We start from the raw sequence: 113,406 nt of genomic DNA, 5'->3' as shown, positions 1-113,406 counted from the left end.
TTCATTTATCAATAGTATCGCTGGAACAGCTAGTCAAATCGGTCAAACTTATGACCTTTACGCTTCTGTTTTGATGGCGCAAGCTATTTTAGAATCAAATAGCGGTCAATCTGAGCTGGCTTCTGCGCCTTACTATAATCTTTTTGGGATTAAGGGCGACTACAATGGCAATTCGGTGACCATGAAGACTTGGGAGGACGATGGTTCTGGCAATACCTACCAAATTGATGCGGCTTTTCGTGCTTACGGTAGTTATGCCGAGTCTCTCTATGATTACGCGGCTGTTTTGAGCTCATCGACCTATGCGGGCGTTTGGAAATCCAACACAAGCTCCTACCAAGATGCTACGGCAGCCTTGACAGGACTTTATGCCACAGATTCTAACTATGCGGCTAAGCTAAATAATATCATTGCGACCTATAATTTGACTGCTTATGACACAGCTAGCGCGGCAACAAGCAGTGCAACGACAAGTGGGACTGTGTGGAACAGTCACCGTGGCACTTACACGGATACAGCAACCTTAGCAGAAGACGAAGCCTGGGCTACGCAAGCACAATCAGAATAAAACATCAACGCTCAGGTCATGCTTGGGCGTTGATGTTTTATTCTGATTGTGAACAATTACTTGAAAAATGGTGTCGGAGCTATTTTGTGAAGGTCAGTCGAGGGGTCGTCTGCCATTTTCCAGTTTTCCGCAGGACCAACTTCCGGGTCGACTGAGCTTTTTCGCGAACAAAGTGAGCCAAACCTGATATTTTCGCAGTAAGTGGTATTATCAGTGACAAGGAAGTGTCACTGATAACGGAATCTTTGAGAGAGTAACAGTCCAGCGGACTGTTACTGCCTGAGCCTAAAAATAAAAAGGCGAAGGTAGCTAGGTAAGTTGCCATAGCGATTACCGTAGTTTATCAGTGATTGTTAATCGCTGATAAACTTGCTACGCTGGAAAATATCAAGAACCAATTTTGAAGATAATGAGCTGTTTCTAACGGCTGACATGAGAAAAGTGTCAAAAGTTTCAATTTGTGCTAAAATAGAGAAAGTAATTTCAGGAGAAAAGTATGTCAGATTTGTTTGCAAAACTTATGGAACAGATTGAAATGCCGCTTGACATCAAGACGTCGAGGGCTTTTTCATCTGCTGATATTTTAGAGGTCAAGGTGCACTCGGTCTCTCGCCACTGGGAGTTTCACTTTACTTTCCCAGAGATTTTGCCGATTGAGCACTATCGCGAGCTGCATTACCGTCTCATCAAGACCTTCCAGCAGGCTGATATTAAGGCGACTTTTGACATCAAGGCTGAGACCATTGATTTTTCAGACGAGCTTATTTCTGCTTACTATCAAGAAGCTTTTGAGCACGCTCCTTGCAACAGCGCCAGCTTCAAGTCCTCTTTTGCCAACCTGTCCGTTTCTTATGATGGGGAGAAATTGCTGATTGCAGCACCGCAATTTGTCAATAACGACCATTTTCGTAAGAATCATTTGCCAAATCTGGCAGAGCAGATGCGCCAGTTTGGTTTTGGCAAGCTAGCTATCGACATAGTTTCAGACCAGGTCAAAACGCAGGAAATGAAAGAGTCCTACGATGCCAAGCGCGAGCAGATTATCGAAAAAGCCAACCAAGAAGCAGTGCAGGCTATCGAGGCGCAGAAGTCCTTGGAAGCTTCCATGCCACCGCCAGAAGAAGCACCGCAACCAGCCTACGACTTCAAAGAACGTGCCAAACAACGCCAAGCTGGCTTTGAAAAAGCTGAAATCACACCCATGGTCGAGGTCACCATGGAAGAAAACCGCATCGTCTTTGAGGGGATGGTCTTTAATGTTGAGCGCAAGACCACCCGAACTGGTCGCCATATCATCAACTTCAAGATGACCGACTACACTTCATCCTTTGCTCTGCAAAAATGGGCTAAGGACGACGAAGAACTGAAAAAATACGACATGATTACCAAGGGTGCTTGGTTACGCGTGCGTGGAAATATCGAAAATAACCAGTGGACCAAGACCTTGACCATGAATGTTCAGGATGTCAAGACCATTGTTCACCATGAGCGCAAGGACCTCATGCCAGAAGGGCAAAAGCGGGTTGAGTTTCATGCTCACACCAACATGTCCGCTATGGATGCCCTGCCGACTGTTGAAGACTTGATTGACACAGCAGCCAAGTGGGGACATCCAGCTATTGCTATCACTGACCATGGCAATGTGCAGAGCTTCCCACACGGTTATCACAGAGCTCGCAAGGCTGGTATCAAGGCTATCTTTGGTTTGGAAGCTAATATCGTTGAGGACAAGTCTCCGATTGCTTACAATACCAAGGACATGGACTTGCACGAAGCGACCTATGTGGTTTTTGACGTGGAAACGACAGGACTTTCTGCAGTCAACAACGACCTGATTCAGATTGCGGCGTCTAAGATGTATAAGGGCAATATTGTTGAACAGTTTGATGAATTTATTGATCCAGGGCATCCGCTGTCTGCCTTTACAACTGAATTGACGGGGATTACCGACAATCATGTGCGTGGCGCCAAGCCCATTTTACAAGTCCTCCAAGAATTTCAAGCCTTTTGCGAAGGGACCATCCTAGTTGCCCACAACTCGCCTTTTGACGTGGGCTTCATGAATGCTAATTACGAGCGGCACCATCTGCCCCTCATCATGCAGCCAGTCATTGACACGCTGGAATTTGCCCGCAACCTTTATCCGCAGTTTAAACGTCATGGTTTGGGACCTTTGACCAAGCGTTTCCAAGTGTCTTTGGAACACCACCACATGGCCAATTACGATGCCGAGGCGACAGGGCGCCTGCTCTTTATTTTCTTGAAAGAAGCGCGTGAGAATCGTGGTATCAACAACCTTGCTGATTTGAATGACAGATTGATTGCATCGGATTCTTACCAAAAAGCGCGTGTCAAGCATGCGACCATTTATGTGCAAAACCAGACTGGGCTCAAAAATATTTTCAAACTGGTCAGCCTGTCTAATGTCAAGTATTTCGCAGGTGTGCCCCGTATTCCGCGTTCTGTCTTGAATGAGTATCGCGAGGGACTTCTTTTAGGAACAGCTTGTTCGGAGGGTGAAGTCTTTGACGCGGTCATTACAAGTGGTATCGACAAGGCTGTTCAAGTGGCGGAGTATTACGATTTTATCGAAGTCATGCCTCCAGCTATCTATGTGCCATTGCTAGCGCAGGGAACAATCAAGGACGAGGCGGGCATTCAGCAAGTCATCCGAGATTTGATAGAAGTCGGGCGCCGTCTCAATAAGCCAGTCCTTGCGACTGGAAATGTCCATTACATCGAACCAGAACAAGAAATCTATCGGGAAATCATTGTCCGCAGTCTTGGACAAGGTGCCATGATTAACCGAACTATCGGTCGTGGCGAAGGTGCTCAACCGGCGCCGCTACCTAAAGCACATTTCCGCACGACCAATGAGATGATTGACGAGTTTTCATTTTTAGGTGAAGACTTGGCTTATGAACTGGTTGTGACCAATACCCAAGCTTTCGCTGAGCGTTTTGAGGATGTAGAAGTGGTTAAAAAAGACCTCTACACGCCTTTCATCGACCATTCGGAGGAAAAGGTTGCCGAGATGACCTATCAAAAAGCTTTCGAGATTTATGGCAATCCCCTACCTGACTTGGTGGACCGTCGAATCGAACGTGAGCTCTCGTCCATTCTTGGTAATGGCTTCGCCGTGATTTATTTAGCGTCGCAAATGCTGGTGCAACGGTCTAATAAGCGGGGCTACTTGGTTGGTTCGCGTGGATCTGTTGGGTCTAGTTTTGTGGCAACCATGATTGGGATTACCGAGGTTAATCCTCTGTCACCTCACTATGTCTGTCCAAACTGTCAGCACAGCGAATTTATCACAGACGGCTCAGTCGGTTCAGGTTATGATTTGCCTGATAAAGACTGTCCTGAGTGTGGTACACGATATACCAAGGATGGGCAAGATATTCCTTTCGAGACCTTCCTAGGTTTTGACGGGGACAAGGTTCCCGATATTGACTTGAACTTCTCTGGGGATGACCAACCGTCAGCTCACTTGGATGTTCGTGATATTTTTGGTGAAGAATACGCCTTTCGTGCGGGTACCGTTGGTACGGTTGCTGAAAAAACAGCCTTTGGATTCGTCAAAGGTTACGAACGTGACTACAATAAGTTTTACAACGATGCTGAGGTTGAGCGCTTAGCCATGGGAGCCGCAGGCGTCAAACGCAATACTGGTCAGCACCCTGGTGGTATCGTTGTTATTCCAAACTACATGGATGTTTATGATTTCACGCCGGTGCAATATCCCGCCGATGATGTGACGGCTGCTTGGCAGACTACCCACTTCAACTTCCACGATATTGATGAAAACGTCTTGAAACTTGATATTCTGGGACATGATGACCCGACTATGATTCGTAAGTTGCAGGATTTGTCTGGGATTGACCCTAAAGCCATTCCAGCTGATGACCCTGATGTTATGGCGCTCTTCTCTGGCACCGAAGTGCTCGGTGTGACTGAGGAACAAATTGGCACACCAACTGGTATGCTTGGAATTCCTGAGTTTGGGACTAATTTTGTTCGCGGAATGGTCAATGAAACCCATCCGACAACTTTTGCGGAGCTCCTGCAATTGTCAGGACTATCCCACGGAACGGACGTGTGGCTTGGTAATGCCCAAGATTTAATCAAGGAAGGTATTGCCACCCTATCGACCGTTATCGGCTGTCGTGATGACATTATGGTTTACCTCATGCATGCGGGTCTGGAGCCTAAGATGGCCTTCACCATCATGGAACGTGTGCGTAAAGGGGCTTGGCTCAAGATTTCTGAGGACGAACGCAACGGCTACATCCAAGCTATGCGCGACAATAACGTGCCTGATTGGTACATTGAGTCCTGTGGAAAAATCAAGTACATGTTTCCAAAAGCCCATGCGGCAGCCTATGTTCTCATGGCCCTTCGTGTGGCTTACTTCAAGGTGCATCATCCGATTTATTATTACTGCGCTTACTTCTCCATCCGTGCCAAAGCCTTTGAGTTGAGCACCATGTGCGCAGGTCTTGAAGCGGTTAAGGCGCGTATAGCAGATATTACCGAAAAACGCCATCGCAATGAAGCCTCTAACGTGGAAATTGACCTCTTTACGACACTCGAAATTGTCAATGAAATGCTAGAGCGTGGCTTCAAATTTGGCAAACTTGATTTGTATCGCAGTGATGCGGTCGAATTTCTCATTGATGGCGACACCCTCATCCCGCCATTCATTGCTATGGATGGACTTGGGGAAAACGTTGCTAAGCAGATTGTCGCTGCGCGTGAAGAAGGCGAATTCCTATCTAAGATGGAACTTCGTAAACGTGGTGGCGTTTCAGCGACCTTGGTTGATAAAATGGATGAGATGGGCATTCTCGGCAATCTTCCAGAGGATAATCAGCTCAGTCTGTTTGATGATTTCTTTTAAAGGATAAATCTCTGCTTGCTCTCAGGCAGAGATATTTTTGCTTATGGCTTGAAAATACAACTAACTAGTGATAAAATAATAACAGCAATAAAAGACACGACCAAGGAGGCTGAATGGCAGAATTTAAGAATGCAGCAGTAAAATCAATGGTTGTTATGCGCAAGGCATTTCGTACTATTGACAATAAAGTTTCAGAATCGTATGGCCCTCACAATCTAACAGCGACTCAGTTTGGCGTTCTCGATGTGCTTAATGCCAAAGGGTCAATGAAAATTGGCGAACTCATCAATAGCATGTTAGCAACGTCAGGCAACATGACGGTTGTCATTAAGAATATGGAGAAAAAGGGCTTGATTACCCGTGAAGCCTGTCCTAACGACCGTCGTGCTTTTATGGTAAGTCTGACAGACCAAGGAAAAGCCGTTATTGATTCGGCACTTCCTGACCATATTGAGCGCGTGGAAGAAGCTTTTTCAGTTCTAACTGAGCAAGAACAAGAGCAGTTGATTGAGCTTCTAAAAAAATTTAAAAATCTCTGAGCATTCCAATTGATATTATTACGATATAGTAATATACTAGAGCATGTAGCTGAGAGATGTATAAAATAAAAATACAAAAACTTAACTAACAGCGCAACTTTAGAAAGAGGAACGCCATGTCATTCTGGACATCACTAAAAAATATCTTTAAAAAAGAAGAGGAACAACCAATGAAAAACGTATTATTTGTAGTCGGATCACTTCGTGAAGGATCATTCAACCACCAAATGGCTCAACAAGCAGAAAAAGTTCTTGAAGGTAAAGCAAACGTTACTTACCTTGATTGGAAAGAAGTGCCATTGATGAATCAAGACCTTGAAACACCAGTACTTCCTGCTGTTCAAGCCGTTCGCGATGCTGTTAAGGCTGCAGATGCTATCTGGATTTTCTCACCAGTTTACAACTTCTCAATCCCAGGTACAGTGAAGAACTTGCTTGACTGGTTATCACGTGCGGAGGACCTTTCAGATACAACTGGTAAATCAGCTATTGACTCAAAAGTAACAACAGTTTCACTTCTTGCAGGTGGTGGTCAAGAGCAAGCAGCAGCTATCTACCGTGACTTGTTGCCATTCATCCGTACAAACTTTGTGGACGAATTGACTTTGGCTAAAATCAACGATTCAGCTTGGGCAGATGGTCAATACGTACCAACTGACGAAGTCCTTGACAGCCTCAACAAACAAGCAGCAGCAGTATTGGCAGCTGTAAAATAATCTGAGAAAAGCATTCTTTAGTGAGCATATCACTTGAATGCTTACTCTTTTACTAATATACTACTATATAGTGTTAATATAATTATTTTAAGGAGACTAACCACATGTCATTTGTAGAAGCATTGAAAAACCGTCGCTCAATCTACGCACTAGGCCGTAATGTTGACGCATCAAACGATCAAATCGTTGCCCTTATCAAGGAAGTTGTTCGTGAATCACCATCATCATTCAACAGCCAAAGCTCACGTGCTGTTATCCTTTTGGACGATGAAGTATCAGCATTCTGGAATGAATTGGTAGCAACAGATCTTGAAGCTACAATGAAAAAACAAGGTGTTCCTGCAGAAGCTATCGAAGGAACTAAAGCTAAGTTGGCAAGCTTCGGTGCTGCTAAAGGTACTGTTCTTTTCTTCGAAGACCAAGATGTTGTTAAAGGTCTCCAAGAAAACTTCCCATTGTACGCTGAAAACTTCCCATTCTGGTCAGAACAATCAACTGGTATCGTTTCAGTGAACACTTGGACTGCGCTTTCAGCTGACCTAGGTCTTGGCGCAAACTTGCAACACTACAACCCAGTCATCGATGCATCAGTAGCAGCTAAATACGGTGTTCCAGTTAACTGGAAACTCCGTGGTCAATTGAACTTTGGTTCAATCGAAGCACCAGCTGATGACAAAGAATACATGGCTGACGAAGACCGTTTCAAACTATTTAACTAATTTCTAAATATATTAAACTCCTAATTTATAAAATATTCCTAATAACTTTTCAAACAAGAGACGCTCCCTCATCCATCAAAGGGGCGTTTTATGTTGCCTAAAAATAGGTATAATAGTTAATGCTATCAGATAATTTTGAACATTTTGATAAAACACTCAATTTTCACTTGCCAAATCCATTTTTTTTGTTTACAATAATTCCAATACAGAAAACGTTGAGAGAAAAAGTTTAAGACAACAGACAGAGAGCGCCTAGGGGTGAGATAGTGTGCAATCCTTAAACGACACATTCTTGAGTGCGCAGGCGAAAGGGCGACTGATTAGTCTGCGACGGGTGGTTCCGTTAATGACCCGAAGTCACGTACTTCATGAGAGAGTGTCTGGTGACAGTCACTCTAAATTAAGGTGGAACCACGTTTTAAACGTCCTTGCAAAAAGTTATTTTTTGCGAGGATTTTTAATACTCTCAAAGATTAGGAAGGACTAGCTATGATAAGAGGACTACGACAAATTGATGCCTACGTAGCGGGTGCTCAGCCCCAAGGCGACAAGATGATTAAATTGAATACCAACGAAAATGCTTACTGCCCAAGCCCTAAGGTTTTAGAGGCCTTAGCCCATTTTGATGGTAATAGCTTGCGCAAATATTCAAGCCTAGACCAAGCTGCGCTCCGTGAGGCATTATCTAAGCAGCTTCAAGTTCCAGCAGACCAAATCATCGTCGGAAATGGTTCAGATGACATCTTATCTATGGCCTTTCTTGCTTTCTTCAATGATGACTTACCAGTGCTCTTCCCAGACTTGACTTACGGTTTTTATAAGGTTTGGGCAGACCTTTATCACATCAATTATCATGAAATCCCGCTTAATGAGCAATTTGAGATTAAAGTGGCGGACTATATTGCGGATAATGGTGGCATAGTCCTTACAAATCCTAATGCTCCGACAGGCATCTTCAAGCCCTTAGATGAGATTGAAAAAATCATTCAAGCTAATCGGGACGTAGTGGTGGTTGTGGATGAGGCCTACATCAATTTTGGCGGGCAGACAGCTTTGCCTTTGATTGATAAATACGATAATCTCTTCATCACGCGTACTTTCTCAAAAGATGCTGCTCTTGCTGGTTTGCGGGTTGGTTATGGTATCGGCAGCCCTAAGCTCATGGCGGTCATCAATGCTATCAAGAACTCTGTCAATCCTTATAATGTTGATGCACTTGCTGAAAAGTTGGCTACAGTTGCCGTGGAGGATTGGGAATACTATGAGGGGACTTGTCAGCAAATCATGGCAACACGTGATTGGTTCGCACAGGGATTATTAGACTTGGGCTTTGAGGTCTTACCGAGCCGGACCAACTTTGTCTTGGCTAAGCCTCAGACAGTTAGCGCCAGCTATTTGTTCCAAAAATTAGAAGAAAAAGAAATCTATGTCCGCTACTTTTCAAAGGTGGTGAGACTTAAGGACTACCTCCGCATCTCCATCGGGACGCAGGCGGAAATGGAAGAGGTATTAGCAGAAATTGGAGGGATTTGCTGATGAAGAAGACGACCTTGCCTCAGGGCATGCATGATAAATTATTTAAGCGAGCGCGGGTGACTTACAAGATTGAGCATGCTATCAGCGATTTGCTCATGGAGAAGGGCTTTAATCGCATTGAGACGCCAACTTTGGAGCACTTTGAGGTCTTTTCTGACCAAGTGGTGCCAGACAATTACAATCTTTTTGACCATGAGGGACAATTGTTGAGCTTGCGTCCTGATATTACGAGTCAAATCGGACGTGTCATTGCTTCAACACGAGTGGAGACACCAGTTACATTTTCATATTCTGGAAAAGTCTTTCACTACAATGAAGAAATGCGTGGTTTGACTAACGAACACAGTCAAGCCGGTGTTGAAATCGTTGGTTTCCCAGTCCAAGAAGCGGTTGAGGAAGCCTTGGTATCAGCCAATGAAGCTTTGATAACAGCCAAGGTTGGGCATTACAGTTTTGAATTATCGCATGCAGCTGTACTACAAACGATTTTTGAAAGTTTGAACTTGTCCAAGCAAGAGAGAGTTCTTCTGAGAGAAGCCATTTTGGAGAAGAATATTACCAGACTCAAGGAATTTACCTTGGCACATCCAAGTGAATTTGATGGTTTTATCAGTCAGCTTCCTTTCTTGTTCGGCGATTGGAAAGAAGTACTGGAGCAGGCGCACAAGCTTATCAATCATCAAGGTATTTTATCGGCACTTTCTGATTTGGAATTGACCATCTTACGCTTGGGTGACCGTCTGCCTAAGATAACGCTTGATTTGGGGCAATTACCAACGGTGCCCTACTACACTGGGCTTATGTTTAAGGTCTTTGGCGACAAGGTGTCTGATGCCTTTGTTTCAGGTGGGCGTTATGACGAGCTCTTTGAACGTTTTGGTGCCAAGGAATTGACAGCTGTTGGTTGGGCTATTGATATTGACTCGGTCTATCAAGCGGTGCATGATAGTTTTGAAAGTGAGGTGGCGCATGACTAAGCCAGTAACTATCGCTCTGACTAAAGGGCGGATTGAAAAATCGACGATTGACTTGTTGGAAAAAGCTGGTTTTGACATGACTTTCATGGCAGATAAGGGGCGTCATTTGATTTTTGATAGCCCAGACGGCAAATTTCGATTTCTCTTGGTCAAGGCTCCTGATGTGACCACCTATGTGCGTCATGGGGTGGCTGACTTGGGAGTAGTCGGTAAAGATGTCCTCATCGAACATCCGACGGGCTATCTTGAAATGTTGGATTTGAATTTTGGTCTTTGTAAATTTGCGGTGGCTTCAACTGCTGACTATGACTCGTCTGACCATAAGCGCAAGCGCATTGCTACCAAATACCCGACCGTGGCAAAAAATCACTTTGCTCAGAAGGGTGAGGATGTGGAAATTATTTCCATCCAAGGGTCGGTTGAGATTGCGCCTGTCATCGGGCTAGCGGATGCCATTGTCGACATCGTGGAGACTGGCTCAACCCTTGTGGCTAACGGTCTAGAAGTTTACGAAGATATTTGTCGGATTTCAGCTCGGCTTATTGTCAATAAGGCTGCGCTGAAAAATAATGCAGCAGTTTTGACTTTCATTAAGACTTTGGAGGGCTTAGTGGGAGATAGAGAGGTGGCTTTCAAATGAAGCGATTAAGTGGAACAAACCAAGAAATTTCAGCCATTTTGGCGCAAGAACAGCTGGAACTCAGCCGTCAAAATGAAGATGTCGAAGCAATCGTGCGTGACATTATCGAGGCGGTTAAGACTCGTGGTGATGAAGCTTTGCGTGAATACAGCAAGCGGTTTGATGGCATTGATTTGACTGACTTTGAAGTGGGTCAGGATTTGATTGACCAAGCGTTTGAAAATGTGGATCCAGCAGTCTTGTCAGCCCTTGAAAATGCCAAGGCTAATATCGAATCTTATCACCGCCAGCAGTTGGAGACTGGATTTGAAGACCAACCTTCTGACGGGGTCATCCGTGGACAAATGATTCGTCCTATCGAGCGTGTGGGGGTTTATGTTCCAGGTGGAACGGCAGCTTATCCGTCATCTGTCCTCATGAATGTTATTCCAGCCAAGATTGCGGGTGTCAAGGAAATCATTATGATCACACCACCGCAGGACACATTTGTGCCAGCTATCTTAGTTGCGGCAAAACTTGCTGGTGTGGACAAGATTTACCAAGTTGGTGGCGCTCAAGGGGTTGCAGCGCTAGCTTACGGCACAGAGACTATTCCCAAAGTCGATAAAATCACTGGACCTGGTAATATCTTTGTAGCGACAGCCAAGAAGCAGGTCTATGGACTGGTCGGTATCGACATGATTGCGGGACCTTCAGAGATTGGCGTTATCGCTGACAGCTCTGCCATTCCTAAGTATGTTGCAGCTGACCTCTTGTCTCAGGCTGAACACGATAAAAGAGCGCGAGCTATTTTGGTAACAGATTCGGAAGAATTGGCAGAGCAAGTAGAAGCTGAAATTGACCGCCAACTTTTGGACCTTCCTCGTCAAGAAATCGCGCGTGCGTCTGTGGAAAATAATGGACGTGTCATCATCGCACCAGATGCGGACAGTATGTTTGATCTCATGAATCAAGTCGCCCCAGAACACTTGGAAATCGCTATGGAAAATGCCTATGACTACTTGGACAAGGTGGAAAATGCAGGTTCAATTTTCCTTGGGCACTACACCAGTGAACCAATCGGAGACTACTATGCGGGTGCCAACCATGTCCTTCCGACAACAGCGACCAGCCGCTTCTCATCAGCTCTAGGTGTGCACGACTTCGTCAAACGCATCCAGTACACCCAATACAGCAAGGCAGCCATCAACGCATCAGAAAAAGACATCACAACCCTAGCCTACGCAGAAGGTTTGCAAGCCCACGCCAAGGCTATTGAAGTCAGAAACGAGGACTAACATGAGACAAGCATCAATCGAACGAAACACTTACGAAACAAAAATCAAGCTCTCGCTCAACTTGGATGCGCAAGAGCCTGTTGACATTCAAACTGGGGTCGGCTTTTTTGACCACATGTTGACCCTTTTTGCACGCCACTCTCGCATTTCCCTTGTGGTGAAGGCGGACGGTGACCTTTGGGTAGACAGCCACCACACGGTGGAAGATGTGGGCATTGTTCTTGGGCAGGCTATCAAGGAAGCCCTCGGAGACAAGGCTGGTATCAACCGCTACGGGACTGCTTTTGTACCTATGGATGAAACGCTTGGTATGGCTAGTCTTGACCTATCTGGACGTAGCTATTTAGTCTTTGACTGCGATTTTACCAATCCGACCCTAGGCAATTTTGATACGGAGTTGGTGGAAGAATTCTTCCAAGCCCTTGCTTTCAATGTTCAGATGAATCTGCATTTGAAGATTCTTCATGGGAAAAATAATCATCACAAGTCTGAATCTCTCTTTAAAGCAACTGGTCGGGCCCTCCGCGAAGCCATTACCCTAAACCCTGAGATTCATGGTGTTAACTCAACCAAAGGGATGCTCTGATATGAAGATTGTGGTGATTGATTACGACGCGGGGAACACGGCAAATGTCCTGCGGGCGCTGAGACAAATTGGCTTGGAGGCGGTCTTGTCGGCGGATGCTGAGGTTATCGCTCAGGCAGATGGCTTGATTTTGCCGGGTGTGGGCGCTTTTGCAAGCGCAATGGCAGAGCTGGACAAACGAGGTTTGGTGCCTGTCATCAAGCAAGCAGCGGCAGCGGAGACGCCCCTCTTAGGCATCTGCCTAGGTATGCAAATCTTGGTGGAAACTGGTTTAGAATACGGTAAGACAGCAGGTCTGGAGCTCATTCCAGGTGTCTGCCGTCCTATTGAAGCCAAGGCCGGCTACCCAGTGCCTCACATGGGTTGGAATGATTTGAAAGTGGCGCAAGAAACAGAATTGACAGCTGGTCTTGACGGTCAGTCGGTCTACTTTGTTCATTCTTACTTCACAGATGTTCCGCAGGAATTTATCGACGTGACAGCAGATTACAGCCTAGCGGTGCCAGCCATGATTCATAAGGATAAGGTCTTCGGCGCTCAATTTCACCCTGAAAAATCTGGTGAGGTTGGCTTAGGCATTCTAAAAGCATTTTCGGAGGTGGTTTATGCAAATTCTTCCAGCAATTGATATTAAGGATGGTCAGGCGGTTCGTCTCTTTAAAGGTGACTTTGCCCAGAAAACAGTGGTCAATCCTGACGTTTTAGAACAGGCTCGCATTTTCAAGGATGCAGGGATTGATTTCATTCACGTGGTGGACTTAGATGGTGCGCTGGACGGTTGTGCTACTAACCGCGATTTAATTGCGACGCTCAAGGTGGCGACGGGTCTCGGCGTTGAGGTCGGCGGCGGCATTCGCACGCTGGAGCAGATTGCGGATTACCTTGCGGTTGGCATTGACCGTGTTATTATCGGATCCATGGCAGTCAAAAATCCAGCTTTTGTTAAAGCTGCGCTGGAGCAGTTTGGAGCAGACAAGATTGTGGTCGGTATTGATGCCAAAAATGGCTATGTGGCAACAGAAGGCTGGCTGGAAACCAGTACAGTTGACTACATCAGCTTGGCCAAAGAAATGGAAAAAATGGGTGTCACACTCTTTGTCTACACAGATGTTGACCGTGATGGCACTCTGACTGGACCAAATATTGAACACTACAAGCTCTTGACAGAAAAATTGACCACAGCCAAGGTCATTGCTTCTGGTGGAATCGCAAGCAGTCGTGACCTTGAAGAGCTCAGCCAACTTGACCTAGCGGGTACCATTATTGGTAAAGCCTACTACAATGGTAATATCAGCTTGGCAGAGTTGAAGGCGTTTGGAGGCTAGTCATGTTTAAAAAACGAATTATTCCATGCTTGGATGTTAAGGATGGGCGTGTGGTTAAGGGCGTCAATTTTATCAATCTGACGGATGTCGGTGATCCTGTGGATTCAGCTCGTGCTTATTATGAAGCAGGTTGTGATGAACTGGTCTTTCTAGACATTACCGCAACGCATGAAGAACGTGACACGACAGTCGATATGGTGCGGCGCGTGGCTGAACAGGTCTTTATTCCTTTTACAGTTGGCGGTGGTATTCGCACGGTTGAAGACATGAATAAAATGCTCAAGGCAGGAGCAGACAAGGTGGCTGTCAATTCCTCAGCGCTAGCCAATCCCCAGATGATTGCAGATTGCGCGCAGAAGTTTGGTAGCCAGTGTGTTGTGGTGGCTATCGATGCCCGCAAGGAAGAAGACGGCACTTGGCATGTCTATGTAGCTGGTGGCCGCAAGGATACGGGGCGTGATTTGATTGAGTGGGCGCGTGAGGCGGTGAGCCTTGGAGCTGGCGAGATTCTCTTGACCTCCATGGACAAGGACGGCACCAAGTCGGGCTTTGACATCGACATGCTCAATGCCGTGGCTAGCGTGGTTAATGTCCCTATCATCGCGTCGGGTGGTGCAGGCACTATTGACCACATGGTGGAGGTCTTCCAGCAGACTCCTGCGACTGGAGCGCTAGCTGCTTCCATTTTCCATTATGGGGAAATTGCTATCGCTGATACTAAGAAAGCTATGGCAGAAGCAGGTTTGGAGGTGCGATTATGACAGCTATCAAACTAGATTTTGACAAGCAAGGCGGTTTAGTTCCTGTTATTGTGACCGACCATGAGACCAAGCAAGTCCTCATGCTGGCCTATATGAATGAGGAAGCATTTCAGTTGACCAAAGAGACCAAACAAATGCACTACTGGAGCCGCTCCCGCAATGAAATTTGGCACAAGGGTGCAACCAGCGGTCACTACCAAGATGTGGTCAGTCTGAAGACAGATTGCGACCAAGATACGCTCTTAGCAGAGGTTGTTCAAACAGGAGCTGCCTGCCATACTGGAGCTTATTCCTGCTTTTTCAATACTATTGACCTCGACTAGAAAGGACGATTATGTTAGAAACATTATACAAAGAAGCACAGGACCGAAAAGCCAATCCTAAGGAAGGGGCTTATACCAACTATCTATACAACAAGGGCTTGGATAAAATTCTCAAGAAAGTCGGCGAAGAAGCAACAGAGGTTGTCATCGCAGCCAAAAATGCAGACAAGGACGAAATTGCTAACGAAACAGCAGATGTTCTCTATCACCTAGCCGTCATGCTGGTTGAAACTGGCGTAACACTAGATGATGTAGAAACTGTCTTACAAGCCCGCCAAGGTAAGCAAAGTAACATCCACGACCGTGCGGAGATTACGGATTATTAGACAGAAGAAATATCCTCAAAGTTAATGCGTACTAGTCTCATTTTTGACAGTGAGACAGCATTTTGTTAGAATAATAAAAAGGTGCTGAGCTCCAACTCAACACCTTTGTAGAACTGCTTAACAGTGGTTCACAGTGCTTAGATTAAAAATAACCGTCAGAACTGTGTCAAAGTTGTCTGACGGTTATTTTTTGTCCACGATTGCTAAGATAATAACGATTATTAAACTAAGCAAGCCTAGTAATAAACTTACAAAAGCTATGATAACCATTACGACTTCAGCTGACAAAATGCTCCTCCTTCCTAATAGATTTGCTACTTACTCTCATAAGCATCACCTCCCATCAGAAACTTCGGAACCAGCGTCATAACAGGTCTACACTAAATTATTCGTAATAGAGTTACAAAATTTCTCTGGATAGAGATAGCGCTACCTTCTCCGAATCATAAAATATATCAGTTATCTAGATAGTCAGAGAGCCTACCCCGGCTGTTTCGTGTATTTATGGCTTATTGCTAAGTGGGAAAGTTCGTCTCTCATGTTGTCAGGCTGCTGTAGATTTGCAGGAAGCCGTCTCATGTGTTGTCGGGTTGCTGCAAGCCTGCAGGAGCCCGTCTCACGTGTTGTCGAGTTGTCGCAAACTTGCAGGAAGTCGTCTCAGTTGTTTCCAGCTAGCCTAGAAGTTTAGGGGAGTCTTGGGAGTCCGTCTCATCTGTTACCGACTTGCTCAGAAAGTTAGGGGGCCTGTCTCAGCTCTTGCCGAACTTACTAATTCTTTGATGCAATCAATAAGCTAGTTTTTCTTAAAAAGCCTACAAGAAAACCACCAGCAAGACTGGTGGTCAAACAGTTTAGTGACTTGGTCTAAAGAATCATATCCTCCGTAATGCCAAACTCGTCTAGCAATGCCTGAATGCGTGGGAATTCCAAGCGGAAGTGGTCGAGTTTGTGTCCGTCTGAGCCGATGGAGTATTTCTGGTAGCCAAGGTCTCGTAATAACTCCAAGGCGTAGTGGTAGAGGTGTTCGTGGTTGTAGAGGTACATGGACTTGCTGTTGAGCTCAAAGGCGAGGTTGTGGTCTATCATTTTTTGGAAAATGCTGCGGAGCTGGTCTTCATACTGACTCATCTCTTCTACCGAAAGGTCAAATTTGCGAAAGCCATAGTCGAAGTGGGCTAATACATGAGCATCAACGCGTCCGATAGCATATTCTAGCATGGGCAGGTATTCCTCGATGACGGCGAATTTATCCATATCAGCCACTTCGTCGTCCAGGTAGTCATTGACACCGTTGTGGTGGACGGAGAGGAGTTTGAGGTCAAAGTCCTTGTCAGCCAAATAGGCTAGGATATCATTTTCTCGGGGTTGATAGTAGCCAATTTCAATCCCTTTTTTGATACGAGGACCGTAAGTCTCAGTCAGCTCTGCAATTTTTTTGCAATAAGCCTCATAATTAGGAACATCATCCTGACCCGAGTAGGGGTTTGACAGGTCGAAGTGTTCGGTCGTGACGATTTCGCCGTCAAAATGGTCCAAGTAATCTTCAAAGTTGGCGTCAGCATCGTAGGAAAAATAGGTGTGTAAATGATTATCGCGCATGGCAAGACCTCCTTTTTCCCTTATTTTAGCAAGATGTAGAAGCAGGGTCAAGCCAATTTCTTCTCCTTATTTTTTCAAAAGACGAAGCGTGTTGAGGAGGACTAGTAAGGTAGACCCCTCATGGAGGGTGACACTGGCAAGCACGGACAGATTTCCCCAGAAAGTTAGACTAACGAGGAGAATAACCACGAGGAGAGAGAAAATGAGGTTCTGAGCGACATTAGCCTTGAGGCGTTTTGAGAGTTTGTGAGCTAGGGCTAGTTTGCTGAGGTCATTTTGCATGAGAACGACATCGGCAGTTTCGATGGCGACATCTGTCCCGTCCCCCATAGCAATACCGATATCTGCGGTCACTAGGGCTGGTGCATCGTTGACACCGTCTCCCAGCATGGCAATCATGCCGGTACTTTCTTGCTCTTCCTTGATGACGCGTGCCTTGTCTTCTGGCATAACGTTTGCGACAACGTGGTCAATTCCTAGCTCGCGTCCGATAGCTTGTCCGGTCAATTCAGCATCGCCGGTAATCATGATAGTCTTAACACCGGCTGATTTGAAGTAATCGATGGCAGCCATGGCTGACGCTTGCGGACGGTCTTGGATGGCAATGTAGCCGCCTACTTCATCATCAATAGCAACGAAGATAAGGGTTCTACCAAGGCTTTCTTCCTTAGTTCTGATGGCTGTCCACTCTTCTGAAATAGAAGCGAAGCTGGTTGGTTTCCCAATTTGATAGCAGTGGCCCTCATAATCAGCCACGATCCCTTGTCCCAAGCGGTTTTCGATGGTGATTGCAATCTCATCCTTGTCTTCTTCAAAACGGTCAACAATGGCTTGGGCCAGTGGGTGATTAGATTGTTTTTCCATAGCAACGATGAGCCCCAGAAGTTTATCTTCATCCAAGCCCTGCTTTTTAAAACCAAAAGAAACCACTTGAGGTTTGCCTTCGGTCAAGGTGCCCGTCTTGTCAAAAGCTATGGCTTTGAGGTCGCTGAGGTTGGCAAGGAAGCTACCGCCCTTGAAGAGGACACCCTGCTTAGCTAGGTTGGAAATACCTGCCAAGGTCGCTGGGACAGCAGAAACCGCAAGGGCGCAAGGTGAGGCAGAGACGAGAAAGGTCAGGCTGGTCGCAAAGGTGTGTGCCCAGCTCCAACCAAGAAGGTTAGGACCAAGTGCTACAAGCAGAATGAAAATCAAGAGCACAGCCTTAACATAGTAGGGGTCCACTTGCCGAATACGACTGGCGGTTGGGGAAAGCTGACTTTGAGAACTCTCAACCAGTTGCAAAATCTTTGAAAAGACAGTGTCGGAGCTGTCCTTGGTCACTTCCATGATGAAGCTAGTGTTGCCGTTGATGGTGGCACCGAAAACGTCATCGCCGATAGTTTTTTCACGCGGAATAGACTCGCCACTGATATTGGACTCGTCGATAGTTGCCTCGCCTTCTAAAATACGACCGTCAGTAGGAATTTGCCCACCGTTTAAGACTTGCACGCGGTCGCCGATGGCTAGTTGGTCAACGGTGACGATTTCCACCTTGCCATTAGCAGTCAAGCGACGGGCTTCGGTTGGATTGAGTTCGAGTAATTTAGTGATTTCACGTTGGCTGCGCCCTTCGACATATTCTTCCAGAAAATGAGCGCCAGCAAAGATGAAAATCAAGAGGGCAGCTTCACTAGCTTCCCCCAAAAGCACAGCACCGACAGCAGCCATGGTCATGAGGATATGGGTGTTAGGAATGAAACGCTTTTGCCTGCGACTTTCCTTGATGGTATCCTCAATGCCCTCCCACATGACATGATAGCCTGAGACCAGCATGGCAAGGGTAGATAAGATTTGCTTGCTGCTGGCATTTAGGGGCAGGATAAGTCCTAGAAGGAAGATAATAATACCAGAAAAGTAAAGAATAACCTCGATAGGTAGTTTCTTACAGTCTTTATTTGTCACTGTTTCTTGATGGTTAGCGCACATGATGATGACCTCGTTTCTTTAGTCTTGTAAGGACTTGTCATCCTTGTTATACTTATACTATAAACTATACCGTCACAGTAAGGTCAAGCAAAAATGAAAGATTTCTCACACTTATTAACCATCGGGCAGTTGAGCAAGCTATCCGATATTCATGTCAAGGCGCTCCGCTATTACGAAAGCATAGGGATTTTAACCCCCAGTTTTGTGGATCCGGGAAATGGCTACCGCTACTATTCACACATGCATATCACCTATGTGCAGATCATCAAAATCTGCGCCAGCTATGGGCTACCGCTAAAAGAATTCACCAAGTACCTCATAGACGACCAGCAGATTGATATGATGGCTATCCTGAAAGCAGCAGGGCAGGAATTGGACCGACAGGCTGAGCAACTCAAAAAAGACCGAGATTATCTGAGAAATCTCGATCAGCAGGTGCAATTATCAGAACATTTGGACCACAGTCAGGAGCGGCATTTGGGGCATCAGGAAGAGTATTTTCTCCTGGTGGATTTTGACGGGGATATGTTGTCAAAGGCTTACTATCAAGCAGTTCGAGAGCAACTAGCTAATTTTGAAGAGCAGGGCATTCGTTATGCTGACCGCTTGGGCTGCTACTACGTCTATGAAGCTGAAGAGCTGCATCAGTATTTGGCTTTCAGGGTGTCCCCCATAGCAGATTTTCAGGCACATCAGATATTAGGCTTGCAGTACCAACACCTCCACGCCCAGCACATCAGCCAAGAGGCCATTCATGCCCAGCTTGACCATTATCATAAAGAACAAGGGCTGACCCGCTTTCTCATCCTAGAAACCTTTGAAAGCCCCTTGAAGTTAGCTGATCCGCATTTGGAATTGCGGTATTTTCTGGATTAGAGGATAAAAATAAGAGAGCGTGACAGAAATGGGTAAGATAAAGTCTTCGATTTCCTTGCCACGCCTTCGCATAGTTGAGATTCGTTAGACAAAATAAAGAGAGGTTAGGAATTTTTCCCAACCTCTTACAATACTATTCAATAATCAACATGCCATCTTTGATAGCAAATGGATTGTCTTTGTTGATGCGGTCGTAGAACATGATACCGTTGGTGTGGTCGATTTCGTGTTGAACGACGATTGAGTTGTAGCCCTTGAGTTTGATGCGGTGTTTTTCGCCAGTCTTGTCAAAGTATTCAACAGTCACGCGTGAGTGACGGACAACGTAGCCAGGCACTTCGCGGTCAACAGACAAGCAACCTTCGCCATCAGACAGCGCAGCATCTTGAACAGAGTGTGCAACCACTTTAGGATTGTACATGACTTCACGTAAACTGTAAGCTTCTTTGGGTGGATTGCCTTCTGTGTCTTCAGGATTTGGCACCAGAACAGCGATAATGCGTTTTGAGATATCCAACTGAGGTGCAGCGAGACCAACACCACCGCGCAAGCCCATTTTTTCAGCCATAACAGGGTCTTGAGAGTTAACCAAGAACTGCATCATTTTTTCCCCAAGAATTTCTTCTTCAAGTGATAGTGGGAAGGTCACATCTTCAGCCACCGCACGAAGCGTTGGGTTCCCTTCACGAATAATGTCATTCATATCAATCAAATGACTAGCTTTAGTAAGTTTTTTAATAACAGACATTGAGATTTCCTTTCGATTTGAGCAGATTCGCTTCCTCTAGTTTAGCACAAAAGGAGCGATAGATAAAGTTAGAGGGTCAGTCCTCGATGCGCCACCGTTCCAGCTCTTGCCGGTTTTTGATATGGTAATAGGGCTTGCGCTTCTCAAGGATGCCTTGGCTGGTCAGTTCACTCAGAACCCTAGTCAGATGTCGGTAGCTGACGCCGAAAGAATCCGCAAGGGGTGCCAATTCTAAACGGCAATAATTATCAGTCTCCACAGCCAAAATATGAGTTGCTAAGCGTTCCTTGACCGTGTAGGTCAGATTGGTAGAAGCACGAATATTTTGGTCGTAGAGCGACTGAGCCAAGCCCTGACCGAGTTTTAAGAGCACCCGTGGGTCTTGCAGAAGCTCTGCCTTTCTTCCCAAAAGAGGCAATTGAATCAGCCAAGAATCCTCTAAAGCAACCACCGATGAAACGGTCGTCTGGTCGGTGAAAAGCTCGATGTCACCAATCAAGGTAGGCTCCTCTTGAATGTTGAGGATGTATTCTTTGCCGTTGAAAAGCCTTCGAACGATTTTCAGTTTGCCTTTGATAAAGTAAGACAGAGCGACCAAATCTTCTCCCTGCTGACAAACGCTCTGACCAGCCTTGACCTTGGTCAACTGCAAGTCCTGAAAATAAGAAGTCGGAAAAATATTTTCCAGCTGATAGCCCTGAATACAGGTTTCTAAGTTCATTTTCAAAAATCCTTTGAAGCATTTAGGACATATGTCCTATTTTTCTTATCCATTAATGATTATACTCTTTTTATAGTGAAAAAACATAACAGAAACAAAGGAAAATACATGAAAAAGACAATGGAAAAGGTTAGTCTCTTATCGCTATCCCTGATGCTGGTCTCGACCTTCTCACCATCGACGGCTCTGCCTCAGATGATTACTCACTTTAAAAGTCAGGGAGTATCTGCTTCTCAGGTGGAATCACTTTTTTCAATCTCCTCATTCGCCATTTTAGGTATGCTGGTTTTAACGCCTTGGCTTAGCAAGGTCTTATCTGAACGCTTGACGGTCATCTGTGGTCTGGTCTTGATTGCCTTCGGCGGGAGTATGCCATTGGTCTGGCAGTCCTATCCCTTGATGCTGGTCTCACGGATTTTACTTGGAGTTGGGATTGGTTTTATCAATGCGCGAGCTATCAATATCATCAGCGAAAACTATCAAGGACAGGAGCGCGTGCGACTGTTAGGGCTCCGCGGTTCTTTTGAGGTTCTGGGAAATGCCATTTTAACAGCCTTGGTCGGTTTCTTGATTGCTTTTGGTTGGTCAAAGGCTTTTGTCATCTACCTTTTTGCTCTTCCTATTTTGGTGCTTTACCTAGCCTTTGCACCGCGTCATTCGGTGAAAAAAAGTGAAGATAGCGAGCATCCAAAGGCGCGCTTTACAGCAAAAGACTTGCTTTATATTATTGGGTTGGCTCTGCTAGCTGGTTTTGTTATTAATGTAAATAGCGCCAATAGCCTGCGTATCCCGGTTTTGGTGGACAGTCTCAAACTTGGAACAGCCAGTCAAGCTAGTCTCGCTCTCAGTGCCATGATGCTCATGGGAATTGTAGCTGGCGTTTGCTTTGGCCCTTTGATGTCAGGTCTGAAAAAATACTTGACGCCACTGGCACTCATTTTCTTTGCGGGGAGCTTGCTCCTCATCGCCAAGGCTCCTAACCTTTTGCTCCTAACAGCTGGAGCAATGTTATCAGGCTTTTTATACAGCTTGGTGGTGACCTCAGCTTTCACTTTGGTTTCTGAAAAAATGGCTGCGCCCCTGATTGGAACAGCGACAACCATCGTGCTTTTCTTCTGTAACTTAGGGGGAGCCAGCGCAGCTATTGTCCTAAAACTCTTCAAATACTTGAACCCAAACCCTAGTGCAGCTTTTCTTTACTATGCACTCATCAGTGTGGTGATTGGAGTTATTTATCTTCTCACACAGCTAGTGACAAGTCGTAAAACGTTCAAAAAAGCATGATGCTTCCTGTTGAAAGGAAACCCCATGCTTTTTTGTCTATCAATTACTCTTCTTCTGGGTAGGTAAATTTCCATTCTTTTCGCAGCTGGGTCATGATGGTCATGACGTCTTTGGTGTAGTCTAGGTACATACGGTTTCCGAGACCAGCAACAGCTTCTTCCATATCAGCAACTTCATACTGGAGGGCGTCTTGAGTTTGCCCTGATTTAATTACTTCTTGGTGTCCATCTTCGGTGTAGGTGATTACAGCCTCCTGTCCTCGAGGGTATTCAAATAGCTCGATATAAGCTTTATCATAGGCGATGGTAGCTCGTTTGGGCTGTTTAGCGTGAAGGCTAAGGCTGACGGTTGCCATTTCACCAGCTGAGTTTGATAATAGAATTCCAACTTGTTCATCGACACCACTTGGTGCAAATGTTACTTGTGAGCTAACTTGATTTGGACTTTCAGACATAAACCAACGGATGCAGGATAGGGCGTAAACACCAATGTCTAAAAGAGCTCCACCAGCCAAGTCACGATTAAAGAAGCGATTCGTCATGTCATACTCTTTATAGCTCCCAAAGTTCATCTGAATCATCTTAAGTGGACCGAAGTTCCCACTGTCTACTAAGCTTTTAAGTTGGCGATAGATTGGCATATGGAAAATGGTCATGGCTTCAGCAAGAACCACATGATTCTTTTCGGCCAGGTCAATAGCTTCTTGTAATTCATCGCTATTTAGTGTAATAGATTTTTCACAAAGTACGTGTTTCCCATTTGCTAGAGCCTTACGTAAGAAGGGAATATGTGTATTGTGAGGAGTAGAGATATAAATGATATCTACTCCGGGGTCTTCAAACACCTCATCCATCCGTTCGTAGACTTTTTCGATCCCGTACTTATTAGCAAAAGCTGAGCCCTTGTCATAAGTACGATTGGCTACAGAATAGAGCTTCTGACCGCGTGCCTGCAAAGCTTGCGCCAGCTCATTAGCGATAACTCCAGTACCAAGTGTTGCCCAGTTGTAATGTTTTTCAGTCATAATGACCTCCTATATGCTTGAGTAAATCACTTTATAGTAACATTTATCTTATCTTCTCTCAGCAATTATAACACTTTTTTGATACAATGTAAGAGATTACAAATTGAAGGAGATTTTCATGACACGATATCAAGATGATTTTTACGAAGCTGTCAATGGCGAATGGGCTAAAACAGCGGTTATCCCTGCTGACAAACCCCGTACAGGTGGATTTTCAGACCTAGCAGATGAGATTGAAGAGTTAATGTTGACGACGACAGACCAATGGTTGGAAGGAAAAGATGTACCAGATGACCCAATCTTGGCAAATTTTGTCAAATTGCACCGCATGACTGCCGACTATGATAAGCGTGAAGAAGTTGGTGTGGCACCAGTTCTTCCTTTGATTGAAGAATACAAGGCGTTAGGATCATTTACCGAATTTGCTAATAAAATTGCCGACTATGAGATGGCAGGCAAACCAAATCTCTTCCCGTTTGGTGTGGCACCAGACTTCATGAATGCCCAGCTTAATGTCCTTTGGGCAGAAGCACCAAGCATCATCTTGCCAGACACAACCTACTATGAAGAGGGCAATGAAAAAGGGCAAGAATTACTTGCTACATGGCGTAAATCAGAAGAAGAGCTTCTTGCAAAATTCGGCTTCTTAGCAGAAGAAATCAAAGACTACTTGGATAAAATCCTTGAACTGGATGCCAAATTGGCTAAGTACGTTTTGTCCCGTGAAGAATCTTCAGAGTATGTTAAACTCTACCACCCGTACAAGTGGGAAGATTTCACAAAATTAGCACCAGAATTGCCATTGGATGCTATCTTCAAACAAATCTTAGGACAAGTGCCAGACCAAGTTATCGTTCCTGAAGAACGTTTCTGGACGGATTTTGCGGCAGACTATTATTCTGAAAAGAACTGGGAGCTTATCAAGGCAGACCTTATCGTCTCAGCTGTGACTAGCTTCAATAGTTATCTGACAGATGAGATCCGTGTCTTGTCTGGTGCATACGGCCGTGCTCTTTCTGGAACACCTCAAGCCATGGACAAACGTAAAGCTGCCTACTATTTGGCGCAAGGTGCTTACAGCCAAGCCCTCGGACTTTGGTATGCGGGTGAAAAATTCTCACCAGAAGCTAAGGCTGATGTGGAGGCCAAAGTGGCGACTATGATTGATGTCTATAAATCACGTTTAGAAACTGCTGATTGGTTAGCGCCAGCCACACGTGAAAAAGCCATCACAAAACTAAACGTCATCACACCACACATCGGTTATCCAGAGAAATTGCCAGAAACTTATGCTAAGAAAGTCATCGATGAAAACCTTAGTTTGGTGGAAAATGCGCAAAACTTGGCAAAAATCTCAATCGCTCATTCTTGGAGCAAGTGGAACCAGCCAGTTGACCGTAGCGAGTGGCATATGCCAGCTAACATGGTCAATGCTTACTACGACCCTCAACAAAACCAAATCGTTTTCCCAGCAGCAATCTTGCAATCGCCATTCTATTCATTGGAGCAAAGCTCATCAGCTAACTACGGTGGTATTGGTGCGGTTATCGCCCACGAAATTTCTCACGCCTTTGATACCAACGGCGCGTCATTTGACGAACATGGAAGCCTCAATGACTGGTGGACAGAAGAAGATTATGCAGCCTTCAAAGAACGTACAGATAAGGTGGTTGACCAGTTTGACGGTCTGGACTCTTACGGTGCCAAAGTCAATGGTAAATTGACCGTGTCTGAAAACGTAGCTGACCTCGGTGGTGTAGCCTGCGCACTTGAAGCAGCAGAGCGTGAAGCAGATTTCTCAGCCCGCGATTACTTCATCAACTTTGCAACTATCTGGCGTATGAAGGCGCGCGACGAATTCATGCAAATGATGGTCAGCGTCGATGTCCATGCTCCAGGCAAATGGCGTACCAATGTTACTATCACAAACTTTGAAGAATTTCATAAAGAATTTGATGTCAAAGAAGGTGACGGCATGTGGCGTGCCCCAGAAGACCGTGTGATTATTTGGTAAATTATTTAAATAAAAACAACCTGTCGCTTCATAAATCGGTGGCAGGTTGTTTGTTTTACTCTTCAATTTTAAATGTCATAGTCTCAGTATCCACAGTCATCTCGGCACCAATAGTTACGGTAAAGAGTGGCTGTGTGTGGGCAAAATCCATGTCATAAACAACAGGAATCGTTTTGAGAATGGGGTGTTTGGACAAGATGTAGTCAAATAGCTCAGGCGTCATACCACATTCTTTTGGAAAACGCCCGATGAGAATAGCTTGTGGGTTTGGATAGGCTTGAAGGATGGCTGCAAAATGTCTATCAAATTCATAAAAATCATCTTCCTCAGCCTCCTCAACTAATAAAATGTAATTTTTAGGTCGGGGGGCGTAAGGCGTGCCACGAAGCAATCCAAAAGTTGAGAGATTTCCTCCGATGATGGTTCCTTTGGCTTGACCGTGATTGTAAACTTTCCATTCGGTTGGAAAGAAGTGACGGGGCTGACTTGGGTCATACCAAGGGTCGCTGGACCATTTCTCACTTGGGACAAGGTTGTACTCGGTTTCAGTCATGGCAGTCAACCAAGACTTGGTTTGATAAGCCTGTCCCTCTTTCATTTTAAAGCTGGAGTATGACGGTCCCATGTAGGTCTGAATGCCCGCTTTAGCAAAGATGGCGTTGAGAAAGGCAGTCGAATCGGAATAACCACAGATAATCTTTGGATGCGTAGCCATTAAATCATAGTTTAAGTAAGGTAAAAGTTCATTTGAGTTAAAACCACCGATAGTTGCCAAAACGGCGTCCACAGAATCATCAGCGAAAGCCTCATGCAAATCTGCAACACGACTCTCAATAGAAGCGGAGTAAAGCAGGTCATTCTCCAAGTAATGTTTAGAAAATGACACCTGAAAACCGAGTTCCTCCAAAGCTTCCTTGGCTGTTAAATTTTCCTCAAAACCACCCAAGCGCTCGATAGATGAAGAAGGACTCAAGACGCGGATATGGTCACCAACTTGTAATTTTTTCATCAGCAAACCTCCTAAATGTTTAAAGTTACCCTATTTTATCACAGGACCAGTCTAGTCACAAGATTTTATCTGGAAAATACGAAACCTCCCCTACAAAAACCACTTTTCAAATGCTATACTAAACCTAAGATTTTCTAACGATTAGGAGCAAGCATGAAAACGACTACTATCGACCTGACCAAGGGTCCTGTCCTCAAGGTCATCACCCTCTTTGCCCTGCCAATTATGGTTTCCAATATCTTCCAGCAGCTCTATAACACGGCTGATACCATGATTGTTGGACATTTTTTAGGGGAAAAAGCTCTCGCTTCTGTTGGAGCAACAGCTGCCATTTTTGAATTAATTGTCGGTTTCGCACTCGGTGTTGGTAACGGCATGAGTATCGTCATCGCGAGACATTATGGTGCTAAAAATGAGACTCAGGTTAAGAAGGCTGTCGCTTCAACAATGGTGATTGGCTTGGGCTTGAGTCTGTTAGTTATGTTGATAGGCTCATTTGGTTTGAAGCCACTCTTGGTGTTGTTAGGGACTCCTAGTAATATTATTGCCCAGTCTTATAGCTATATTTCAAAGATTATGATTTTTGTCATTGTGACCTTTACTTATAATCTGGGAGCTGGTCTGCTTCGCGCAATTGGATATTGTTTTTATTACCCAATTTCATCTGGGGGTGGCGGGAGCTGCCTACGCTACCGTTACGGCACAGCTGGTATCTGCCATCTTTTGTATCACTTACATCTACAAGAAATGCCATATCCTCGTCCCAGAGCGCAAGCATTTTACCAAAGATACTGCCCTTTACCGTGACCTTCTAGGACAGGGGCTTTCTATGGGGCTTATGTCATCCATTGTGTCAATCGGGACGGTCATCCTGCAAACGTCAATCAATAGTCTGGGTGTGACCATGATTGCAGCTCAGACCACGGCGCGTCGGATTCAATCTTTCTTTATCATGCCACTGACTGCCATCGCAGCGGGCATTGCGACCTTCACGTCACAAAATTACGGAGCTGGGAAGCGTCATCGTGTCCATGAAGGTGTGAAAAAGGCCAGTCGGTTATCGATTTCTTGGGGCTTAATTTCTTGTGTGCTTCTCTATTTTGAGGGTCCATTTTTGACTCACCTGATTTCGGGGTCCAATAAGGCAGAGCTTCTATCGGCAAGTGCCACCTATCTCAATTGGAACACGCCATTTTACCCAGTCCTGGGTTGCCTCTTTATTTTAAGAAATAACCTACAAGGACTTGGTCAGAAAATAACGCCTTTGATTTCAAGTATTATCGAACTTATCGGGAAAATACTTTTTGTCATCTTCCTCATTCCGCACACGGGTTATTTCGGGGTCGTTATTTGTGAGCCAGTTATTTGGCTATTCATGACCGCGCAGCTTTATTATTCTTACCGCCATAATCCCATCATCAAGCGAGAAATTGCACTTGAAAAAAGCAACTAAAGTAAGGTTCCTCCTATTTTTGAGAGGACTTTTTATTTGTAAAAATTACACTCCGAAATCTTAGTTTAATTTAATAAAAAAGCCCGATTTCTCGGACTTTTAGTAGGTACTTCAAGGCGGTAGACGGCTAAGACATCCCTTGATATTAAAGGTTTTGATTGCCTTTGTCCAAAATTTGTCCAAAATCAAATGCTGTAGAATATTTCCTTGATGGCCTGGTTATTCTTAGCTTTTAGTTTTTCTAATTGGTGGGCATATGTTTTAAGGGTGATGTTTAAATTTTCATGTCCAAGAAGTTGTGAAATTGAAATGAGGTCAATGCCTTTAAAAATCAAATAGGATGCGTAAGTGTGTCTCAATGAGTGATTGTGGACATCTCTTCCGACTAATTTTTTAAGTTTTCTATTGGTGTATGAGTTCGATGTACCGTAACAAATCCGACCAAGTTTATTTTTCTGGTAATAATTGCAACGGTATTCTTTTAGCAGGTCAATGGTGTTTTGGTCAATTGGGATTTGTCTCACTGATTGAGGATTTTTAGTAGGTGCAAATTTTTGAGTATTTGAATAATCAAAAGATTTATTGATACTAATGATACCTGCATCAAAGTCTATATCGTCCCATGTCAAGCCCATGACCTCTGCAAAACGTAAACCAGTAACAGCAATTAGATATAGAGTGAAATAAGTGACATATTTGATATTTTTACGAGTTTCAGCAATCAAAGAGAGGTATTCCTCTTCTTCTAAAAAGTCATTTTCTTTAGGTCTTTTTGCTTTTTGTGACTTGACAATAGCTCCTTCTGCAAAGTTAGTCATAATCAGTTTTTCACGCACTGCCACTTTTACCGCTCCCTTAATCTGATAATGGAACTTTTCAAGCGTTTCTTGAGCGTATTTTTGACCAAACTCATTAAGTTTCTGCTGGTAATAGATATGGCTAACATCTTTTAGCTTAATGTTGCCAAAGTAATTTTGAATGTGCCTTAGGTTCTTAGTGTACGTCTCCCATGTCTTGTCAATAACGTAAGGTCTTTTGTAAATTTCAGCCCATGATTTTGAAAACTCGTACAAGGTGATATTTTCGTTTTCCATCACGTTGTTTAAGAGTTTGTTTTCTGCTTTGATAGCCGCCGCTTTAGCTAATGTCTTGTTAGCAAATCCGCCCTTTGATTTACTACCATAAGAGCCATCAGGTTTTTTATAGGAAATGCGATATTCCCAGCCATTACTTCTTTTTCTAATTGATGCCATGTTGTTTTTACCTCATTTTTTTGTTAAAATGGGTACAGTAAAACGACCTACTACAAAGCAGGTTATTACTATATCATCTTGTAAAGTCTTACCCTCAAAATTTGGTCGTGGAGAGGGTAGGACTTTTTTATTTATTTCAGATTAGTTTGTGTTTTGCCAGTTAAAACATCATTTGTGAATGTAAGAACGATATTGGCACCAGCACTACCTTTTACACCAGTTACCCAAGTCGCCATTGTTGTACGGCTATCAAGCATAACCGTTTCAGTAATGCTATCTGGTTCTTTAAATTTAGCAACTACATCAGTGTAAGATGTACCATCTGCTAAAGCATTGAACTCAGCTAACCCAATAGTGGCTTTACGACTAAATTCAAAGCCAGTAATTGAGCGTGCAATTGCTTTTTGCTCAATAAATTGTACTGTAATTGTTACCCCTTTTTTAGTCCAAGTAACCATGTCAGTTTGTGTACCAGTTGATGTGTCTGTAGTAGTAGATTGAGGTTGTCCAAGAAGTTTTTTAACATCGTCTATGCTTGAACCACCCTCTCCGTAGTTAGCCATATCGCCAACGGTAATCTTATCAAATTTAGAGCGTAGTTTTTGTTTAGCTGTTTTCTTCTTGGTAGCTGCATAAACAGTGTGGCTGTTAGTATTCAATATTGAATTAGTTTCAGTAATAGCAGAAAAACCTAGAAGAGCAACAGCACCTAATCCAATAATAACTTTCTTATTCATAATTTGTTTTTTTCTAGCCAGCTTTTTATGTGTATCAGACATTGCACATAGTTTTAATTTTCTCTGTATACGCTAACCACTTCACCGATTGTACGGATATCATCATGCTCTGATAAAATAATATCATCATAATCTGGATTGAGTGATTTAAGATAAGGTGTGCCATCGTTTTTTAGCTGCTTTACAAAGTTTTCACCATTAACCTGAAAAACAGCTATATCATTGTAATCAACTTGAGGTGTATTTTTGATAAATAGCAAATCACCATCTTTGATTTTAGGTGCCATTGATTCACCGATAACTTTTGCTACGCTGTCAAAGTTATCTGGCACTTCATCAGTTGGTATTGTGATTTCAGCGTCAACATAATCATCTTGCACAACACCGTTACCTGCTGATACAAAGCCAGTAATGAAGAGCGTTGTTAGTTTTATTGGTTTTCTATTTTGTTTATCTCTAAGAATTGTAGCAAAGTCTATGACTTTCTTTTTGTTGCTTTCGGTCAACTCGTTGTAGATATTTGAAATAGTGTTTGCACCATCTTGTTTTGAATTTTCTGCTGTATATTCACCAAGCAATTCAGATTTCTTAACACCAAATATTTGAGCCATTTGCTCAAGTTTATCCATTAAAGGCTGATTTCTTCCAAGTTCCCATGCTGAGATGGCTGTTGGGGCTACTTGGAGTTTTTTAGCTAGCTCTCTTTGAGTCAATCCCGAATTTTTTCGAAAATCTTTAATATTTCGAGACAATTGCGACATAAAAAGCACCTCCTTCTCTATTGTTCTATAGGTAAATTATACACTTAAAGTGTTTTTTTGTAAAGAAAATATATTTTTTTGCAAAAAAACATTGACACTACACTTCAAGTGTAGTATAATATAATCAAGGTTGAGGTAAGGAGGCAACCTTAGACAAGGAAAACAACTGTCGTTACGCTGACGATTTAGAAAGGAGTGGATGAATTGCAGTTTACCATAAAGATGGCGCGTGCAAAAGTCGGTTATACAAAGATGCAAATGGCGAAAGAGCTTGGTGTATCAAGACCGACTTACGATGATTATGAAAACTATTCAACCATTATGAGAGTTGATATGGCTAAGCATTTTTGTGACATCGTTGGTCTAACGATTGATGATGTTATTTTTTCAAATAAAAACTACACTTCAAGTGTATAAAAGTGAGGAAGGAGCAGATAAGATGAAACCATCACGCGCAAGCGCATTGTGTTTGACGATTAGAAAGGCAGGATAAGTGGTTACAATAAAAAAGCACCTCTGGACGGCAATCCAAATGAGGCGCATAGCAAAAATAACTACCTAAATTATACCACAGAATGGAAGAATTAGACAGTACACAACAACTATTGGTAAGTAATTGGCAACGGAAGCACCACCAATTGAGCGAAGTATTGATTACTAGCTTGGTAGGTCTGACAGTTGCTGACACACTGACCACTTTGGCACAGGTAAGAAAGGGGCAACTTTGAAAAAGCTACTGACTAGATTTCAACAAAATCTTTATCATTGGAATTTTTAGTAGAGATAGTGGTTCTCGGTTTGTCCGTCCATTAACAATAATATAGCATGTTATCATATTTTGCCTCCTTTCTGGCTTTATTATATCAGATTGAGAGCGCAAAAAAGCCACTAAAAAATCAGTGACTTACAAAAACATTACAAGGATATTTTATCATGAATGATTTAATGGTTCAACTACTTGACCAGTTCGAAATGGGGCTGAGAGAAAGAGCCGTGCAGGTCATGGCTACTATCAATGATGAGCGCTATCGCTTTCCTATGGAATTAACTAAAAAACAGTGTTCTCTTATGTTACTTGGAACAACAGATACCACAACCTTTGATATGCGTTTTAACTCCCTTGAGGATTTTCCAAGAATTAAGGGTGGACGTGATAAATTTCCACGAGATGCGGTTATTGAGTGGTATCACAAGAATTGGATGAGGACAGGCGCTTAAGTATGGATGAATTAACTACTGTACAACAACTACTGATCAGCAATTGGCAACGCAAATACTACCAGCTAAGTGACGTTTTAATCACTAGTCTGGTCGGTCTGACGGTTGCTGACACGCTTGCTATTTTAGCGATGGCTAGAAAGCAACGGGCGTTAAACTTTAGATGGGAGGCGAACGCTGAATGACAGAAATGGATATGAATTTTATCTTTCAGGGATAACAACGGTAATTACACAAAGCTTAATAATGCTTATGCTCAAGATAAAACTCTAAGCAATGGTGCTGTTGGTTTATTGACTAGGATGTTGATAAATAAACCAACATTTAGAATTTATCTGAATGTAATGGTTACTCGTACCACGGATGGCGTGGCTAAGGTTAGGAAACAGTACAAAGAGCTAATAGATGCTAGTTACATAAGGGTTATTAAATATAGTGAGGGCAAGGGTGTAGAGACTTATATCTTTGCATCTGATACCAAAATGACGGATTTGTTTTGGTCGCATGTTGAAGAGAAATTTTACAACATTAAAAACCAACAAAAGTTATCCACAGAAAAAGAGTGAGCTGTTCTATCCACAGCATACCATTTTTTCAAAAACCAAAAAATGCAAAACCAAAAAATGCAAAACCAAAAAATGGATTTTACAATTTTGCAAAATGCAAAAAATGCAAAATCGAACACTAATAATAACTAATAATATAACAATAACTAACTAATAAATAATGTGGTGCTGACGCACACCAACTGATAACAATCTTGAGCCTTACGGCACAAACTCATAATAAGGACTAAAGAAAAACAAACTTATCCTTATAGAATAATAAAGAGGGATAACTAAAGTTATCCACAATTTAGGAGGGAGATATGGCAGATTTAACATTTCCAGAGTTGCAACAAAAGATGCAACTAGGGAAACAAAAGAAACAGGGTGTAAGTTATTCATTTAGAAATGTTGAAGATATTACAACCAAATTTAAAGAGCTTGATAGTAGTTGGGTACTGAAATTTGAAGATTGCGACCCCATAGAGTTGCAAGGGCGACTGTTTTATAAATCTGTTGCCATAGCAAGTAATGGTGATGAGGTACATAAAGCGCCCGGATATGCAGAGCTATCAGAAGTGCCAGTTATCCATACAAAGAAAGGCACTACTATTCAGCAGATGCAAGTACCACAATGGACAGGGGCGGTCAGCTCATACGCTAGAAAATACGCAGTACAAGGATTGTTTGCTATCGGTGAGAAAGACGTTGACGAGTACCCAGTGGAAGAAAACCAACAACAGGCTCAAGGCAATCAACAACAGAACCCAAACAATCAGCAACCCCAACAAAACCAAGTAAGGTACGTTGATAACAATCAGTACAATCAAATCTTGAATGGTATTAGGCAACTTGCCCAAGTGACAGGTAAACAGTTTGATGATCTGATCATCACTATTCAAAAGCATTATCAAATTCAAGATTTCCACCAAGTACCAGTTGAGCACTTTGAAACAGTGATGAATTATCTCAAAGCATCTATGACGAAAGCTCAAGGTCAGAATGATTTTAACAATTTATAGGAGTAACACATGGTAAAAGATGTAACCAATAGCGCCTTAACAGAAATCAAGGTAGATTTCACACCAGCTGTCATCAATGTTGATTATGATAGCGTAGAGAAACAACTTGCAGCAATCGTTGCACAGTACACAGATTATGAGGTGACAGCCTCAACTTACAAAGCTGATTACGATGAGCGGACACGTCTCAACAAACTAAAACAAGCTCTTGAGACACGCCGCAAAGAAATCAAATCAAACATCAACAACCCCTATTCAGAGTTTGAAAAGTGGTATAAGAAAACACTTGCCCCACTTGATACGGTCATTGATAACATCACAGCAGGGCTAAATGCCGTTGATGAACATGAGCGATTGATGCGCGTGGATGTTGTCCGTGTGAACTTTGAAGATAAGTGCATGACAGCAGGCATCCTAAAAGAAACCTTTGAAAGTAAGTACGATGAGTACAGCCTCAAAAAATACTTTAAACCAGGTAAATTTGAACTCAAGAAAACAACCCTGGATGAAATGGATGCTTTGGTACTAGCTGAATTTGATGCGCTAGAAGAATTTAAAGCCAGCAAACAAGCTATTGAGGAACAAGCCCAAGAGTACGATTTGCCAGTAGATGGCTATATCAGACACCTTGAAGATGGTAAATCACTTGTTGATGTCCTAAAGCTCATGAAGTCAGATCGTGATGCCATCGCTTTACGCAAAGAGCAACAAGAGGCGATAGCTAAAGCAGAGGCAGAACGCAAAGCAGAGATTGAGCGTATGGCTCAAGAACAAGCTAATGAGAACATCAAGGCTATTGATGCAGAAACAGGCGAGATTATCGAAAATGAGCCATCTGAAAGTGTCGGAGGGGTAAATGTACCACCGACACCGGAAACAAGCCCAGAAGTGCTAAAATTTGAGCCTAGCGAGCCAGTAAGCTATGACTTACGCCTAACTTTCCCACTAGGTAATCAGCAAGCTAAACTTTTCAAAGAATGGCTTGAACAAAATGGGGTCACATTTGAAACCTTGTTACAAGGTAAAACCCTGGATGAATTAACAGGAGGTACACCAAATGTCTTTTAATGAATTGGTTGAAAATGTAAAAGGCTGGTCAACAGCTAAAGAGCTAGATAAAGCTAGCCCTTTGAAACAGATGCAAAAGCTCAATGAAGAATGGGGGGAGTTAAATGCTGGTAAGGCTAAAACAGACCAAGACAAGTTAAATGACAGTATTGGTGATGTCTTGGTTGTCCTAACCATCCTATCCCAACAAATGAAATTTGAAAAGATTGAGCGGTTGATTAACCCAACACTCACTGGGGTTGGTCACTATATCAAAGATGAGGTATCAACTGATTTACTCTTGCTGTATGGATCAAAAGAAATTGGATTGATTGCTAATCGATTGATTGACCTAACTTACAATCCAGGCATTATTAACTCAAGGGCACAAATTCAATTCCATATCCATAACCTAACAGGTGTAATGCACAAGGTAGCTATCAACGAGGATACAACCATTGATGCTTGCTTTGAAATTGCATGGAATGAAATCAAAGACCGTCAAGGGAAAATGGTTGATGGTGTGTTTATCAAGGAGGCTGACCTATGAGAAAGTTCTATGTTAGCGGTAAAATTGCCCAGCTTGACTTAGGGGCAGAAATGGATGCAGAAAATCCATACATGGCTGCTATTTCATTCAAAGAACGCTATGCCCACTTATTAAATTTTGGCTCACATGATTTGCAAGTGTTAGAAGTTGAGGATGTAGTAGATGATAAATAATGTTGTTTTAGTTGGTCGTTTGACTAAAGCCCCAGATTTACAGTACACACCTAGCAATATCGCTACGCTATCAAACTCTTTGGCAGTCAATCGCAACTTTAAAAACCAAAATGGAGAGCGTGAGGCTGACTTTATCAATATTGTTGCATGGCGTAACACAGCGGAGGTTATTGCAAACTATTGTGGCAAAGGATCGCTAATCGGTGTGACTGGTCGCATCCAAACCCGCAACTATGAAAATCAACAAGGGCAGCGCGTGTATGTAACAGAGGTAGTTGCTGAACAGGTAACCTTGCTAGAAAGTCGCAACAGTCAACAAGGTGGACAGCAACAAAACCAAGGTAACTTTGGCAATCAAGGTGGTAATTTCCAAAACGGAAACAACCAAGGCTACCAATCGCCATTTGATAACCAATACCAAACACCAAACTTTGGTAAGGATGCACAACAAGGGTCGTTTTTCCAAGGGCAGACAACAAACCCTATGGATATTAGTGATGATGACTTGCCATTCTAAATATGGTACAACCAGAAAAAGAGTATGCCCTCTATAAAGGCGATTAGTTAAATTAGATGAAGATGACGAATGAACAGAGTAAAAGTTGATTTGCAATGTCCGTTTTGTGGATTTTGTAAGATTTTAAAAACAGCCCCACACAGAAAAGGCATCACATGTCCATCATGTAAACAATCTGTATTTTTGAGTTGGGCAACTGGTGTGGAAGGCTATGTGGATAAGCACGGATTTTATTTCCACGCTTACGAGCCGATGAACATCCGAAAAATCAATCAAGAGTTCAAAGATGTATTTGAGGATGAAAGTGGTTTTACCCCACACTCTTTCACAATCAGAAATAGGTTAAAGGGGTGATCTATTGCGTAAGATGATAGTTTGGGCGCTGTTTGATAGCGGCAATGGTTCATACACTAAAGCTATCAACACGCTCAATAGTTCAGGGGGTGCGAAGATTGAAGTCTATCCCGTAGGGATTGATATAGAAAACAAGAACAATCATTTTATCCCCCTCAATTTAGCTGATTACTCAAGGTTATTCGGGGATAACAGGCTATTTGATACGCTTGACGAGCTACCACATCCAGACCTAATTATAGCAAGTCCACCTTGTGAAAGTTGGTCTAATGCTAGTGCAATAGCAAATGGTAATGCTTGTTGGAAACAGGAAGATTTATCAGATAGCTTGTTTGAACCACAGATACCACCTAGCATGTTTACCATTAGGGCAAATAAAGACTATGAGGATGCCTATAACAACTACCAGTATGATCGGCAATTTATGAAACGTGTCAATGGTGAGCTTTGTGCATTTAACACAATAGAAATCATCAAGCGGTATCAGCCTAAATACTGGATTATTGAAAATCCAGCTACTGGTAGGCTATGGAAGTATATAGAGCAAATCATAGGCTTTCATTTACCATATAAAAACCCAACACGATACAACAATTATGATTACCCATTGCAAAAACCAACTAAATTTGCAAGCAACCTTTTTCTCAATCTCAACAATGAGATTAACCCAGCAGAAGTTGAATGGGGTAATTTTTCTAAATCATACAATGAGCGGTCAAATATCCCACAAAAGCTATTGTTAAATATTTTTCAGACCATACTCAACAAATTTGAAAAGGATACACAAGATGACGACACTTAACATTATTTTATTACTACTAGTTTGTCTTGCCGTTACATGGGCAGGCATCATTACAGTATGTGCTATCAATCAAGTAAAAAAAGCAAAGGCAAAGGTAGCATACTATCAAAGGCGTGATACGCAATACAGGATTGCTCAACATGTTATTGAAAACGGCTGGTTTAAAAATGGCGGAGAGGTGTTTAGATGATGGATTTACAAGTTTTTGCTAATGCGGAGTTTGGAGAAATTAGAACACTTGAAATTGATGGGAAGCCTTACTTTGTTGGCACCGATGTGACAGATGCCCTTGGATATGCAAAAGCACGTAATGCAATTGCTCAACACGTTGATAAAGATGACGCCCTAAAACAGGGCATCACCGATAGTATGGGAAGAGTACAAGAAACACTTATCATCAACGAAAGCGGACTTTATGCGCTTGTCTTTGGTAGCAAGCTCCCACGCGCAAGAGAGTTCAAGCATTGGGTAACCAATGAGGTCCTTCCAGCTATTCGTAAGCATGGGGCATATATCGCACCAGTAAGCAACGCATTGACAACCGAAGATGCCTTTATTCAATTATTCCAGACCCAAAAAGAACTCAAGCAAGAGCAGGCTGAAATGAAGAACGACCTCATTTATTTAAAGGAGGAGCAACCAGTAAATCCTAATATCAATCATGACCTGACCAAGGAGCGCAACAAGACGGTTATCCGTTGTATGGGTGGTTATGAGTCGCCAGCTTACAACACTTCTAAGCTACGTCAGAAAGTCTTTCGTCAAGCTATGAGAGAGTTTAAAGAGTTGTTTAAAGTCCCACGGTATGACTTACTCAAGAAGAAAGACATTGATCGGGCATATAGCTACTGGAGACAATGGCAGCCACCAACTAATCTCAGAATCGAGATTGAAAATCAGAATAATCAGACTACTTTGGAAATTTGATTGTAGGAACATGGATTAGTATGAAGTTAGATAGAAAAATAAAATGTGAGCTTTATAATGACCATTTTGAAAATGCTAAACGTTACAACATCCCTAGAGCACAGCTTATCATTGCTGATATTCCTTACAACCTAGGCAATAATGCTTATGCGAGTGATCCACGTTGGTATAAAGATGGTGACAACAGCAATGGTGAGAGTAAACTTGCGGGTAAATCATTCTTTGATACGGATAATGATTTTAAAATCAATAATTTCTTTGACTTTTGCAGTCGCCTACTCAAGAAAGAACCTAAAGAAAAAGGTAAGGCGCCAGCTATGATTGTCTTTCACGCCTGGCAACAGCGTGAGATGGTCATTGAATGTGGCAAAAAGCATGGTTTCAATAATGCTTACCCACTGTATTTCACAAAAAAATCTAGCCCTCAAGTGCTGAAAGCCAATATGAAGATTGTTGGAGCAGTAGAAGAGGCAACAGTGTTATACCGTGACAAGCTACCTAAATTTAACAATGGTGGGGCTATGATACTCAATCATGCCCCCTGGGAAAAGGATAGCTCTTATCCAACCATTCATCCCACACAAAAGCCTATACCAGTCCTAAAGCGATTGATTGAAATATTTACCGATGAGGGTGATGTTGTTATTGACCCAGTAGCAGGTAGTGGCTCAACATTAAGGGCTGCTATTGAGATGAATAGGGATGCCTATGGCTTTGAAATCAAAAAAGATTTTTATAAGAAATCGCAGGAGCAGATGCTTTCAACGTTTCAAACCAGTTTATTTTAAAAACAACGACTATCAAACAACGATATATGATTTTTTGGAGGAAAAACAACATGACAAAAGGAACTAAAAATACAGTATCAGCTGAAACTATCGTAGAGAACTTGAAAGAGTTTACCATGGAGCTACACCAAGCAGCCAAATCTGAAATGGTTAAAGGTTTGATTGAGGGTGATGCAGATACCTTTGAATTAGCAAATTTTGCTCATAACATTTCACATAGCTTGGTTGACCTATTGAAAGGCAAAACATCCGATGAGGCGCTTGAAAATATCTTTAGTGATGAAGATGAAAGCGAAGATGAGGATGCAACATTTGTAGGCAACATTGCTGTCAATGTCAAATCTGGAGACATCGAGGGTATCGAGGACATCAAAGATCCAAAATTAAAAGCGCAGCTCTCTTTGATTATGCAGAAACTTGCAGATGAATTGGGAGGTAAGTAGCATGTGCTGGGTCGTCCAAATACCAATTAAGTCTAGGGATGGAGTAATTAAGCATGTGCGCCATGAGTTTAAGACAAAAAGAGAGGCTGAACGCTTTAAAAGTAGCTTGCAAGCCTATTCTGAAATCTATAAGGTTACAAAGTTGAGGTACTAGTATGACTGGTTTTTATAAATTTATGGTTGTCAGCGCGTGTATCTTACTTGCTTTATTGATTTTCTTTGCTGGCAGTAAGACATTTAAGGAAAGCACACTAGATAAAGTAATTTGGCTTATCGTTGATGCTTATGCTATCGGTTTGCTTTACATAGCTATCAAGATTATAGGAGGTTGAGATGAACAATAGAGGGCTTATCTTATCAATAGTTGCTCTTTCGCTTGCAGTATCAATGTTAAATTTAGGTATGATGATTTCAAAGCATTATTACAAACCACAGATAACATCATTGCAAATGCAGGTAGCCACACTAAAAAAAAGAAAGCCTATCATCATTTACCAAGTTGATAATGCAGGCAGTGAATTAGTCGGCAAAGTGACTGACAAGAGTATCATTGAGGGGCATTATACAGTGACAATTGGCGCTTATGGTAAGTTTCTTGTTACGAAAGAACAGTATGAGAGTATCAATGTTGGCGATGATGCCCCAGATTATTTGAAACAGCGTGGCATTGATAGCAATAAAACACCGTTAGAATTGGAGAGTGAGTAGATGAAGTGGTTTAGAAATTTCATCAATAAACTTTATTATCGTAAATTGATGAAGAAACATAAAGGAATACTTGTTAATGGTATTGGAGTTATAAGAATTTTTGACCAAACAATCATTTTTCATTGTAACTCATTTGAAAGAAACATCAATTTCAGAGGTAGCAATACTATTAGAATGGATGCAACAGAATTACATTTAGAGGTAAATAATCATGAACAAGCGACAAAAGAAAAAACGCCTTGAGCGTGAGAAAAAGGAAATGTTAAAAGGTATTGATTTTATAGAAAAGAGCCTTACACTCGCAACTGAAATGATGCGTAAAGAATTTCATGACATGCCACCTGGAATTGAAAAGATGGGACATGATTTCTTTATAGGTGGTATCGAGTACACCGTAAAGATGATGAGTGAGGCTAAAAGTCAAATTAGGGGTATCAAATGAGGTTTGAGTTTTCTTTACCCAGAAACACCAGGCAAAAAGCTCTAAACATGGTTATCAATAGCAATGATAGGTTTCATCCACAAATCAAAGCTAAGATGACTAAGCGTGTAAGGAAATTTGCCTATTGGCACACAATGGCAACCAAGGACAAAGAGAGGGCAGCTTTTAGCCCCTCAAATCCTTGTGAGGTAACTGTAACGGTGTTTAGCCCTACGAGGTCACGACTTGATCCACCTAACCTTTATCCAACTGTTAAAGCTCTAATTGATGGTATGACAGATGCTGGTATTTGGACAGATGACAATCACAAGGTAATCAAGATGATGTCATTTGTCTATGGTGGATTGAGCAATGAAAAAGGGCATTATAGGTTAGTATTTGATATTGAGGAGGTAAAAAATGATTAAAGTAACCGCTACGTGTGATGATTTTAAGGCAGAGGCACGTTATAATGATGACACACAGCTTGAAACCATCAAAACAAAAATTTTATCTCAAATGAATAATGGACATACGGTTATTTTAGGAGAGGATAGAGGAATATTACTAAATCCCAAAGTAATCAAAGTGGTACAATTCGAGATTGATAAATGACTAAGAAGAAAATAGAGCGCCTATCAGTTATCCACCGTAGAGAAATCACCTGGCTCAAGTGGTATTTTTTGAGGGATAAGAAAAATCCTAAAAAGACTGTACTAGAGCAGATGATACATGATAGTTTCTTGACCAATAACACAGAAGAAGCAGCGTTTTATGTAAACCTCAAAACAGTTACAGCAGAATTTGTTAGCAAGTCTGATAGGAAGATGCTTAAAACCATTAAAGAGGTCTATGTTTACGAGAATATCAATGTTATTGGTGCGTGTCAAAAAATCCTTTATCTAAGTCCAAGTCCAGCCTATACCCACCTAAACAAGTGGTTTGATAAATATTTCTATGCCACATACAAGCACATACCGTTGCAAAAATAATGGTAAAACATCCCCTTTTCTAACATATACAATGAAATCATGAGTAGTTTCTACTTGTGATTTTTTGTTTGGAGGGAGGTAACCATGAATGAACGACAAAGGCGCTTTGCGGACGAGTACATAAAGACTGGCAACGCAACCCAAGCCGCTATTGCAGCAGGTTATACAGAGAAATACGCCAACACAAACGCATCTAAATTACTACAAAATACTACAATCAAAATCTACATTGATGAGCAGATGGCAGAGCTGCATAAAAAGAACATCATGGATGCCGAAGAGGCACTATCTATTCTGTCTGACATTGCAAGAGGCAAGAGAGATGAAGAGGTGCTATTGATGAATCCGTTGTCTGGCGTTGTAGAAAGGCACACAAAGAAAGCTGATAATGCCACCGTTATCAAGGCGGTTACTGAAATCCTCAAACGTTACCCAACGGCAAAACAGTCAGAAAAACTTGAATTAGAACTGGCTAAACTCAAGGAACAATTGAATGTTGATAACGATGGAGATGGTGAAATTATTATTGTAGATGACCAAGCAGATGAGTTGGAGGGATTGATAGATGACCTCTAAAAAACCTAGATTTATCAAAAGGGATAATATAAACCCTCACTTTTATTCTGTTTGGGCATCGCCAAAACCTTACAACGTCCTAAAGGGTGGGCGAAACTCTTTTAAATCGTCTGTAATCGTCCTAAAGCTGGTCTACATGATGCTTAGATACATCAGAGCCAAAGAGACAGCTAACGTGGTTATCATTCGTAAGGTAGCAAATACAATCCGTGATAGTGTGTTTAACAAAGTGTGGTGGGCTATTGGGATGTTTGGAGCTACTAGGAAATTTGACAAGACTGTAAGCCCGTTTAAGATAACTCATAAAAAGACGGGTTCAACCTTTTACTTTTACGGTCAAGATGATTTCCAAAAACTGAAATCAAATGACATTGGCAATATCATAGCGGTTTGGTACGAAGAGGCGGCAGAGTTTAGCAATCAAGAAGATTTTGACCAATCAAACGTGACCTTTATGCGCCAGAAACATCCACGCGCCAAATTTGTACAATTTTTTTGGTCTTACAACCCACCACGCAATCCTTACAGTTGGATCAATGAGTGGTTTGAAAGTATTAAAACTAATCAAAACTATCTAGCGCATTCCAGCACTTATCTTGATGATGAGTTAGGGTTTGTAACAGAGCAGATGCTAGAAGATATTGAGCGTATTAAAGAAAACGACTATGACTATTATAGGTATCTTTATCTAGGTGAGGCGGTAGGGCTTGGTAACAATGTATATAACATGACTACATTCCATCCAATCGATACTTTGCCATCTGATGACAAGCTGATAGGTATATCATTCGCACTTGATGGAGGTCATCAGCAATCAGCAACAGCCGTGTGCGCTTTTGGTATTACAGCTAAAGGTAAGGTTATCTTGCTTGATACGTGGTATTACAGTCCAGCAGGTCAAGTGGTTAAAAAAGCACCTAGCCAGTTATCACAGGACATTTACTACTTTACTACGAAGATTGTCGGACAGTATAAAGTACCTGTTTTACAGTACACGATAGATAGCGCAGAGGGGGCGTTAAGAAACCAAATGTATCTTGACTTTGCTATCAAATGGCATCCAGTAGCCAAACTCAAAAAGGTTACTATGATTGATAGTTTTCAATCATTACTTGCAGAAGGTAGGTTCTACTATCTCAATGCAGAGAATAACAAGATATTCATCGAAGAACACAAAATGTACAGGTGGGATGAAAAGACCATCAAATCAGATAACCCAAACGTCATCAAAGAAGACGACCATACATGCGACGTTGCCCAGTATTTTATTTTGGATAATGCTAAGATATTAGGTTTGCGCGTGGGTAATTCGTAAGGAGGGCAGATATGAGCCTAATACAAAAAGTAAAAGACTTTTTCAACCGCGGGAGGTATAACATGACGACATCAAATTTAAGTAGCATCCTAGACCATCCAAAGGTAGCTGTTACGCAAGCAGAATTTAGCCGTATTCAACACAATCTAAGTTATTATCAATCTAAATTTGATGATATAACTTACATCAATACAGATGGAGACATTAAGACACGCAAGCTACATCATCTACCTATTGCACGCACAGCAGCCAAGAAGATTGCCAGCTTGGTCTATAATGAGCAAGCAGAGATTTCAGCAGATGATGACAAGCTGAATAACTTTCTAAATGACATGCTAACCAATGATCGCTTTAATAAGAACTTTGAGCGATACTTAGAGAGTGCTTTAGCTTTGGGTGGTCTTGCTATGCGTCCATATGTTGATGGTGATAAAATCCGTGTGGCATTTATCCAAGCACCCGTTTTCTTGCCGTTACAGAGCAACACGCAGGATGTATCAAGTGCTGCTATCTTGACCAAAACCATCAAATCAGAGGGTAAAACAAACATGTATTATACCTTGGTTGAGTTTCATGAGTGGGTAACCAAGGATGGTAACGAGTATGGCAGTACAAAGGACAAGAGCTTATACCGTATCACCAATGAACTGTACAAATCAAATACAGATAGTGCACTAGGTCAGCGCGTGAACTTACAAGAACTCTATCCAGACCTTGAGCCAGTAACAGTGCTGAAAGACCTATCGCGCCCATTATTCACCTACCTAAAGACACCAGGCATGAACAACAAGGACATCAATAGTCCGCTTGGTCTATCCATCTTTGATAATGCAAAAACAACCATTGATTTCATCAACCGTACATATGATGAATTTATGTGGGAGATTAAGATGGGGCAAAGGCGTGTATTAGTTCCAGAACAAATGACGAAGCTCAAAATACAAGATGAACAAGGTAACATCACCTTTAAACGCCGCTTTGAGGTTGAGCAAAATGTTTATATGCAAGTAGGGGCTGGCAATATGGATAGTGGTAATATTGTTGACCTTACAACGCCTATCAGGTCATCTGACTATATTTCAGCTATTTCAGAGGGATTGAAGTTGTTTGAGATGCAGATAGGGGTATCAAGTGGCATGTTTACCTTTGATGGTCAAGGCGTTAAGACAGCAACAGAGATTGTCAGCGAGAACAGTGATACATATCAAATGCGCAATAGTATTGTAGCTTTGGTTGAGCAATCCATCAAAGAGCTTTGTATTTCAATGTGTGAACTTGGTAAGGCTGTTGGGTTATACACAGGAAGCATCCCAGAATTAGATGATATTTCTGTCAATCTTGATGATGGTGTCTTTACTGATCGCCATGCAGAGCTTGATTATTGGATGAAAATGGTATCAGCTGGTTTTGCCACACAAAAACGAGGCATTGCCAAAACTCTTAATATCACAGAAGAAGAGGCAGCTGCTGAACTTGCTGACATCAATGGCGAGTTACCGCCAGAAAGCGATGCGGAACTTGCTCTATACAGTAGAATGCAGAAAAGCACAGTAGGAAACAGTAAGGAGACAGTAGACAATGGCGAAGTATAAGAAAAAACCAGTTGTAATTGAGGCTATTAGATTTGTTGGCTCAAATTATGAAGAAATCAAGGGATTTATTGGGCAAAATACTCTATGCTCTGATTTAAGTATTGTGATACCAACACTTGAGGGGGATATGGTAGCCCAAAAAGGTGATTATATCATTAAAGGAGTGCATGGCGAGTTTTACCCATGCAAGCCAGATATTTTCCATGAAACTTATGAGGTAGTTAGCGAGGGTTAGTTATGAGCGAAAAGAAGAAACGCCCAACCCTAAATGACCAGCAATTTTCTTTACACATGCAAGCGGTCGCTGATATTTACGCAAGAATGCAGCAAGAGCTGTTTGATAGCATGATAAATAGGCTTATAGTGCGTGGTGAGGCTGACTTGCAAGAAAATCCTTATATCTGGCAGTTAGAAAAGCTAAATGATATGCACATGCTCAACGAGGAAACACTAGCAATCATTGTTGAGCGGACAGGTATAGCAGAGGATTTGTTGCGGGATGTTATCAGTAACGAGGGCTTAAAGGTCTATAAGGACACCAAACAGCAACTTGAGGAGGATTTGGGTAGGTCAGCTAGTGGCACGGTCAGAAATGGTGTGACGGATGCCCTAGAGGCTTACACGCAACAGGCAGTAAGCGACCTTAACCTTATCAATACAACATTACCAGCAAGCGTACAGAAAACTTTTAAATCAGTAGTTGAGCAGACAGTAGCACAAGTAGTTACAGGTACTAAGACAGCTGACAGAGCCTTAAAAGATACTATTATGGGCTGGCAGAAAAAGAACTTTACAGGTTTTACTGATAGCGCTGGCAGAGAGTGGCGAGCTGATAGCTATGCTAGGGCTATCATTAAAACCACTACTTTCAAAGTCTATAATGACATGCGCACCAGACCAGCAGAAGAGCTTGGCATAGACACCTTTTACTACTCAATAAAGCGTACAGCAAGGGAGGCTTGTGCACCAATCCAAGGCAAGATAGTCACTAAAGGAGTTGGTAGGACAGAAAAGGGCGTAACCATCCATAGTTTGCTTGATTACGGCTATGGTACAGCTGGTGGGTGTCTTGGTGCGCATTGCGGTCACTACCTCACACCGTTTATCGTTGGTGTCAATGAGTTACCAGACCTACCAGACTATCTTAAAGACCTCACACCAGAGCAGGCGGAAGAAAATGCACGCATTGAGGCTAAGCAGAGAGCAACAGAGAGGGCTATCAGAAACCAAAAAGAAAGGTTGCACATTGCAAAACAGTTGGGAGATGATGACCTAGTTACCCTAGAGCGGTTAAAGTTGCGAAACTTGCAAGGTAAGGTCAGAAATCTTGTTGATAGTCATGATTTTTTGAGCCGTGACTACTCTAGAGAACGCCTATATGAAACACCAACAAGCAAGGCTAATAATAAGGTTAAACTAGAGCGTAAATTATCAGAATATCATTATATTAAAGAGTCGGATATACCTAAATTTAAAAAAGCTGGAGGCAAAATCACAGTTCCAGAGCGCAAAATAATTTATGCTAAGAATTTTGATAGCATGGGATATATTGCAACAAATGAAAGTTTTGAAATCAATGCAGCCTTGAGAAGTGGTGGGAAAATTGCGCCAACCAAAGAACAAAGCAAGGTCATATCAACGTTGGATGGTGTTATTCAGAAGAATAAGGCGCTTAGAAATATAAAAGTAAACCGTTTTGATGACGAACCTTATTATAGAGCTGTTGTCTCAAGTAATGCTGAACTACTAAAGAGTTATGATAGCGTCGCTGATATGCTAAACTCTGGGAAAGCTACTTTTAGTAATGATGCTTATACGTCAACAAGTTACATTCCTAAGTATAATTTCTTTACAAATAGAAATATCAAAACCATCATCAACATACCTAAAGGAAGTAATATTTATTTCACTGATAACGATGATGAAAGTGAAATAATTATCCCTAGAAATGCTAAGTATGATATAATTAGTGTGAAAGAGAACAAAGGGGGCGTCGTTTTAGAGATGAACCTTAGAGAGGAGTAATGTCATGGAATTAGCCGAAGCGATGGCTTACATAGACTCGTTAGAATTGAAATCAGAGCTTATAGATTTTTCTAGTTTTACAGATGAGCAGTTGCTAAAAGTTAGTATTACATTGGACTTACTTTCTCTTGAAGAAGCTCAAGCGTTTGAAAAAGAACTAGAAAAAAGAAATTTAGTTCAAAAGTATTATGATATGAGAAAGTAGCCCAACTTTCTTTAATATTTTTTTATGGACACCTAGAGAAATCTAGGTGTTTTTTTGTTGCCATGAAACCGTAAAAAATCCCATCCTATTCAAAGTAAACTGAAAAAGTAAATAATATTTTGCTTTTTGGTGGGAGTTGTCCACCTAAAAAAGAACTAAGGAGGTACAAATGGCATTTACAACAGAGGAGCTACTTAATCTTGGTTTGACAGAGGAACAGGCTAAAGAGGTATTTGCTTTGCATGGCAAAGATTTAAACGCCAGTAAATCAGCTCTGGAAACTATCACACAAGAGAGAGATAGCCTTAAATCACAGTTGCAAAACACAGAGGCACAGCTTGAGACATTGAAAGCAGATGCGAATACAAGTGCTGAACAGAAAGAGGCGCTTGATAAATTGCAAGCTGAATATGACAAATACAAAGCGGATGCAGCTGCTGAACTTGCACAAATTCAAAAGGTCAATGCTATCACTCTTGCTTTGAAAGATACCACCGCACACAATCCATCAACCTTAATGAAGTTCATTGATGTTGATGCCATTGAACTTGATGAAAATGGCAAGCCAAAACTAGATGACATCATCACAGGTTTAAAGGAAAGTGACCCATATCTTTTTAAAGCAGATGAAGATGGCACGCCTAACCCTAACATTGTGCCACCCGGCAATCCAGCTGCAAATGGTGCAAATAATACTGACCCATTCCAAGCAATCATGGATAGCTACGGCAAGTAAAAGAAAGGAGATTACATATAATGGCAGGTAATCAAAATAATCCAGTCCGCCGCTATGAAAAGCAGTATGCGGGCATGCTGCAAACAGTATTTGGTATTCGTAAAGCATTTGCCAAAACTCTAGCCCCTATTCAAATTTTGGATGGTGTGCAAGAAAACGCCAAAGCATTCTCTGTTAAAACAAACGCAACTCCAGTTGTCATCGGTACTTATTCAACAGGTGAAAATGATGGTGGATTTGGTGATGGCTCTGGAGCAAAATCACGCTTTGGAAATATGACGGAAGTCAAATATGACAACGCAGATGTTGAGTATGATTATACTCTTTCAATTCATGAAGGGCTTGACCGTTACACAGTCAACAACGATTTGGATGCTGCTGTTGCTGACCGTCTGAAATTGCAATCAGAGGCACAGACACGCCAAATGAACACTAAAATTGGTAAATTCCTAGCGGAAAACGCTGGTAAAACAGAGGCACTTACAGACTTTGAAGAAAAGACAATCAAATCCCTATTCAACAAGTTGGATGCCTACTATACGGATTTAGAAGTGGCTGTGGACATTACTGTTTATCTTCGGTCTGAATTGCATAGTGCAATTGTTGACATGGCATCAAACACTTCTGCTAAAGGTTCAAGCGTTTCTATTGATACAAATGGTTTGCTCAAATACAAGGACTTTATCCTTGAGAAAACACCTTCAAAATATTTGCCAACGGGTACTTTAGCGGTATTCTCACCAGATGGAATTGTTATTCCGTTTGTTGGTATTTCAACAGCCCGTACTATTGAAGCAACGGAGTTTGACGGTGTGAAATTACAAGCAGCTGCTAAAGGTGGTACTTACATCTTGGATGACAACAAGAAAGCAGTTGTTAAAGTCACAGGGACAGTTGTATAGGAGGTAAATAATGGCACTTTATAAAGCAACAAAAAACCTAGTTTTTCAATCACTGGGTAAAGATGTGATTGTTGATGAGATTATTGACCTTGAGCCAGCTTATGCTGAAAAGGTCAATAAAGACCTCAAGCTAACTTTCCCAGATGTTGATGCTGTACTTGTACCAGTTGATACAACTGAAAGCGCTGAGGTTGAACAACCTAAAAAGACAACACGCAAAAAGAAAGCAGAAGATACTGAAACAGTAGAAGATGCTGCTGAATAAATAAGGGGTGGCAACACCCTTTGTTTTTAAGGGAGGTTACTATGTCTTATTTAACCAAAGATGAGTTTGTTGATGATTTAGGTTTTGATGATGTGACTGACTTTGACAAGCTAGCTAAAAGAGCAGAAATTGCTATCAATCTCTATACTCAAGGCATTTACCAACAGTACATTGACTTTGAGACAGAGGCAGATTACCGCAAGTCTGCTGTAAAGCTAGCTATGGGCTTTCAGATTGCTTATTTGGATAGCTCTGGCATCATGACAGCTGATGATAAACAAACCATGTCAAGCGTTTCTATTGGTCGTACAAAAATTGATTATGGCAGTCAATACCGTATTTCAGCTGGTCAACAATTCAACCTTTGCTTGGATGCTGAAAACGCCCTAAAACAAGCGGGATTTAGCTTAATTGTGGGAGTTGATTATGATAGATAAACGCTTATTACAAGATGTTGTTACAGTCCGAAAGGTTGAGGGCAAAGATGATTTTGGAGATGCAACGTATGCTGACCCATTGGATGTTAAGCCAGTAAGGTTTGATAGGTCGGTGGCTGTTACAGGTACTAACAACTCTAAAACTAGGCAGAAAGCTGGTGTAATTTACATCTATCCAAAGTTTGCAAATGTGACAGTTGATGATAGTTGGTTGGGTGCAATTGTAAATGATGGGGAGCGTGATTACATTATGACAGGCTATCAACCTAATTACCTTAATGGCAAAATTTTCAGTTATGAGGTTGAGGTTACTTAATGGCAGATGTCAGAGTAACAGTTGACCTTGCAGGGGTTGAGAAAAAAGTATCTCCCCAAGCTATGCAACGTGGCAAGATTGCCGCTGGTAGCGAGGCTTTGCTTATTATGGATAGTTCAATACCTCTTAGGGCAGGTGGAGGGGCATTAAGAGTCTCTGGGCGTGTAGAGCCTAACGGAGATGCGAGCTATAACACGGTTTATGCTAGAGCGCAGTTTTACGGTACTAATGGGATTGTTGTTTTTAGGAAATATACAACCTCTGGTACTGGTAGTAGATGGGATAAACCATTAAAAGCAAACATAGACAAGTTGAGAAAAGCAGCTATTAAAGGAATGGGTATTAGATAATGCAAAACAACAAGAACTTTCAAGAGGTGCTACTAGCACATATTAACAACATCCCAGTATTGCCGCTAAAGGCTCGCCTTGATTACTTTGAGGATGATAAAGATGATCTAGTTATCAATGCTTTAAGTGGTGGAATTATTGATAAAGAGTACATGGATGGCACTAGAGAGGTTTCACTACCGTTTGAAATTGCCATTAAGTGTAAAGAGAATAGGAAAGCTATTGATACGCTTTGGTTTATCAATGGTGACTTATCATCGCTTGATATTGACCTACCTAGTACTGATAACTCTTACACTTTCTTATCATTGAAAGTGGATAAACCGGGGATCAATGGTAAGGATGAGCAAGGTTACTTTATTTACTCAATGCAAGTAATCGCAAAATTAGAAATTACAGGAGGATAATTCATGGTACGAAATAAAAACGCCAAGCGCAAACACGAAATTGCGCCATTTGACCCTAAAAACCCAGCAGTTGTTCCGGGAACAGAAGCTTGGAAACGGCTAGCCAAGTATATTGAAACCATTGACGATGAAACAGATGAAGATACAGATGATACTGGTTACTATGATGGTGATGGTACGCCAGAAGAAACGGTACTCTCTGTTGTTGGTGGTTACTCATTTGAGGGGTTATATGATCCAGAAGATGCAGCACAAGCAATGATTGCAGCAATGAAGTACAAAACAGGAGATGCACGACGTGTATGGCATAGAGTAACTAGCTCTGATGGCAAAAAAACTTATACACAGGTTGCAAATGTATCTGAAATTAAAGCAGGTGCTGGTGATGCTACAGCCTATGAAGAATTTGGATGTACGCTCAAATGGATTAAAGAGCCTATTGAGGCTGGTGTGGGTGGATAACCCATCAACAAATTAACAGACATTTTGGAGGAAAAGAACATGTCAAATAAAACTGTAATTGAATTAGGTAGTAAAGTTCTAACGTTTGATTTTGGAGAGTTTACCCTCGATTATCGAGCAACCGATAAAAAAGATGCTCAAATCCAAGACAAAGCGCTTGAGCTAGAGGGTAAAGTGGATGCTTATCAAAAAGACGCAGAGAACATGAATGACCAAGAGGGGCGTAAAGCTCTAAAACCAATGGTAGATGAGTTCTTTGTAGCAATGTTTGATGAGGATGCCTCACAAAAAATCTATGAGGTAGCGGGTGAAAACACTTGGAATTATCTCAATGTATTCTTACAGGTTTCAGCAACCATTCAAAAAGAATGGAAGAAAAAACTAAACGATGAAAATTTCAAGAAGTATCTTGCTGAATAATGTTTGATATTTCCAAAAAAATGGATGACAAGCTGGTACTTAATAACAAAGAGTATCAGCTTTTATTATCGTTTGATAGGGTTTTATGGGTTTTTGATATGTGGGGTAAAGAACATATCCCAGTGGAACTTAAACCAAAGCTAGCTTTAGCAAAATTAACTGATGATGTGACTTTTAAGGATATGGACACAGAGGAGGCTTTAGCCATCTATGCAGAGATATTTGAAAAGCACATACAAGTTACTAGGGCTATTGATGAGGTTGATAGGTATGACATTGAGGGGAATGTGATGCCTAAAAAGCCCAAAGATGACCCAGATAGCGATGATAAGCCCTTGTTTAATGTCAAATATGATGGCGAGTACATTTTTTCATCGTTTATGCAAGCCTATAACATTGATTTGATTGAACAACAAGGTAAATTGCATTGGCAAAAATTCAACGCTCTATTATCTGGATTACCAGATGGCACAAAGTTTGTTGAGGTCATGAAAATCAGAGCGTGGAAACCATCAAAAGGGGAAAGCTCAAAAGAAAAACAAAGAATGCGTGAGTTGCAGGAACAATACGCATTACCAAATATTTAACAAAGAAAGGAGGTAAAACATGGCAGACGGTAAAGTTACCATTGCGGTTGATTTAGATGGTAAAAAAGCTCAAGGCGATATAAACAGTCTAAAAACCTCATTGAGTGGTCTAGGTTCAGCTTTTAAATCTGTACTCGGAGCAAATTTAGTGAGTGGTGCATTGATGAGTGGTGTTAATGCACTTGTTGGAGGTGTTAAAGGAGCATTTTCATCAGCTATTAGCGAGGGTGCAAAACTACAACAATCTATAGGTGGTATTGAAACGCTGTTTAAAGGTTCAGCAGGAACTGTTAAACAGTATGCTAGTGAAGCTTTTAAGACAGCTGGGGTATCAGCAAACGAGTACATGGAAAATGTAACATCATTTTCTGCTAGCTTGATCTCTTCTTTAGGAGGAGATACAGCAAAAGCGGCTGATTTAGCCAATACAGCAATGACAGATATGTCAGATAATGCAAACAAAATGGGTTCTGACATGAAACTTATTACTCAAACCTATCAATCATTGGCACGTGGCAACTATGCTATGTTAGATAACCTAAAATTAGGTTATGGCGGTACAAAAGCAGAGATGCAACGACTAATTAAAGATGCCGCTAGCTATAAAGATGTACAAGAAGAGCTTAATATGACCGTTGATGAGGGAGATATGTCTTTCGCAAACATGGTCAAGGCTATTTCTGTTGTACAAAAGAAACTAGGTATCACTGGTACAACGGCTAAAGAGGCATCTGAAACATTTTCTGGATCTTTTGCATCAATGCAAGCAGCCTTTAAAGATTTTTTAGGAAATCTTACAACAGGCGGTGATATTACAAAACCTTTAGCGAATTTAGCAAAGACAGCATCAACATTTGTTTTTAGAAACTTTATCCCGATGGTAGGCAATGCTTTTAAGGCTTTACCTAAAGCCATTTCAACATTTATAGCCTCTGCAAAACCAGAGATTGAAGCTGGTTTAAAACGGTTACTGCCAGAGACGACAGTCGCTAAAATAATGGGCTTTATATCAACTATTGAAAGTGGTGTAAGTAAAGTCAAACAGACATTTGATAAATTCAAGGATACCGGTGCTATTACAGCAGTAGGTACAGCATTTTCAGCAGTAAAAGATGCAATAGGTCATGTTTTTTCTTCTTTAAGTTCTAGTGCGCCAGATATAAGCCAAATTGGTACAGCACTTGGTGAGGTAGTCAACTGGCTTTCTGATGCTGCTAAGAGAGGTGCTGAATTTATTTCATCTTTGCCACCAGAAACAATCAAAACAATAGCTGGAGCAGTTTTAGGAGCTGTAGCAGCTTTCAAAGGATTTAAAACAGTTTCTGGAATTATCAAAGGTGTTTCAGAGTCTTTTGGATTGATAAAGTCAGCACTAAGTGCAAATCCATTTATGCTAGCTGTTGTTGGTATTGGAGCTTTAGTAGGAGCTTTTATTACGGCCTATAACACTAGTGAAACTTTTAGAAATAAAGTGGATGCTGTTGTAGATAGCGTTAAGAAGTTCATTGATAATCTTGATATGGATCAAGTTAAGCAATGGGGGGCGGTTATAGCATCAGTTGCTGGCGGTTTTGCCATCTTTAAGATGCTGAATGGCTGGAATCCTTTCAAAGCATTTGGCAAGGGTGGGAAAAAAGCTCTTGACGAGGTTAAGAATGCACTTGCTGGTACAAGTGGTCAAGCCACACAATCAAAAGGTATCATCGAACAAGTCTTTTCTGGTCTTGGCACATTGATTACCTCAATTGCTCAAGGAATTTCGACGGTTTTACAAGGTTTAGCTACAGCATTATCAACTGTCGCAACTGGTTTTGGTCAAGCAGCAGCTATGGCAAGCCCTGCTCAATGGTTATCAATGGGTGCTGCAATGCTCATGGTAGGTGCTGGTGTAGCTCTAGCAGCTGCTGGTATCTATGTCTTGGTACAGGCTGCTATACAACTTTCTAGCGCTGGTAGTGGTGCAGCTATTGCTCTTGCTGGTTTGGCAGTAGGTGTTGCAGCATTGGCAGGTATCTTTGCTTTGCTTGGTCCAGCTTTATCAGCAGGTGCTGTTGGTATCTTAGCCTTTGGTGCAGCTATTGCCCTCATCGGTGTTGGTGTCTATGCAGCATCTGCTGGCTTATCAATGTTAGCGGGTCATTTACCAATGATTGCCACTCATGGGGCTAGTGCCGCTATTGGTATTGCTGCTTTAGGTGCTGGCTTACTGGTTATGGGAGCGGGCGCTCTTGTTGCAGGAGCAGGTGCAACCGTATTTGGTGCAGGGATGCTTGTTGCAGCCGCTGGCGTTGCAGCTTTCGGCTTGGCTCTAAATGTGTGTAAACCGGGTGTAACAGCCTTTGCTAATGCAATCACTAAAGTAGTCAATGCGATAAGTGGAGGATTGGTTGCAATCCTAAACTCTATTTCTGGAGTTATCCAGTCGGTAGGTCAAGCAGCGTTAAATGCTGGCAAGGGCTTTAATCAGCTTGCTACTGGTGTAAGTAAGATTACCAAGCTAAACCTCTTTGATATGGGTGCATCACTTGCAGCAGTAGCTACTGGTGTTGCTGCTATCGCAGCATCCGGATCTGGTCTAACAAGTGCTGGTACTGGTATGACAGCATTAGGTAAAGGGATGCAAATGGTATCTTTATCAGCTACCACAGCAGTTGCTGGTCTTACTGGTTTTGTAACTTGTATTACAACGCTTGGTAGTTCGGTGACAACCTTGCCAATTACATTGACAACAGCCGCCGCAGGCTTTGCAAGTTTCACAGCTCAAGCAGTAGCGAGCGTTGCGGGATTGTCTGCTATCAATGCCCCTATTGCAATGTTTAAGAGCCAAATCATGACAATTACACCAGCTTTAATGATGGCAAGTGTTGGTTTCGCATCTTTTGGCGCTCAAGCTATGGTTATCAATGTTGCATTTGCTACTGTTGGAGCTCTAATTACAGCGTTTAATACTCAAATCATGTCAGTTTCAGTAGCAACGACAATGGCAAGTAGCTCTTTTGTAATGATTGGATCATCAGCATTGATGGCTAGCTCTGGAATATCTGCTATAACTTCTGCAACATCGAGCTTATCTGGGGCGTTATCAAGAGCTGGCTCATCTGCTACTGTTTTTGTTAGTCAGATGATGATGCTAGGTGTTGGTGTTTCTGGTGCTATTTTGTCAGCGGTTGGTGCTGTAACAGCCGGCGGCGCTCAAATGTCAGTTGCTATGAGGTTGGCAGGTGGTCAGATGGTATCAGTTATGCAATCAAGTATAAATCAAGTTACCAACACAGCAAGAAATGGTATGAATAACGCAATGTCAGCTGTACGCTCTGGTAGCAGCCAAATGGTATCATCATGGCGCTCTTCTGGTACTCAAATGGTATCTAGCACACAGAGTTTTATGAACCAGATTGTATCAACTGTTAGAAACGGTATGAATAACGTTGTAACAGCTGCTAGGTCTGGTGGTAGTCAGATGGTATCAGCTATGAGAATGGCAGGTAATCAGTTAGTTACAACCGTACAATCAGCGGTAAACCAAGCAGTTAATGCAGCAAGAAATGGGTATAGTTCATTTCAATCAGCGGGTAGTTACATGGGGCAAGGTTTAGCAGTTGGTATGAGGTCTGCTCTAGGTGCGGTTACTGCTGCAGCTAATGAGCTAGTAGCACAAGCAGAAAGAGCGGCACAAGCTAAGGCTAAAATCCATTCACCATCAAGGCTATTTAGGGATGCTGTCGGTTGGTGGATTGGTTTAGGGGTTGCTAAAGGTATTGACCAAAGTACCGTTAAAGTTGATGATGCTATTTCTGGCATGTTTGATAAAATCAACGCTTTTAGCTTTAAAGCAGAAAATGTGTTAGGAGTTGGAAATTCTAACATTTCACACTCTATCACGGCTAAAGTGATGAGAGAACAAGCTATGCGCGTGACAACCGATGATAAAAAATCGCAAACCGATGCTTATTACATCCAAAATAATAACCTTTTGGAAAATCTACTTGATAAGGTTTATGACCTTGAAATGCTAGTTGAAAAAGGCAAACAGATTGTACTTGATAATGGCACTTTAGTAGGAGAAACCAAAGATTATTACGATGAGGCAATCGGTATGAATACAGCAATGAAAAGGAGACATCAATTATGATTTTAGAAATTGTTGAGTATATAACATTTGGTGATTTTAACACTAAAAGTCACGGTTGGTATCTTGTAAGTCGAGATGCCCCAACACCGGAAGAAAAGGAGGTTTTAGAAAATCTCCTTTATTCTCAAGGGGCGTTGGATTTTTCGATGATGAATGATGAGCGTTACTTTAATAACCGTATTATCACTTATGAATTTAAGCTACCTAATACTAGATATGCTGATAGAAAAACGGCAGAAAGAGAAATAAAAAGCGCTTTGATGCGTATAGGGAAGTCAAGGCTTACAGATACACACGATGAAGGTTTTTATTGGTATGGCAAATGTAAAAGCGTAAAAGTGCAAGATGATGCTAAGAAAAAGGCATTGATAGCAACCATCGAATTTGATTGCTATCCGTTTCTTACAGCAATGGATGATTATTTTGATGATGTTTGGGATGATTTTAGTTTTGAGTATAGTGTTGCTAACTGGACAAAATGGGAGATAACAGGAAAGCAGGTTATTCCAGTATTTAACCCCGGCGACACAACCATCATCCCTAAGATTATCAGTAGTTCAAACATTGTTATCAACTTTGAGGGAACTGATTATCAGTTTAGTAGTGGAGAGAATGAAAATGTATTGTTGAAAATACCGCCAAGAAAATTAGCTCTTTTCACAATTACAGGTAATGCTGATGTCTCTTTTAGATTTCCTAGGGAGGTACTAGGGTGATTGTTGACAACATAGCAAAAAATCCCGGTTTTCTTGTTTTATACTGGGATCAGGCAGAAGATATTAGGGATACTAGCAAACAAAAGGTGCTACATGAACCAACAGTATCACGCCAAGAATATCGTTTAAGCTCTGGATCTATCAAGCAAATTGTCAACGGTATTAACGAATGCCATCTTGCCATTGGTATAAAGCACAATCTTTACAAAAAAATAAAGCCTATCAAGGGCATTGTAAAGGTTGTTAATTTATTTGATGGAGAGATTGAATTTTATGGTAGGGTACTTTCAATTTCAATGACCATGACATCTGATGGCTTTGCTCAAGAAATTATTTGCGAAGATATGCTAGCTTACTTACATGATAGCTGTCAAGATTATGAAAAGGTACCTAACAAAGGACTTGAAGATTATCTAGCTAGAATTATTAACAGGCATAATGCGCAGGTTGAGCCTCATAAGCGTTTTAAGGTAGGGTTGGTTAATGTACCAGCCCCATCTGACACCCCTTTTAGATATACTGGATACGACACCAGTTGGGAAACTATCAAGGAACGACTGATTAATAAGACAAATGGCTATCTAGTGTTGAGGCACGAAGAAGATGCAATGTATATTGACTATCTGAAAGAAGTAGGAGATAAAATCACTGGTTCACCTATCATGTTGGGGGCAAACGTTAAAACAGCTACAAGGGATTTATCTTTTGATGGATTACTAACAAGAATTGTCCCGGTTGGCGCAGACCTAGACAATGGGTCAACATCTGAAACCTCAAGTGCTGATATTATTCGTGAACAGGTTACTATCAAATCTGTTAACAATGGTAGAAACTGGTTAGAAAATGCAGAATTGATAGAGCAATTTGGTCTGATTACAAAATCAGTTACATGGTCTGAAATCACTTCCCCAGATATACTTAAAAGGCGCGGGCAACAGTACATTGATAATTTGAAAACTATTCTAGCTAGTTGGAAAGTAGATGTTGTGGAACTCTGTCTAATCGATGATAGATATGTCAAATTTAGAGTTGGAAATACACATCAAATAGTAAATGCCCCAATGTCTGGTATCGAGGAGTTGCAAATTATTGAGAAAACTATCAATATTACTAAGCCTCAATCTGTATCTTTAACAGTCGGATCTAGTAACCAGAGTTTATCAATGTTCCAATTACAACAGCAGGAGGCGCAAAAAACTATGGAGAAAGTAGCAGCAGATAACGCTGCAAAACAAAGATTACTTGAAGAACAAACAGCGAAAGCAAATAACATCGCTTTACTAGAGAGCGAATTATCCCAATATCAAGTACAGTCAGAGAGTTTAGGACAAGAAATCTTAACTCTAGATGTTGAGATTGAGCATCTTGATCCAGAAAGTGATGCAGGCTTGGTAGCAACCTTAACCACACAAAAGAAAGTAGCTGTTAGTAAAAAAGAGCTGTATGACACTAAGATTGTTGAAATACAAACCAAGTTAAATGAATTAAAGGAGATAGGTAATGAGTAATAACAATACTGAGGCAATCGGAGATACACGATTTTATCAAGATGAAACCCACATGGACTATAACAAGCTGTACTCTATTGATGAGGCGCTAGATGCCATCATTCAAAAAAAGTATGGTAAAGATGTTAGGTATGCTCTTAGAGTTGGGCTAGAGCGTGTTTACCACGATGCGCAAGAAAACAGTAGCGATAATAATCTTGAAGTAGCAAGAGCGAGGGGGGAGTTTGATAACCTTGCACAGCACCTATCAAGTATTAATGCTAACGCTAATACCGCAAATAAACTGGCTCAATCTTTGGATGCTACAAAATTAGACAAAAAAGGCATTGAACAAATAACGTATGAAATGCTCACACAAGATGTCAAAGAGAAACTGACCGGCGGAAGTGTCGCCGTCGTTGGTCAAAATGCAGTATCGACATCAAATATTGTTAATGGATCTGTAACAGACCAAAAATTAGATGAGCGGATGGGTTTTGGCTTGATGATTGCCGGACAATTATTGATTGATGTTACTAACTCAAAAGTAGAGTTGAGTAATGGCAGTTGGTTCCAAGTAGGGAAAAGAAAAGCGAGAATAACACAGACTTTAACTGCCCCTCTTCCGAGTACCAATCTATCCCAGTACATTATTTACAATGATCAGACAAGCGAACTATACGTTAAAAATTTAAATGATATCACAAATATAGGTAACAGAGAAACGATTTTAGCGATTATGTACGGAGGTGTGTTGGTACATCCACAATCGTCGCCGTTTGTTAAAACAGCAGGGCTAAAAGTTGGAGAGCGTCTGGATTACATTAACGCTGATTGGGGAACAGTTATTCAAGGTGAGATCACACTTGACCTTGCGACAAAGACCATTCGAGGGAGAAAAAAAGGCGACTTCATCATTTCATATCAGAACTATTTCATCAATGGTATTGACGATTTTGAATTAACTTATACGTCATATTTTGGTCATCTGTTGCTATTTGATAGAGAAACCAAGAAATTTCAAGTGACAACAATGAACTCTTACAATGAGTATAAGAGCGTTCAAATTCCTAAGACAGCTTCACTCATTAAGATTGCTGAAATCTATAATGGTGAGATTAGGCACATTTCTAGTAATAGCAATATTTTTCTTGATAACCAGGGGATGCAAAGAAAGCAAGATATCACATTAGATCAGTTAAAAGTTGACCTACAAACAAAACGCACGGTTATTGTGACGCTTGGTGACTCAACGACAGATGGTTATAGAACATCTAGCTATTCAGGGAATGTTCTTGAAAGTCTAATTTCAAAACCAAAGACGTATACTGAGATTTTAAACGGTATTATCAATAGTCAAAAAGGTTATAGCTTCAATCATAAATTCTACAATCGTGGGTTTTCGGGTAAAACGATTTCTTGGTTGAAAGATAATTTGGATGCTGTTTTAGCTCCGATTACTGAACCAATAGACTATGCCTTTATCGCAATGGGAATCAATGACAGTATCTATGACAGGAGTAATATTCAAGCCTTTAAAGATAACCATATCAACGTTGTTAACCGCTTAATAACTAAAGGCATTAAGCCTATACTAATGTCAACACAGGCAGAGTTTGAAAATTATAAGCGATTTGGTTCAAAAATCAATAGCATTGCGGACAATATCAAAAAAGACTTGGCAAATGAATTAGGTATTCCATTTATCGATTATAATGCAGGAACTAGAAACATTCTGAATAACTCAGAGTATAGTATTAAATCTCTCATTCCTGATATGTGTCATTTTGGAGACCTAGGACACCAAAAGGGAGCAGAATTTTTAGCAAGCGAGTTACTGCCACGAACACATAAAATTAGCACTTCACAAAAAATTGGATATCAATCTAATAAAGTTATCTCAGATTTAAACTACTCAGACCATCTATCAGATGCGGATAAACAGGTCAAATGGTTGCCTAGTAAAGTTGATGGATTTGACCTTGAGGGGCAACTACAAGAAGGTAATGTTAAAACATTGTTTGAGGCATTGATATATGTAGAGAGACCAGTAAGTTTATCATATTTCGGTGATAATGTAACCGTTACCGTTAATGATAGTCCAGCTCAAGATAACCAGACTTTAGATGTTGGTATTTATAGCATAAAAGTTATAAATAAAATCAATCAACTTTCTAAATTTAGAGGTATCAAGTTAATTATTCAATAGATAGTAAGGAGGAGATGAGTGCCACCATTGTTAAAAGATAGTGCTGTACTTGTCGCAATTATTACTGTTTCTGGCGGGGTTGTTGGTACGTTAATAAGTACCATATCAAATTTCTTTATTGGAAAACGTGATAATGAGGTTAAACAAGGACAGCAAGAAATCATTCAATCATTGGATGTGTTAAAAAAAGATAATATAAAAATTAAGTCAGATTTAGCTAGTAATACTGCAGAACTTGAAAAACTAAAGAAGAACTCAAAAGACATCACTAGATATAGGCTTTTTCATGACATGACAAAAGATATAATAGCTGGTTATACCACGTTAGAAAATAAGCGTGAAATAGCTAAACTATTTGACTCTTACAAAATGTTGGACGGAAATGGCGAAATTGAAATGATGTATAAAGAGGAATTTATTGATCTACCTTTAAGAAAGGATAATAATCATGAAATTAACAAACGGACAATATGATGTTGCTAAAAAAGTAGTTACAGTTGTTGTGCCAGCAGGTATCACACTAATTACAGGTTTGGGTGCATTGTATAAATTTGATACTACAGCTATCACAGGTACAATTGCGCTTTTTGCTACTTTTGCAGGTACAGTATTAGGTATCTCTAGCAAGAATTATCAACAGGAAAACCAATAAGGAGGTTAGGCATGAAAACAGTAATAAGAGTACTCTTGCTGTTGGTTCTCATTCCATTAGTAATACCACTTGGATTTATTGCGATCATGCTTGACCCATTTTTAGGAATAATCTTAGAGGAGAAACATAATGACAACAGCAAATGAAGTTATACAATACACAATCAACCTTGCCAACTCTGGTATGGGTGTTGATAAAGATGGCGTATACGGTACACAATGCGCAGATTTGCCGTGTTTTATTGCCAAAAATTGGTTTGGTGTAGATTTATGGGGAAATGCTATTGACTTATTAGATGCAGCAGCTGGTGCAGGTTGGGAAGTTCACCGTATGCCAACAGATGCAAATCCGAAAGCTGGCGCAATCTTTGTAATGGCGGTAGCAAGTCATCCTTACGGTCATACTGGAGTTGTGATTGAGGACAGTGATGGCTACACTATGAAAACCGTTGAGCAGAACATTGATGGCAACTGGAACGCTCTTGAGGTAGGCGGACCCGCTCGCTTTAATAGTCGTGATTTTTCTGGTGTAGTTGGTTGGTTCTATCCACCATATTCAAGTGGTGGTAGCTCACAAGAGCCTACGCAAGCACCAACAAGCAATGAAATTGACCTTATCCCAGAAACAGGTACTTTTACAGTCGGTGATGCTGCTATCAATGTCCGCCGTGCACCAAACCTTAACGGTGAGATTGTAGCAGTCTATGAACCAGGGCAAGCTGTCAAGTATGACAGCAAAGGTTCTGCTAATGGTTACCGCTGGATTTCTTATATCGGAGGATCTGGCAAACGTAACTATATGGCAATTGGTCAAACCGATGAGGCAGGTAACCGTATCAGTCTTTGGGGTACTGTAGAATAAACCTAGATGAAAAAATCGCTCTAATTATTTTAGAGCGATTTTTTGATAGTGTTAGAAATAGTATCTAGTCCCAAATGTGTCCAAAATTTGTCCAAAAATATTTTAGTTTTTATCTGAATTTATCCGATTGTAAAAATCAAAAAGCCCATCAAATTGGGCTTTTCATTCGGTTAAATCCTGTTAAATCAGGTACTTTAAGGCGGTAGACGGATTTGAACCGACGATCAAGCTTTTGCAGAGCCGTGCCTTACCACTTGGCTATACCGCCATAACAAATAATATTTTATCGTAAAAGCCATCTTCCGTCAAGCTAATTTTCAAAATTCTTTAGGTAAAAGGCAGGTAAATGCTACAAAATACTTGTCAAATCAGTCATTTTTTGATAAACTGATATAGTTGCGTAAAGTAACAAATTCTCATCTAAAACCAATTGTGGGGCGGTTGCCCTTGTGGTTGCCTTGCAAGCCGAAGTTTTAGAGAGGTAAAAAACATTTTAAAAGGAGAAACTACTCATGGCAGTAATTTCAATGAAACAACTTCTTGAGGCTGGTGTTCACTTTGGTCACCAAACTCGTCGCTGGAATCCTAAGATGGCTAAATACATCTTTACAGAACGTAACGGAATCCACGTTATCGACCTTCAACAAACTGTAAAATTGGCTGACCAAGCTTACGAATTCGTTCGTGATGCAGCAGCAAACGACGCAGTTATCTTGTTTGTTGGTACTAAAAAACAAGCTGCTGACGCTGTTAAAGAAGAAGCAGAACGTGCTGGTCAGTACTACATCAACCACCGTTGGTTGGGTGGAACTCTTACAAACTGGGGTACAATCCAAAAACGTATCGCTCGTTTGAAAGAAATCAAACAAATGGAAGCTGATGGAACTTTCGAAGTTCTTCCTAAGAAAGAAGTTGCACTTCTTAACAAACAACGTGCACGTCTTGAAAAATTCTTGGGTGGTATCGAAGATATGCCTCGCATTCCAGATGTAATCTACATCGTTGACCCACACAAAGAACAAATCGCTGTTAAAGAAGCTAAAAAACTTGGTATCCCAGTTGTAGCGATGGTTGATACAAACGCTGATCCAGATGATATCGATGTTATCATCCCAGCAAACGACGACGCAATCCGTGCCGTTAAATTGATTACTTCTAAATTGGCTGACGCTGTTATCGAAGGTCGCCAAGGTGAAGATGCTGACGTTGACTTCGCTCAAGAAGCACAAGCAGATTCAATCGAAGAAATCGTTGAAGTTGTTGAAGGTTCAAACAACGACTAATCAATAAGTAACAGTTAAAACGGGGCAGATGCAAACCGCTCTGTCTCGTTTTTATTTTTATATAATATTCTATCTTAAATAAGGAGAACGAAAATGGCAGAAATCACAGCTAAACTTGTTAAAGAATTGCGTGAAAAATCTGGTGCTGGTGTCATGGACGCTAAAAAAGCATTGGTAGAAACTGATGGTGATATCGACAAAGCGATTCAATTGCTTCGCGAAAAAGGTATGGCTAAAGCAGCTAAAAAAGCTGATCGTGTTGCCGCTGAAGGTTTGACTGGTGTTTATGTTGACGGTAACGTAGCGGCAGTTATCGAAGTTAACGCTGAAACTGACTTCGTTGCGAAAAATGACCAATTCGTTACTTTGGTTAACGAAACAGCTAAAGTTATCGCAGAAGGTAAACCAGCTAACAATGAAGAAGCTCTTGCTTTGACAATGCCTTCAGGTGAAACTTTGGAACAAGCATTTGTAACTGCAACTGCTACAATCGGAGAAAAAATCTCATTCCGTCGTTTTGCATTGGTTGAAAAAACTGACGAACAACACTTTGGTGCTTACCAACACAACGGTGGACGTATCGGTGTTATCACTGTTATCGAAGGCGGCGACGAAGCACTTGCTAAACAAGTATCAATGCACGTTGCAGCTATGAAACCAACTGTATTGTCATACACTGAGTTGGACCCACAATTCGTTAAAGATGAGTTGGCTCAATTGAACCATACTATTGACCAAGACAACGAATCACGTGCTATGGTTAACAAACCAGCTCTTCCACACTTGAAATTTGGTTCTAAAGCTCAATTGACTGACGAAGTTATCGCACAAGCTGAAGAAGATATCAAAGCTGAGCTTAAAGCTGAAGGTAAACCAGAAAAAATCTGGGATAAAATCATCCCAGGTAAAATGGACCGCTTCATGCTTGACAACACTAAAGTTGACCAAGCCTACACACTTCTTGCACAAGTTTACATTATGGACGACAGCAAAACTGTTGAACAATACCTTGACTCAGTAAACGCTAAAGCCGTGACATTCGCACGTTTCGAAGTTGGTGAAGGTATTGAAAAAGCTTCAAACGACTTTGAAGCAGAAGTTGCAGCAACAATGGCAGCAGCTTTGGAGAAATAGGGAGCAAAACAGAAATCTCTGATTTCGTCTTTTTGCCCTCGCGAGGCTGATTAGGATAGTGGCAAGTCATGAAGTGTCACTTATCTACCGCATCATATGTAAAATGTCTAGATGAATTTCTAGGCATTTTTTGTTTCGTATTCGAAAAACTCGCTGGTTTCCCAACGAGTTCTTTTTAAAACATATTAAATCCAACAACAGACAGGGTTCCCATGATGAGACCGGCTAGGATAACTCCTAACATGACTGCAACGACGCTGCGTTTGAAGTTCCAGTCTAGCATTGAGGCCGCTAGGGTTCCTGTCCAGGCACCTGTTCCTGGAAGTGGGATGCCGACAAAGAGAAGTAGTGCGATGAAGAGACCACGTTCGCCGGCGGTCTTTTCGAGTTTTTGTCCACCTGAATGTCCTTTTTTTAGGCACCAAGTGAAGAATTTTCCTGTGAAGGGCTTATCTGCTCCCCATTCCAGGACTCGACGCGCGAAGAAGAAAATGATTGGAACTGGAAGCATATTTCCGATAACACCAATAAGTAAGGATTGCCAGAGTGGAATTCCGGTTGCGATACCGTATGGGACAGCTCCGCGAAGTTCAACTAGGGGAACCATTGCAATCAAAAATGTGATAATGTAGTTCATTCATTTTTACCTTTCGTTTGATACTTTTTCATTGTATCTTATATTGCAGGAAAAGGCAACTGAAATCCTCTGTCAGCGCTAGCTATTTTCCACTAAAACTAAATCTTTTCTTTCCTTAATGCGCTGAATTTTGATATAATAAAGGTCAGTAAACATCAAAGAAAGGAGTGAGCTTGTGGCTACTAAAAATACGTCGGACAATATTGAAGACTACATCAAATCGCTGTTGGAACAGACGGGGATTGTGGAAATTAAGCGGTCAAATCTTGCTGACACATTTCAGGTGGTGCCTAGTCAGATTAACTATGTGATTAAGACACGCTTCACTGAAAGTCGTGGTTATGAGGTTGAGAGCAAGCGCGGTGGCGGTGGTTATATCCGCATCGCTAAGGTTCATTTTTCAGACCAGCATCATCTTTTTGGCAATCTTATGGCAAATGTCGGTGAGACCATCAGTGAACAGGTTTTTGATGATTTGATTCAGCTCTTATTTGATGAGGAAGTTCTTACCGAGCGTGAGGGCAATTTGATTTTGGCAACCTCGGGGGATGATGTGCTTGGTCCAGATGCGCCAGCCATTCGCGCACGCATGTTGCGCAAGTTATTACAACGATTAGATAGAAAAGGATTTCATTTATGAGTGACTATTCATATAAAATGCAGGAGGTTTTCAGTCTCGCTCAGTTCCAAGCGGCGCGCTATGAAAGCCACTATTTAGAGACTTGGCACCTGCTTTTGGCTATGGTGATGGTTCATGACTCAGTTGCGGGCTTGACTTTCGCCGAGTATGAGGACAGAGTAGCCAATGAGGAGTATGAAGCCGCAGCCATTCTGGCAATGGGCAAAGCTCCTAATGACGGCGTGGCAGACTATGTCTTTTTGGAGCAGTCCAAGGCAGTCAAGGAAGTGCTGCGCTTAGCACAAAATATTGCCCAAGTCGTGGGAGCCAAGGAAGTCGGAACAGAACACGTTCTCCTAGCTGTGCTGATTAATAAAGATTTGATAGCGACACGTATTTTGGAACTCGTCGGCTTCAAATTCAAAGATGATGGCGAATCGGTTCGCTTGATGGACCTTCGTAAGTCTTTGGAGCGCCAAGCTGGTTTCACAAAAGAGGATGTCAAAGCTATCTACGATATGCGCAATCCTAAGAAGGCTAAGCCAGGCGGAAATTTCTCAGATATGATGAAACCACCGTCAACAGCTGGTGAGTTAGAAGACTTTACTCGTGATTTGACAGAAATGGCGCGTCAGGGCAGACTAGAGCCTGTTATCGGACGTGACAAGGAAGTGTCGCGCATGGTTCAGGTGCTCAGCCGTAAAACCAAGAACAACCCAGTTCTTGTTGGGAATGCGGGTGTTGGTAAGACAGCCCTTGCTTATGGTCTAGCCCAGCGTATTGTCAGCGGAGAGATTCCTTATGAATTGCAGGACATGCGTGTCCTTGAGTTGGATATGATGAGCGTAGTGGCTGGGACGCGCTTTCGTGGAGACTTCGAGGAGCGGATGAACCAGATTATCACGGACATTGAGGAAGATGGTCATATCATTCTTTTCATCGATGAACTCCATACGATTATGGGGTCTGGTAGCGGGATTGACAGTACCTTAGATGCGGCAAATATCCTCAAGCCAGCGCTTGCTCGCGGGACACTTCGTACGGTTGGAGCGACGACTCAGGAAGAATACCAAAAGCATATTGAAAAAGATGCGGCGCTCTCTCGTCGTTTTGCCAAGATTTTGGTGGAAGAACCGAGTGTGGACGATGCTTATCAAATCTTGCTGGGACTCAAAAAGTCTTATGAAGATTACCATCATGTGGAAATTGCTGACGCAGCAGTACTTGCGGCGGTTAAAGCAGCCCACAGATACTTGACTAGCAAAAATTTGCCAGACTCAGCCATTGACCTTTTGGATGAGGCATCAGCTACCGTCCAGACTACCGTCAAAAAATCAGCGCCAGCCTTTTTGACAGAAGCTGACCAAGCTATCTTAAATGACGATATGAAAGCTGCTTCAAAGGCTATCAAAGCTAGCCACAAGCTGAAAATGCGTAAGCCAATTGCAGTGACAGAGGATCATATCATGGAAACACTAAGTCGCTTGTCAGGAATCCCAGTGGAAAAACTCACACAGGCAGACAGCAAGAAATACCTCAACTTGGAGGCAGAATTGCATAAGCGTGTCATCGGGCAAGATGCAGCAGTATCAGCCATCAGCCGTGCCATCCGTCGTAATCAATCTGGCATCCGCACAGGCAAGCGTCCAATCGGTTCCTTCATGTTCTTGGGACCGACTGGGGTTGGTAAGACAGAGCTTGCCAAGGCTTTAGCAGAAGTGCTCTTTGATGATGAGTCAGCCCTCATCCGCTTTGACATGTCTGAGTATATGGAAAAATTTGCGGCCTCACGCCTTAACGGTGCCCCTCCAGGCTATGTTGGCTACGATGAAGGTGGTGAATTGACGGAGAAGGTTCGTAACAAACCTTATTCGGTTCTTCTTTTTGATGAGGTGGAAAAGGCTCATCCAGACATCTTCAACATTCTCTTGCAGGTGCTTGATGACGGTGTTCTTACCGATAGTCGTGGGCGCAAGGTTGATTTCTCAAATACTATCATTATCATGACGTCAAACCTCGGTGCGACTGCACTTCGTGATGATAAGACAGTCGGTTTTGGGGCAAAAGCTGTCGCTCATGACTATGAAGCCATGCAAAATCGTATCATGGAAGAGCTCAAAAAAGCCTACCGCCCAGAATTCATCAACCGTATTGATGAAAAAGTGGTCTTCCATAGCTTGTCACAAGAAAATATGCGCGATGTGGTGAAAATTATGATTAAACCACTGATTGCGACCCTTGCTGAAAAAGGCATTACTCTCAAAATTCAACCCGCTGCCCTCAAACATTTGGCAGAAGATGGTTATGATGCAGAAATGGGTGCCCGCCCACTTCGCAGAACCCTCCAAACCCAAGTTGAGGACCAATTATCAGAAATGCTCCTAGCAGGTCAATTGACCGCAGGGCAAACCCTCAAAATCGGTACCAACCGAGGCAAACTCAAGTTTGACGTGGTTGAGGGATAGACAAAATAGCCTCCCTAGTATGAACTGGCGAGGCTTTTAGAATACAAAAAAGAAAGAACCATGCTACTACTCAAGGTTCTTTCAGAAGATTTATGATACTTAGGTGTCAGTGTTTTAGCGTCTACAGATACGGATGAGAGTGGCATCTAAGTACTGATTTATCAGTGCTTAGATGCCACTCAACCACTGCGACTGATCATTATTATAGATTACATACTAAGAGGTTGGGTACTTTTGTCCCAACCTCGAAAGTTTTAGGATGGTTATAGTATATAAATCAACACTTAAATAACCCTAAAAATCTTCCCTAATCCTTCAACCGTTTCTGCAACCAAACGATATCGTGCCATTTATCGAATTTATAGCCCATTTTTGGGAAATGGGCGACTTGGCTGAAGCCTCGTTTTTGGTGGAAGGCGATGCTGGTATCATTTGGTAGGCTGATGCAGGCTAGCAGGTTGACCATGCCTCTTTGCGCCAGCTCATTCTCCAAAGCGTCATAGAGAAGACTACCGACACCCTTGCCACACACGTCACTGTCTAGGTAGATGGACAGTTCGCAGGTCCAGTCGTAGGCGGCGCGTGCGTAGTAGGTGGAAGCATAGGCATAGCCTAGTAGTTTGCCATTTTCCTCAGCGACCAAGTAAGGGAAGTTTTTTGTGGTTTTAGTGATGCGCTGGGCAAATTCATCTGCGGATGGCGCCTCAATCTCAAAAGTAATGGTAGTGTCAGTGACGTATGGCGCGTAAATGTCTGCGATGACCTGAGCATCCGTGATTTCAACAGGTCTAATGGTAATCATCTTATAGCAAGTCCAATTTTTTTAATTCAGAATCGATCATGTCAAAGACTGCTTGCAGGTCGTCGGTATTTTTGACGAAATCTAGCTTATCGCCGTCAATGCGGATTTTTGGCGAGATGTCGTAGTTGTCATACCACTTTGGGTATTCACCATGGACTTGTTGGTAGTATTTGTAGAGGTCAGGGTTTGAATCAATTTGTTCAAAGCTGCGCCCGCGTTTACCGATGCGCTCTAGCATTTTTTCAAAGGAAACGTCGATGTAAATCAAAAGGTCAGGCCGTTTTTTAGGCATGCCTTCCAATTCTTCCAGCATATTTGCCAAAAGCTCTTTGTAAATATCTAATTCCGTCTTTGTAACGTTGCCGTTTTTATAGTTAAGGGTTAGGAACAATTCATCTTCAAAGATAGAGCGGTCGAGGATGTTATTATCAGCCTTGTAGGTTTCTTTGATGGATTGGAAACGTTTGTTTAGGAAGAAGATTTGCAAGAGAAAAGCGTACTTTTTAGGGTCTTCATAATAAAGGTCTAAAACAGGGTTGTTATCCACAGATTCGTAAAAAACGTCTGTTCCAAGGTGCTCGCCAAGAGCAGCAGCGAGGGAGCTTTTACCAGCTCCAATGGTTCCAGCTAATACTATCAACATAATTCTCCTATCTAAGTTGCCTTACTATTTTATAAAAAATGCTCCGCTTTTTCAAGGAAAATGAAAACTGCCAGTCTCAAGGGAGACTGACAGCTTTTACTTATCTTAAAGTTGAGCGATAACTTCCTCAGTTGTCAAAACTTGGTTGGCAATGTAGCCGTAGTTTGTCAGGGCAGCTTGGTAGGCTTCTTCACCTGGAGCACCGACAGCATCGTTAACAACAATGACATTGTAGCCCAATTCTATGAGTTCACGCATGTGTGAATCCACGCAGAGATTAGCATTCATACCAGCCAAGATGACGGTGTCGATACCATTTTTGCGGAGTTGAAGGTTAAGGTCGTTGCTTTCTGGGCCAAAGATTTTATGTCCGTTGACAACAATAGTATCTTCATCCAAAAATGGTTTAATCTCTTCAATCATATCTGCTCCAGAGCCTTCTGGAATTGCTGAATACTGGCTATCACGCCAAAACATTTCGTTTTCAATCATCATCGTTTCACCAGCAGCTTTAAATTGCCACTTGTGATCGTGTGGATAGAAGTAGTGCGGTGAGATAAAACGCTTGTAGCCATGCTCTTTAGCAAGAGCGAAAAGCTTTGTCAGATTTTCAATAGTATTAACTTTTTCAAGAACGTCTTTAGTTGCTCCGAATCCTTTACCAGTAGGTTTTAGGAATTCAACTTGTGGGTCTGTGATAACAAATGCGACATTTTTCTGATTGAACATGAGGTTCCCCCTAATATGATTTGATTAACAGCTAATAGGAATTTAGACTGTTAGTTTTTAGTAACAATTTTGCCTATCGAAATAGGATGATTTTCCAAATGGTAGTTTTAGTTATATACTGACCGTTCGGTACAATTATAATAACATCTAGAATTGAATTTGTAAATCAATTTGCTCAGAACAAAAATTTTAATGATAAAACAGTGGCAAAAGGAGGTGGTTTCAATGGTTTGGTCTCAGGCTCTGAATCTGCTATAATAGGAAAAAAGAGAGGTGAGCAGATGAGCGTTAAAGAGCGTATTTTACAAAGTGCTGAGGAATTGATTTATCAGAAGGGTTATGTGGCCACCTCCATCAGTGACATCATGGAGGCAGCTGATGTTGGCAAGGGGCAGCTTTATTATTATTTTAAATCTAAGAAGGAAATTGGTTTGACGGTCATTCAAGATATTTTAGCAAATTGGCGAAAAGAGCTTTTTGAAGATATTTTTGAAGCAGACAAGTCTGACAGTGACAAGTTTTCGGATATGATTGACTGGGTTTGTCAATTTCATGAAAGTCAGACGGTCTTTTATGGTTGCCCAATTGGTAATCTGATTGTGGAATTGTCCACAGAAGATGAGGACTTCCGCTGTCCTCTCAATGATTTTATGACCCAGTGGACAGAGAAGTTAGCCAGCCTCTTGCAAGACCTGCATGCTGACTGGTCAGAAGAGCGGGCGCAGTTGCAGGCCCGTCAAGTCATCTCCAGTATTCAAGGCAGCATTGTCATTCTCAAAGTCAGCCAAGACATCCAAGTTTTGGAAAATAATATGACCGATTTGAAAAAGAATTATTGTTAATTTTTAGCCGAAGAATTAAAAGTATGTTAATTTATGGATTGTGGTTAAGAGGTAAGAATGACAACAGATATTAAAACTGAAATTGGTCATAGAGTAAGACAGGAACGTGAACGTCACAAATTGACGAGAGAAGAGGTCTGTGGACAGAAGCTGACTTAATAATCAAACAGCTGATGCGTATTGAGCTTGGGCAATCCTTGCCAACAATTACTAAGTTACAATATTTATCTAAGCGATTAGAAGTTCCGATAGATACTTTTCTTGAAAATAAAGAACTAGCTCTTCCTGAGGAATACTTTAAGATAAAGTATCGTATCATGAAGTCTCCAGTATATGGAGATTCCAAGCGTATTACGGAAAAACTAACTTTAATTGAGGAAGTCTATAATTATTACGGTGACATCCTTCCTGAGGAAGAGTTGCTGAGTCTAGACTTGATAAGAACAGGGACAGGTAGTTTCGCTGAAGATATTTTTGATGATTATTTTAAGCAAGTAACACTAAAGCAAGTTTACACATTCAATGATTTACTATTAATTGATTATTTTGTTATGCAATGTCAAGACTTGATTTATAGAAGAGAGCAATTAGATGATTTTCGGATTAAGTTGTTGAAACAGCAATTAGTTAGTGATGAAATGTATAATGTGGAGTTACTATCAGTTCTTTGTGCTATAGCGGGTGTTTATGTTGTTCATAATGACTATAAACATATGACATCTCTGGTAAAAAAGATGAATGAAATTTTATCAGTAACAATGTTGCAAGTCTATAAACCTAGAATTTTAGTATTTGAAGCTAAGTACTATCTTTATTTTGAAAATGATAAAAATAAAGCAAAGGAACTTTATCACTCAGCAACTATACTAGCTGAACAATTTGATGATAAAGTATTTATTAAAAATTTGAAGTTAGAGATAGAGAAAGATCTGGGAGAAGGGTAATGCAAGGACATTGATGTCCTTTTAATATTATTTCGTTTTTTGCTATAATACCTAAAAACTGATGTTAGGTTAATGATGGATCAAATTATAGTTTCTCAGTTTTCTAAGTCATTCAAGGATACAGTCGCCTTAGACAGGGTTTCTTTTAAGGTGAAAGAGGGAGAAATCTTTGGCTTTCTAGGGCTATCTGGTGCGGGAAAGACAACGATAATCAACATTTTAACCAATCAACTAAAAGCAGATAGTCGTAAGGTAGCAGAGAAAATATCAACTGGACAACGTCAACGTTTACTGTTGATCCGAGCTATTCTTCATCATCTTAAATTGGTCTTTTTAGATGAACCGACCTCAGGCATGGATCCAGCTTTGGCACAAAAAGTACATCAACTCTTATTGGAATTGAAGGCTAAAGGCACAGCAATTTTTCTAACAACCCATAATATGCAGGAAGCTAGTAAGTTATGCGATACTATTCCCTGCTTAATCATGGTGAAATTCTGGAATGTGGTAGCCCAGAAGAGATTATAAGTAAGTACCATGAGGATGATACAATTTATCTACGTTATCAAGACGGTCAAGAAAAAGTGATTGCGAAAGCTGATTTAGATAATTATTGGAGTCCAGAGGTGGTAAGTATGCGAACAGTTGAGCCAGATTTGGAAACTATTTTTATTCAATTAACGGGAGAGAAGTGGCATGACCAATAAACTTAAAAGTCTCTTATGGCTGAGATGGCAGTTTTTGCTTAGTAATAAGCTGTTTTTGATTCTAGTTGTTTCACCTCCCCTTTATATTTTACTGATGTCATCAATGGGGGATTCTACAACAACATCAGCCTTTATTGGAACTGGTATGAGTGTTATTTACAGTATTTCTGCTGGTTCGTTTATTTCGATGATGATTTCAGAAGAAAAGGAAAAGAAGAACCTGAAAACTTTGATTTTATCGGGTGTTAAACAAAGTGAATATTTCTTTTCGGTTCTAATTTTTCCCGTTTGCTTGTCTTTCCTGTTCAGTATTTTAGTTCCTTTGATTCTTCATATCGACCATATGGCATGGAAAAACTTTTTGATAGTTGTCTTTTTGACAATCATTGTCTTTGTGCTTCTCAATCTCTTAATCGCTTTTTTGGCAAAGAATTAGATGCAAACAAGTCTTTTGAGCTTAAGTTTGTACCTCCTAGCAAATTTTTTTGCCTATCTTCGCTTCAGAAAATAAAGTTGTTAAGAAAATCTTAGACTGGTCATTTATTGGAGCTAATTCAAAATATTTTGCTGAGTTAGCAGATTATCAATTAACGGACCAGACCTTATATGCACTGATAGGATGGATAATTTTTGCTAACATCGCTGTTTATTTTGCTTATAAGCATAATGGAAAAATTGTTTGATGGATTGTAAAAGGACTGAGTATAAAAGCTCAGTCCTTTTTTCTTATTTCTCATCTTCTTTCAACCAAAGATGATACATCTCAACTAAATCCACAGCCATTTGTTGGGCTAGGGCGATGGAGAAAGCCTCGGAACCTTCTAATTCAGTCACAGGAACTTCTTCTTTGGCTTGGTTGTAAACTTCTTTCAAGCTTTCAGGTGATAGGGTGCGTTTAAAAGCGTCAAAACTTTTCATGATTATTCTCCTTTAAAAGTTTCTTAACGTAATTGTGCAAAGAGCTCTTGCACTTCAGCAACTGTCTCTGCACGTGAAACAGCTCCGCGGATTTTGGCTGCGCCAGATGTCCCACGGAGGTAATGCGGTGCTAAGCCACGGAACTCACGAACGGCAATGGTCTCACCCTTGAGGTCAGTTAAACGTGTCAAATGGTCCTCGGCAATATCCAGCATTTTCTCAAATGGCAGGTCAGGAAGCATCTTACCAGTTTCAAAGAAATGATTGATTTGGGTGAAGATATAAGGATTGCTTCGAGCTCCACGTCCGACCATGACAGCGTCAGCACCGACTTTTTCAATCATAAACTTAGCATCTTGAACGGTACGGATGTCTCCGTTGGCGATGAAGGGCACCTTGGTGATAGCTTTTGCGACTGTTGCAAGGGTTTCATGGTCACAGGTTCCTGTGTACATTTGTTGGCGCGTGCGACCGTGCATGGCAAGGGCTGCCACTCCAGCTGACTCCGCAGCCAGAGCATTTTCGACTGCCAAGGAAGCGTCAGCCCATCCTGTCCGCATCTTGACGGTCAAGGGAATGTCCAATACAGATTTGACGGTTTTAACCACTGAATAGATTTTTTCAGGGTCCTTGAGCCACATGGCGCCAGCTTCATTTTTGACAACCTTGTTTACAGGGCAACCCATGTTGATGTCCACAAGGTCAGCCTTAGTATTTTCTTGGATAAATTCGGCTGCGCGAGCTAGACTGTCTCCGTCGCTCCCAAATAATTGAATAGACACGGGATGTTCACCATCGTCGATGTGCAACATGTGCAGGGTCTTTTCATTATTGTATTGGATACCTTTGTCGGAAATCATTTCCATAACAACAAGTCCAGCTCCAAACTCCTTAGCAATGGTGCGGAAGGCGGAATTGGTGATACCAGCCATCGGTGCAAGGACAGTGCGGTGAGGAATTTCCACATCACCAATCATAAAAGAACTATTTAGCTTGGTCATGAATCATTTCCTCAAGGTCATCTTCGGTAAAGCTGTAAGTTTTTGAGCAGAATTGGCAGGTGATTTCAGCACCGTGGTCTTCCTCTTTCATGGCTTTCAATTCGTCAGTTCCGAGTGTGATGAGGGCTGCCTCAAAGCGTTCTTTAGAGCAGTCGCAGGCAAAGCGGAGCTCGTCTTCTGATAAACGTTTGAAGTCTTCGTCGCCGTAGATTGCCTTCAATAGTGCGTCAATATGGTCATCGGACTCAAGCAACGTAGAAATGGCTGGCATTTCTTGGATGCGTTTTTCGTAGCGAGCGATTTCCTCGTCAGAGGCACCTGGAAGAACTTGCAACATGAAGCCTCCAGCTACCTTGACTTGGTCGTTTTCATCGAGAAGGACGTTAAGACCAACAGCAGAAGGTGTTTGTTCACTTTCAGTTAGGTAGAAAGCCAAGTCCTCACCGATTTCGCCAGTCACCAAAGGGGTCGTTGACGTGTAGGGATTGCCAGTGCCGTAGTCAGTGATGACGACAAATTGCCCGTGACCCATGAATGGTCCGACTAAGACCTCGCCAGTCGAAGTTTTCTTAATGTCCACGCCAGCATTTTGGATGTAGCCTTTGACATTACCTTGCGTGTCAGCGACTGAGATGATGTGGCCAAATGAGCTGTCGCCAATAACCTTGACCGTTACCTTGCTGTCGCCCTTCTGATTGGCAGCGAGAATCTGATTGGCAATGAGTGTGCGTCCTAATGCAACGGTAGAACTTGACAATGTGTGATGTTTTTCTTGAGCAATGCGAACGGTTTCGGTACTATCTAAAACGTAAGCACGAAAAGCTCCTGATTTCGAAATTGATTTAATAAGTTTATCCATAACTCATATTATAACACGAAACAAGGGCTTTGTGCATAAGTGTGAAATAGGAAAATCCCCTGAAAACGATTTGCCCACCTGTGGTATAATGAAAATGACAAGAGACCATAGCTTAGGAAAAAGGAGACAACCACTCATGACAAAATTCTGGCAACTTGGACGCCTACTCGTCTATCTAGCAGTCGTTATCAATTACTTTCATCCTTTTGTGACCAATAAAGTCGGCTATCTACTTTTGGTTATTTTGGCTGTCATTTGTGCGGTTTATGATGTCATAGATAGTTGGCGGTCTATGCGTGAAAGAGCGGAGGATAACAAGGAATAAAGCAGAGCTTTGATATTGTCGTAAAATCCTTACGACTGGTGATGAAGTAAGTTTGATATGGGAAAAGTTGGAGACTATCAGAGTCTCTTTTTATTTAAATCAGTAATGTATTTTGTCGAAGAAGTTTCCATTTCTAAATAATCCCCATCGTCTGCTGACAAGGGACATAAACGGGTTTTGGTTGTTGAGAATAGCCATTGTTTTTAAACAAAGCTAATTTTACTTCTCGGTAAGTCCCATTGTTTTCGAACAATGGGTATGTTTGGACTTGCAAAATGCTATTGATCAGAGGCGATAGCATTTTTCCTCTTTGAGAATATGCATTGTTTCAGAACAATGCCATCCTAGCGACCAAGAAAGCCCCACTGTTTTCAAACAATGGGGGCTATTTACTTATTGATTGACTTAGTTTTGAGCATTTCCTTCTTGGACTTCTTCTTGAACCTCGCGTCCTTCGTTTAGGAGGGCTTGGACGATTTTTTCGTCACGGAGTTTGACGGAATCGTTGATGGTTTGGGCAGATTTGACCACGGCTGCTTCTAGTTGGGCACGTTGTTGGCGTCCTTTATCAATGGCTGCGATGATACCTTCGTTTTGGGCTACTAGGCTTTCAGCAAGTGCAGTGACCGATTCGATAGCAACAGTAGGGGTCTGCGCTGTTTTTTCCAGCATCGGGATAGCTTCCTTACTGGTCTCTGCCAACATTTGCAGCGCAGCATTATTAGCATTGACGATAGCATCCGCGGTCACGCCAGATTTGACTGACTGCTGCATCATGCCAAGCTGTGCGATAGACAGTTTCATAGTCGGAATGGTGTTGCGACGGAGCATACCCAGTTTTTGACGCATGTCAGACGACACCTTAACCAAGTTGCGCATCTGAGGCGTTGTCGCCCAGGCCACATAGAGACGGCTGACGTACTCCGTGTGCTGTTGCTCCAAGGTATTGATAACCTCAGTCATACGAGCCAGGTCGTTGCTCTTGACTTGGTATTCGGGCGTTTGAGAATCAAGCTGCGCTAGTTCGGACTGCAAGCTGGCTGCGCGATTAGCGGCTTCCTTCTGGCTAGCTTCCACAAAAGAAATCACCCCAACCAGATTTTCGATGGACTTGGTATTGTCTTCAATCAACATCTCAGCTGAAACAATGTTACGGGCAAGAACATCTTCTTGTTTGACAACAGTTGCTGCCATGCCATCCATCTTTTGTTCGATAGTCTGTGAGTCAAAATAGAATTCTTGCAAAGAATTTTTGCTTTGCTTGAAGAGTTTTTGCAGGAAGTTAGGTTTCTTTTCCAATTCAGCAGGAGTTGCGTCCTTGTACTTAGCGATAAATCCGTTGAGTTCGCGGTTAGCGTTGAGTAGGAGTTCATCAACCTGTGGAATTTGGATTTTCTTCTGCTCAGCAAGGATATGGTTAACAGTCGTATTGACTCCTTCAACCGCAGCCTGACCGAAGTCTAGGAGAGCATTTTGGTCAGAAACGAAATTATCTACCAATGCTGGCGCTTTTGCGGTAATTCCAGCCTGTTGTTCAGGGGTCAACTTGTCAAAGAAGGCCATCTGCCCTGTATTAGTCTCCGAAGTCGCGATGATTTCCGTAGTCTTGTCAGTTTTGGTGATGGCATTGTTAGCAATTTGGTCAATGTCAAAATTAAATGTGTCTGTCATGAGAGTCTCCTATCCTTTATCTTTCATCATGCGCAAGCTAATATCAAAATCTGTCATGTCACTTTCGTTGAGCTGGCGAAGGGTTTCGTCCAGTTCCAGATCAAATTTTTCCATGGCAACCTTGGCTTCCGCCATCCGCTCGTCCGCCTTGTAAAAATCTTTTGGGGATTCCTTGATTTTGAGGTAGCCGTCCAAAATATCCTGGAAGCGAGCCATACTGGCTTGGTGGAGGGCAGTCAGCTCTGCCTTGTTGTCCGCTTTTTCAATCTTAGCCAAGATTTCAGCATGGTCCCGTTGAATGTTGGTGTAGGTTTGTCTTAATTCTGGGACACGCTTTAGGATGTCCATCTCTTGGTCAGATGAGGGCGTCACCTCAGGTGCGATGTCAAGCCTTTCAAGCTGAGCCTTGATGTCCTGAATGACAGCGTCAGCCTTATGGGTCACCCGCTTATAAATCTTGAAGTCCATCTTATCCTTGAGGTCAGTGGCTTCGCTCTTGATGTTTTGGACTTGGGGCAATAGCTGGCGCGCAAGCACAGTGTACTGGGTGTACTCATGTTCATCCAGATAATTGTCCAGCAACTTAACCTGACGGTCCGCCTGATGGATGTCGTCCTTCAAGTCCTGCAAACGCTGAGCTGTATTGACCTTCTCCAGACGCGTCTGACGAGTTGTTAGACGATAGACCCCATAACCAACCCCAGCGATAACCAAAATCGGGAGAATATATTCTATCAAAAGACCGATAGCTGCCAGAATGAAAATCCCAGCAATAATACTACCGGCAAGATTATTATTACGTCGTGTGCGATACCTTGCCATAGAATTTCTTTTTCCTGTCTAAATTTGTTTGCTACTATTTTATCGCAAGAGGTGGTTAAATGACAAGAAAATACTATAATTCTAGTAAAAAATACCTCCCAAGATGGACTTGGAAGGTAGGAATATTATAGTTCTGGGAAGAGTTTGGCTAGGATTTTAGGAGTGATGGCCTGACCGGAACCTTCTTGGCAGTAAGTGTGCATATACATGGATGGATTGAAATTTAGCTCAATGCAGGTACAATTTGGCTGAGCCTTGGTAGAAGATTGGCTAGCATCTGGGATAATGAGGTCAACGCCGCAAGCCCAAGCTCCCATAGCGACAGCCATTTGAGCTGCTAAGTCCTTATAACCTGGCCCCATGCTGTCGGTCACGTCGATAGAATCACCACCAGTTGAGATATTTGAATTACGACGAAGGTCGACTTTGACACCATCGGCTAGGATATCGTCTGGTCCGTAGCCCTGCTGGTTAAGCATGAGGAGTTCAATGTCTCCTAAGTCAATGATTTCAAGTGGTGAGCGGTGGTCACGACCACGCAGAGGATTTTGATTTTTCAAGTCCACCAGTTGACGTATGCTGTGTTTGCCATCGCCGACTACATTGGCTGCCACACGGAGTAAAACAGCTTCACACTTACCATCAAGAACGAAGAAACGGTACTCAGTTCCTGCGATGAATTCTTCGACCAAGAGAGCTGAGTCCTCTGAAAAGGCAATGTCGAGGGCTTTTTCGTAGCTGGCTAGGTCAGCAGGTTCTTTAAAGATAGAAATTCCAAGACCGAAATTGGTTGACTTGGGCTTGACCACGATAGCCTTGTCTTTTATTTGAGAATAGTAGCGTAGTGCTTCTGTCTTATCGGTAAATTCAGCTCCTGATGGCACTGGAAATCCTGCCTGGTTTAAGATTTTTTTGGTCACAACCTTATTTGCCATGGCGAGTGGGATGACGTAGTTGTCTTTTGAGGTCATGTTACCGTTTTTGACGTATTCGACATGGTCACCATGCCAGAGTTTGAGAAATTGGTCCGCTTCGTCTAAGATTTCAAGATTAACACCTTTTTGAATAGCATCAAACATGAGCATCTGCGTTGAGAGTTCCATCGGTTCGTAGCCCTTGAGAGCGTAGTGGGCTGTCCAAGCATGGTCATGATAATGACGACCTTGCTTCTGACCAAATGCCTCTAATGACAAATCATCTATATCTTCCAACAAACGCCCTGCGATAGTCAGATGAGGATTATTGACCGCTTCCTCAATCTGATGTAAGCAATCTTGATAGGTTTGGGGGAGCTGGAAGTGCTGGATGACAGCATGCATAGCCCCAAGGATATCATCGACTGGTGCTTGGCTGGGCAATTTTTCCAAAGGGTGAGACAGAGCAATCAAATCATTAAGCTGATTAGCTTCTTCTAGGTCTTGGTCAATGGCTGCGCTAGCATCTAACCAAAGAAGGGCAAGCAAGAAGAGGTGGACGCTATCAACGGTCTCCTGGCTGATGCCGATAGGCGAGTAGGGGTTGATATCAAAAGTCCGAAATTCCAAATAAGTGATGCCTTTCTCTAGATAATCACGACAAACCTTGCTTCCACGAAGACGTACAGGAGAGTAAAATTCTTTCTCGGCAATGAGGTCGCCTGAAGCGACAAAGCCTTCCAGTTCATGGACATATTGCTCGAGGGAAACGTAGGAGATTTTGATGTTATCGTGATTGACATAGCCTAGGTGGCTATTGCGAAGAGAGCGGACGGGGTGTTCCAAGTCTTTTTTGAGAAAGCCTTTTTCGGCAATCGGGCTAGCGCCATAAAGATAGGTCAGCAACCAGCGGTAACGAATGAAATTCTTAGCTAATTTGAGGTAAAGAGCATTACGGAAACTTGTCTGGTCATCATAATCACTGAGGTCAAAGAGTGCTTGTGTCAGGTCTTTACCCAGTTCCATCTTTACCCAGTTCCATATTGTAGTGAATACCAGAAATGGACTGCACTAGTTTGCCGTATGTCTTAGCCAAATAATCACGGTAATGACGTTCAAAATCGTCGTCGAGTTGGGCAATTTCAATGTCTGATTCGCTTATCTTAGGTGGCATAGATAGTGGCCACAGGTATTCATCCTTAGCGATAGTACGTCCAGCTACATCTGTGACAGCTATCAAACGACGAATGGCTTCTTTGGATGATTGGCTGACGGGCGTGATAAGTTCAATCTGGGTTTCGCTATAGTCCGTTTGGATGTAGGGATGGTAGTTTCGAGAACCAAAGGCTTTAGGGTGACAGGTATTTGCAACATGGTTGTCAGCAGTTATTCTAAGGCTTTCGCGTTCTAGGCCAAAGGTGGCCTGAAGAATGGGCAAATGAGCCGGGCTTTTTTGCAATAGTCTATCTATAGTCAAGGGGAATTCCTCCAAAAGAATGTGATATGACTAGTTTAACAGAATTTTTTGAAAATTCATCATATTCACTATGAAAAAGTAAAATTGCTGAACGTTGCTAAGTTATTGAGGGAGAAAAAATAGGTCTTGTTCGTATTTATTTTTTTTAAATATATTAAATAAAATAGAAAGTTCGACTTTTAAGTGAAAAATGTCTTTTCAAAGTTATAACGTCAATAAATATTGAATTTTCTCCCTGCTTTCGGTATAATAAGGTGTAATGTAAAACTTGCAGGTGAAATTCCTGCCGTAGTTTATCAGGGAAAGGTGAGGGTATCCTAAAAGGCTCTGCCCGTATCGAAACATATGACTTCAGTAGTAGTTGTAGGTACCCAATGGGGTGATGAAGGTAAAGGTAAAATCACTGACTTCTTGTCAGCAGATGCCGAAGTAATTGCACGTTATCAAGGTGGTGACAATGCTGGTCACACGATTGTTATTGATGGTAAAAAATTCAAATTGCACTTGATTCCATCAGGTATTTTCTTCCCAGAGAAAATCTCTGTTATTGGTAATGGTGTGGTGGTTAACCCTAAATCTTTGGTTAAAGAATTGGCTTACCTTCACGAAGAAGGAATTACGACAGATAACCTTCGTATTTCTGACCGTGCCCATGTTATCTTGCCTTATCATATCGAACTTGACCGTTTGCAAGAAGAAGCTAAAGGTGACAATAAAATCGGTACAACCATTAAAGGAATTGGTCCAGCTTATATGGATAAGGCTGCGCGTGTTGGTATCCGTATCGCTGACCTCCTCGACAAAGAGATTTTTGCCGAACGCTTGAAAGCAAACTTGGCAGAGAAAAACCGTCTTTTCGAGAAAATGTATGACTGTCAGCCACTACAATTTGATGATATTTTCGAAGAATACTACGAATACGGTCAACAAATCAAAAACTACGTTACGGACACATCAGTTATCCTCAACGATGCTCTAGATAGCGGTAAACGTGTGCTTTTCGAAGGGGCACAAGGGGTCATGCTTGATATCGACCAGGGTACTTATCCATTCGTAACATCATCTAACCCAGTTGCTGGTGGTGTAACCATCGGTTCTGGTGTCGGTCCATCTAAAATCAACAAGGTTGTTGGGGTATGTAAAGCCTATACAAGCCGTGTTGGTGATGGTCCATTCCCAACAGAACTTTTTGACGAAGTGGGCGAACGCATCCGTGAAGTTGGTCACGAATACGGAACAACGACTGGACGTCCACGCCGTGTGGGTTGGTTTGACTCTGTTGTTATGCGCCACAGTCGCCGCGTATCAGGAATCACAAACTTGTCACTCAACTCAATTGATGTTTTGTCAGGACTTGATACGGTTAAAATCTGTGTGGCTTATGACCTTGACGGTGAACGCATCGACCACTACCCAGCAAGTTTGGAACAACTCAAACGTTGTAAACCAATCTATGAAGAATTGCCAGGTTGGTCAGAAGACATCACTGGTTGCCGTAGCCTAGAAGAATTGCCAGAAGCTGCCCGCAACTATGTTCGCCGTGTTGGTGAACTGGTCGGTGTCCGCATTTCAACCTTCTCAGTCGGACCAGACCGCGACCAAACAAACATTCTTGAATCAGTTTGGGCTAATATTTAATGATGAAATGAAGGAGTTGAGGCTGGTGTTCAACTCCTTTTCTACTGGAGAAAGTAATATTATGATTGATGTAGAAGACCTGATTAGCAGGATGAATCCTAATCAGAAAATCAACTATGACCGTCTCATGCAGCGGATGGTTAAGGACTGGCAGCAGGAAGACAAGCGACCGCGTATCTTGATGCACGTTTGCTGTGCCCCTTGCTCAACCTACACCTTGGAGTATCTTAGTCAGTATGCCGACGTAACGGTTTATTTTGCTAATTCTAATATTCATCCTAAGGCTGAATATCAGCGCCGTGCTTATGTGACGCAGAAGTTTGTCAATGATTTTAATAAAAAAACGGGCAATCAGGTGCAATATCTAGAGGCTGACTATGTGCCAAATGAATTTTTCAGGACGGTTCATGGTTTAGAAAAGGAGCCAGAGGGTGGCGACCGTTGCAAGGTTTGCTATGACTATCGTCTGGACAAGACCGCTCAGATGGCTGTGGATTTTGGGTTTGATTATTTCGGTAGTGCACTTACTATCAGTCCCCATAAAAATTCCCAAACTATCAATCAAGTTGGCATTGAGGTGCAAAAGTTGTACGCTACCCAGTATCTTCCTAGTGATTTCAAGAAAAATCAAGGCTATCAGCGTTCGGTTGAAATGTGCAAGGAATATGATGTCTACCGTCAGTGCTACTGTGGCTGTGTCTTTGCCGCTCAAATGCAAAAAGTTGATTTGGTTTCTATCAAGAAAGAAGCGCAAGCTTATTTGGAAGGAAAGGATTTGGTACGTGATTATCCCAACATTTCCTTTAAGTATAACGGCAAGCCCATTTAGAATAAGAGGAAGAAATGGCTGTATTTTTACATAGTATTTCAGGTGTGCTGGTTATTTTGGTTATGGTGGCTATCGGTTTCTGGCTTAACGAGCGTGGTTGGTTTGGCGACCAGGCGTCGTCTTTGATGACCAAGTTAGTCACCCAGCTGGCTCTGCCCGCTTACATGATTTCCACCATCATGGGACGATTCACGGCTAAGGAATTATTAGAAATGCTGCCGCAACTGCGTTTTCCAGTCTTGTCCATGGTGATTTTGCTGGGAATTGCTACTGCCATAGCGCAGCTTTTTGCCGTGGATAAGAGTCACCGTGGTCTTTTTATATCAATGTTTTTCAATTCCAACACGGTTTTCGTCGGTTTGCCCATCAACCAAGCGCTTTTTGGAGACAAGAGCATTCCTTATGTGCTGGTTTATTACATGTGCAACACCACTTTCTTTTGGACAATCGGGACTTATTTGATTCAAAAGGATGGTCAAAAGACGGCTAGTATCGATTGGCGCTCTAGCTTGAGAAAAATATTCTCTCCACCCTTGTTGGGCTTCATCTTGGGTGTGATTTTGGTTTTGCTCAAGGTCAAGTTGCCCGATTTTCTCATGAGTGACCTTCAGTACATCGGTAATTTGACCATTCCCTTGTCCATGCTTTTCATCGGACTGACGGTGTCAAGGGCAGGACTTAGTCAGCTAGCTCTCAAAAAAGACCATCTTTTGATTTTATTAGGACGCTTTGTCATCGCTCCGCTATTGATGACGCTAATCCTCTGGCAGACTAACCTGCCCCATCTCATGAAAGAGGTCTTCATCATTCAATCAGCCATGCCAGTCATGACCAATGCGCCCATTATTGCTAGGATGTACGATGCGGATACTGATTATGCCGCTGTCATGGTGACGGAGACCACGCTTATGACCATGCTGGTTGTTCCTATTTTGACAATTTTAGTCAATGCTATATAAAGATAAAGAAGCTGAATGTGATGATTCAGCTTCTTTACTTATACTCATTTTGAAAATAGATTTTTGATATTTTCTTAGCTTCTTAGTTTCTTAGCTCAGACCTCAAGTAGTCCACTAGACTATTTGAGTAAGTAGTGCGGATGCAAGGAGCTTCCTTCAGACGAATGAGAAAAGCTACGCTTTTCCTATTTCCCACCTCTAACAGTCCCTCAGACTGTTAGAGCAATCCTAATTTTCGAGCCTCTTATGGCGAAAATATCGGATTTGGCTCACTTCGTTCGCTCTTAGCTATGATAAGTACTTTTAATTTTAACTTATGTATTATCTATTTTCTTCCGATAGGTATTTCCTGACGAGTTCCAGAAAGACTTGGGCGGATTGGCTGAGGGGGACGTATTTGCGCCAAATGAGGTAGACGCTAGAGGTGATGGTGGGGGAGAGGGGCTTGAAGACGAGGTTGTTATCCTCAGAGGAGAAGGTCAGTTTTTTCAGGGTGAAGGCGTAGCCTCCGCTGGCGTTGATGAGGAGGGCGGCGTTGGTGATGAGGTTGAAGGTGGCGATGATGTTGATTGGCACCCCGTTTGTCCATTCCCTGAGAAGAGGGGCATCGGCCAGCTCGCGCGAAGCAATCATGGGCAACCCCTCAAGGTCGCTTGGATCGATAGCCTTCTTATCAGCCAAGGGGCTGTCCTTGTGCATGAGAATTCCCCAAGTATCCGTGGTCGGTAGCTTGATGGCCTTGTATTTGTCCATGTCGGTCGAGTTGATGACGATGCCAAAATCGGCTAAGCCCGCTTCCAAGTTCCTAGTCACATCCGCATAGTTGCCAGAGTTGACATGGTATTTAATCCCCGGGTAATGCGTCCAGGAGTCTTGGAAGATAGGACCGATAAAGGACATGACGGTTGATTCTGCTGCGCCGATAAAGACATCTCCGTTGATATTGTCATTGAAGGTTTTAAGGACGTGCTCGGTATGGTCAGCCATATTGACGATATTGAGTGCTTGCTTGCGCAGATAACGCCCTTCCTCAGTCAGACGAATCCGTCTTTTGTCGCGGATGAGGAGCTGGTGACCAAGTTCTTCTTCTAGTTTGGTTAGTTGTCTAGAGAGATTGGGTTGGGTGGTCAAGAGAGCATCAGCTGCCTTGGTGATATTTTCCAATTCACATACTTTGAGAAAATAGCGGAGCACACGAATGTCCATAGAAGACTTCCTTTCATAACAAGTAAGCATGATTTGTCATAAATTATAAGTATTTGATATTGACTTGTCAAGAGTGTAGAATAAAATCAAGTCAGGAAGGTTTGTTGCAGTATTGCAGGAAGCTCTCGCATTCAGCGACGATGTAAACTGGAAAAAGGAGAGCCCTTCGCATTCAGCGATAGGTCCACCCACATTTTGGTAGGAGTTTTCCTTCAGCTTTGGGGCACTAGGGAGAAAGGAAGGAGGCTAGCTTGATGACCAACTTGAAACGATTATTTGAGGAGGCGGGGCTGGATGAGCTTGCTTGTCAGTCCTGTCTGTCAGATTACCAAAATCATCAGTCAGCTCTGCTATGGCGTAAGCTCAGAAAGGAAAGAGGGACGCGCTTGAGAAAATTGCAGAGCAAGCAGGAGCAACTCTACCGCTTGGATACGATTTTGGTGCAACTGGAAGAGGATGGCACCATTAAGGGCTAGCTGCAAAGGAGGAAGAATCATGAAATACACAAGCAAAGAAGTCTTTGACAAGGCTAACGTTTTTGGACTTGGGGCAAGCAATGACGCTTACGCCCAATACTTTATCGGACAGTCTTACCTAAATGGGCTGGGCGTGACGGAAGACGGCAGTCTCGCCGTACACAACGTGACCTTTGAGCCGGGTTGTCGCAACAACTGGCATATCCACACCGCTAATAAGGGCGGCGGACAGGTCTTGATTTGCACTGCTGGCGAAGGCTGGTATCAGGAGGAAGGCAAGGAAGCTGTTGAGCTCAAAGAAGGCTCTGTCATCATGATTCCCGCTAACGTCAAGCACTGGCACGGCGCCAAGGCAGACTCATGGTTCAGCCACATCGCCTTCGCAGTCCCAGGTGAGAACACCGCCAACGTCTGGCTCGAAGCCGTTGACGACGAGGCTTATAACGCCTTAAAGGGCTAATAGGCTAGCGCTAGCAGCTGACAAATCCAAGCTGCGCAGGACAAATTAGCAAGATAACCGCACAAGATAGGAGATCTAAAATGACCATAAAACAAACCGCAGGACGCGACCAACTTGGCGACTTCGCCCCAGATTTCGCCCATTTCAATGACGACATTCTCTTTGGAGAAAACTGGAATAATCAAGACTTGGACTTGAAGACACGCTGTCTTCTGACGGTGACAACCTTGATTGCATCAGGCATCACAGACAACTCACTCATCTATCATTTGCAAAATGCTAAGAACAACGGCGTAACCAAGGCTGAAATTTCAGCAACCATCACCCACATCGCCTTCTACGCCGGCTGGCCAAAAGCCTGGGCAGCCTTCAACTTAGCTAAGAACGTTTGGGATGACTAACAAGACAAAGCTCGCGCGTGATGCGTGGGCTTTTTTGGTGTCCCCAAAAAATCGGCACAATTCCAGCACAGTTTTGCACACTTGATTGTGTAGGTCTTGGTCTTTTTGTTTGCGTTTTCAAAGATTGTACTAAAGATGTAAATAAAAGAAAACAAGTCACAGGAGGAAAAAACGATGGCTAACGTTAAAGACATTACTCGTGAATCATGGATTCTCTCAACTTTCCCAGAATGGGGAACTTGGCTCAACGACGAACTTGAAGAAGAAGTCGTGCCAGAAGGCAACTGTGGTGTTTGGATTAAAACACCTGGCGGTGCCAATGTTGTCATGGACCTCTGGTCAAATCGTGGTAAATCAACCAAAAAAGTTAAGGACATGGTGCGTGGTCACCAAATGGCTAATATGGCTGGTGTCCGTAAATTGCAACCAAACCTTCGCGTGCAACCCATGGTTATTGACCCATTTGCTATCAACGAACTTGATTATTATTTAGTATCACATTTCCACAGCGACCATATTGACATCAATACCGCAGTAGCTATTGTCAATAACCCAAAACTTGACCATGTCAAATTTGTCGGTCCTTATGAATGTGATGAAATTTGGGAAAAATGGGGTGTCCCAGAAGACCGTATCATCGTCATTAAACCAGAGGAATCTTTTGAATTTAAAGATATCAAAGTCACTGCCGTTGAATCATTTGACCGCACTTGTCTAGTTACCCTCCCAGTTGAAGGCGCTGACGCTCAAGACGGTGATCTCAAAGGCTTAGCGGTTACTGATGAAGAAATGGCTCGCAAGGCTGTTAACTATGTCTTTGAAACACCTGGTGGAACCATTTATCACGGTGCAGACTCTCACTTCTCAAACTACTTTGCAAAACATGGTAAAGATTTCAATATCGATGTGGCTATCAACAACTATGGTGATAACCCTGTGGGTATCCAAGATAAGATGACTTCAATCGACCTTCTTCGTATGGCAGAAAATCTCCGTGCCAAAGTTATCATCCCAGTTCACTATGATATCTGGTCTAACTTCATGGCCTCAACTGATGAAATTCTTCAATTGTGGAAAATGCGTAAAGAACGCCTCCAATACCAATTTCATCCATTCATTTGGGAAGTTGGTGGCAAATACACTTACCCACAAGGTAAAGACCGCATCGAATATCACCACCCACGCGGATTCGATGACTGCTTCGAACACGATTCAAACATCCAATTCAAATCCCTCTTGTAATCCAGCCCTCATTACTTGCTCTCCTTAATTTTACAATGGTATCCGCATGTCACAGGCGATGTGCGGATATTTTTAAGAAGGACTAATCCGTAATATCAATTCTGTCAGGCTCTTTCTCTCCAAATGTTCATGAACAATGGAGTGAATCAAAGAGAATTGGTTCAATGTTTATGAACAACGGAGCGATTCTGTCAGAACCGGTCTAATGTTTATCGACAACAGGATGCAATCTTTGTCAGGACAGACCCGAGAGTCTATTGGATTAAACCCAGAAACCTTCTACTAGCTATTTACACAACTTTATTAACACTATCATCATCTTCATTCCAGAAATTCTCCCTCTTTTTTGTACGTTTTCACTTTTAAGAATTTCTTTGATGATGACCCACTAATTTTTTAGAAAGGAAATCCTATGTCAACTTTATCTGTTAATGCCATTTGCTTTTTAGATGTTGATGCCATTGAAAAATCTAAATCTGGTCACCCTGGTGTGGTCATGGGCGCAGCACCAATGGCTTATAGCCTTTATACAAAACACCTACGCGTTAATCCTGCTGTTCCAAACTGGATTAACCGCGACCGCCTTATTCTTTTCAATAGACCTCTTTGATGTACAATCAGACGACTACAAAGAAGCCATCTTGCCAAAAGCAGTGCGCCGTCGTGTAGCTATCGAAATGGCGGCAACACAGCCTTGGTACAAGTATGTTGGTCTTGACGGTAAGGTCATCGGTATTGATAAATTTGGTGCCTCTGCACCAGCGGCTGAAGTTATCGAAAAAATATGGCTTCACCGTTGAAAATGTAGTCAATACTGTTAAGAGCCTATAACGCCTTCAGCTGTCGCCCTTAGTCTCCATGCGAGCCTATGATAACATGGTATATTTCAAAACCGCTAGTCTTCCTTGGCTAGCGGTTTTTTCAGACGATGGCGTCGCTATTACATGCTCACCATGATATAATAGAATTACGAATCCCAGAGAAAGGAGTTCTTATGCGAAAATTCTTACAAGAACTGGTGACAGAAGTTGCCTACTATCTTGAAATTGCTCTATCAATCATTTTGGCTATTGCCCTAATTTTCTTTACCCTCTCCCTCGGTCAGCAGCTGTTTAGCACTGTCATAGGAAATAGTAGTGATGTCAACAGTCTTTTTCAGACCTTCACTAGTAATGCCATGACCATCGCCGTTGGTATTGTGGTCATCAAGATGTTCTCAAAACCGTCACCCAATACGGTTATCGAGGTGCTCTTGTTTGCCATCGCCCGTCAGTTGGTGGTTAATCATCCCAGTGAAGTTGAGTTTCTTATCGGAATTGTCTCAGTTGCCGTTCTATTTGCCGTTCGAAAATACCTCTTCACGCCTTTTGACACTTCCAATCACATCATCATGCGGGCCAGCCAAAAAGTAAAAATGGCTAATATCATCGCCAGAGTTCATATTCCCGCTAAGCCTGATGAGACGCTTCGTGATTTTATGGTCCGTCAGTTAACCGAATAAGACAAAACCATTGCTGTGGGAGCAGTAGTTTATCTCAAAAACACAGCTCTGCGCATTGACAACATGCACGGCGACCTCATCACGCGTGTGGAGATTATTCGTAGTTTAGTTTGAAGATTAAAAAAGCGTCTGAGTTTCAAGTCTCAGACCTTTTCTTTTAGTCAAGATATTTTGTATGCGTCATGCGTTTAAAGCTGTGCCAGATAAGGAGCATGGTGATTGCCCAAGACAGAAAATCAGCAATCGGAGCAGCATACATGATATTACCAACTCCCATGGTGAGGACGATAATGATTGAAAAGGGAACGAGAAGCAACAACTGCTTGATAATGGCTAGAAATGCACCCGTCCGTGCCTTACCGATAGATGAGAAGAAGGTCGTTGAATTGATTTGCATCCCATTGAGAAATAGCAGAGCCATGAAGCCACGTAGGTACTTAACACCGTAAGAGAGGTAGAGACCATTTGCAGAACCAAAAATTTGAATAATCTGCGGTGCAAACAACTGGAAAAGTCCCCAAGCAAGGAGGGAGACAATGGTCGCAAACTTAATGACTTCAATGTAGGCTTCCTTAACACGAGCAATGTTTTTAGCGCCGAAGTTGAAGCCTAAAATGGGCTGTGCCCCTTGCGTCAATCCTAGGATGACCGAGGTAAAAATCATATTCAGCTTAGCAGTGATACCGGCGATAGCGATAGGAATATCAGCACCGTAAGCTGACTTTGGTCCGTAGTTGTTAAGCAAATTGTTAGTGACCAGTTGGACAATCGTTGCAGATATTTGGTTGAACATAGCTGTCAGCCCAAGCGCAGCCATTCCCAGAAGAATAGTCCATTTAATCTTGAAATCTTCCTTATCTAGAGGAACTTGTTTGAAGCGGCGCAGGTAGTTAAGAACCATAATCCCAGAAACAACTTGTCCAATGACAGTCGCCCAGGCAGCGCCAGCCATGCCCCAGCCAAAACCAAAGATAAAAATAGGGTCTAAAATGGTGTTGACAATAGCTCCGCTGAGAACAGCCGTCATAGAGTAGCGCGGGCTACCGTCAGAGCGGATGAGGGGATTGCCTCCAGATGACAACATGAGGAAAGGCAGGCCATAAGCGGTGATGGAGGCATAAGTGACGGCATAATCAAGAGTCTTGGCAGTCGCTCCAAAAGCCAGCATCAAAGGTTTCACAAAAATCAGTGTGATAGCCATGAGGACAAGCCCAGTCAAGACGAGGCTAGTATAGTTATTACCAACAATCTTCTTAGCCAGCTCCTTGTTGCCACGTCCCATCTCGAGATTGAAGTTTGAAGCAGCACCGACACCGATGAGAAGGGCTAGCGCTAGACTGATTGTGGTGATTGGAAAAGCAATGTTAGTAGCGGCATTTCCAAGATAACCAACCCCGTTCCCGATGAAAATCTGGTCAACGATATTGTAGAGTGCGTTGACCACATTAGCGATGATAGCTGGGATAGCAAACTGGCGAATGAGTTTAGGAATAGGCTGTGTTGCTAAGGGCTGCTTGTTATCGTTTTTAGACATGAAGACCTCCTTTTAATTGCGCCAAGGCTTGTCATAAGCAAACCAACGATTGGCAGAATGGTCCGCCAATCGGCTGAAAGGATAACCCTCCTTGCCTTCCTTAATCAGCATTTCTTCCAGATAGTCACGGACCATCCAAACGTCACCAGGGTTGTCACCCTTGACCGAAAGAACGGCTTTGAGTTCTCTGGCTGACAACTCTGTATCAGCTAAGACGCGCGCCTGGTCGTAGCCCAAACGGCGGTAGTTTTCTTGAAGTTCGTGTGCAGTGTTGATGGTTTCTTGTCTTGTAAGCATAGTGTCTCCTTTAGTTTTTGAGTAATTGGCTGAGCAGATGATTCAGCTGTTCCTGCTCTTCTTGGTTTAGATTTTTTAAGAGCGTTTGGTCAATAGCAGCGCCAAGGTTTAATAAGTCCTCCTTGATAGCCAAGAATTTTTCCGTTAGACCGATGACCTTACTACGACCGTCATTAGGATTTTTAACCCGAACAATCAGGTCTTTTTTCTCCATATTCTGGAGAAGCCCCGTCACCGTCGGATTAGTCATGTAAAAATAATGCTCCAAGTCTCTTTGAGTAACGGTTAGTTCTGGCTGTCTAAAAAGGTATTTCAACAGTTTAAACTGGCTATTGCTAATCTTGTAGGGTTCCAAAAAACGATTAGCCGTTTTGTCGTACTCCAAAGAAGCTTTTTTAATTAGAATACTAGTCGGTATTGTTGTCATATGCGCTCCTTTTCAATAGTAATACAAATATAGCATAGGCTCCTATATATTTCAAGACCCTTGTCCGAAAGACTTATATTTCCCAGCAAGCTATGCTATAATGGATAATCGTTAAGAGAAATCTATGAAAAAACAGCCTTCTTGGTTTGTCGGTTTAGGGATTGTTGTGATTGGTTTGATTTTACGAATCCCTTTTACAACTATTCTGACCGTTTTATCAACCATTGCTGCAGACTTGAATGTGTCTGTTAGTTCGCTAGGAATGGTGACGACTATTCCTCTGCTCATGTTTGCCCTCTGCTCATCATTGGCACCGAGTGTCGCTAGAAAAGTCGGTTTGGAGCGCTTATTTGCTTTGATTTTACTAGTGATGACCCTTGGCTCTGCTATCCGTATCATCAATCTTCCCTTTCTCTATTTAGGGACATTGCTGATTGGTGGGTCAATTTCTTTCTTAAACGTTCTTTTGCCAAGTGCTGTGTCTGCTTATTTTCCAGATAAGATTGGACCTTTGACAACTGCCTATACCACTTCGATGGGAATTGCGTCAGCTCTTATGTCAACCATTGCGGTGCCGATGGTAAAAGTAACTTCTTGGCGATTTTTGATTATCTTTTTATCAGCGGGAATCTTGCTAGCCCTGCTCGTATGGTTGCCAAATCTAAGAAATCAAGAGCGTTTTGATGGCAAGGCAAAGCCTTTAGTTAGCTCCGTTTGGTCAAACAAGCGCGCTTGGATTATTTTGCTTTTTGGCGGTGCCCAGTCTCTACTCTTTTATACAGGAATGACTTGGCTACCCCACTATGGCGACAGAAGCAGGGCTCAATCAGACGACAGCAGGCTTGTTAGCAGGACTGTATTCCTTGATTGGTCTCCCCTTGTCTGTCTTGATTCCTACCTTGGTCACCAAGTTATCGCAAACCAAGCGCCAGTTGGTCATGCTCGGTTTCACACTTCTTGGCTTAGTAGGCGTTACGCTTTTACTTTTTCAAAGCTCGTCTGTCCTCTATTGGACTTTGGTTAACCTCTTGATTGGTGCGTCAGCTGGGGCACTTTTCCATTTCTTGATGGTGACTTTCAGTATGAAGACGGCTTCGCCTCAAGAAGCCGCGCAATTATCAGGAATGGTTCAGACGGGTGGTTACTTGTTGGCATCGGTAGGGCCAACTGCTTTTGGTCTAGCTTATTCTTGGTTTGGTTCATGGATGCCAGCGGTTGTCCTATGGATAGCGGTCACTCTGCTCATGGTCGTAACCCTTTATCAGCTCAATCGCTTTGACAACATCTAAACCGAGCGCCAGCCAATTTCTAAAAGAAAATCTTGACAAGATATGCCAGTTGTTATAGAATAGTATGGTATGTTTAGTAACTGATCAAAATAGCCGGCTAAACGAATACGAAAATCTATCAGGAGGTATTCAACGTGAAACGTACTTATCAACCAAGTAAAATCCGTCGTCAACGTAAACACGGATTCCGTCACCGTATGTCTACTAAAAACGGACGTCGTGTTCTTGCATCACGTCGCCGTAAAGGACGTAAAGTGTTGTCAGCTTAATCTAACAACGATATGATAAAAACTAACAGGTACTCGAGTCTGTTGGTTTTTTTGTTGTCAAAGAGACAAGTGCAGAAAATCATTTTTAAAAAAACTTTAAAAAATTTCAATCTTATTTCAATCTTTTTAGCATAAACTATATGACAGGAAGGAATTGGTCGTCATGAAAGTTCTAGTTATTGAAGACGAGAAGAGCATAGCGGAGGCCATTCAGGCTATCCTTGAAAATGCTGGCTATGAAGCTGATTTGGCTTTTGATGGCGAATATGGTCTAGATTGTATCTTGACTGGCATTTACGATGTGATTCTCTTGGACTTGATGTTGCCAAAGCTAGATGGCATCTCTGTCCTCAAGCGTAGCCGTCACATGGGGAATGACACGCCTATTATTTGTTTGACAGCCAAGTCTCAACTTGATGATAAGGTGCTTGGCCTTGATCAAGGCGCTAATGATTATATTACTAAGCCTTTTGAGGCGGAAGAATTGCTGGCGCGGATTCGTGTACAAAGTCGTCAGTCAACTACGGTTCAAGCCAATCATTTACAGATGGGCAATCTTATCTTGGATCTTGATAGCCGAGAATTAAAATCGCCAACGCGCCACATTTCCCTATCCAATAAAGAATTTTTACTTCTGGAAACCTTCCTTCGCAATCCAAATCAGATCTTGTCCAAAGATCAGCTGATTGTCAAGGTTTGGGGACCGCTCAACGAAGCAGAGTACAATCAATTAGAAGTGTTTGTCACATTTTTACGAAAAAAATTGCGATTTCTAGAGGCTAATCTAGAAATCAAAGCCACTCGCGGAGCTGGTTATTCTATTCGGGAGGTAAGTTCATGATTACACACCTGCGCAAGCAATTTGTCGTCATCACCATGTCTCTCTTAACCGTTGTCGTTGCCTTTCTCTTTGCGCTGAGCAATTATTATGGCAAGTACTGGGATGATTTTAACGATTACCGCTTGGTCAAGATGGTGGCACAAAATGATTATATGACCATCCCTAACGATGAGACCATCGCGCTAGCCTCCATTTCTTCAGATAAGGATATAGCTATTCAAGTGAATAACACCTATCTGTCAAATGATGATGTGGAAAGTCTCGTCACTAAAATGGTTAAGAAGGGGAAGAAGAAACGTCAGTTGGATGGCTACACCTATGCCATTAAGGAAACCAAGGATGGTCAGATGACGGTTGCCTTCATTGACAGCGACCAGTTTGGCAATACCTTTGACCAGCTGTTGGTTGAAGTGTCCTTTACGATTTTTGGTTTCTTGCTGTTGACAGGTGTCAGTCTTTATCTATCTCGCTTTATTGTCAAACCTGCTCAGAATGCACTTGAGCGTGAGAAACAATTTGTCTCAGATGCCAGCCATGAATTGAAGACACCGATTGCTGCCATTCGCGCCAATGCTCAAGTTTTGAAGAGCGAAGGTCAGGACAGCCGCTACTTGGAGCACATCTTATCAGAATCCAAACGCATGGAAGGTCTCGTTCAACAACTGCTGGGATTGACACGCCTAGAGACGGGCACTGCCAAGGCAGAAAAGACGGTTATAAACCTGTCAGAGGTTTTGGAGGAAATGTTGCTGAATTACGAAAGCCTAGCTTTTGAAGATGGCAAGATGATTTCAGAAACCATTGAAAATAACATCACTATTCAGGCTAACGAAGGTCAGGTCAAGCAGTTGATTGCAATCTTGCTGGATAATGCCATTAAGCATTCCAGTGATGCCAGTCAGATTACAGTGGACTTGAAGCAGGAGAAGAAAAAAGTTCTGCTGACGGTCGCAAATGCTTCGGAAGTTTATCCTGAGCACATCATGCCCCACCTCTTTAACCGATTCTACCAAGCAGAATCATCTCATCACCAGTCAGAAAGTTTTGGTTTGGGCTTATCTATCGCAAAAGCCATCACTGCTAATGAAAAAGGGACCATTACCATCACTCAGCAAGATGGTCAATTCATCATCCAAATCGCACTACCTGCTTACCAAGTACACTAATAAAGGAGTTTCTTATGAATGACCGTTGGAAATTCATCCTACAAACCCTAGCTTATTTTATTATTTTTATGATTTTACTTTACTGTTATAGTTATCTAGGTCGAGGACAAGGTAACTTCATCTACAACGAATTTTAGGAAGGATTGATATGTTGAAAGATATGATTGAACGAATTGAGTATTTTGCTAAAACTCAAGCTGATTTCCCTGTTTATAATATTTTAGGTGAGGAGCACACTTACGGTGACCTCAAGGCTGATTCTGATGCCTTTGCAAGTTACATTGACAGCATGGGACTTCCTGAAAAATCACCAGTCCTTGTCTTTGGCGGACAAGAGTACGAAATGCTTGCGACCTTTGTTGGTCTGACCAAGTCAGGACACGCCTATATCCCGGTTGACCAGCATTCAGCTCTTGACCGTATTGAAGCTATTGTAGAAATTGCAGAGCCAAGCTTGATTGTGGCTATTGGTGACTTCCCACTTGATGATGTGACTTGTCCAGTCTTGACTCTCAAAGAAGCGCAATCCATTTTCCAAGAAAAAGTCAGCTATGAACTCACTCACCCTGTCAAAGGTGACGACAATTACTACATCATTTTCACTTCTGGAACGACTGGTAAGCCTAAGGGAGTGCAGATTTCGCATGACAACCTTTTGAGCTTTACTGACTGGATGATTACAGATAAGGAATTTGCGGTGCCAGAACGTCCGCAGATGTTGGCGCAGCCACCGTATTCATTTGACTTGTCTGTTATGTACTGGGCACCAACCTTGGCGATGGGTGGAACACTTTTCGCGCTTCCGAAAGAAGTTATCGGTGATTTCAAAAAACTCTTTGCAACGATTTTGACCTTGCCAATCGGTATCTGGACCTCAACACCATCCTTTGCAGACATGGCGCTCTTGTCACCAGATTTTAATGCTGAAAATCTGCCACATTTGACCCATTTCTACTTTGATGGGGAAGAATTGACGGTCAAGACAGCTCAAAAATTGCGCCAGCGTTTCCCACAGGCTCGCATTATCAATGCCTACGGTCCGACGGAAGCGACAGTTGCCTTATCAGCGGTAGCTGTGACAGATGACATGTTAGCAACTTGCACGCGACTCCCTATCGGTTATACCAAGGCTGACTCACCGACCTTTGTCATCGACGAAGACGGCAATATTCTTCCAAATGGCGAACAAGGTGAAATCATCGTATCTGGCCCTGCCGTTTCCAAAGGCTACCTTAACAACCCTGAGAAAACTGCCGAAGCCTTCTTCGAGTTTCAAGGGTTGCCAGCCTATCACACGGGTGATGTGGGTCGCATGACTGATGAGGGCTTGCTTCTCTACGGTGGTCGTATGGACTTCCAGATTAAGTTTAATGGTTTCCGCATCGAACTAGAAGATGTGTCACAAAACTTGAACAAGTCACGTTATGTTAAGTCAGCTGTGGCAGTGCCTCGTTACAATAAGGACCATAAAGTGCAGAACCTCTTGGCCTACGTCGTATTGAAAGAGGGAGTGGCTGACCAGTTTGAGCGTGAGCTTGATATTACCAAGGCCATCAAAGAAGATTTGAAGGATATCATGATGGACTACATGATGCCATCCAAGTTCTTCTATCGCGAAGACCTGCCATTGACACTAAATGGAAAAATCGATATCAAGGGCTTGATGAATGAGGTGAATGGCTAATGCAAGCATTCTTTGCCCATCTGCCTCACTTGGCAGCCTACGGGAATCCGCAGTATTTTGGCTACCTCTTGTTAGGGGTCTTGCCCATATTTATCGGACTTTTCTTTAAAAGACGCTTTCCGATTTATGAAGCAGTTTTTAGTCTAGTCTTCGTCGTCTTGATGCTGACGGGGAAAAATACCCACCAGCTGACATCGCTCTTGGTCTTTGTTATTTGGCAGATTGTCCTCATTTGGACTTATAAGTTTTACCGAGCTAAGGCAAATCAAAGTTGGGTATTCTATCTGTGGACTTTCCTATCGATTTTCCCCTTAGCCTTGGTTAAGGTAACACCAGCCATTCAAGGACACAATTCACTCTTTGGTTTCTTGGGAATTTCCTACATCACCTTCCGAACGGTTGGTATGATTGTGGAACTAAGAGATGGCACGCTTAAAGACTTTACCTTATGGGAATGCTTGCGATTCTTGCTCTTCCTGCCAACCTTTACCAGTGGTCCCATTGACCGTTTTAGACGTTTTAACGAAGACTACAATAACATTCCAGACCGCGATGAGCTTTTAAATATGCTAGAACAGGCTGTTCATTACATCATGTTAGGCTTTGTTTACAAGTTTGTCATTTCTTACATTTTTGGCCAAGTTTGGATGCCTAGTTTGAAAGAAGCTGCGCTGGAGCAAGGTGGCTGGATGAACTTGCCGACAATTGGTGTCATGTATACTTTCGGTTTTGACCTTTTCTTTGACTTTGCCGGTTATTCTATGTTTGCGCTAGCTATTTCCAACCTCATGGGAATTAAGAGCCCAATCAACTTTGATAAACCCTTTAAATCTCGAGACTTGAAGGAATTTTGGAATCGTTGGCATATGAGTTTGTCCTTCTGGTTCCGAGACTTTGTCTTTATGAGATTGGTGAAACTGCTGGTTAAACACAAGGTTTTCAAAAATCGTAACACCACATCAAGCGTCGCTTACATCATTAACATGCTAGTCATGGGATTCTGGCATGGGGTGACCTGGTATTATATCGCCTACGGACTTTTCCATGGGGTTGGTCTTGTCATCAATGACGCTTGGACACGCAAGAAGAAAACAATCAACAAGGAACGCAAAAAAGCAGGTCAAGAACCCCTACCAGACAACAACTGGACAAAGGCCTTGGGAATCTTCATCACCTTCAATGTGGTCATGGTTTCCTTCCTCCTCTTCTCAGGCTTCCTAGACCAACTCTGGTTCCCAAAAGTACCTAAGTAGAGATTTATAGTAAATAAAATAACCGACTAGCGAACGAAGTGAGCACAAACAAAATACTTTTCGCCATGGTGGGCTACTTATTGGAGCTTGCTCCAATAAGTACAGAAATTTTGAGACTTCGGCTCAAAATTTAGCAATGAGATTCCGTCAGGAGGCTGCTTGCGTCCGCACCATCTAAGAAAAGTATGCAAAAAAATAATTAAACAGGAGAAAAACAAAAATGGACATTAAAGCAGAAGTATTAGAAATTATTGACGACCTTTTCATGGAAGACGTTTCAGGCATGATGGATGAAGATTTGTTTGATGCTGGTGTGCTTGACAGCATGGGAACAGTTGAACTCATCGTTGAATTGGAAGGTCACTTTGACATCAACATCCCAGTGTCAGAATTTGGTCGCGATGACTGGAACACAGCTAACAAAATCATCGAAGGTGTAACGGAGCTTCGCAATGCGTAAACGTCTCTGGCAGATTTTGGGACCAGTCGTCTGCGCAGCACTTCTAGTGGTCCCAGTGCTTGCCTTAACACCGACAAGCATTCAGCATAAGTTAAAAACGGAGAAGTCAGATGCCGTCTCTCTTTCTAAGCAAGTTTTTAAAAGTAAACTGAAAAAAGAGCGTGCGCTCACTGACAACAAGCAAAACTTTGTGCCTTTCTTTGGTTCTAGCGAATGGTCGCGTATGGATGCCTTTCACCCGTCAGTCCTAGCAGAAGCCTACAACCGTAACTACACGCCATTTCTTTTGGGGCAAAAGGGTGCAGCTTCTATGACGCATTTTTTCAGTATGAATCAGGTGTCGTCAGCTATGCAGAATAAGAAAGCTATCTATTTTGTATCACCGCAATGGTTTACCAAGGCGGGTGCTAATAAAGGCGCCTTCCAGTCTTACTTTAGTAATGGAGAACTGGTCGCCTTCTTGAAGTCAGCTACTAGCTCTGCCTATGACCGCTATGCGGCCAAACGCCTTTTGAAACTTTATCCTCAGGTTCCTCTTAAGGGAATGGTGAAAAAAATTGCTAAGGGTCAGGCCTTGTCAAGCCTTGATAAAGCGCAGTTATCCTTCCAGTCAAGCTTGATTGCCAAGGAAGATAGTTTGTTTGATAAATTCTCAGTCAGCCTCTCTTATAAGAGTAAAATTGGCAACCAAGCAGCCTCTCTACCCAAGCAGTTTTCATACGATAGCTTGATGCAACTGGCGACAGCCCAAGGTAAGAAAGAGTCAAGCAATAATCGCTTTGGAATCAAGAATGATTTTTACAGTCGCCGTGTGGCAAGCAACCTGACGAAATTGGCTGATTCGCAAAAGCAATTTAACTACCTTTCTTCTTCGGAATATAGCGATTTGCAGCTGGTTCTCAAGGAATTTGCCAAGAACAATACCAATGTTCTCTTTGTCATTCCGCCTGTCAATAGCAAGTGGGCGTCCTATACAGGCCTCAGCCAAAGCATGTACCGAAAAGCGGTGGCTAAGATTAAGTATCAATTGCAGAGCCAAGGCTTCACCCACATTGCTGACTTGTCAGAAGAAGGGGATAAGTCTTACTTCATGCAAGATACCATCCACCTCGGCTGGAACGGCTGGCTAGCTATGGACAAATATGTCAATCCATTCCTGTCTAACAAGCAAACTACACCAACTTACACTATTAACGATCAGTTTCTCGATAAAACTTGGGCAAAATACACCGGTCAACCAGAAGCTTTTACACAAAAGTAAGACTAGATGGGGACATTTAGCATTAGATGACAGCCAAACAGGTCAAACTTGTTTGGTTTTTTCTTTACTGTCGTAAAGCTTTATAGAAAGTTATGGTTTAAAGGGGTGACGATAAGAAATATCAGTGCTAAAACAATCTGATTCCCTATCAGAATCTTAATATAAAAGATGTTTATGGGTGATATATCCGTCATTATAAAAGGAATAAGACAGCTAGTAGTAATATTTTGATGATGTTTATCGAAATAAGAAGATGTTGAGATAAAATGCTATTGGTGATTATAATTTTATAGTATTCAATTTTAAGGAGAATAAAATATTAAAAAATATATCGAATACCCGTGGTGCTAGTTAATTTCAAAATATCTTAAATTATAAGCTAATACGATTTGCTCTATCCTCAATTGTAATCCTGTTTTTCCTCTAGCTAGTGTTTGTTCCATATCGAAAAGCGTACAAAGTTCTGAAAAACGTGTCTCAATAGTCCTTCTCATAGCCATCAGTTTCCAATGATTATGTTGCTTAGCCCCTGCCATATTTTGACGCAAGGGAGTCCAATGATGATAACCTTTTTGCTCCAAACTATTTCTAAGCTCGCGACTAAGATAGCCCAAATCAGCCAAAATGTAAGAGTGATGGCAGTTTTCCAGTAAGTCCTCAACGGCTCTAATATCGTGAACAGATGCTGGTGTCACAAGATAGTTCAGAATATAGCCTGATAGGGTGACCAGCATATGAACTTTGAACCCATAGAACCATAGATTCTTGGAGGCATTATAACCAATGTCTGCCAAGCCATTAAAAATACGTGTTCTATAATTACGGACAGGTTGACAAAGTGGTAAGGGAAAACTATCTATGATAACAATGGTATCAGGAGAGATTTGGGTATTCATTGCTTGTCTGATGAGTTGAACTAACCAAATTATCTGTCGTGCCCGCCGGTTAAAACGACTTCTTTCAAGGAGATGACCACAAGGAAAGAGTTGACAGATACGATAGAAATGACGTTGTGACTTAATGCCTAGTTCAGCTTGCAAGAGAAGCAAGACTAATAGAGATTGGTCTGAAACCTTGGATAGGTTAACCTTTCGACGATGTTTGAAAGATTCAGGACAGTAATTCCTATACAGCTGATGGCATATTTTTGATAATTGCTTCAAATTCCATTGTAAGTGATGGGATTTAGCGGTATACTGTAAGTGGCTCATTGGGACGTCCTCTCTGTTTGTTTAGTCACTTACAGTATAGTCCTTTTGGGCTTTTTATGGTATTCTGAAATTAACTAGCACCACGGGTAGATCCATAAGTAGGAACTGTTTGGGTGTTTTTCTTATCATAAGGTAAGTATGATGACTTTAGCGTTACTAATATGACGAAATGTGAACAAAAGACCCCTGTTTTTTTTTCATTGATATCTTGAAATTGTTTCCGTTTTAATGTATACTTAATATAGTAATTTTTTAATTTGAAAGATCTAATTATTTTCTGTAAGTATTTGTTGCACAGACTTGCATATTTTAAAGAGCCAGAGTTAGAGTTAACTGTTTTGTTAAGGGAGGCGAGTCTACAAAATATTTGTCGCAAAAAAATTAATGAATTAGAAATGAATAACCAAATCTCTCCTGATACCATTGTTATCATAGATAGTTTTCCCTTACCACTATGCCAACCAGTCCGTAACTATAGAACACGTATTTTTAATGGCTTGGCAGACATTGGTTATAATGCCTCCAAGAATCTATGGTTCTATGGGTTCAAAGTTCATATGCTGGTCACCCTATCAGGCTATATTCTGAACTATCTTGTGACCCCAGCATCTGTTCACGATATTAGAGCCGTTGAGGACTTACTGGAAATTTGCCGACAAGCTTATATTTTGGCAGACTTAGGCTACCTCAGTAGGGATCTTAAAGATCATTTGGTTCAAAAAGGCTATCATCTATGGACTCCTTTACGTCGAAACATGGCAGGAGCTAAGCAACATAATCATTGGAAACTAATGGCTATGAGGAAGACTATTGAGACACGTTTTTCAGAACTTTGTACCCTTTTCGATATGGAGCAAACACTAGCTAGAGCAAAAACAGGATTGCAATTGAGGATAGAGCAAATCGTATTAGCTTATAATTTAAGATATTTTGAAATTAACTAGCACCACGAGTATATATATATTAAATTTCGTCCGAAATGTGAAATAAATTTAGAAAAGGAGAGGCAATGAAGAAAAAAGGCAGTATATTTTTAGTTCTAATTCTACTTATGAACACAATTTTACAAGGAGTGAGTGGTGTTTCTCTTGCCTTCGCACAAGAACAGACCAGCCCGTCTTCTGCTCTGGTAAGTAATCCTGCTGAAACTGCCAAAAAAGAAGGCTCGGAAAGTACAAGTAGTGAAACTCAGAAAAGCACTGTCAATAAGAGTCAGGAAACCCCTAGTAGTTCTAGTCAAGAAAGTAGCAGCTCAACGAGTCAAACAACTCCAGCTGCGACTACATCAGAAGATGATGACGATGCATTACCACCAGGCCCTCCTCCTACACCGACGGCAACAGTTCCAACTGTCACGATAAAGCCAAATGCAAATACGGCTTATCGTACAGATGAACAGATTACCACTTATGTGGATATTGATGGAACTAGTTTAACCTCAGACATAGAAGAACCTTATCTAGATATTGAAATGCCAACCACTCTATATCAGGGCGGTAAGGTGCTGAACACAGATGCTTATCTAGATAACTTTACAGTTCCGACCGAAGGTATCACTCTAATCAAAAGTGCAGAAAAAGTAGTGGAAAATGGGAAGACGATTTATCGTATTCGTTTCAATTCCATTACATCAACAACCAAGATTAGCATACCTTATGTTTTTAGCTTTACAAACGGGTTAGTTCCAAAAGACTATAAGCTACAACCAAAGGTTACTCTTAAGAGTAAAGATGGCACAGTTTTATATACAGGCGATGATAAGGAGTATACTCCAACTTATCCAAATATGAACCTAACAAAGGTAGTTGCTACTAGTAGCGAAGATGGTCAGCTTCTCTACGGAGGAACAGCTAAGACAGAAGATCCGACTAGAATTTCTGAAACCGGTGCAGAGCCTATACCGTTCAGTTTCACATATCAAGTACAGGCAAATTCAGGTCAGCAGCGGATGATGAAAAAAGTCGTCATCAAGGATACGCTACCGACTTATACGAATAGTCAGGGTCAAAAGGTTACTGCTAAATTTGACCAAGCCCTTAATCCTGGCTGGACTTACGATAGTAGCACTGGCACAGTGACATATACAAAGGAATTCTTAGAAAGTGAATTTGATACGGACTTCCGTCACAATATTGACGTCAGTAAGGCTATGTTGTACCTATCTTTTCCAGATGCTAAGTACAAAGACGGCAACAACAAACCTAATTTTACAAATAAGGCGGATATCACAGCAACTCCTTTCAATCCATCGCCAAATGAAGAATATAAAAATAGTGACGATATAACTTTTAATCTCATTGCAGATGATTTCAGTGGGACGGGGCTTCTTTCCAAGAGGACAGAACACCAGACGGTGCAACACGATGTAGCTGGACTTTACGCACAGCGACTAGACTATACAGTCAAGGTAGAAAACAAGCTATCAAAACCGATGCAAGAGATCACTCTGGTTGAAGATGCCAGCAAGTTTGACTCAAGACTGTATTTCACTAGTGTTGATTCTTTCTTTGAAAGACAAGGCTCAAATAGTAAACCTATCAATGATAAGATGGAAATACGTGCCTATAAGAGCGATGGAACTTATGACACTTTTGCTCCGGGTGATCAAATTAATAAGGATGCACAAGACGAACTAAATACTGCGGCTGAAAAGATCCGAAATGGTGAGTTAACGGAAGCAGCAGTACCGGCGGTTACTCCAAAATATACTAAAATAACCATCCACTTTATTAAGGGCTATGAATTACCAGTTGGAAAGTACATTGATGGTTTCGTCTATATGGCTTTTAAAGACCCTTATCATGTTCCTTATTCTGCTGCAAAGGATATAAAAAATGTGGTCGGCCTTAAAGCTAAAGTGAAAAACTCTCAAAATCAAGATGTTCCAATTAATATATCCGATGAATGGAACAAACAGTTTGTACCATTTGTAGAAAAGATTCGTCTATCAAAGAATACAGATGGACAAACTTCAGGTATTGAGGGAGAATCAGTCTTCTTCCTATTGGGATTGAATTTTGAACAGCTTTCTAAAGCACGCTACCTAAAGAATCCAACGCTTGTTGATCTTCTTCCTAAAGGGGTTAGTATTGCACCAGGTGTAGACAAAACAAAAGCGGAAGATATGCTCGAAGCAATTGGGCTAGCAAATCTGGACATGATTGATAAATTTTCAGTCATTGAAAACTACAATGGTAGTGGTCGGACAGCAATCAAAATCAAATTAAAATCAGGTCTGGTAAAAGACTTAAATAACGGGACAGGTTATGCTTTCAAACTAAAGGGATTAAAAATCAATAGTGACATTATCCCTAGTAAGGCAGAGACCCCAACTTTCAATAACACGAATGAACTTTATTTCTACCAAGACAATGGTCAACCGTTCCCAGATGCCATTCATTCCGATTCAAACCAGATTGTGGATGACGAAAGAGACATCAATATGAATGGTGACACTAAGGACAAGGTCGTAAAGGCTACTTCAAAGGTTATAGGGAATGTAACAGAAAGTCTGCAGAGTGTTAAGATGATCCGTAGCACAGAACCACTGGTTGAAGGTGGGCATCAATATTATGGTCGAGACTTCAGTAAAGACGGTATTGAAACAGAGTACGGTGGGTTAACTTCCACTTCGGGACATTTCCAATATGACCTGCAAGTGCGAAATTACTACGATCGTGATCTGACAAGAGTAGAAATCTACGATGTTCTTCCTCATGTTGGAGACAGCGATCGAACGACAGCGGGTGGTGCCGAATCTGCCTTTTCAAACACCCTGACAGGCCCAATCACTGTGAAAGTCGGTGATGAAGATAAGACGGCAGATTTTGATATTTACTATCGAACGGATAAATATCCAACCATGAATGCTGACACAGAGGTAAATAGTTCACATTGGACAACAAGTCCAACCGACTACGAAAAAGTAACAGCAATCAAGATTGTTTCTAAACCAACAACGGTCATTCATAAGTACACCATTTTGCATGCAATCCTGAATATGAAAGCTCCGGCTTATGACAAGGATAATAATATTGGTGGCAAGACGGCTGTTAATACTTTCCAAGTAAAATACAATAACGATCCCCGATTTGGTGAATCTAATGTAGTTACCAATAAAGTCAACAAGCGGATTACCATTCCGGTTGAGAAGAAGTGGCGTGACTCTGAAACAACACATTCTAAAATAACGGCACAGCTCTACGCTACTTGGAAGGAAGATGGTGTTGTAAAAGAAGAGCTTAAAGAAGAAAAAGAGCTCTCTGGAAGCAATAACTGGAAAGATACCTTTAGTCCACTACCAGATGAAGAATCTGCCGCTAAATTATTACAAAAAGAAGCAGCAGAGAAGAAAATCACCGACTTTAAGTACGTGGTCAGAGAAAAGGTGATTCCGTCTGGATATGATGTCGACTATAGCGGTGACGCTCGGAATGGCTTTGTCATCACCAACACGAGGTATCCGTCAATCAAGATCCAGAAGCTCTGGTATGACAAGGACGGCAATCAGATTACAAATGACCAGCTACCTAAGAAACTAGAGGTTAAGTTGTATCGGACAACGGATGGACAAACTCAAAATGGGGAGCTTGTTGAAACGATTCAGTTAGAACGGACGGCAACTGCTCCATATCTCTGGGAAGCTACAAAACGCTACCCACCTAAGGATAAGACCACTGGTAAGTACTACACCTACTACATTGAAGAGGTTGTTCCACAAGGCTATCTAGAGACTAGTGACCCAAATCAAAAGAAAGTCACTTTCTCAGATTCCGAAATTAGTAAGTCACATACCTTAACCGTCAAGAATAAGGTCAATCCAGTTTATCCATCAACAGGTGGTTTGGGTATCTTACCATATCTCGTGCTAGGTATTATTTCATTATTTACGGCAGTAATTATATATTATATGCAAAAAACAAAAAGGTTTTTAGGAGGAAAATAATATGAAAAAACTTTCATATTTTCTATTCACTGCTCTTGCAGCCCTAGCGATGATTTTCTCATCATTAGGAACTGTAACAGCATTCGCAACAACAGAGCAAACTTATGACATTGTTTTGACTAAGGTCAAATTGTCAGAAGATAGTTTGAAGAACTTCCCTAAAGGTGAAGGAAAAGACTCTTACACTGGTGCTAAGTTAGACAGCGGCACTTACTTTGGTACAGAAGATACCCTTTCAGGAGTATTCTTCAAAGTTTACCAATACAGTGATTCTGCAGCAGATCATATCGGTGCAGCCGCACAAGGTACTGTCGTTGAAGGACAAACTGACTCTAAGGGTCAAATTACTTTTAAAGGTCTTAGAGAAGGTAAGTACATCATCGTTGAAGACAAGACAAAATCAACGATTGCTGGAAAAGAAGAACTTGCTAACTCAAAGGCTGTACCAGTTGTTGTTGAACTTCCAGTTTATAAAGCTGAAGGTGGAACATTTACAACTGGAGATAATGCCCTCTATGTTTATCCAAAGAATACAGTTGACAAACCAAGTATTGACAAAGTCGTTAGCGAAGATGCTAAACATGATACTGCTCTTATTGGTGAAACTAAGACCTTCAAGGTCACTTCTACAATGCCAGAAGGTATTAAAGACTATAAGAAGTTAACATTCACCGATAAATTCTCAGCAGGTTTGACTTACACAGGTAACCTTGTTGTCAAAAAAGGTGGCACTGTTGTAGATCCTTCTAACTATTCAACTGATGGTACAGCTGCAGTTGGTACCAAAGCAGCAGCAATCAGCATTGCCTTCAAAGAAGATTACATCAAAACATTAAATCCAAAAGATGTTATTACCATCACTTATGACGCAGTCATCAATGAAGAAGCAGTTATGGGTGCAGCCAACCCCAATGATGTTAAGTTGACTTATGGTACTAATCCAGATTTAACAAAAGAAGTTAAACCTAATGAAAAACCAGAACTCCACACTGGTGGTGCTAAGTTTGAAAAAGTTGACAAAGCGACATCAGCTAAACTTGCAGGGGCTAAGTTTGTTGTTACAAATGAAGCTGGCGACAAGTATTTGAAACAAACAGCTGCATCAGGAACAACTCCTGCTAAAAATGAGTGGGTTGCTAATAAAGCAGATGCAACTGTCTTCACTTCAGCAACTGATGGTACTTTTGAAGTTAAAGGTCTTCCTTATGGTAAAAAAGGAAATGACAACACCACTGGTGAAACTAATTACAATTTGGTCGAAGTTGAAGCACCAAAAGGTTACGCTTTGTTGCAACAACCAGTTGAGTTCACTATCTCATCAACAACTTACACTGGTAAAGTTAACCAAGTAAACAACAACAAAGTCACTATCCCACAAACGGGTGGTATCGGTTCAGCTCTCGTGATTGCAGCGGGTGTCTTGGTTGTTGGTTTAGGTTTCATTGCGAAACGTCGTTCAGCTAAGTAATAAAATGAAGAAGTAAGGACAATCCTTACCTCTTCACTAGGGTATTTAAAAGAGTTGAATATCCTAGTGAAGAGTGCAAGTGCTATGTTTTAGGAGGATACTATGACAAGAAAAAGAATATTGAGCAGTCTGCTATCCATACTTACGGTCATTGTTATTTTGGTAACTTTGCGGCCATTTACAACCGTCTCATCTCAGGAAAATCAAGCCTCATCAGATGCAACCTACGATATTGTGTTAACCTTGGTTAAGTTAAAAGATTTGAATGGTTGGCCTAAAGGTGGAGGAAAAGATAGCTATTCTGGACAGCCTTTAGACATTGAGAATTATTTTGGTAGTGGAGCTTCAACCATTGATGGCGTTGCCTTTGATATTCACAAGGATAAGGCGGATGGAGAGCTTGTTCAAACCAAGATAACTGAAAATGGCGGTCGGCTCATCTTTAGTGGTTTAAAGGCTGGGAAATACTATATTGTTGTCAATAAAGAAAAAACAAAGCTGGCAGGAAATCAGATGTTGGGTGATGCGACGCCTGTTCCATTAGAAGTGGAATTGCCTGTGACCAAACCCGACGGTAGCTATTTTACGGTAGGAAATGACGCTGTCCATGTCTATCCCAAACAGGTTTTAAAGCAGAGAGAAGACAAGACCAGCTTTAAAGTTCAGAAAGAATGGAAAGGTAAAAAGTTAAATAGTATCACTGTTCATCTCAAACAAAATGGGCAAGTCATTGATGAAATTGAGCTGAGTGACAGCAATAACTGGGAACATACCTTTATGAACTTGGAAAAAGCAGATGCGGCAGGGAAAGATTACACCTACACAGCTGAAGAAGATGTTCCTAATGGCTATACAGCGACTTATAAAAACATGACAGATAAAACTGGTATTGTGATTACCAATACTCTGGTGCCACCGACATCACCAAGAACACCGACATCACCAAGAACACCGACATCACCAAGAACACCGACATCACCAAGAACACCGATTATCAAAACGGGGACCTTAGCCATTTATTGGTTTTTAGGAATTGCAATCGTTTTAATCGGACTAGGATATAAGCTTTATAAAAGCGAGAAAAAACACTGATTCATCAGTGTTTTTTTATGATATTCCATAGTCGCTTGGTGAAAAAGAGAAAAATCGCTGTTCCGACAATCACAATCAAATAAGGGGTAAGCCTTTGTAATTTGAAACCAAGTTTGATATGTTGGTTGCTAACAAAGGAAATCAAGGGATTAGCAGATACGTTTTGCTTTTTTTCACTATCTGAAACAACTCTTTTTGCATTGACAAGGAGCCGTTTGTCATAGCTTGGTTCGTTCACACAGGTCATGAGTGTGACCATATCCTCGTTTTCAATCGGTTTGAGTTTTTCGCTTTCGTATTCATCGATGACCTCGCTATCGGTCACTTCGTATTCTAGATTTTTTCCAAGAATATAGAAATAAATTTTATCTCCTTTTTTGAGAGAGGGGAGAAAGTAGAAAGACATGCCATTATAATTAATTCTATGTCCTGCAATAATCGGTCGCTGCCCTTTTATACCCAGAGGAGCAGATGTTCCGACAAGGGTGGCTACTCCCTTTAGGAGTTTATCATAGTCGGCGTCAAGATAGAGGTCGAATTGTTGTCCCAAAGCAGGGATGCTCATGCGTCCGGCGACTTGATTGGTATCTAGCAGATCTGAGTAGGGCGTTTTTTGCTTGGTATCAGTATCTTTTTTTGTTAGGAAAATATCTTGGATAGCTCCGGTGACGGTGGTTTGTTCCACAGCTGTTCGTTGTTTTTGGAATGTTTTTTCGCTGGTCTGCTGATAGGTGCGCTGGGCACGAGATTGCCAAATGTCCTCTTTAATCATAGATAAAAAAGGAAAGAGGAAGAGCGCAATTCCAATTAATAGAAGGCTCAGCCCAAGTAATTGTTTTTTCTTTTTCATGAAAGTGATGTTTCTTTTCCTTTCTTTCTTAACATTTTAAAGAGCAGAAAGCCTATGAGTAGAAGGACGAGTCCAGCAGCAAGAAGGATAAACCATTTGTATTGGGCAAAAAAGTCAATTTTTGTTTTTTCCTTCTTTTCAGCTTCGTGGAAAGGAATGCGCTTGCCTTGAACGAGTAGGCGATGAGAATTGATCATATAAGGCGTGCAAGTCAAAAGAGTGGCACGATCTTCGCCCCCTTTAACCAGTATTGGTTTGAAATCAGTGGGCTCAACGGTTAAAATCTTATCCACCTGATAAGCCAAGGTTTCCTTGATATTAGTGATGTAAAAGACATCTCCAACCTTCACCTTATTCAGGTCAGTGAAAAGTCTGGCTGTGGGCAGTCCCCTGTGGGCGGTGATGACCGTATGGGTGCTAACTCCACCGACAGGGAGGCTAGTTCCTTCTAAGTGGCCTGCTCCATTTTGCAAGACATTCTCAGATGAACCTGCTCGGATGGGAATTTTTTGATTGATAGAAGGGATAGTGACATAGCCGATCTTTTCATGCAGTTGCAACATGCGAGCATATTCGGCTACACCTTCCTCTTTTTTTCTGCTTGAGAAAGAGTCTCCTATTTTTTCTGGGGACAAGGTGCTGTTATAGGCTTTAGCGAGTTCAATGCGTTTTTCAACATCTTGATCAACTAATTTACCTTTCTCGTCGTCAAATTGCTTTGTTTCCTGCATAGTCACATATTGGTAATAAATCTGACTGACAAAGGGATAACAGATCATCAAGCAACCCAGAATGGTAAGTATCTTATAGGTTAGTTGTAACCATTTTTTGTTTTTCTTTTTTCTTGACATGATAGTTCTTTCTATGCTTTTTTCGATTTCCACTTATTCCAAGCCAAAATAATGAAAATGAGGAATAGAATTGCGAAAACGACTAGATAAAGCGGTGGAATAGAGATATGACTAATCGGACTTTTCACTTTTTCTTCACTTGGTTTGTAAGGGATACGGTGGCCTCGCACAAGTAAACGGTGTGAATTGATCATATAAGGAGTACAAGTCAGCAAAGTCACATAGTCTTTGTCAGGTACGATATTTAAGGAATCAAATTGAGTCGGTTCAATCACCGTTATGGAATCAACCTCGTAGGCAAGTGTTTCAGCGATATTTTGAATGAAAAACTTATCACCCACCTTCATTTTATCCAAGTCAGTGAAAAGGCGGTTGTTAGGCAAGCCCGTGTGGGCAGTTAGAACAGTGTGGGTGTTCTGACCGCCAATCGGCAAACTGGTTCCTTCAAGGTGTCCCACCCCTTTTTGTAAAACTTCTTCGCTTGAACCGGCATAGATTGGTAAGTCAACATCAATTTTGGGAATGGAAATTCTACCTATTTTTTCATGAACCGTCAGCATTCGAGCATATTCTGCCTGCCCCTTAGCGTTTTCTTCTTTGGTATAGGGATCCGTTACTGTCAAATTTTGTAAAGAGCGGTTGTAAGCAGTAGCTAGTTTTATCCGTTCCGTCACGTCTTCAGAAGTTAATTTTTGTGCAGACGAATCAAAGTCCTTAACCTCTTGTTTGGTCTGGTAATTGTAATAAATTTGGCTAATAACAGGGTAACTGATGATGAGGATACCGGCTATAATCGTTAAGTTTGTCAATAAATTAAAAAATTTTTTCATTATATTCCTTTGATGTTAGCAGTTATTTTTGTCGCTGGTAAGATTATTATATTTTTATCTATTTAACCATTATATCATAGATAGCGGTTCTATTTGCTGATTCGTTACTAAAAAAATCCCAGCTCCAATCTTTACCTCCTTTTTCAAAAAATGCTATACTGGTCATAAGGAAATAAGTGAGGTGTTTTATGTACGAATTTCAAAATCCTAGTGATTACATGATTCAGACCTATTTGGAGACGAGTAAAGTGATTGCAGTAGTTGGACTTTCTGACCGCGAAGAAACGACTAGCAATCGTATTTCAAGGGTCATGCAGGAGCTGGGTTATCAGATCATTCCGGTCAATCCCAAGTTAGTGGGTCAAAAGATTTTAGGCGAGACGGCTTATGCGCGTTTACAAGATATTCCTGTTTCCGTGGATATTGTCAATGTCTTTCGGCGGAGCGAATTTTTACCGGGTGTGGCGCGTGATTTTATTGAGACAGATGCTAAGATTTTTTGGGCGCAGTTGGGACTTCAAAGTCAAGAGGCGGAAGAGCTTTTGAGGGTGGCAGGTTGTGATCATATCGTTATGAACCGTTGCATCAAGCGTGAGTACAATCGTCTGGTGAAGGAGATTGACTAATGGCGCAACTAGTCATCATTCGGGGGAATTCCGGCTCTGGGAAAACCAGCCTAGCTAAAAAATTACAAAATCATTTTGGTCGTGGGACGCTTGTGATTTCACAGGATCTTGTCCGGCGTGAGATGCTAAAGGAAAAGGGGGAACCAGATAACTTATCTATTTTTCTAACAGAAACGATTGCACATTATGGATACGGGCATGATTTGTTGGTTATTTTAGAAGGATTTTACGAAACGAATATTTACGGTGATATGCTAGAGTGCTTGCGTCGGCTTTTTGATAACAAGGTTTTAGCATATTACTACGACTTGTCTTTTGAGGAAACAGTTCGTCGGCATGCAACACGTTCAAAAGTAGCTGAATTTGGCCCTGCTGACATGAGGCGTTGGTGGCTTGACAAAGACGTTCTCGGTTGGAAAGAGGAAATCCTTTTTACAGATGACGTGACTTTGGAACAAGCTTTTGAGCAGATATGTCAGCAGATAGAACGATAAAAGAGGTTACAAAGTAACCTCTTTGTTTTATTGAACAACTGCATGATCCATTGTTGAATGATCATTGCTAGACTCAAGTGCAGGTTCCATTCTTTTGTTGAACGTAATTCTTCGTAAAAAACAGTTGCAGCAAGCGTCTGATAAGGAATAACATAAATTCCTACTAAACCTAAGGTCAGCCCGGTCAGGATATACCAACCGATAAAACTGAAATCCAATTTGAACCGTTTCCACTTGTAGCCTTTCATCAATGATTTACTTTCGTGAATAACTCCAAGCGGCCCTGCATAACGTCCCTCGGCAATCTGATCGTAAAGTACCCACTCTGTTTGAGAATAAGCATAACATTTAGGCAGGTAGATAGATAACCCAATAATGGCGAACGGAATACTAACAACAATTGCAATGATTGCTACGGCAAGCAACCCGTTGCTGAAAAGGTAATCGCTGTTAAATGTATTAGGGAGTTGATCAAAAGATTGGCTGACTATGCTGCCCCAGTATTCAATTCCGCCATTGATTGCTACAATAAACCACATCAATACATAGATGAATACTCCAACGATAAAAACTGTGATAGACAGTGTCCATATTAAGCGCCACAGGAAAAGTAGGAGTGATTGACAAGCACTGTTACAAAGACTTTCCCGATTAAATCACTTTGAAAGCCACGAAGAGAGTCCTTAAAGCTGACAATTTCTGTTTGCTTACGAACAAGCTCAATTGTTCGTAAAATAATAGATGCCAGTGCAATCGCCAGAATAAAACTGATAACAAGAGAAAGACTAGTGGTTCTAAAAAAACAAAGTATACCCGTGGTGCTAGTTAATTTCAGAATACCATAAAAAGCCCAAAAGGACTATACTGTAAGTGACTAAACAAACAGAGAGGACGTCCCAATGAGCCACTTACAGTATACCGCTAAATCCTATCACTTACAATGGAATATTAAGCAATTATCAAAAATATGCCATCAGCTGTATAGGAATTACTGTCCTGAATCTTTCAAACATCGTCGAAATGTTAACCTATCTAAGGTTTCAGACCAATCTCTATTAGTCTTGCTTCTCTTGCAAGTTGAACTAGGCATTAAGTCACAACGTCATTTCTATCGCATCTGTCAATTCTGGCTCTATAATTTCTGTAGTGGGTAAATCTACTACGGAGATTATGGAGCTTTTTCAGTGTATCAAAAAAGCTCCATAAGACTTATAATGAAAAGCGACTAAACAACTCATTAGGAAGACCTTATGGA

The 113,406-nt window shown here is 41.8% G+C and carries 117 protein-coding genes, 1 tRNA gene and 11 pseudogenes (1 of these 129 only partly in view); 100 read left to right on the top strand and 29 right to left on the bottom strand.

The annotated features are described in order from the left end of the window. The 15 genes from IYQ92_RS03415 to hisE all read left to right on the top strand — a co-directional run. A protein-coding gene (locus IYQ92_RS03415; protein ID WP_195675346.1) for a glycoside hydrolase family 73 protein crosses the window boundary here: on the top strand, positions 1–568 show its 3' portion. 152 nt of this gene lie to the left of the window's left edge; the window shows 568 of its 720 coding nt (coding positions 153–720); its start codon lies off the left edge, out of view; its stop codon occupies positions 566–568. Positions 569–1,064: 496 nt separating this feature from the next. Then, positions 1,065–5,468 carry a PolC-type DNA polymerase III gene (locus IYQ92_RS03410; RefSeq protein ID WP_195675345.1) on the top strand — a complete coding sequence of 1,468 codons (4,404 nt, stop codon included), beginning with the start codon at positions 1,065–1,067 and terminating at the stop codon, positions 5,466–5,468. Positions 5,469–5,581: 113 nt separating this feature from the next. Then, entirely contained in the window at positions 5,582–6,007 is a 426-nt protein-coding gene (locus IYQ92_RS03405; RefSeq protein ID WP_195675344.1) for a MarR family winged helix-turn-helix transcriptional regulator, read from the top strand. A 170-nt stretch (positions 6,008–6,177) separates the two neighbouring features. Next, entirely contained in the window at positions 6,178–6,723 is a 546-nt protein-coding gene (locus IYQ92_RS03400; RefSeq protein ID WP_195675343.1) for an NADPH-dependent FMN reductase, read from the top strand. 104 nt (positions 6,724–6,827) lie between these two features. After that, the gene (locus tag IYQ92_RS03395) at positions 6,828–7,442 is read left to right on the top strand and encodes a nitroreductase family protein (protein WP_195675342.1); all 615 of its coding nucleotides are present in this window, start codon (positions 6,828–6,830) and stop codon (positions 7,440–7,442) included. 489 nt (positions 7,443–7,931) lie between these two features. Next, positions 7,932–8,978 (top strand): histidinol-phosphate transaminase, encoded by a 1,047-nt coding sequence (gene hisC / locus IYQ92_RS03390; RefSeq protein WP_195675341.1) that lies wholly within the window; start codon positions 7,932–7,934, stop codon positions 8,976–8,978. Then, entirely contained in the window at positions 8,978–9,955 is a 978-nt protein-coding gene (locus tag IYQ92_RS03385; protein ID WP_195675340.1) for an ATP phosphoribosyltransferase regulatory subunit, read from the top strand. The genes hisC and IYQ92_RS03385 overlap by 1 nt, the downstream gene beginning before the upstream one ends. Continuing rightward, entirely contained in the window at positions 9,948–10,595 is a 648-nt protein-coding gene (gene hisG, locus IYQ92_RS03380; RefSeq protein WP_195675339.1) for an ATP phosphoribosyltransferase, read from the top strand. Before IYQ92_RS03385 ends, hisG begins: the two co-directional genes overlap by 8 nt. Continuing rightward, positions 10,592–11,872 carry a histidinol dehydrogenase gene (gene hisD / locus IYQ92_RS03375; protein ID WP_195675338.1) on the top strand — a complete coding sequence of 427 codons (1,281 nt, stop codon included), beginning with the start codon at positions 10,592–10,594 and terminating at the stop codon, positions 11,870–11,872. The genes hisG and hisD overlap by 4 nt, the downstream gene beginning before the upstream one ends. Position 11,873: 1 nt before the next feature. After that, a complete protein-coding gene (gene hisB / locus IYQ92_RS03370; RefSeq protein WP_195675337.1) occupies positions 11,874–12,458 on the top strand; it encodes an imidazoleglycerol-phosphate dehydratase HisB in 585 nt (194 codons plus the stop codon). A gap of 1 nt (position 12,459) precedes the next feature. Beyond that, complete coding sequence (hisH, locus tag IYQ92_RS03365; protein WP_195675336.1) at positions 12,460–13,086, top strand: imidazole glycerol phosphate synthase subunit HisH; 627 nt, start codon at positions 12,460–12,462, stop codon at positions 13,084–13,086. Beyond that, positions 13,064–13,783 carry a 1-(5-phosphoribosyl)-5-[(5-phosphoribosylamino)methylideneamino]imidazole-4-carboxamide isomerase gene (gene hisA / locus IYQ92_RS03360; RefSeq protein ID WP_195675335.1) on the top strand — a complete coding sequence of 240 codons (720 nt, stop codon included), beginning with the start codon at positions 13,064–13,066 and terminating at the stop codon, positions 13,781–13,783. Before hisH ends, hisA begins: the two co-directional genes overlap by 23 nt. Positions 13,784–13,785: 2 nt before the next feature. Further along, positions 13,786–14,544, top strand: a complete 759-nt coding sequence (gene hisF / locus IYQ92_RS03355) for an imidazole glycerol phosphate synthase subunit HisF (RefSeq protein WP_195675334.1) — start codon at positions 13,786–13,788, stop codon at positions 14,542–14,544. After that, a complete protein-coding gene (gene hisI, locus IYQ92_RS03350) occupies positions 14,541–14,867 on the top strand; it encodes a phosphoribosyl-AMP cyclohydrolase (protein WP_195675333.1) in 327 nt (108 codons plus the stop codon). Before hisF ends, hisI begins: the two co-directional genes overlap by 4 nt. 11 nt (positions 14,868–14,878) lie before the next feature. Next, positions 14,879–15,193 carry a phosphoribosyl-ATP diphosphatase gene (hisE, locus tag IYQ92_RS03345; protein WP_195675332.1) on the top strand — a complete coding sequence of 105 codons (315 nt, stop codon included), beginning with the start codon at positions 14,879–14,881 and terminating at the stop codon, positions 15,191–15,193. A gap of 864 nt (positions 15,194–16,057) precedes the next feature. On the opposite strand, the gene IYQ92_RS03340 is transcribed toward hisE, so the two are convergent. Together IYQ92_RS03340 and IYQ92_RS03335 are read right to left on the bottom strand one after the other, a co-directional pair. Further along, positions 16,058–16,792, bottom strand: coding sequence for a PHP domain-containing protein (locus tag IYQ92_RS03340; protein WP_195675331.1), 735 nt, complete (start codon positions 16,790–16,792; stop codon positions 16,058–16,060). Between the two features lie 66 nt (positions 16,793–16,858). Beyond that, the gene (locus tag IYQ92_RS03335; RefSeq protein ID WP_195675330.1) at positions 16,859–18,760 is read right to left on the bottom strand and encodes a heavy metal translocating P-type ATPase; all 1,902 of its coding nucleotides are present in this window, start codon (positions 18,758–18,760) and stop codon (positions 16,859–16,861) included. Positions 18,761–18,853: 93 nt separating this feature from the next. On the opposite strand from IYQ92_RS03335, the gene IYQ92_RS03330 reads away from it, so the two are divergent. After that, positions 18,854–19,636 carry a MerR family DNA-binding transcriptional regulator gene (locus tag IYQ92_RS03330; RefSeq protein ID WP_195675329.1) on the top strand — a complete coding sequence of 261 codons (783 nt, stop codon included), beginning with the start codon at positions 18,854–18,856 and terminating at the stop codon, positions 19,634–19,636. Between the two features lie 133 nt (positions 19,637–19,769). Here IYQ92_RS03330 and def read toward each other — a convergent pair whose 3' ends face one another. Both def and IYQ92_RS03320 read right to left on the bottom strand, forming a co-directional pair. After that, positions 19,770–20,384, bottom strand: a complete 615-nt coding sequence (gene def, locus IYQ92_RS03325; RefSeq protein ID WP_195675328.1) for a peptide deformylase — start codon at positions 20,382–20,384, stop codon at positions 19,770–19,772. Between the two features lie 76 nt (positions 20,385–20,460). Beyond that, positions 20,461–21,105: a cyclic nucleotide-binding domain-containing protein gene (locus IYQ92_RS03320; protein ID WP_195675327.1), complete on the bottom strand. Its 645-nt coding sequence runs from the start codon at positions 21,103–21,105 to the stop codon at positions 20,461–20,463. Positions 21,106–21,213: 108 nt separating this feature from the next. On the opposite strand from IYQ92_RS03320, the gene IYQ92_RS03315 reads away from it, so the two are divergent. Further along, complete coding sequence (locus IYQ92_RS03315) at positions 21,214–22,389, top strand: MFS transporter (protein ID WP_195675326.1); 1,176 nt, start codon at positions 21,214–21,216, stop codon at positions 22,387–22,389. A gap of 43 nt (positions 22,390–22,432) precedes the next feature. Here IYQ92_RS03315 and IYQ92_RS03310 read toward each other — a convergent pair whose 3' ends face one another. Then, positions 22,433–23,413 carry a Gfo/Idh/MocA family protein gene (locus IYQ92_RS03310; protein ID WP_195675325.1) on the bottom strand — a complete coding sequence of 327 codons (981 nt, stop codon included), beginning with the start codon at positions 23,411–23,413 and terminating at the stop codon, positions 22,433–22,435. 118 nt (positions 23,414–23,531) lie between these two features. Between IYQ92_RS03310 and IYQ92_RS03305 the strand changes: the two genes are divergently transcribed. After that, positions 23,532–25,427, top strand: coding sequence for a M13 family metallopeptidase (locus IYQ92_RS03305; RefSeq protein WP_195675324.1), 1,896 nt, complete (start codon positions 23,532–23,534; stop codon positions 25,425–25,427). A 55-nt stretch (positions 25,428–25,482) separates the two neighbouring features. Here IYQ92_RS03305 and IYQ92_RS03300 read toward each other — a convergent pair whose 3' ends face one another. Continuing rightward, complete coding sequence (locus IYQ92_RS03300) at positions 25,483–26,436, bottom strand: S66 family peptidase (RefSeq protein WP_195675323.1); 954 nt, start codon at positions 26,434–26,436, stop codon at positions 25,483–25,485. Between the two features lie 153 nt (positions 26,437–26,589). Between IYQ92_RS03300 and IYQ92_RS03295 the strand changes: the two are divergent. Then, positions 26,590–27,889: pseudogene (locus IYQ92_RS03295) on the top strand (MATE family efflux transporter). Positions 27,890–28,074: 185 nt separating this feature from the next. Here the strand turns inward: IYQ92_RS03295 and IYQ92_RS03290 are convergent. The 3 genes from IYQ92_RS03290 to IYQ92_RS03280 all read right to left on the bottom strand — a co-directional run bounded on the left by IYQ92_RS03290 (position 28,075) and on the right by IYQ92_RS03280 (position 30,640). Continuing rightward, complete coding sequence (locus IYQ92_RS03290; protein ID WP_195675322.1) at positions 28,075–29,142, bottom strand: site-specific integrase; 1,068 nt, start codon at positions 29,140–29,142, stop codon at positions 28,075–28,077. Between the two features lie 131 nt (positions 29,143–29,273). Continuing rightward, positions 29,274–29,879, bottom strand: coding sequence for a DUF3862 domain-containing protein (locus IYQ92_RS03285; RefSeq protein WP_195675321.1), 606 nt, complete (start codon positions 29,877–29,879; stop codon positions 29,274–29,276). Between the two features lie 53 nt (positions 29,880–29,932). Beyond that, complete coding sequence (locus tag IYQ92_RS03280) at positions 29,933–30,640, bottom strand: XRE family transcriptional regulator (protein WP_195675320.1); 708 nt, start codon at positions 30,638–30,640, stop codon at positions 29,933–29,935. A 204-nt stretch (positions 30,641–30,844) separates the two neighbouring features. On the opposite strand from IYQ92_RS03280, the gene IYQ92_RS03275 reads away from it, so the two are divergent. The 46 genes and pseudogenes from IYQ92_RS03275 to IYQ92_RS03060 form a co-directional block, all read left to right on the top strand. After that, a complete protein-coding gene (locus IYQ92_RS03275) occupies positions 30,845–31,057 on the top strand; it encodes a helix-turn-helix transcriptional regulator (protein ID WP_229311281.1) in 213 nt (70 codons plus the stop codon). A gap of 516 nt (positions 31,058–31,573) precedes the next feature. Next, complete coding sequence (locus IYQ92_RS03270) at positions 31,574–31,858, top strand: DNA-binding protein (protein WP_195675319.1); 285 nt, start codon at positions 31,574–31,576, stop codon at positions 31,856–31,858. Positions 31,859–31,860: 2 nt separating this feature from the next. After that, the gene (locus IYQ92_RS03265; protein WP_195675318.1) at positions 31,861–32,043 is read left to right on the top strand and encodes a hypothetical protein; all 183 of its coding nucleotides are present in this window, start codon (positions 31,861–31,863) and stop codon (positions 32,041–32,043) included. Between the two features lie 683 nt (positions 32,044–32,726). Then, on the top strand, positions 32,727–33,425 hold the full coding sequence (locus IYQ92_RS03260) for an ERF family protein (protein WP_195675317.1): 699 nt from the start codon (positions 32,727–32,729) through the stop codon (positions 33,423–33,425). A 9-nt stretch (positions 33,426–33,434) separates the two neighbouring features. Beyond that, positions 33,435–34,493: a DUF1351 domain-containing protein gene (locus IYQ92_RS03255; RefSeq protein ID WP_195675316.1), complete on the top strand. Its 1,059-nt coding sequence runs from the start codon at positions 33,435–33,437 to the stop codon at positions 34,491–34,493. After that, entirely contained in the window at positions 34,483–35,022 is a 540-nt protein-coding gene (locus IYQ92_RS03250) for a MazG-like family protein (RefSeq protein ID WP_195675315.1), read from the top strand. The genes IYQ92_RS03255 and IYQ92_RS03250 overlap by 11 nt, the downstream gene beginning before the upstream one ends. Continuing rightward, the gene (locus tag IYQ92_RS03245) at positions 35,019–35,195 is read left to right on the top strand and encodes a hypothetical protein (protein WP_195675314.1); all 177 of its coding nucleotides are present in this window, start codon (positions 35,019–35,021) and stop codon (positions 35,193–35,195) included. The genes IYQ92_RS03250 and IYQ92_RS03245 overlap by 4 nt, the downstream gene beginning before the upstream one ends. After that, positions 35,185–35,712: a single-stranded DNA-binding protein gene (gene ssb / locus IYQ92_RS03240; protein ID WP_195675313.1), complete on the top strand. Its 528-nt coding sequence runs from the start codon at positions 35,185–35,187 to the stop codon at positions 35,710–35,712. Before IYQ92_RS03245 ends, ssb begins: the two co-directional genes overlap by 11 nt. A gap of 69 nt (positions 35,713–35,781) precedes the next feature. Then, a complete protein-coding gene (locus IYQ92_RS03235) occupies positions 35,782–36,066 on the top strand; it encodes a hypothetical protein (RefSeq protein ID WP_195675312.1) in 285 nt (94 codons plus the stop codon). A 13-nt stretch (positions 36,067–36,079) separates the two neighbouring features. Beyond that, the gene (locus tag IYQ92_RS03230; protein ID WP_195675385.1) at positions 36,080–36,868 is read left to right on the top strand and encodes a DNA methyltransferase; all 789 of its coding nucleotides are present in this window, start codon (positions 36,080–36,082) and stop codon (positions 36,866–36,868) included. Further along, positions 36,855–37,058, top strand: coding sequence for a hypothetical protein (locus tag IYQ92_RS03225; RefSeq protein ID WP_195675311.1), 204 nt, complete (start codon positions 36,855–36,857; stop codon positions 37,056–37,058). The genes IYQ92_RS03230 and IYQ92_RS03225 overlap by 14 nt, the downstream gene beginning before the upstream one ends. Then, positions 37,055–37,795 carry an ORF6C domain-containing protein gene (locus IYQ92_RS03220; RefSeq protein ID WP_229311280.1) on the top strand — a complete coding sequence of 247 codons (741 nt, stop codon included), beginning with the start codon at positions 37,055–37,057 and terminating at the stop codon, positions 37,793–37,795. The genes IYQ92_RS03225 and IYQ92_RS03220 overlap by 4 nt, the downstream gene beginning before the upstream one ends. A 20-nt stretch (positions 37,796–37,815) precedes the next feature. Continuing rightward, positions 37,816–38,583: a DNA-methyltransferase gene (locus IYQ92_RS03215; RefSeq protein WP_195675383.1), complete on the top strand. Its 768-nt coding sequence runs from the start codon at positions 37,816–37,818 to the stop codon at positions 38,581–38,583. A 50-nt stretch (positions 38,584–38,633) separates the two neighbouring features. Then, positions 38,634–39,026, top strand: coding sequence for a hypothetical protein (locus IYQ92_RS03210; RefSeq protein WP_195675310.1), 393 nt, complete (start codon positions 38,634–38,636; stop codon positions 39,024–39,026). A 155-nt stretch (positions 39,027–39,181) separates the two neighbouring features. Further along, a complete protein-coding gene (locus IYQ92_RS03205) occupies positions 39,182–39,358 on the top strand; it encodes a hypothetical protein (RefSeq protein WP_195675309.1) in 177 nt (58 codons plus the stop codon). Position 39,359: 1 nt separating this feature from the next. Further along, positions 39,360–39,734: a DUF1372 family protein gene (locus IYQ92_RS03200; protein ID WP_195675308.1), complete on the top strand. Its 375-nt coding sequence runs from the start codon at positions 39,360–39,362 to the stop codon at positions 39,732–39,734. Between the two features lie 48 nt (positions 39,735–39,782). Next, on the top strand, positions 39,783–39,977 hold the full coding sequence (locus IYQ92_RS03195) for a hypothetical protein (protein WP_195675307.1): 195 nt from the start codon (positions 39,783–39,785) through the stop codon (positions 39,975–39,977). Further along, complete coding sequence (locus IYQ92_RS03190) at positions 39,946–40,176, top strand: hypothetical protein (RefSeq protein ID WP_195675306.1); 231 nt, start codon at positions 39,946–39,948, stop codon at positions 40,174–40,176. Before IYQ92_RS03195 ends, IYQ92_RS03190 begins: the two co-directional genes overlap by 32 nt. After that, positions 40,173–40,583: a hypothetical protein gene (locus tag IYQ92_RS03185; protein WP_195675305.1), complete on the top strand. Its 411-nt coding sequence runs from the start codon at positions 40,173–40,175 to the stop codon at positions 40,581–40,583. Before IYQ92_RS03190 ends, IYQ92_RS03185 begins: the two co-directional genes overlap by 4 nt. Further along, entirely contained in the window at positions 40,576–40,770 is a 195-nt protein-coding gene (locus IYQ92_RS03180; protein ID WP_195675304.1) for a hypothetical protein, read from the top strand. Before IYQ92_RS03185 ends, IYQ92_RS03180 begins: the two co-directional genes overlap by 8 nt. Further along, positions 40,767–41,147: a hypothetical protein gene (locus IYQ92_RS03175; protein WP_195675303.1), complete on the top strand. Its 381-nt coding sequence runs from the start codon at positions 40,767–40,769 to the stop codon at positions 41,145–41,147. Before IYQ92_RS03180 ends, IYQ92_RS03175 begins: the two co-directional genes overlap by 4 nt. A gap of 84 nt (positions 41,148–41,231) precedes the next feature. After that, entirely contained in the window at positions 41,232–41,723 is a 492-nt protein-coding gene (locus IYQ92_RS03170; protein ID WP_195675302.1) for a terminase small subunit, read from the top strand. Next, the gene (locus tag IYQ92_RS03165) at positions 41,713–43,038 is read left to right on the top strand and encodes a PBSX family phage terminase large subunit (RefSeq protein WP_195675301.1); all 1,326 of its coding nucleotides are present in this window, start codon (positions 41,713–41,715) and stop codon (positions 43,036–43,038) included. Before IYQ92_RS03170 ends, IYQ92_RS03165 begins: the two co-directional genes overlap by 11 nt. An 11-nt stretch (positions 43,039–43,049) precedes the next feature. Continuing rightward, positions 43,050–44,630, top strand: coding sequence for a phage portal protein (locus tag IYQ92_RS03160; RefSeq protein ID WP_195675300.1), 1,581 nt, complete (start codon positions 43,050–43,052; stop codon positions 44,628–44,630). Beyond that, positions 44,617–44,865 (top strand): hypothetical protein, encoded by a 249-nt coding sequence (locus tag IYQ92_RS03155; RefSeq protein WP_195675299.1) that lies wholly within the window; start codon positions 44,617–44,619, stop codon positions 44,863–44,865. The genes IYQ92_RS03160 and IYQ92_RS03155 overlap by 14 nt, the downstream gene beginning before the upstream one ends. Positions 44,866–44,867: 2 nt before the next feature. Next, positions 44,868–46,010, top strand: a pseudogene (locus IYQ92_RS10205) (phage minor capsid protein); the annotation flags it as partial. 159 nt (positions 46,011–46,169) lie between these two features. After that, positions 46,170–46,655 carry an ADP-ribosyltransferase gene (locus IYQ92_RS10200; RefSeq protein WP_229311290.1) on the top strand — a complete coding sequence of 162 codons (486 nt, stop codon included), beginning with the start codon at positions 46,170–46,172 and terminating at the stop codon, positions 46,653–46,655. 4 nt (positions 46,656–46,659) lie between these two features. Continuing rightward, complete coding sequence (locus IYQ92_RS03145) at positions 46,660–46,860, top strand: hypothetical protein (protein ID WP_195675297.1); 201 nt, start codon at positions 46,660–46,662, stop codon at positions 46,858–46,860. A 169-nt stretch (positions 46,861–47,029) separates the two neighbouring features. Next, positions 47,030–47,596, top strand: coding sequence for a phage scaffolding protein (locus IYQ92_RS03140; RefSeq protein ID WP_195675296.1), 567 nt, complete (start codon positions 47,030–47,032; stop codon positions 47,594–47,596). A 20-nt stretch (positions 47,597–47,616) separates the two neighbouring features. Further along, positions 47,617–48,498 carry a phage capsid protein gene (locus tag IYQ92_RS03135; protein ID WP_195675295.1) on the top strand — a complete coding sequence of 294 codons (882 nt, stop codon included), beginning with the start codon at positions 47,617–47,619 and terminating at the stop codon, positions 48,496–48,498. 10 nt (positions 48,499–48,508) lie between these two features. Next, positions 48,509–48,763, top strand: coding sequence for a hypothetical protein (locus tag IYQ92_RS03130; RefSeq protein ID WP_195675294.1), 255 nt, complete (start codon positions 48,509–48,511; stop codon positions 48,761–48,763). A 41-nt stretch (positions 48,764–48,804) separates the two neighbouring features. Then, entirely contained in the window at positions 48,805–49,200 is a 396-nt protein-coding gene (locus tag IYQ92_RS03125) for a hypothetical protein (protein ID WP_195675293.1), read from the top strand. Further along, complete coding sequence (locus tag IYQ92_RS03120) at positions 49,190–49,516, top strand: putative minor capsid protein (RefSeq protein ID WP_195675292.1); 327 nt, start codon at positions 49,190–49,192, stop codon at positions 49,514–49,516. The genes IYQ92_RS03125 and IYQ92_RS03120 overlap by 11 nt, the downstream gene beginning before the upstream one ends. Continuing rightward, the gene (locus tag IYQ92_RS03115; RefSeq protein WP_195675291.1) at positions 49,516–49,866 is read left to right on the top strand and encodes a minor capsid protein; all 351 of its coding nucleotides are present in this window, start codon (positions 49,516–49,518) and stop codon (positions 49,864–49,866) included. Before IYQ92_RS03120 ends, IYQ92_RS03115 begins: the two co-directional genes overlap by 1 nt. Continuing rightward, a complete protein-coding gene (locus IYQ92_RS03110) occupies positions 49,866–50,273 on the top strand; it encodes a minor capsid protein (RefSeq protein WP_195675290.1) in 408 nt (135 codons plus the stop codon). Before IYQ92_RS03115 ends, IYQ92_RS03110 begins: the two co-directional genes overlap by 1 nt. A gap of 3 nt (positions 50,274–50,276) precedes the next feature. Beyond that, positions 50,277–50,735 (top strand): phage tail tube protein, encoded by a 459-nt coding sequence (locus IYQ92_RS03105; protein ID WP_195675289.1) that lies wholly within the window; start codon positions 50,277–50,279, stop codon positions 50,733–50,735. Positions 50,736–50,774: 39 nt separating this feature from the next. Then, the gene (locus IYQ92_RS03100; protein ID WP_195675288.1) at positions 50,775–51,155 is read left to right on the top strand and encodes a hypothetical protein; all 381 of its coding nucleotides are present in this window, start codon (positions 50,775–50,777) and stop codon (positions 51,153–51,155) included. After that, positions 51,155–51,742, top strand: a complete 588-nt coding sequence (locus IYQ92_RS03095) for a Gp15 family bacteriophage protein (protein WP_195675287.1) — start codon at positions 51,155–51,157, stop codon at positions 51,740–51,742. Before IYQ92_RS03100 ends, IYQ92_RS03095 begins: the two co-directional genes overlap by 1 nt. A 19-nt stretch (positions 51,743–51,761) precedes the next feature. Continuing rightward, the gene (locus tag IYQ92_RS03090) at positions 51,762–55,874 is read left to right on the top strand and encodes a tail tape measure protein (RefSeq protein ID WP_195675286.1); all 4,113 of its coding nucleotides are present in this window, start codon (positions 51,762–51,764) and stop codon (positions 55,872–55,874) included. Then, positions 55,871–56,590, top strand: coding sequence for a hypothetical protein (locus IYQ92_RS03085; RefSeq protein WP_195675285.1), 720 nt, complete (start codon positions 55,871–55,873; stop codon positions 56,588–56,590). The genes IYQ92_RS03090 and IYQ92_RS03085 overlap by 4 nt, the downstream gene beginning before the upstream one ends. Then, positions 56,587–58,098: a phage tail protein gene (locus IYQ92_RS03080; protein ID WP_195675284.1), complete on the top strand. Its 1,512-nt coding sequence runs from the start codon at positions 56,587–56,589 to the stop codon at positions 58,096–58,098. The genes IYQ92_RS03085 and IYQ92_RS03080 overlap by 4 nt, the downstream gene beginning before the upstream one ends. Then, a complete protein-coding gene (locus tag IYQ92_RS03075; protein WP_195675283.1) occupies positions 58,091–60,286 on the top strand; it encodes an SGNH/GDSL hydrolase family protein in 2,196 nt (731 codons plus the stop codon). Before IYQ92_RS03080 ends, IYQ92_RS03075 begins: the two co-directional genes overlap by 8 nt. Before the next feature lie 18 nt (positions 60,287–60,304). Further along, the gene (locus IYQ92_RS03070) at positions 60,305–60,760 is read left to right on the top strand and encodes a hypothetical protein (RefSeq protein ID WP_195675282.1); all 456 of its coding nucleotides are present in this window, start codon (positions 60,305–60,307) and stop codon (positions 60,758–60,760) included. Beyond that, positions 60,735–60,938: a phage holin gene (locus IYQ92_RS03065; protein ID WP_195675281.1), complete on the top strand. Its 204-nt coding sequence runs from the start codon at positions 60,735–60,737 to the stop codon at positions 60,936–60,938. The genes IYQ92_RS03070 and IYQ92_RS03065 overlap by 26 nt, the downstream gene beginning before the upstream one ends. An 11-nt stretch (positions 60,939–60,949) precedes the next feature. Beyond that, positions 60,950–61,084 (top strand): hypothetical protein, encoded by a 135-nt coding sequence (locus tag IYQ92_RS10480; protein ID WP_267490028.1) that lies wholly within the window; start codon positions 60,950–60,952, stop codon positions 61,082–61,084. After that, positions 61,056–61,799: pseudogene (locus IYQ92_RS03060) on the top strand (CHAP domain-containing protein); the annotation flags it as partial. The gene IYQ92_RS10480 and the pseudogene IYQ92_RS03060, both read left to right, overlap by 29 nt. A gap of 197 nt (positions 61,800–61,996) precedes the next feature. Here the strand turns inward: IYQ92_RS03060 and IYQ92_RS03055 are convergent. Next, positions 61,997–62,067 (bottom strand) — tRNA-Cys (locus IYQ92_RS03055). Positions 62,068–62,311: 244 nt separating this feature from the next. On the opposite strand from IYQ92_RS03055, the gene rpsB reads away from it, so the two are divergent. Further along, positions 62,312–63,082: a 30S ribosomal protein S2 gene (gene rpsB, locus IYQ92_RS03050; protein ID WP_195675279.1), complete on the top strand. Its 771-nt coding sequence runs from the start codon at positions 62,312–62,314 to the stop codon at positions 63,080–63,082. Positions 63,083–63,175: 93 nt separating this feature from the next. Beyond that, entirely contained in the window at positions 63,176–64,216 is a 1,041-nt protein-coding gene (tsf, locus tag IYQ92_RS03045) for a translation elongation factor Ts (protein WP_195675278.1), read from the top strand. Positions 64,217–64,391: 175 nt separating this feature from the next. Here tsf and IYQ92_RS03040 read toward each other — a convergent pair whose 3' ends face one another. Further along, the gene (locus IYQ92_RS03040; protein WP_195675277.1) at positions 64,392–64,853 is read right to left on the bottom strand and encodes a COG2426 family protein; all 462 of its coding nucleotides are present in this window, start codon (positions 64,851–64,853) and stop codon (positions 64,392–64,394) included. A gap of 175 nt (positions 64,854–65,028) precedes the next feature. Here IYQ92_RS03040 and IYQ92_RS03035 point away from each other — a divergent pair, with 175 nt between their 5' ends. Together IYQ92_RS03035 and IYQ92_RS03030 are read left to right on the top strand one after the other, a co-directional pair. Then, complete coding sequence (locus IYQ92_RS03035; protein WP_195675276.1) at positions 65,029–65,493, top strand: CtsR family transcriptional regulator; 465 nt, start codon at positions 65,029–65,031, stop codon at positions 65,491–65,493. Beyond that, positions 65,490–67,937 (top strand): ATP-dependent Clp protease ATP-binding subunit, encoded by a 2,448-nt coding sequence (locus IYQ92_RS03030; protein ID WP_195675275.1) that lies wholly within the window; start codon positions 65,490–65,492, stop codon positions 67,935–67,937. The genes IYQ92_RS03035 and IYQ92_RS03030 overlap by 4 nt, the downstream gene beginning before the upstream one ends. 307 nt (positions 67,938–68,244) lie before the next feature. Here the strand turns inward: IYQ92_RS03030 and IYQ92_RS03025 are convergent, their stop codons facing one another. From IYQ92_RS03025 to IYQ92_RS03015, 3 genes are all read right to left on the bottom strand, one after another. After that, positions 68,245–68,736 (bottom strand): GNAT family N-acetyltransferase, encoded by a 492-nt coding sequence (locus IYQ92_RS03025; RefSeq protein ID WP_195675382.1) that lies wholly within the window; start codon positions 68,734–68,736, stop codon positions 68,245–68,247. Positions 68,737–68,740: 4 nt separating this feature from the next. Then, positions 68,741–69,382, bottom strand: coding sequence for a deoxynucleoside kinase (locus IYQ92_RS03020; RefSeq protein ID WP_195675274.1), 642 nt, complete (start codon positions 69,380–69,382; stop codon positions 68,741–68,743). A 105-nt stretch (positions 69,383–69,487) separates the two neighbouring features. Next, a complete protein-coding gene (locus IYQ92_RS03015) occupies positions 69,488–70,111 on the bottom strand; it encodes a cysteine hydrolase (RefSeq protein ID WP_195675273.1) in 624 nt (207 codons plus the stop codon). Between the two features lie 281 nt (positions 70,112–70,392). Between IYQ92_RS03015 and IYQ92_RS03010 the strand changes: the two genes are divergently transcribed. The 4 genes and pseudogenes from IYQ92_RS03010 to IYQ92_RS10195 all read left to right on the top strand — a co-directional run bounded on the left by IYQ92_RS03010 (position 70,393) and on the right by IYQ92_RS10195 (position 73,040). Then, positions 70,393–70,953 carry a TetR/AcrR family transcriptional regulator gene (locus IYQ92_RS03010; RefSeq protein WP_195675272.1) on the top strand — a complete coding sequence of 187 codons (561 nt, stop codon included), beginning with the start codon at positions 70,393–70,395 and terminating at the stop codon, positions 70,951–70,953. Between the two features lie 173 nt (positions 70,954–71,126). Continuing rightward, complete coding sequence (locus tag IYQ92_RS03005; protein ID WP_324253050.1) at positions 71,127–71,897, top strand: XRE family transcriptional regulator; 771 nt, start codon at positions 71,127–71,129, stop codon at positions 71,895–71,897. A gap of 75 nt (positions 71,898–71,972) precedes the next feature. Then, positions 71,973–72,604 (top strand): annotated as a pseudogene (locus IYQ92_RS03000) (ABC transporter ATP-binding protein). Then, positions 72,594–73,040, top strand: coding sequence for a hypothetical protein (locus IYQ92_RS10195; protein WP_229311278.1), 447 nt, complete (start codon positions 72,594–72,596; stop codon positions 73,038–73,040). The pseudogene IYQ92_RS03000 and the gene IYQ92_RS10195 overlap by 11 nt, the downstream one beginning before the upstream one ends. A gap of 290 nt (positions 73,041–73,330) precedes the next feature. On the opposite strand, the gene IYQ92_RS02990 is transcribed toward IYQ92_RS10195, so the two are convergent. Genes IYQ92_RS02990 through hslO form a run of 3 tightly spaced genes read right to left on the bottom strand, consistent with a single transcriptional unit; the run spans position 73,331 to position 75,382 of the window. Next, positions 73,331–73,522 carry a hypothetical protein gene (locus IYQ92_RS02990; RefSeq protein WP_195675271.1) on the bottom strand — a complete coding sequence of 64 codons (192 nt, stop codon included), beginning with the start codon at positions 73,520–73,522 and terminating at the stop codon, positions 73,331–73,333. Between the two features lie 23 nt (positions 73,523–73,545). After that, complete coding sequence (dusB, locus tag IYQ92_RS02985) at positions 73,546–74,523, bottom strand: tRNA dihydrouridine synthase DusB (RefSeq protein ID WP_195675270.1); 978 nt, start codon at positions 74,521–74,523, stop codon at positions 73,546–73,548. Then, complete coding sequence (hslO, locus tag IYQ92_RS02980) at positions 74,507–75,382, bottom strand: Hsp33 family molecular chaperone HslO (protein WP_195675269.1); 876 nt, start codon at positions 75,380–75,382, stop codon at positions 74,507–74,509. Before hslO ends, dusB begins: the two co-directional genes overlap by 17 nt. Positions 75,383–75,518: 136 nt before the next feature. On the opposite strand from hslO, the gene IYQ92_RS02975 reads away from it, so the two are divergent. Beyond that, on the top strand, positions 75,519–75,707 hold the full coding sequence (locus IYQ92_RS02975; protein WP_195675268.1) for a hypothetical protein: 189 nt from the start codon (positions 75,519–75,521) through the stop codon (positions 75,705–75,707). A gap of 405 nt (positions 75,708–76,112) precedes the next feature. Here IYQ92_RS02975 and IYQ92_RS02970 read toward each other — a convergent pair whose 3' ends face one another. From IYQ92_RS02970 to gshAB, 3 genes and pseudogenes are all read right to left on the bottom strand, one after another. Further along, complete coding sequence (locus tag IYQ92_RS02970; protein ID WP_195675267.1) at positions 76,113–77,378, bottom strand: toxic anion resistance protein; 1,266 nt, start codon at positions 77,376–77,378, stop codon at positions 76,113–76,115. A 9-nt stretch (positions 77,379–77,387) separates the two neighbouring features. Beyond that, entirely contained in the window at positions 77,388–78,200 is an 813-nt protein-coding gene (locus IYQ92_RS02965) for a hypothetical protein (protein ID WP_195675266.1), read from the bottom strand. 125 nt (positions 78,201–78,325) lie between these two features. After that, positions 78,326–80,591, bottom strand: a pseudogene (gene gshAB / locus IYQ92_RS02960) (bifunctional glutamate--cysteine ligase GshA/glutathione synthetase GshB). Positions 80,592–80,936: 345 nt separating this feature from the next. Here gshAB and IYQ92_RS02955 point away from each other — a divergent pair. The 3 genes from IYQ92_RS02955 to IYQ92_RS02945 all read left to right on the top strand — a co-directional run bounded on the left by IYQ92_RS02955 (position 80,937) and on the right by IYQ92_RS02945 (position 84,017). Next, positions 80,937–82,229: an adenylosuccinate synthase gene (locus IYQ92_RS02955; RefSeq protein ID WP_195675265.1), complete on the top strand. Its 1,293-nt coding sequence runs from the start codon at positions 80,937–80,939 to the stop codon at positions 82,227–82,229. A gap of 61 nt (positions 82,230–82,290) precedes the next feature. After that, on the top strand, positions 82,291–83,058 hold the full coding sequence (locus IYQ92_RS02950; RefSeq protein WP_195675264.1) for an epoxyqueuosine reductase QueH: 768 nt from the start codon (positions 82,291–82,293) through the stop codon (positions 83,056–83,058). A gap of 14 nt (positions 83,059–83,072) precedes the next feature. Beyond that, positions 83,073–84,017 (top strand): AEC family transporter, encoded by a 945-nt coding sequence (locus IYQ92_RS02945; protein ID WP_195675263.1) that lies wholly within the window; start codon positions 83,073–83,075, stop codon positions 84,015–84,017. 321 nt (positions 84,018–84,338) lie between these two features. Here the strand turns inward: IYQ92_RS02945 and IYQ92_RS02940 are convergent, their stop codons facing one another. After that, positions 84,339–85,223 carry a LysR family transcriptional regulator gene (locus tag IYQ92_RS02940; RefSeq protein WP_195675262.1) on the bottom strand — a complete coding sequence of 295 codons (885 nt, stop codon included), beginning with the start codon at positions 85,221–85,223 and terminating at the stop codon, positions 84,339–84,341. A 254-nt stretch (positions 85,224–85,477) separates the two neighbouring features. Here IYQ92_RS02940 and IYQ92_RS02935 point away from each other — a divergent pair, with 254 nt between their 5' ends. The 7 genes and pseudogenes from IYQ92_RS02935 to IYQ92_RS02905 all read left to right on the top strand — a co-directional run bounded on the left by IYQ92_RS02935 (position 85,478) and on the right by IYQ92_RS02905 (position 89,417). Next, positions 85,478–85,699 carry a hypothetical protein gene (locus IYQ92_RS02935; RefSeq protein WP_195675261.1) on the top strand — a complete coding sequence of 74 codons (222 nt, stop codon included), beginning with the start codon at positions 85,478–85,480 and terminating at the stop codon, positions 85,697–85,699. A gap of 19 nt (positions 85,700–85,718) precedes the next feature. After that, the gene (locus IYQ92_RS02930; RefSeq protein ID WP_195675260.1) at positions 85,719–86,159 is read left to right on the top strand and encodes a cupin domain-containing protein; all 441 of its coding nucleotides are present in this window, start codon (positions 85,719–85,721) and stop codon (positions 86,157–86,159) included. Positions 86,160–86,239: 80 nt separating this feature from the next. Continuing rightward, a complete protein-coding gene (locus IYQ92_RS02925; protein WP_195675259.1) occupies positions 86,240–86,560 on the top strand; it encodes a carboxymuconolactone decarboxylase family protein in 321 nt (106 codons plus the stop codon). A gap of 174 nt (positions 86,561–86,734) precedes the next feature. Then, on the top strand, positions 86,735–87,802 hold the full coding sequence (gene ulaG / locus IYQ92_RS02920) for an L-ascorbate 6-phosphate lactonase (RefSeq protein ID WP_195675258.1): 1,068 nt from the start codon (positions 86,735–86,737) through the stop codon (positions 87,800–87,802). Between the two features lie 412 nt (positions 87,803–88,214). After that, a pseudogene (locus IYQ92_RS02915) lies at positions 88,215–88,394 on the top strand (hypothetical protein); the annotation flags it as partial. Position 88,395: 1 nt separating this feature from the next. Then, positions 88,396–88,633 (top strand): annotated as a pseudogene (locus IYQ92_RS02910) (transketolase-like TK C-terminal-containing protein); the annotation flags it as partial. A 163-nt stretch (positions 88,634–88,796) separates the two neighbouring features. After that, positions 88,797–89,417, top strand: a pseudogene (locus tag IYQ92_RS02905) (hypothetical protein). Between the two features lie 43 nt (positions 89,418–89,460). On the opposite strand, the gene IYQ92_RS02900 reads toward IYQ92_RS02905, so the two are convergent. From IYQ92_RS02900 to IYQ92_RS02890, 3 genes are read right to left on the bottom strand one after another with little or no spacing between them, the layout of a single operon-like run. After that, complete coding sequence (locus tag IYQ92_RS02900; protein ID WP_195675256.1) at positions 89,461–90,837, bottom strand: MATE family efflux transporter; 1,377 nt, start codon at positions 90,835–90,837, stop codon at positions 89,461–89,463. Between the two features lie 12 nt (positions 90,838–90,849). Further along, on the bottom strand, positions 90,850–91,134 hold the full coding sequence (locus IYQ92_RS02895; protein WP_195675255.1) for a DUF2316 family protein: 285 nt from the start codon (positions 91,132–91,134) through the stop codon (positions 90,850–90,852). Between the two features lie 10 nt (positions 91,135–91,144). Then, positions 91,145–91,561 (bottom strand): MarR family winged helix-turn-helix transcriptional regulator, encoded by a 417-nt coding sequence (locus IYQ92_RS02890; protein ID WP_195675254.1) that lies wholly within the window; start codon positions 91,559–91,561, stop codon positions 91,145–91,147. Positions 91,562–91,685: 124 nt separating this feature from the next. On the opposite strand from IYQ92_RS02890, the pseudogene IYQ92_RS02885 reads away from it, so the two are divergent. The 9 genes and pseudogenes from IYQ92_RS02885 (at position 91,686) to dltD (ending at position 99,784) form a co-directional block, all read left to right on the top strand. Beyond that, positions 91,686–92,850, top strand: a pseudogene (locus IYQ92_RS02885) (MFS transporter). Positions 92,851–92,984: 134 nt separating this feature from the next. Next, positions 92,985–93,119 carry a 50S ribosomal protein L34 gene (gene rpmH / locus IYQ92_RS02880; RefSeq protein WP_000831903.1) on the top strand — a complete coding sequence of 45 codons (135 nt, stop codon included), beginning with the start codon at positions 92,985–92,987 and terminating at the stop codon, positions 93,117–93,119. A gap of 163 nt (positions 93,120–93,282) precedes the next feature. Continuing rightward, positions 93,283–93,960 carry a response regulator transcription factor gene (locus IYQ92_RS02875; protein ID WP_195675253.1) on the top strand — a complete coding sequence of 226 codons (678 nt, stop codon included), beginning with the start codon at positions 93,283–93,285 and terminating at the stop codon, positions 93,958–93,960. Beyond that, entirely contained in the window at positions 93,957–95,126 is a 1,170-nt protein-coding gene (locus IYQ92_RS02870) for a sensor histidine kinase (protein ID WP_195675252.1), read from the top strand. Before IYQ92_RS02875 ends, IYQ92_RS02870 begins: the two co-directional genes overlap by 4 nt. Before the next feature lie 14 nt (positions 95,127–95,140). Next, complete coding sequence (locus IYQ92_RS02865; protein ID WP_195675251.1) at positions 95,141–95,263, top strand: teichoic acid D-Ala incorporation-associated protein DltX; 123 nt, start codon at positions 95,141–95,143, stop codon at positions 95,261–95,263. An 11-nt stretch (positions 95,264–95,274) separates the two neighbouring features. After that, positions 95,275–96,810 carry a D-alanine--poly(phosphoribitol) ligase subunit DltA gene (dltA, locus tag IYQ92_RS02860; RefSeq protein ID WP_195675250.1) on the top strand — a complete coding sequence of 512 codons (1,536 nt, stop codon included), beginning with the start codon at positions 95,275–95,277 and terminating at the stop codon, positions 96,808–96,810. Continuing rightward, positions 96,810–98,063: a D-alanyl-lipoteichoic acid biosynthesis protein DltB gene (gene dltB / locus IYQ92_RS02855; RefSeq protein WP_195675249.1), complete on the top strand. Its 1,254-nt coding sequence runs from the start codon at positions 96,810–96,812 to the stop codon at positions 98,061–98,063. The genes dltA and dltB overlap by 1 nt, the downstream gene beginning before the upstream one ends. A gap of 220 nt (positions 98,064–98,283) precedes the next feature. Next, the gene (gene dltC / locus IYQ92_RS02850) at positions 98,284–98,523 is read left to right on the top strand and encodes a D-alanine--poly(phosphoribitol) ligase subunit DltC (RefSeq protein ID WP_195675248.1); all 240 of its coding nucleotides are present in this window, start codon (positions 98,284–98,286) and stop codon (positions 98,521–98,523) included. Then, entirely contained in the window at positions 98,516–99,784 is a 1,269-nt protein-coding gene (dltD, locus tag IYQ92_RS02845) for a D-alanyl-lipoteichoic acid biosynthesis protein DltD (protein WP_195675247.1), read from the top strand. The genes dltC and dltD overlap by 8 nt, the downstream gene beginning before the upstream one ends. Before the next feature lie 347 nt (positions 99,785–100,131). Here dltD and IYQ92_RS02840 read toward each other — a convergent pair whose 3' ends face one another. Then, positions 100,132–100,995: an IS982 family transposase gene (locus IYQ92_RS02840; RefSeq protein ID WP_195675246.1), complete on the bottom strand. Its 864-nt coding sequence runs from the start codon at positions 100,993–100,995 to the stop codon at positions 100,132–100,134. 323 nt (positions 100,996–101,318) lie between these two features. On the opposite strand from IYQ92_RS02840, the pseudogene IYQ92_RS02835 reads away from it, so the two are divergent. The 4 genes and pseudogenes from IYQ92_RS02835 to IYQ92_RS02820 all read left to right on the top strand — a co-directional run. Beyond that, positions 101,319–101,939 (top strand): annotated as a pseudogene (locus IYQ92_RS02835) (IS982 family transposase); the annotation flags it as partial. 65 nt (positions 101,940–102,004) lie between these two features. Further along, positions 102,005–105,940 (top strand): Cna B-type domain-containing protein, encoded by a 3,936-nt coding sequence (locus tag IYQ92_RS02830; protein WP_195675245.1) that lies wholly within the window; start codon positions 102,005–102,007, stop codon positions 105,938–105,940. A gap of 1 nt (position 105,941) precedes the next feature. Continuing rightward, a complete protein-coding gene (locus IYQ92_RS02825) occupies positions 105,942–107,408 on the top strand; it encodes a SpaH/EbpB family LPXTG-anchored major pilin (RefSeq protein WP_195675244.1) in 1,467 nt (488 codons plus the stop codon). A 102-nt stretch (positions 107,409–107,510) separates the two neighbouring features. Beyond that, positions 107,511–108,500 carry a Cna B-type domain-containing protein gene (locus IYQ92_RS02820; protein ID WP_195675243.1) on the top strand — a complete coding sequence of 330 codons (990 nt, stop codon included), beginning with the start codon at positions 107,511–107,513 and terminating at the stop codon, positions 108,498–108,500. Positions 108,501–108,504: 4 nt separating this feature from the next. Here IYQ92_RS02820 and IYQ92_RS02815 read toward each other — a convergent pair whose 3' ends face one another. From IYQ92_RS02815 to IYQ92_RS02805, 3 genes are read right to left on the bottom strand one after another with little or no spacing between them, the layout of a single operon-like run. Continuing rightward, on the bottom strand, positions 108,505–109,350 hold the full coding sequence (locus IYQ92_RS02815) for a class C sortase (protein ID WP_195675242.1): 846 nt from the start codon (positions 109,348–109,350) through the stop codon (positions 108,505–108,507). Further along, a complete protein-coding gene (locus IYQ92_RS02810; protein ID WP_195675241.1) occupies positions 109,347–110,201 on the bottom strand; it encodes a class C sortase in 855 nt (284 codons plus the stop codon). The genes IYQ92_RS02815 and IYQ92_RS02810 overlap by 4 nt, the downstream gene beginning before the upstream one ends. Positions 110,202–110,212: 11 nt before the next feature. After that, positions 110,213–111,031 (bottom strand): class C sortase, encoded by an 819-nt coding sequence (locus IYQ92_RS02805; RefSeq protein ID WP_195675240.1) that lies wholly within the window; start codon positions 111,029–111,031, stop codon positions 110,213–110,215. A 188-nt stretch (positions 111,032–111,219) separates the two neighbouring features. On the opposite strand from IYQ92_RS02805, the gene IYQ92_RS02800 reads away from it, so the two are divergent. Next, on the top strand, positions 111,220–111,657 hold the full coding sequence (locus tag IYQ92_RS02800) for a CoA-binding protein (RefSeq protein ID WP_195675239.1): 438 nt from the start codon (positions 111,220–111,222) through the stop codon (positions 111,655–111,657). Continuing rightward, positions 111,657–112,151, top strand: coding sequence for a kinase (locus IYQ92_RS02795; protein ID WP_195675238.1), 495 nt, complete (start codon positions 111,657–111,659; stop codon positions 112,149–112,151). Before IYQ92_RS02800 ends, IYQ92_RS02795 begins: the two co-directional genes overlap by 1 nt. Here the strand turns inward: IYQ92_RS02795 and IYQ92_RS10190 are convergent. Further along, the gene (locus IYQ92_RS10190) at positions 112,133–112,717 is read right to left on the bottom strand and encodes a DUF975 family protein (protein ID WP_324253052.1); all 585 of its coding nucleotides are present in this window, start codon (positions 112,715–112,717) and stop codon (positions 112,133–112,135) included. The genes IYQ92_RS02795 and IYQ92_RS10190 overlap by 19 nt on opposite strands. A 333-nt stretch (positions 112,718–113,050) precedes the next feature. Here IYQ92_RS10190 and IYQ92_RS02785 point away from each other — a divergent pair. Then, positions 113,051–113,281: pseudogene (locus IYQ92_RS02785) on the top strand (IS982 family transposase); the annotation flags it as partial. Positions 113,282–113,406 lie beyond the last annotated feature (125 nt).

Origin of the sequence: Streptococcus sp. HF-1907, from assembly GCF_015594605.1 — a bacterium.
Taxonomy (GTDB): domain Bacteria; phylum Bacillota; class Bacilli; order Lactobacillales; family Streptococcaceae; genus Streptococcus.
The sequence above is the reverse complement of the archived record's forward strand: the minus strand, read 5'-3'. Positions and strand labels throughout refer to the sequence as shown.

What these genes read in the sequence shown, in the direction of transcription:
- IYQ92_RS03090 (WP_195675286.1), top strand. Translation starts at nt 51,762, where the DNA reads ATGGCAGACGGTAAAGTTACCATTGCGGTTGATTTAGATGGTAAAAAA.
- IYQ92_RS03020 (WP_195675274.1), bottom strand. Translation starts at nt 69,382, where the DNA reads ATGTTGATAGTATTAGCTGGAACCATTGGAGCTGGTAAAAGCTCCCTC.
- IYQ92_RS03335 (WP_195675330.1), bottom strand. Translation starts at nt 18,760, where the DNA reads ATGTGCGCTAACCATCAAGAAACAGTGACAAATAAAGACTGTAAGAAA.
- ulaG (WP_195675258.1), top strand. Translation starts at nt 86,735, where the DNA reads ATGGCTAACGTTAAAGACATTACTCGTGAATCATGGATTCTCTCAACT.
- hisI (WP_195675333.1), top strand. Translation starts at nt 14,541, where the DNA reads ATGACAGCTATCAAACTAGATTTTGACAAGCAAGGCGGTTTAGTTCCT.
- IYQ92_RS03170 (WP_195675302.1), top strand. Translation starts at nt 41,232, where the DNA reads ATGAATGAACGACAAAGGCGCTTTGCGGACGAGTACATAAAGACTGGC.
- IYQ92_RS02990 (WP_195675271.1), bottom strand. Translation starts at nt 73,522, where the DNA reads ATGAAAAGTTTTGACGCTTTTAAACGCACCCTATCACCTGAAAGCTTG.
- IYQ92_RS03065 (WP_195675281.1), top strand. Translation starts at nt 60,735, where the DNA reads ATGAAATTAACAAACGGACAATATGATGTTGCTAAAAAAGTAGTTACA.
- IYQ92_RS03040 (WP_195675277.1), bottom strand. Translation starts at nt 64,853, where the DNA reads ATGAACTACATTATCACATTTTTGATTGCAATGGTTCCCCTAGTTGAA.
- IYQ92_RS03010 (WP_195675272.1), top strand. Translation starts at nt 70,393, where the DNA reads ATGAGCGTTAAAGAGCGTATTTTACAAAGTGCTGAGGAATTGATTTAT.
- ssb (WP_195675313.1), top strand. Translation starts at nt 35,185, where the DNA reads ATGATAAATAATGTTGTTTTAGTTGGTCGTTTGACTAAAGCCCCAGAT.
- IYQ92_RS03110 (WP_195675290.1), top strand. Translation starts at nt 49,866, where the DNA reads ATGCAAAACAACAAGAACTTTCAAGAGGTGCTACTAGCACATATTAAC.
- IYQ92_RS03400 (WP_195675343.1), top strand. Translation starts at nt 6,178, where the DNA reads ATGAAAAACGTATTATTTGTAGTCGGATCACTTCGTGAAGGATCATTC.
- dltA (WP_195675250.1), top strand. Translation starts at nt 95,275, where the DNA reads ATGTTGAAAGATATGATTGAACGAATTGAGTATTTTGCTAAAACTCAA.
- IYQ92_RS03250 (WP_195675315.1), top strand. Translation starts at nt 34,483, where the DNA reads ATGTCTTTTAATGAATTGGTTGAAAATGTAAAAGGCTGGTCAACAGCT.
- IYQ92_RS02935 (WP_195675261.1), top strand. Translation starts at nt 85,478, where the DNA reads ATGACCAACTTGAAACGATTATTTGAGGAGGCGGGGCTGGATGAGCTT.
- IYQ92_RS03180 (WP_195675304.1), top strand. Translation starts at nt 40,576, where the DNA reads ATGATTAAAGTAACCGCTACGTGTGATGATTTTAAGGCAGAGGCACGT.
- IYQ92_RS03285 (WP_195675321.1), bottom strand. Translation starts at nt 29,879, where the DNA reads ATGAATAAGAAAGTTATTATTGGATTAGGTGCTGTTGCTCTTCTAGGT.
- IYQ92_RS03160 (WP_195675300.1), top strand. Translation starts at nt 43,050, where the DNA reads ATGAGCCTAATACAAAAAGTAAAAGACTTTTTCAACCGCGGGAGGTAT.
- IYQ92_RS03230 (WP_195675385.1), top strand. Translation starts at nt 36,080, where the DNA reads ATGATAGTTTGGGCGCTGTTTGATAGCGGCAATGGTTCATACACTAAA.
- IYQ92_RS02955 (WP_195675265.1), top strand. Translation starts at nt 80,937, where the DNA reads ATGACTTCAGTAGTAGTTGTAGGTACCCAATGGGGTGATGAAGGTAAA.
- IYQ92_RS03270 (WP_195675319.1), top strand. Translation starts at nt 31,574, where the DNA reads ATGAATGATTTAATGGTTCAACTACTTGACCAGTTCGAAATGGGGCTG.
- IYQ92_RS03175 (WP_195675303.1), top strand. Translation starts at nt 40,767, where the DNA reads ATGACTAAGAAGAAAATAGAGCGCCTATCAGTTATCCACCGTAGAGAA.
- IYQ92_RS02890 (WP_195675254.1), bottom strand. Translation starts at nt 91,561, where the DNA reads ATGACAACAATACCGACTAGTATTCTAATTAAAAAAGCTTCTTTGGAG.
- IYQ92_RS02870 (WP_195675252.1), top strand. Translation starts at nt 93,957, where the DNA reads ATGATTACACACCTGCGCAAGCAATTTGTCGTCATCACCATGTCTCTC.
- IYQ92_RS03385 (WP_195675340.1), top strand. Translation starts at nt 8,978, where the DNA reads ATGAAGAAGACGACCTTGCCTCAGGGCATGCATGATAAATTATTTAAG.
- IYQ92_RS03245 (WP_195675314.1), top strand. Translation starts at nt 35,019, where the DNA reads ATGAGAAAGTTCTATGTTAGCGGTAAAATTGCCCAGCTTGACTTAGGG.
- IYQ92_RS02975 (WP_195675268.1), top strand. Translation starts at nt 75,519, where the DNA reads ATGACAAAATTCTGGCAACTTGGACGCCTACTCGTCTATCTAGCAGTC.
- hisG (WP_195675339.1), top strand. Translation starts at nt 9,948, where the DNA reads ATGACTAAGCCAGTAACTATCGCTCTGACTAAAGGGCGGATTGAAAAA.
- IYQ92_RS03030 (WP_195675275.1), top strand. Translation starts at nt 65,490, where the DNA reads ATGAGTGACTATTCATATAAAATGCAGGAGGTTTTCAGTCTCGCTCAG.
- IYQ92_RS02825 (WP_195675244.1), top strand. Translation starts at nt 105,942, where the DNA reads ATGAAAAAACTTTCATATTTTCTATTCACTGCTCTTGCAGCCCTAGCG.
- IYQ92_RS03395 (WP_195675342.1), top strand. Translation starts at nt 6,828, where the DNA reads ATGTCATTTGTAGAAGCATTGAAAAACCGTCGCTCAATCTACGCACTA.
- IYQ92_RS02900 (WP_195675256.1), bottom strand. Translation starts at nt 90,837, where the DNA reads ATGTCTAAAAACGATAACAAGCAGCCCTTAGCAACACAGCCTATTCCT.
- IYQ92_RS02865 (WP_195675251.1), top strand. Translation starts at nt 95,141, where the DNA reads ATGAATGACCGTTGGAAATTCATCCTACAAACCCTAGCTTATTTTATT.
- hisD (WP_195675338.1), top strand. Translation starts at nt 10,592, where the DNA reads ATGAAGCGATTAAGTGGAACAAACCAAGAAATTTCAGCCATTTTGGCG.
- IYQ92_RS02945 (WP_195675263.1), top strand. Translation starts at nt 83,073, where the DNA reads ATGGCTGTATTTTTACATAGTATTTCAGGTGTGCTGGTTATTTTGGTT.
- IYQ92_RS02815 (WP_195675242.1), bottom strand. Translation starts at nt 109,350, where the DNA reads ATGAAAAAGAAAAAACAATTACTTGGGCTGAGCCTTCTATTAATTGGA.
- IYQ92_RS03195 (WP_195675307.1), top strand. Translation starts at nt 39,783, where the DNA reads ATGAAGAAACATAAAGGAATACTTGTTAATGGTATTGGAGTTATAAGA.
- IYQ92_RS03410 (WP_195675345.1), top strand. Translation starts at nt 1,065, where the DNA reads ATGTCAGATTTGTTTGCAAAACTTATGGAACAGATTGAAATGCCGCTT.
- IYQ92_RS03120 (WP_195675292.1), top strand. Translation starts at nt 49,190, where the DNA reads ATGATAGATAAACGCTTATTACAAGATGTTGTTACAGTCCGAAAGGTT.
- IYQ92_RS03330 (WP_195675329.1), top strand. Translation starts at nt 18,854, where the DNA reads ATGAAAGATTTCTCACACTTATTAACCATCGGGCAGTTGAGCAAGCTA.
- IYQ92_RS03190 (WP_195675306.1), top strand. Translation starts at nt 39,946, where the DNA reads ATGAACAAGCGACAAAAGAAAAAACGCCTTGAGCGTGAGAAAAAGGAA.
- hisE (WP_195675332.1), top strand. Translation starts at nt 14,879, where the DNA reads ATGTTAGAAACATTATACAAAGAAGCACAGGACCGAAAAGCCAATCCT.
- IYQ92_RS03140 (WP_195675296.1), top strand. Translation starts at nt 47,030, where the DNA reads ATGGCATTTACAACAGAGGAGCTACTTAATCTTGGTTTGACAGAGGAA.
- IYQ92_RS03310 (WP_195675325.1), bottom strand. Translation starts at nt 23,413, where the DNA reads ATGACTGAAAAACATTACAACTGGGCAACACTTGGTACTGGAGTTATC.
- IYQ92_RS03085 (WP_195675285.1), top strand. Translation starts at nt 55,871, where the DNA reads ATGATTTTAGAAATTGTTGAGTATATAACATTTGGTGATTTTAACACT.
- IYQ92_RS03015 (WP_195675273.1), bottom strand. Translation starts at nt 70,111, where the DNA reads ATGTTCAATCAGAAAAATGTCGCATTTGTTATCACAGACCCACAAGTT.
- IYQ92_RS03225 (WP_195675311.1), top strand. Translation starts at nt 36,855, where the DNA reads ATGACGACACTTAACATTATTTTATTACTACTAGTTTGTCTTGCCGTT.
- IYQ92_RS03130 (WP_195675294.1), top strand. Translation starts at nt 48,509, where the DNA reads ATGGCACTTTATAAAGCAACAAAAAACCTAGTTTTTCAATCACTGGGT.
- IYQ92_RS03200 (WP_195675308.1), top strand. Translation starts at nt 39,360, where the DNA reads ATGAACAATAGAGGGCTTATCTTATCAATAGTTGCTCTTTCGCTTGCA.
- IYQ92_RS03305 (WP_195675324.1), top strand. Translation starts at nt 23,532, where the DNA reads ATGACACGATATCAAGATGATTTTTACGAAGCTGTCAATGGCGAATGG.
- dltD (WP_195675247.1), top strand. Translation starts at nt 98,516, where the DNA reads ATGCGTAAACGTCTCTGGCAGATTTTGGGACCAGTCGTCTGCGCAGCA.
- IYQ92_RS03255 (WP_195675316.1), top strand. Translation starts at nt 33,435, where the DNA reads ATGGTAAAAGATGTAACCAATAGCGCCTTAACAGAAATCAAGGTAGAT.
- IYQ92_RS02795 (WP_195675238.1), top strand. Translation starts at nt 111,657, where the DNA reads ATGGCGCAACTAGTCATCATTCGGGGGAATTCCGGCTCTGGGAAAACC.
- def (WP_195675328.1), bottom strand. Translation starts at nt 20,384, where the DNA reads ATGTCTGTTATTAAAAAACTTACTAAAGCTAGTCATTTGATTGATATG.
- IYQ92_RS02800 (WP_195675239.1), top strand. Translation starts at nt 111,220, where the DNA reads ATGTACGAATTTCAAAATCCTAGTGATTACATGATTCAGACCTATTTG.
- IYQ92_RS10195 (WP_229311278.1), top strand. Translation starts at nt 72,594, where the DNA reads ATGACCAATAAACTTAAAAGTCTCTTATGGCTGAGATGGCAGTTTTTG.
- IYQ92_RS03105 (WP_195675289.1), top strand. Translation starts at nt 50,277, where the DNA reads ATGGTACGAAATAAAAACGCCAAGCGCAAACACGAAATTGCGCCATTT.
- IYQ92_RS10200 (WP_229311290.1), top strand. Translation starts at nt 46,170, where the DNA reads ATGGGATATATTGCAACAAATGAAAGTTTTGAAATCAATGCAGCCTTG.
- IYQ92_RS03185 (WP_195675305.1), top strand. Translation starts at nt 40,173, where the DNA reads ATGAGGTTTGAGTTTTCTTTACCCAGAAACACCAGGCAAAAAGCTCTA.
- IYQ92_RS03210 (WP_195675310.1), top strand. Translation starts at nt 38,634, where the DNA reads ATGACAAAAGGAACTAAAAATACAGTATCAGCTGAAACTATCGTAGAG.
- IYQ92_RS02940 (WP_195675262.1), bottom strand. Translation starts at nt 85,223, where the DNA reads ATGGACATTCGTGTGCTCCGCTATTTTCTCAAAGTATGTGAATTGGAA.
- tsf (WP_195675278.1), top strand. Translation starts at nt 63,176, where the DNA reads ATGGCAGAAATCACAGCTAAACTTGTTAAAGAATTGCGTGAAAAATCT.
- IYQ92_RS03125 (WP_195675293.1), top strand. Translation starts at nt 48,805, where the DNA reads ATGTCTTATTTAACCAAAGATGAGTTTGTTGATGATTTAGGTTTTGAT.
- IYQ92_RS03155 (WP_195675299.1), top strand. Translation starts at nt 44,617, where the DNA reads ATGGCGAAGTATAAGAAAAAACCAGTTGTAATTGAGGCTATTAGATTT.
- rpsB (WP_195675279.1), top strand. Translation starts at nt 62,312, where the DNA reads ATGGCAGTAATTTCAATGAAACAACTTCTTGAGGCTGGTGTTCACTTT.
- IYQ92_RS02810 (WP_195675241.1), bottom strand. Translation starts at nt 110,201, where the DNA reads ATGTCAAGAAAAAAGAAAAACAAAAAATGGTTACAACTAACCTATAAG.
- IYQ92_RS02895 (WP_195675255.1), bottom strand. Translation starts at nt 91,134, where the DNA reads ATGCTTACAAGACAAGAAACCATCAACACTGCACACGAACTTCAAGAA.
- IYQ92_RS02925 (WP_195675259.1), top strand. Translation starts at nt 86,240, where the DNA reads ATGACCATAAAACAAACCGCAGGACGCGACCAACTTGGCGACTTCGCC.
- IYQ92_RS03340 (WP_195675331.1), bottom strand. Translation starts at nt 16,792, where the DNA reads ATGCGCGATAATCATTTACACACCTATTTTTCCTACGATGCTGACGCC.
- IYQ92_RS03100 (WP_195675288.1), top strand. Translation starts at nt 50,775, where the DNA reads ATGTCAAATAAAACTGTAATTGAATTAGGTAGTAAAGTTCTAACGTTT.
- IYQ92_RS03005 (WP_324253050.1), top strand. Translation starts at nt 71,127, where the DNA reads ATGCGTATTGAGCTTGGGCAATCCTTGCCAACAATTACTAAGTTACAA.
- IYQ92_RS03215 (WP_195675383.1), top strand. Translation starts at nt 37,816, where the DNA reads ATGAAGTTAGATAGAAAAATAAAATGTGAGCTTTATAATGACCATTTT.
- IYQ92_RS10480 (WP_267490028.1), top strand. Translation starts at nt 60,950, where the DNA reads ATGAAAACAGTAATAAGAGTACTCTTGCTGTTGGTTCTCATTCCATTA.
- IYQ92_RS03315 (WP_195675326.1), top strand. Translation starts at nt 21,214, where the DNA reads ATGAAAAAGACAATGGAAAAGGTTAGTCTCTTATCGCTATCCCTGATG.
- IYQ92_RS03075 (WP_195675283.1), top strand. Translation starts at nt 58,091, where the DNA reads ATGAGTAATAACAATACTGAGGCAATCGGAGATACACGATTTTATCAA.
- IYQ92_RS03320 (WP_195675327.1), bottom strand. Translation starts at nt 21,105, where the DNA reads ATGAACTTAGAAACCTGTATTCAGGGCTATCAGCTGGAAAATATTTTT.
- IYQ92_RS02970 (WP_195675267.1), bottom strand. Translation starts at nt 77,378, where the DNA reads ATGACAGACACATTTAATTTTGACATTGACCAAATTGCTAACAATGCC.
- IYQ92_RS03300 (WP_195675323.1), bottom strand. Translation starts at nt 26,436, where the DNA reads ATGAAAAAATTACAAGTTGGTGACCATATCCGCGTCTTGAGTCCTTCT.
- hslO (WP_195675269.1), bottom strand. Translation starts at nt 75,382, where the DNA reads ATGGATAAACTTATTAAATCAATTTCGAAATCAGGAGCTTTTCGTGCT.
- hisF (WP_195675334.1), top strand. Translation starts at nt 13,786, where the DNA reads ATGTTTAAAAAACGAATTATTCCATGCTTGGATGTTAAGGATGGGCGT.
- hisC (WP_195675341.1), top strand. Translation starts at nt 7,932, where the DNA reads ATGATAAGAGGACTACGACAAATTGATGCCTACGTAGCGGGTGCTCAG.
- hisA (WP_195675335.1), top strand. Translation starts at nt 13,064, where the DNA reads ATGCAAATTCTTCCAGCAATTGATATTAAGGATGGTCAGGCGGTTCGT.
- IYQ92_RS03205 (WP_195675309.1), top strand. Translation starts at nt 39,182, where the DNA reads ATGACTGGTTTTTATAAATTTATGGTTGTCAGCGCGTGTATCTTACTT.
- IYQ92_RS02820 (WP_195675243.1), top strand. Translation starts at nt 107,511, where the DNA reads ATGACAAGAAAAAGAATATTGAGCAGTCTGCTATCCATACTTACGGTC.
- IYQ92_RS03260 (WP_195675317.1), top strand. Translation starts at nt 32,727, where the DNA reads ATGGCAGATTTAACATTTCCAGAGTTGCAACAAAAGATGCAACTAGGG.
- dltC (WP_195675248.1), top strand. Translation starts at nt 98,284, where the DNA reads ATGGACATTAAAGCAGAAGTATTAGAAATTATTGACGACCTTTTCATG.
- IYQ92_RS02950 (WP_195675264.1), top strand. Translation starts at nt 82,291, where the DNA reads ATGATTGATGTAGAAGACCTGATTAGCAGGATGAATCCTAATCAGAAA.
- IYQ92_RS03280 (WP_195675320.1), bottom strand. Translation starts at nt 30,640, where the DNA reads ATGTCGCAATTGTCTCGAAATATTAAAGATTTTCGAAAAAATTCGGGA.
- dusB (WP_195675270.1), bottom strand. Translation starts at nt 74,523, where the DNA reads ATGACCAAGCTAAATAGTTCTTTTATGATTGGTGATGTGGAAATTCCT.
- IYQ92_RS03405 (WP_195675344.1), top strand. Translation starts at nt 5,582, where the DNA reads ATGGCAGAATTTAAGAATGCAGCAGTAAAATCAATGGTTGTTATGCGC.
- IYQ92_RS03135 (WP_195675295.1), top strand. Translation starts at nt 47,617, where the DNA reads ATGGCAGGTAATCAAAATAATCCAGTCCGCCGCTATGAAAAGCAGTAT.
- IYQ92_RS03115 (WP_195675291.1), top strand. Translation starts at nt 49,516, where the DNA reads ATGGCAGATGTCAGAGTAACAGTTGACCTTGCAGGGGTTGAGAAAAAA.
- IYQ92_RS03290 (WP_195675322.1), bottom strand. Translation starts at nt 29,142, where the DNA reads ATGGCATCAATTAGAAAAAGAAGTAATGGCTGGGAATATCGCATTTCC.
- IYQ92_RS03265 (WP_195675318.1), top strand. Translation starts at nt 31,861, where the DNA reads ATGGATGAATTAACTACTGTACAACAACTACTGATCAGCAATTGGCAA.
- IYQ92_RS03165 (WP_195675301.1), top strand. Translation starts at nt 41,713, where the DNA reads ATGACCTCTAAAAAACCTAGATTTATCAAAAGGGATAATATAAACCCT.
- IYQ92_RS02965 (WP_195675266.1), bottom strand. Translation starts at nt 78,200, where the DNA reads ATGGCAAGGTATCGCACACGACGTAATAATAATCTTGCCGGTAGTATT.
- IYQ92_RS03145 (WP_195675297.1), top strand. Translation starts at nt 46,660, where the DNA reads ATGGAATTAGCCGAAGCGATGGCTTACATAGACTCGTTAGAATTGAAA.
- IYQ92_RS02830 (WP_195675245.1), top strand. Translation starts at nt 102,005, where the DNA reads ATGAAGAAAAAAGGCAGTATATTTTTAGTTCTAATTCTACTTATGAAC.
- IYQ92_RS02930 (WP_195675260.1), top strand. Translation starts at nt 85,719, where the DNA reads ATGAAATACACAAGCAAAGAAGTCTTTGACAAGGCTAACGTTTTTGGA.
- dltB (WP_195675249.1), top strand. Translation starts at nt 96,810, where the DNA reads ATGCAAGCATTCTTTGCCCATCTGCCTCACTTGGCAGCCTACGGGAAT.
- IYQ92_RS03235 (WP_195675312.1), top strand. Translation starts at nt 35,782, where the DNA reads ATGAACAGAGTAAAAGTTGATTTGCAATGTCCGTTTTGTGGATTTTGT.
- IYQ92_RS02805 (WP_195675240.1), bottom strand. Translation starts at nt 111,031, where the DNA reads ATGAAAAAATTTTTTAATTTATTGACAAACTTAACGATTATAGCCGGT.
- IYQ92_RS03095 (WP_195675287.1), top strand. Translation starts at nt 51,155, where the DNA reads ATGTTTGATATTTCCAAAAAAATGGATGACAAGCTGGTACTTAATAAC.
- IYQ92_RS02875 (WP_195675253.1), top strand. Translation starts at nt 93,283, where the DNA reads ATGAAAGTTCTAGTTATTGAAGACGAGAAGAGCATAGCGGAGGCCATT.
- hisH (WP_195675336.1), top strand. Translation starts at nt 12,460, where the DNA reads ATGAAGATTGTGGTGATTGATTACGACGCGGGGAACACGGCAAATGTC.
- IYQ92_RS02840 (WP_195675246.1), bottom strand. Translation starts at nt 100,995, where the DNA reads ATGAGCCACTTACAGTATACCGCTAAATCCCATCACTTACAATGGAAT.
- hisB (WP_195675337.1), top strand. Translation starts at nt 11,874, where the DNA reads ATGAGACAAGCATCAATCGAACGAAACACTTACGAAACAAAAATCAAG.
- IYQ92_RS03220 (WP_229311280.1), top strand. Translation starts at nt 37,055, where the DNA reads ATGATGGATTTACAAGTTTTTGCTAATGCGGAGTTTGGAGAAATTAGA.